Below are 115343 nucleotides of genomic sequence, written 5' to 3'. Positions count from 1 at the left end.
GGCTATTCGTGAAGATTGGGCATTGGGGATTGGGCATTGGTTAATTTTTCCTGCCCTATGTCCCATGTCCAAGCGAAACATTTGATTTTTTATCACGACTGCATAAGTAAGTAGGATGCGTTACTTTCGCCACACTACTAATATCACTCCTACCACAATAAAGCTTAAACCGAAAAGACGTGTCAGAGGAATGGATTCTTTCAAAACCCAGTAACCCAACAATACTGAGACAATATACCCTATTGATATTGCAGGACCGGCGACGCTGAGGTTAACTCTAGTTAACAGGAGAATATAGGCTATAGCACCTATAGCGTAGCAAGATAACCCAATTAAAAGTTCTGGTGTGGTGATGATGCTAAGAATATGATTAACAGCATTACCGGCATGAACTCTGCCTAATTTAATCGCACCTAATTTTAAAAAAAATTGCCCGGCGCTACTGATTAAGACTGACAACAGAAGTAAACTAAATTCTTGGGGGGTCACAAAAATTTCCTTGATATTTCATGGCGGGAGATTGAGCGAATAATTCGTAATTTATCAGGACTTGCGCTAGTCTCTCATTTAAAGAATGGTGCGTGACGCCACAAGTCCTGGTGTACAATATTTATCGAAGCGTCACGCACCCTACGATTATTAATGTGCCCGGAGAGTAGGTTTTATTTATAGAGGGTTTATTTGCTTGGGATTTTTGAGGCTTGAGTAATACCTCCTGTTTCTTTTAAAGTATAAATCGGGCGTCCCTTGATTTCTTCATAGATTCGACCAATGTATTCACCTAGAATGCCAATACAAATTAATTGGACTGAACCCAAGAAAAACATAGCAAGTGTAATCAATGTAAAACCAATTAAGGGAGATTGCTTGTCAATTAACCGCCAATATATTATTAGTAATATCATTAAAATAGCTATTCCCGCTGACAGCAATCCTAAATAAGTTGCTAGCCTTAAAGGGACTATTGAGAAGGAAATAATTCCATCAATTGCTAAAGCCCAAGATTTACCAAAGGTATATTTGACTTCTCCCGCAAACCGGGGATCTCGCTCAAAATGTACCGCTGTTTGGCGAAATCCTACCCAAGCACGTAAGCCGCGAATATAGCGGTTGCGTTCAGGCATAGCATTAAGGATATCAACTACCTGACGATCCATTAAACAGAAATCTCCTGTATCGGCAGGTATATCTACATGCGCTAGACGGCGGAGAACGCGATAAAATGCATAGGCGGTAAAACGTTTGAGCCAGCTTTCTTTTTTACGAGATAGCCGTTGAGCATAAACTACTTGGTAGCCCTGCTGCCATTGTTCAATCATGCTTAAAATTAGCTCTGGCGGGTCTTGTAAATCAGCATCCATAACGATGATGCATTCACCCTGAGTGAAGTTCAAACCTGCAGTCACTGCGATTTGATGACCAAAATTGCGAGCCAAACTGAGATAACGCACTCGACTATCACGATGGTGGAGTTCACGGAGCATAATTAAAGAGCGATCGCGGCTACCATCGTCAATTAAAATCAATTCAGTTTCGCCGTCTAACTGTTCTATGACATTATTTAGACGGCGATACATTTCGGTAATGTTTTCTTGTTCGTTGTAAATCGGGATTACTAGGGAGTAGGTTGGTTTAGTCACAGTTAGTGTTGATATGAGCGGTAATAATTTAAATACAAAACTGATAGTAAAAACTACTATTTTTCAAATAGAAATACATCATCACGCTGATATTTCAATTTAAATACCTTATCATTTTGGATTTTTTTTACCAAGTTAAGAGCAAACTCTTGAGTGCTTGACCAGCCGGGATGACGGATATTAAGTAATACATAATCAAAGCCATTTAAATTTAATGGTTGAGAATTAGCAGTTGTTAATTGAATGAATTTTCTATGGCTTAAATCTGGTGAAATTTCACCTGTTGTATAAACACTTCCTTTAGTTTTAACTAGGGATATCGCTTCTCGTGTGGCTTGCCAAGTATCCAGCGAATCGAGATATATTCCGCCAAAATAAGTAAACTTTGCCAGACTTAAGAACCCGACTAATGACCACAAGATAATTGTTCGTGGATTTCGCAGCCATCCCCCACCTGCAGCTAGGCTAGAAATGAGAGCTAAAATCAGGAATGGTAGTACTGGTAGAGAATACTGGTGTACCAAGTTTTTTTGGGGCTGGTAGTCGGCAAGAATGTTGAGCGCCAAGCAAGGAATAGCCGCTACCAAAGGCTTTAAACCTTGAGGAGACAGTCCCCAAATTACAGGTGCTAATAGCAGAACTAAATATACTAAGTTATCGGCTGAAAAAAGCGTTCCTAAGATAAGTCCCGGCTGAGTTACTAGATTTTTAGCAATACCCAAAACTGAATTACCTAAATAGCTGTAACGTCCTATTGCTGATGGTTCCGCACCACTGAAGAAAGGAATAATCACTTGAGTCGCAATCAGAAACCATGCTAAACCACTAATAATAGCGATCGCACCATATAAACGCCGCTTTTCAAAAAAAAGTAACCACACCCCCATGCCCACAATAGTGAGAGATAATACTGCCTTACATCCCAAAATTAAGAAGATACTTAAACAAAACCACCAAATGTGTCCTCCTCTAGCCGCTAAAACTGCTATTAAAAGTGTTGGTAAAGCTATTACTTCCGGGTGGAAATCAAACAGATTAACATTAAAAACTAGCGGATATAGTAGATATACAAACGCCATTGCGATTGCTTGGCTTTCCTTTAATCCTGCTTGACAGGCGAGATACCATGTAGGCAAAGCACCTAACGCTAAAGCAATTGCCTGGACGGCGAATAACCAATAAACACTGGGGTATATTTTGTATAATAAAGCTAAGGGATACCAAATCCAAGCTGCATGGTCGCCGAGAATGTGATAACCCATAAAAGAAGAAATAGGCGGTTGTCCCTGACTAATTAAATAAGCCGCCTGATCAAAAATGCCTAAGTCAAAAGCGTTTGACTGAAAAAGAATGTGTTTTAAACTGCTGCACAAAAATAAAATTAAGGCACTCACGCCAATCATCCAATTGATAGCGACAGGCTGAATTAGTTTTTTTTCCATACCACCTCACATTAAGTTGAAATCAGAGTCACATTTTCTGCTTGATCAGAGTTCAGAACACAATAGCAGAATAAATCTAGATCAAAAAGTATTTCTCACTCAGTAATATACCAAAAAATGCCAGAAAAATTATATAGTTAAAAGTATTATAGACTACCTTGATATTTAATAAACATTGTATTTTGAATTACAAATGGCTGAAAAGCTTGGATGTATTTTATTGAGATTTTGGTTTTGTAGCTGCCTTTTTAGGAAAGTTACTATTCAGAGATTAAGACCAACTTCATTATGTTATACTGCGTAGTGCATTTATTAAGCAATTAAACTTTACCAGTTTTGTTGGCTGTATTGGTTTACATATTGCTCTGCAGGGTGTATAAAAATCTTAACTGCTATCAAAACTGAGTCAATCAATGAACTAGGCCGCAATGGTAAGAATCATGTTACATGGTTTCGTCAATCAGCATCAACGTTTAACCTTATTATTCTTAACTTTATCGCTGTTGCTGTTTAGCAATGGTAATCAAAGCCTGTTAGCCCATGATGAAGGTTACTACGCCACCCAGGCTCGTTGGATATTGGAAACACAAGATTGGCTCACACCCCAATGGTGGGGTACACCTGTCTACGATCGCACCATTGGAATTCAATGGTTAATTGCTCTAGCTTCTCAATTTTTTGGTATTAATGAATTTAGCGTCCGGTTGCCTACTATCATTGCTTGTACCATTAGTGTTTTGCTTACTTATGAAATAGGCAAAATTCTTTTAAATCGACAAGTTGCTTGGATAGGAGCCATTATTCTCTGTTTGATGGGAATATGGATATCAGAATCCCGTATGGGAAATCAAAATATTGCCTTAGTCTGCATTGAATTAATTGGAATTTGGGCTTTATTGTCTGCTGAACAGTTAGAATATAATCAGAAAAAGCAAAGATTTTTTTGGGGAATATTAGCAGGTACAACGATTGGGTTAGGCTTCCTGATTAAGGGATTCATGATTGTCTTGCCAATCGTGGCTATCGCTCCTTATATCTTGTTGAAAAATCGTGACCATCGGCATTTATCAAACCTGGGAATTTATATTGGTTTAGTTATTGGGATAATACCAGTAGTAGCTTGGTTAGGACTCAGTTGCTTAAAATATGGCGGTTTATCACCAGTACAAGATTTGTTTGGGAAGCTGCTATTCTTGTCATCAAATGATACATATAACCCAGGTCTATTGTATTATTTTTGGAATATTCCCCTCAATACGTTTCCTTGGGCACTTTTTAGTATTATTGGTGCGGTATCTGTTTGGCATAAATCACCAAAATTAATTAATTATTCGGGAAAAATTGTAGTTTTAGGTTATCCAATAATCTTATTTTTACTGTTAAATCTTTTCCGTACACGTACACCCTATTATCCGTTACAGTTGCTACCTTTTATGGCACTATTAGCCGGTGTGGCTTTTGATGATTTTGAGGATATTTATCGCGCTCGTAAATATAATTTACATCAGTTGATATCTTGGCTATTTTATGCCTTTACTGGTTTGGGAATTTTATTAGTTATTATCGGTTCATTGATTAATTTAAACTTTGATTTATTTGGGATAAATAAAATTACCAATATCAAAACCTATGGGATTATAGGCATAATTTTAGGTAGTGGGTGGTCAACGATAAGTATAACCTGGAAAAATCGCCAAGTTTTGCCAGCTAAATCTTGGCTTGCTAGCTGGTTAATATCTCCTTGGTTAACCATAGCAGCCCTGGGATTGATTGGTGCTTGGGGAGATAGAACTTCAGAATTTAGAATATCTATTCAGCAGCCAGCAATTGCTCAAATTATCGCTGACCATCCCATCAATTTTGTTGTAGAAACGCCACCGGATACTCAACCTAATTCCAGTCAGTCTGTCGAGAATAATTATTCAGATGGAGAAATTTCTCAAAGTCATATATTGCTTACATTTTATACTACACATTTAGGTAAAACTCTACAACTTCAAAAATTACCAGCTAACAGTTATGCCTGGATTAGTCCCAGGATTCCTGTAAAATTTATAAATCAATACCAAAATATAGGCACTGTCAAAGGTTGGAAATTAATTCATAAGTAGGCGGAGCAAATAAAGTAAGGGCGCAAGCCTTGCGCCCCTACGCCGTTTGGGACAGGAGAGGGTCGTGATTGGTCATTTGTCATTGAATAAAGATGGAAAAATAACTAATGTATAATCACCTAGTTAAAGAAAAGACTAAAAGAAACTTTGATGAAATTGCACTTGATTTAGACTGGTGGAATCTACGCAATAAATATTATTATCAAGATATCCAAAATTTGCATAAATTTCTGATTCCAACCGAGAGTAATGTATTAGAAATTGGTTGTGGAACTGGTGATTTATTGGCATCACTTAATCCTAAATTGGGAGTAGGTATTGATTTATCTCCACAGGTCATCACAATTGCAGAAGAGAAATATCCCTCACTGTCTTTTTATTGTCTGGATGCTGAAAATATTAACCAAGAGTTTATTAAAAATAGTTCTCTATCCTCTGTAAAATTTGACTTTATAATTCTTTCCGGAGTCCTTGGTTATCTCACAGATATTCAATTAGTTCTCCAGCATTTACAGATATTTTGTCATCCCCGCACGAGAATTATCCTCACATTTCATAACTTTTTGTGGGAACCCATACTGCGTTTTGCAGAACGCATTCATCAGCGGCGTCCCCAGCCTCCGCAAAACTGGCTGTCGATGAATGATATTATTAATTTGCTGTCTATTACAGGTTATCAATCTGTAAAAATAGGTAGGCGGTTTTTAATTCCCAAACGCATTCCTGTAATTTCTGATTTGATCAACCGTTACTTTAGCCAGTTACCAGTGATTAATCATCTGGGTTTAACTAATTATGTCGTAGCACGCCCTGCTTGGTATGGTAATTCTGAAAAAGTGCAAGACTACACAGTGAGTGTGATTATTCCCGCCAGAAATGAAGCCGGAAATATTCCTGCTGCTATAGAACGTTTACCCCAACTAGGAAAACAAACTGAGGTGATATTTGTTGAAGGACATTCAAAAGATGATACTTGGGAGCAAATTCAACAATTAGTCCAAAATTATCAAGGTAATTTCACCTTAAAAGCATTTCAACAAACTAATAAGGGTAAAGCAGATGCAGTGCGCTTGGGTTTTAATGAAGCAACTGGAGATATTTTAATTATTCTAGATGCTGATTTAACAGTCCAGCCAGAAGAGTTAATCAAATTTGTAGAAGTAATAGCTACAAATCGTGGTGAGTTTATCAACGGTTCTCGCTTAGTTTATCCTTATTCTAATCAAGCAATGCCTTGGTTAAACTCAGTAGCTAATAAGTTTTTTGCCTTGATATTCTCATTTTTGCTGGGACAAAACATCAAAGATACACTTTGCGGCACAAAGGTTTTATGGAGAGAAGATTATCAACGAATAGCTAATAACCGGAATTATTTTGGAGATTTTGACCCTTTTGGAGACTTTGATTTGCTATTTGGGGCTGCAAAGTTAAATTTACATTTAGTAGAAGTGCCGGTGAGATATCAAGAACGAACTTATGGTAAATCTAATATTTCACATTTTCGTGAGGGGTTAGTTTTGCTGGGTATGTGTTTACATGCTGCGCGAAAAATTAAGTTTATTTTGTAAATGTCATTTGTCATTTGTCATTTGTCATTTGTCATTTGTCATTGGTTATTTGTCATTGGTTATTAGTCATTGGTTATTTGTAGGGTGGGCAATGCCCACCATAGGATTATTATAAATTCATTTATCTGGGTTTCTGTGCCAAAAGTAAAATAGATACACCAAATGGTAAGCTGAAACGATTGATTAAATGACGTTCACCGGCAAATAAAAAAGTCAAAAATTGATTGATAGGTTTCGCTGGTAAAACTAAGTCACTGCTACTGGAAGAATTACCTTCAAGGTGTAACAAATTTCGTATAATTCGCACTGCAGCAACAATGGGAAATAGAAAAGCGTTAAAGTAGCTGCTGTGACGTACAGTGTAGCCAGCCAGTTTCACCACCTGCTTTAAACCTCGTAAAACATAGCGGCGTTTGTGGTGATTGACTTCATCATGTTGACTCCATAAAAATTGGTACGCAGGAACTGTAATTAACAACCAACCTCCCGGCTTTAATCTTGAATATAAAGTCTTTAACGCTGCTAAATCATCATCAATATGTTCTATAACATCTAGAATAACGATGAGGTCATACTCGTTTGTGAAGGGAATTTTATCAGGTAAACTACCTAATTTAACTTGAGTAATTCCCCGTTCATTGGCTAACTCACACGCAACTTCATCTAACTCCATTGCAGAAATTTGACCGTGATGAGCTAGCATCTTTAAATTTCCACCAGTAGCACAACCCGCTTCCAAAATTTGGGAATTATGCCCTAAATTCAGTTTACCAATGATTTGCTCGACAATGCGACGGCGACCGACAAACCACCAATGCTGATCTTCAACGGCTGCATATTGTAGGTAAAAGTCTTTTTCCATAAGATATTCACAAGGGTCAAGAGTCAAGGGTCAAGAGTCAAGAGTCAAGAGTCAAGAGTCAAGAGTCAAGAGTCAAGAGTCAAGAGTCAAGAGTCAAGAGTCAAGAGTCAAGAGTCAAGAGTCAAGAGTCAAGAGTCAAGAGTCAAGAGTCAAGTCTCCATTTTCCCATTCCCCATCCGCCTAGGGCGAGTAAATTAAATACATCCAAACTTAATTAAACAGTCCGCAGCAATTTATAGTGGAAATTGTTTGTAAATACGAAAGCAATTGTGAAAGCGATTACTCTTCTTGGTTCCACCGGCTCCATCGGTACTCAGACTTTGGATATTGTGGCTCAGTACCCAGATCAGTTTCGGATTGTGGGATTGGCTGCAGGAAGCAATGTCGAAATGTTGGCTACGCAAATTCGGCAATTTCGACCGAGTATAGCAGCAATTTGGTCAGAAGAAAAATTGCCTGCGCTGCAAGCTGCTATCAAAGACGTTGATCCCCAGCCGATTTTACTAGCTGGGGAAGCCGGAGTGATTGAAGTCGCTCGCTATGGTGATGCTCAAACGGTGGTCACTGGTATTGTTGGTTGTGCTGGGTTGCTACCGACAATCGCTGCTATTGAAGCTGGTAAAGATATCGCTTTAGCAAATAAAGAAACCCTGATTGCTGGTGCCCCCGTGGTTTTACCCTTAATTGACAAACATCAGGTAAAAATACTACCAGCAGATTCTGAGCATTCGGCGATATTTCAATGCCTCCAAGGTCTTCCCAAAGGTGGCTTGCGGAAAATATTGCTCACCGCATCTGGTGGCGCTTTCCGCGATTGGGATGTAGCCAAGTTAGCCGAAGTGACTGTAGCCGATGCCATTAAGCATCCTAACTGGTCAATGGGGCGGAAAATCACGGTAGATTCTGCTACATTGATGAATAAAGGGCTGGAAGTGATTGAGGCTCACTTTCTGTTTGGTTTGGATTACGAAAATATCGAGATTGTCATCCATCCCCAGAGCATTATTCACTCACTGATTGAACTGCAAGATACTTCAGTTTTAGCCCAACTCGGTTGGCCGGATATGCGTTTACCTTTACTGTATGCTTTATCTTGGCCAGATCGCATCTACACAGACTGGGAACGACTGGATTTGGTCAAAGCGGGAAATTTAACCTTCCGTGAACCAGACCATCAGAAGTATCCTTGTATGGGACTGGCTTATGCAGTGGGTAAAGCAGGCGGATCAATGCCGGCTGTATTGAATGCCGCAAATGAACAAGCTGTGGCATTATTTTTAGCAGAGAAAATCCACTTTTTAGATATTCCCCGTTGTATCGAATTGGTGTGCGATCGCCATCAAAATGATAACTGTATAAATCCTTCTTTAGATGACATTTTGGCAGCAGATAAATGGGCACGACAAGAAGTTTTAGCAGCCAGTGAAAAATTAGAAACTTCCTCGCGGATTATTTCTCTACGCTAAAGTACTAGACAGCCAGTCCCATTAATTTTTATGGGTTGTTCGGAGTTGCGCTACCCTATGGGAAAGCTGCGCTAATAGCGCTCTTGGTTGTCGGAGCGCTAAGGCGCAACTACGAACAAATCAAAGACCGCAAAAAAAATATGACAGTTGCGTAAGTCCTAATAAGAATATTTTCAGTAATTTCACAAAAATAGTTTTCTAGCTTACTATTCATTATGTCTGATTCTGATATAATCTAAGGGATGATGCTTACACCTTAATATCATTTGTGCAGTGCTGCTTGCCATTTCAAAAATTTACTAGTTACAAATAAATCCCCTCTTAAATCAGCAAACAGTCAAGAATCAAAATTTATTAGGGGTATGCTGAGACTGATAACAGTTAACTATTAATTATTAAACAAAGGCGATTACCAAGGAATTGATATTTATGATTTTTATTACCCTAATTTTAGCTTGGATCGTATTCGTAATATTATTTAAAGTAGTAAAAATGACCGTGAAAACCGCCTTTACTGTAGCGGCGATTCTGGTCTTATTACATCTTGTTTTTGGCATTACTCCACAAGATATTTGGGAGCAGATAATGCAGTTACCTCAAACTTTATCAAAAATAAGCGGGGGAAAGTAGGAAGATCCTCAATTGTCATTGGTCATTGCTTATGTAAGCTTGAAACCTTTGCCAATGCATTTTTGAAACTTGGAGGCAATTGACGCATAATTTTGCCTTTTTCGCGATCTAATGCAACTAAAGTCACCTTAGCAGTTACAAATAATTCTTGTCCATCAGTGGAGACAATTGCATAATCCCAATTGATGCGAACACCAGTTACTTCAGCCATGCGGGTTTTGACCACTGCTGAAATACCTAACTGAATTGAACGGTGATAGCGCACCGAAAGTTCTACAACTGGTAAATCACAACCTATAGCTACTAAATCGGCAAATTCAATGCCTATTGATCGTAAGCATTCTATACGTGCTTCTTCCATCCAAGTTATATAAGAACCATGCCAGACAATACCGACATAGTCAGTGTGGTGTGGTTGCACTCTTATAGGGTATTCAAACCAATTCTCAAATGCTTGATTCGAGGTAACGTCAATCGCACTGGTTTGTGGTAGTTGTGGTTGGGTTGGTTTTTCTTCAGACATATTTCAAGTTTCTCGATAGTCGTTCATTGAAAGCGACGGGAAACTCCACAAAGTAATGAATAATTTTAAATTATATATTACTGTCAGAGTGACGCATCCTGGAACGTCCCAACATATATTCTCGGATGCGTGACAGGTGAATAATTCTTTTTTTGAGATACCTAGGAGATTACTCTCCACGTCCGTTTACAGTCTCCCAATGCCCTATGGCGACCTTATTCTATTGTAGCAAAAATTAAGGGTTAGCCGTCCTAGAAGGACGGGGTTTTAGACCCAAATTTTCGCTCACGCCAGAATGATTACAACTTTTTGGCAAGGGACTTATTACTTGTAGGGGCTGGCGTAGATTGCTTGACAATATTGGCAAGTTCCTCTAGTTGACTAATTGCCTCTGCACCCTCTAATTTCATTAATTCACGGTCATCCCGCATCTCTGTCCAAGTAATCCCGTAATCGGAGACTAAAAACCGAATCAGGTGGTTGTCTCCCAAGCTAACCATAAATGAAGCACTATTCATCTGGTCGCCACAGGTATAACAGGAGGCCGGATATCCCCGGCGCTCTAGTACAATTGCCAAGGCTTGTAGGTTCATCACCAGATCTTGGACAAATTGCCGATGTTGATGTGCTAGTCTCAGAAACATATTTTTCCTCCAGACACCACAGTCATTTGAGTTACTTTTACATTTTCTTTAGATTTTCTCATCCACTGGTATTGTAGACTATTCATTACAATTACCTGATATATAAGGAATCATTAATTGACTACCTTGCCTACCCTAGTAGATAACGGTTTGCCCTGCCGTATCAAACTATTCAGTTTTGACATTTAAAACATCAGACAGAACTGCTAAATTTAAGACTTTCTTTAGACAAACCTATCAGGAGCGTAGATGGTTACTAGGAGCGATCCGCTTTAAGAGTAACTCAAATTTCGCAGGAGTCAAGTATGGAAAAGCTACATATTCCATTTTTATTGGCTATTTGCAGCAGGATTCGCTATTGATACAGGGTCTAAGGTAGTTTTAAGACGTTTTAATAGCCTGGTATTCTCTGGTAGGCCTCTGTGTTATTTATTTTCCTGTAAAAACTGTGTCATAAACAGGACTTACGCGGCGAGGCTATTCATTGTTAGCTTTTCAGCTACTGTTGATTAACCCTCAACTAGATGGACTTAATACTGAGAATAACTAAACTCAGCAAAACTATGTTGCCATTTCGCCAATATTTTTACCCTTGCAGATTATGTACAATTAGCGCGGGCATTTTAGTAAGCTACAAATAGCTGTTGATGGTTGACGGTTAACTGCTAAATGTCAACCGTCAACCAGTTGAAGGAGGTGTATTAGCTGATCAGACTACGTGCCACCAGCCGAAAGCAGGACCGATGAAACGGATAGTCACCCATGCAACAACCATAACGCCAATGCCTATCCAGGCGCCACGAGTAGTCCAATTGACAAATAGTTCGGCTTGGTTTTTGGTGATGGGGACCCAGGGTAAAATCCGAGTATCTTGACCGTAATTTTCTCCCAGTGTGGTTTTACGACGCTTTGCTTCACCCATAATCAGCAATTAAAAATTTAAAATTCTACTTCGGTTATAAGTTTATCTTGATATTCCCCACGTCTGAAGCCGGGGGATTGTTGAAGAGTCCATAAACGAACTTTCAATGGTGCTATCAAAGACACCCTAGACGCTCAAGCGTCATCAAGCTCATTGGTATTGGAGAATAAACTTGGGTCGAGATAGTTGATGCGTGCTAGAGGACTGAGGGCTGAGAGAATTTGAGCGCCGTAGCTACGGTTAACCACACGACTATCGAGTAAAGCAACAATACCTTGATTTTCTCGTACTGGTGCGATCGCCCGTTGCAATTCATTTAAAGCGGCGGGTAACAAATATAATCGAAACCAATCTTGATGCGATCGCTTATAATAAGCTACCCTACCAGCGACTAGGGGATTTTCCAAGGATGGCAAGGGTAAAGTAGCAATAATTAATAGATGAGGTGCTGGCAAGACACTTTGATGTTCTCGCCAAAATTCCCAACCACTGATTAAAATACCATTTTCATCCAAACAAGTTTTTTCTACCTGCACCCGCGAACCAAACTCAGAAGCCAGAATTGCCCCGGATTGAGCTTTGAGTGGCACATCCCCTACCAAAACCACAGTTAATCCTGGTGCTGTCGCACCCAGACACAGGAGTGTGCGGACTTTGTGAATAAATGCTGCTTGAAATTCTGGCGTGTTGGGTAGGGGTAACTGATAGGGTACATACAGTTGAATAGCTTCCCCTTGACTATCAGACGAGAACTTCAGACAAGTCACATCCTCTAAACCCAGGCGCTGGCGAAACAAAGGCGCCTCAGTTTCTGGTTCTAAAGCGCTGCCAACAAAGACTACAGGTTGACGCTGCCAAATTGGCAAGAGTATTTTCGCTAATTCAATCGGGGAACAGTGTAATGAAAATAACCCTGGACGACGGTCAATAGTAGACCAGAGGAGGGGAGGAGGGGAAGAGTTTTGATTGATATTTTGGAATAGATGCCAGAATTGCATCCAGGAATCTGGAAGCACCGCTGAATCTAAAGCCAGAAATAGACCTTGCAGAATCTCTATTTCTGGCTGGGAAATCAGATAACACTCATGGGGATTAGCCGGATGCTGAAACACCTCGTGTGTCAATTGCACCCGTGCAGCACGAATTACATCAGCTTGTTGGGGACAAGCAAGCATGAGTTGATCCCAGTCATGGGTTTGAATATCTTGGGTCAGCTGAAGACGTACCCAATCTTCTAAATCATCTACCCCATCAATAATTGTCGGAATGTCCGGGGGAAAATGTTGATTAGCAGCGAACTGCCCTCTTAACCAAGCTTCGGGGGAGGTAAGCAGTAATCCTTGGAACTCAGCACTAGGCCAATCGTCACCTGTTCTGATTGGTTTTTTGGCTGCTAACCACTGCTGTAGTCGGGGAATCTCTACTTTGAGCAGGCGTTGCTGTACTACTTCAGGAGCCACAATAATTACAGGGCCATGCCACATCAATGCCGATGCCACAAAACTAGTGCGATATCGCCCTTGATAGCCACAAACCGCCCCCACCTGAATTAAGGCGCTACGTCCCAATCGCAAAGCGCGTGCTACCAACCGTGCCATCGTCAAATGATGAGGCCAGGAAGGGAACCCCGCCTGCGATCGCAGGAAGTTATGTAGTGACAAATGAACTTCAGCCTCAATCACACGCTTTTATCCCATACAAAGTGATTTTTACTTACAAAGCCCCACTTCTATTATCTTGTCATTAGTCATTAGTCATTAGTCATTAGTCATTAGTCATTAGTCATTAGTCATTAGTCATTAGTCATTAGTCATTAGTCAGTTGTCCTTTGACCCTTGACCCTTGACCCTTGACCCTTGACCCTTGACCCTTGACCCTTGACCCTTGACCCTTGACCCTTGACCCTTGACCCTTGACCCTTGACCCTTGACCCTTGACCCTTGACCCTTGACCCTTGACCCTTGACCCTTGACCTTTGACCCTTGACCAATCATCTATTCCCTTGAATAATTATGCCAACTTACACAGGAATTTCCAGCGAAGCCTTCAGACATCCACTGGATCGCCAAGCCGAGCAAGCTTTACGGAATTTACCGGGATTTGATTTAATAGCTCGTAAATTTGTGGAATTTGTCTATGAACGCCCTCAGTTAGTCTATTTAATGGGCAACACCATCCAAGTTGGGCCGCGTCAATATTCCACTATTTACCAGATCTTTCGGGAATGTGTGCGAGATTTAGACATTTATCCCGAACCTGCAATATTTGTCTCGCAAAATCCCCAAGCAAATAGCTATGCTCTGGGACAAGAGAATCCTTACATAGTCATAAATACAGGGATACTAGATTTACTTGACGAAATCGAAATTCGGGCCGTGCTAGCCCATGAACTGGGGCATATTAAATGTGGTCATACTATTTTAATTCAAATGGCGATGTGGGCAATGAATGCTGCTTCTGCCCTAGGTGAATTAACCTTTGGCATAGGTAATTTTGTGACTCAAGCCTTGATTTATGCCTTTTTTGAATGGCGGCGCAAAGCTGAGTTATCGGCAGACAGGGCGGCGCTTTTGGTCATAGATGACTTGAATCCAGTCATGTCCACGATGATGAAAATTTCTGGTGGGAGTATAAAATATGCCAATGAATGCAGTTTACAAGAGTTTATCAAGCAATCAGAAAATTATCAGGCACTCGATGCAGACGGACTAAATCAAGTCTACAAATTTTTGATTTATAATGGCGGTCAAGGTATGATGCTGAGTCATCCATTCCCTGTAGAGCGGTTACATTATTTACGGGCATGGGCAGTATCAGAAGAATTCCAGCAAATTCGCCAGGGAAACTATCAGCGATGCCGATGGCCGGCTACGCCAACGCCTGCTACCGGTGCTGTAAATGTTGATGCCCAAACTCCGCAAAATGACGCAGAAAACTTGCGTCGTCAAATTGAAGAATTGCAACGAGAAATTGACAGAATGAAAAGGTCAGAGTAAATCCGCCTTACCCCACCCAATTCGGCGGTGGGGCGTTTGACTTATTGGTTTATCAGACCTACTCTGGGGGCACATTAATAATCGTAGGGTGCGTGACGCTGCGATAAATATTGTACGCAGCTTACTTGACTTATCGCGTCACGCACCATTCTTTAAATGTCACACGTAAGTAAGTCCTGGGTTAAGTTTTTGAGACTTAAATCTTACCAAAAATACTTTTAAAACACCCTCTCAGTTGTTTACAGCAAGCATTTTCTGGTAGCAAAGCTAGGCAAGATCTAACTGGATGACATCAGACATAATCTATTTTTTCGGTTCCCTAAACCTGGATAATATTTATGGTATCTGCTGACTAAGCACATCAGTAGGGTGCGTCAGATGTCAAAAATCTGTTGATCATCAGCAATTTCTCACATATTTCGCACCCTACAAGATACTCAGACACGATCCCCTATTGGGCGGGAAAATCCAGAGTTTATTGATTGTATCTCAACTTTTAGTGTGATTCAGGAATTTATCAACATGTCAAGTAACTTCACAAAACGACTAACTATATTAGCTACTATTCTTGCCGTGATCTTCTTCATACCTGGAATTGCCTTAGCAGCACCAACTCAATTCGAGGCTATCAATACCACAATTATTGCCACAGCGACCACATCAGATACAGAAATTGACCTGACTCCCCAAGAACGTCAACAAATGCAGGCTGTGCGTCAACGAAGAAATCGCGAAATTCTGGCTATTTTAGACTCATCACAACGTGCCCAACTTGCTCATAATCTGCGACATGGTAACAACTTGAATCAGGCTTTAGAAAAGCTGAATTTGCAAGCAGAACAGCAAGATTTGCTCAAAGCAATCATGCAATTGACTAACTTGAAATTGAAAGCAATTGTATCGCGGCGCTTGCTACCTGTAGGGCAGAATTGATGCTCTCACCCCTAATAGGATGGAGAGTTGCGAATAGGGGATAACACCCATTTGATAGGCTATGTGAGGACGATTGTGGGTAGGGGCGCAAGGCCTTGCGCCCCTATAGATTATTCAACGACGCCAAAAAAACTATATTACATATCAATACAGTTCAGTTAAGGAAAATTGTCGTAGGGGCACGGCACGAATAAAATTGTCATTAGAAGAAAAGATTTTGGATGCCGTGCCCCTACACTGTATACCATTCGAGCCTAACTGAACTATATTGTATTATATATAGAGTAATTTTGTTATGCGTTAAAATTCATGATAACGCATAATCTAGGGCAGAATTGAAGCTCTGACCCCTAATAGGATGGAGAGTTGCGAATAGGGAATAACACCCATTTTATAGGCTATGTGAGGACGATTGTGGGTAGGGGCGCAAGGCCTTGCGCCCCTACAGATTATTCAACGACGCCAAAAAAACTATATTATATATAGAGTAATTTTGTTATGCGTTAAAATTCATGATAACGCATAATCCAAAGCACGTTATGACCCAAACACAAGCCGAACTAAAACTATTTACCTTCGATGAATTTATCGAATGGTATCCAGAAAACTCAGAAGTACGTTACGAATTGCATGATGGGGTGATTGTTGAAATGCCTAAACCTAAAGGGGAGCATTCTGATTTGGCTGGTTTTTTGATTGAAGAATTACTCATCACAATTAGAGAGATGGGTAAGCGCGGTATCTGGACTATACCTAAAGAATCTATTATTAAACCGCAGCGCGATAAGTCAGGGTACGAACCGGACATTATTGTTTTAAATCAAGAAACTATTGACACTGAGACGCGGTGGAAAAAAGAATCAGTTATCCATAATGCTAGTTCGGTCAAACTAATAGTTGAAGTAGTTAGTAGCAACTGGCAAGATGACTACTACGATAAACTGCGGGATTATGAAGGTATGGGCATTGCCGAATACTGGATTGTAGACTATGCTGCGTTGGGTGGACGCAAGTTTATTGGTAATCCCAAAGTCCCGACAATTTTTGTGTGCGAATTAATTGACGGGGAATATCAAATGACCCCGTTTAGGGATAATGATCGTATCGTATCGCCTACTTTGGCGCAGTTAAACTTGACCGTGCAACAGATTTTTGATTCGGTATTATAGAAGAGATAAATTACGCCGTTAGCAAACAAGAGAATTGAGAAAGCAATATGCCTTTTTGCTTTTTGCTTGCATTAAACACCAAAATGAGTAAACAATCTGCCTTTTTGCTGATTGAAATCGACGTTATTAGGAGTAGCCCTTTCAAGGTGGGTAAAAATTTTGCTCAAAAAATCTCTTTTTCATCTCTTCTCTCTGTGCCGGTCACTGAGCGTAGCCGAAGTGCTGTGTCTCGGTAGTTAAATAAATGACTTTTTAACCGCAGAGTCCGCAGACAGCGCAGAGAAAAAACCGGATTTTACGAGTCACCTTGAAAGGGGTAGTCCCAATACTGCTCGGTTAAGCCCAAAAACCTTAACCCACGTAGGTTGGGTTTCGTTCCTCAACCCAACCTACGATTTTCCTTAACCGAGCAGTATTGGGGGTAGTCCTAGTCGTGACAACCTTGGCGATTTACATATCACAAAATAATATATTAGTCAAATAGATTATTTATAGGTATTTTAAATTTTGAATAGATAAATTCCTAGGTAAAAAAGAATTACTTAAGTATATATACTCTTTTTATTTGTATACAGAAAAATTAGTATTTTTACGTAAAACTTTTCGGGCAACAAAATATGCAAAACCTACTGCGTAAAGCCTTAGTTGTGTCTAGTTTAACTGCTTTAGGAATCGCATCTTGCGCTGGTGCATCCTATGCAGGAAACGCTAATTTAAACCTGAGTAGTACCATTGCCATTGACTGCGCTTTCAACAGTTACGTATACAACAATTCTTCTGGCGTAGTTAGTGTAGTAGATAATTTTGCTGAAAGTATCACCTGGGAAGGTTATGTAGGAATAAGTTGTAATCATGGCGGTAACGTCCAAGTTAGCACTTCATCTCCTAGTGTAAGTTCACCAGTGACCGCCGCTCGCGCACTGCCGACTTACAAGGGAGAATACTTAAGTGTTGGTGGCACTAATATCTGGAAACAAGGCGATTTTTATACTGCAGAAAGCTCAGTTACAGTACCACCTAGTGCCAGCATACCCTACGTTGCCGTATTAAGTACTACTCCTGGTACATCTGGTCCTGGCTTACGCAATGGTAGCTACGGTTACACCTTTACCCTGACCGCCACACCAAATTAATCACCGGATGGGGTAGAGATGAGGGAGTTTTTTCTTCTCTCACTTTGCAATTCCCAGTCCAAATACTTCTCGGTTAAGCCCTTTTAGAGAGGATATTTAAATGGTTTCAGCTATTCTCATTTGCTTAACCGAGCAGTATTATTCCCCCGACAGAGTACAGTGCATTAACAGAAATCAAAACATTACCAAAACCATGCAAAAGTTACTGCGTAAAGTCTTATTTGTGTCTAGTTTAACTGCATTAGGAATCGCCTCTTATGCTGGCACATCCTATGCAGGAACAGCTACTTTAACTGCAAGTCAAAGTATTAACGTTGACTGTAATTTCAATAACTCCGGTTACTCAAATAATGCTGGTACAGTTCAATTTAACTCATCTGGGGTGATCCCTCAAAGTATCACTTGGACAGGAATAGTAGGAGTAACTTGTAACAACAATGGTAACGTGCAAATTTCTGCTGCTCCCTATGGATTTAGTGGTTATAGCAATGGAGGGCTAGGCCAAGTGTTGACAGCACGCAATCTTAGCACCTATACCGGGGAATACTTAAAGGTTGGTGGCACTAACATTTGGAAAAATGGTAGTTATGTTGCCAATTCCTCAGTGACCTTAACACCCAGTGCTAGCATTCCTTATGAAATTGGCTTAGTTACCAACGCTGGTAACTCTGGTCCTGGCTTACCCAATGGGTCATACGCCTATTACTTTACCCTGACAGCCACACCAAATTAATCATCTTTTCACCTAATTGTTTAACGATTTCTCCTTATTCTCTTGATTTTGCTAAGGGGAAATCAAAACTTGATGTTTTGGAGATTTAACCACAGATAAACACAGAAAATTGGTGTTTATCTATGTTCATCTGTGGTTTATTTGCTGTTTATTCACCAGGACTTACGCTAGTGTCACATTTAAAGAATGGTGCGTGACGCCACAAGTCTTACTCCCTTCCCGGTCTAAGATTACCTATAATTTTCCTTCTTCTCTGCGAGACGCTCCGCGAATGCGCCTTTGCGCCTTTGCGTGAGATCAAAATTATTGCGGTAATCTTCCAGCGGAAAGGGAGTAGCCTACAATATTTATCGCTGCGTCACGCACCCTACGATTATTAATTCACAATTACCTATGCTTAAATTTAGCCAAAAATTCCTACCTTTATTGAGCACTCTTGCTATTTCCACTATCGCATTACTCCCAGGAATCGCTCAAGCACAAATTCGCTATTCCCCACTAATAATTGAATCCACCGCTGAACAAGGTCAAGCCAGAGGAATTATTGAAATTAGCAATGGAGGAAGTGAAGAATTTCGTGGTCGCATTTATGCTGAACCTTTTACCTATAATCGCGATGGATTTGTATCCGAAAAATCTAATCTTCAAGACTTAACTCCTTTTCTCACATTTTCACCCCGTGAAGTAGTCATTGCACCCAGACAAACTCGCCGCATTCGTCTAGTTTCTCAATTTCTTCCTAGTACCGCATCAGGAGAATATCGCGCCGTAATTTTTACTGAAGGTTTAGAACAAGTACAAACCCAAGGACAATATTCAGTAGGAATTAAACCCCGCTTTGGGATTACTATGTATGTCCGTCTGGGACAGACAGCGCCAAATTTAACCGTGCAGAGTGCTAGTTTTAATCCTGAAAGTAAGCAAATTGTTTTGTTAGTCAGCAACAAGGGTAATGCTTCAACATTTCCTAACGCCATTTGGACTCTGAAACAAGGGGGGACGACGATAGCAAAGGGAGATAGTAAAGATTTTACGGTAATTGCTGGCAAAGAAAGAAATATTCTGATTAACTTTTTAGAAAAAGATAAAAAAGTTGCTGCAGGTGAATATCAATTGACTGGTGATTTGGTTTGGGGTGATAGAGAAAAACCACAAAAATTACCATTTAATATCAATGTTACTATTACGCCACAACAAGCAGCAACTGCTAATAAGTAATCTGGAGAATGGGGAATGAAAAGTAGGGTGCGTCAGAACCAGAAAATTAGTAATATTGTTCCAAAAATAATCTGTCTGACGCACCGTGCAGATTACAGCAATTTTCATTTCTTTGAACCACAGATCCTTGTAGGGGCGCAAGGCCTTGCGCCCCAAAAGCGTGGTCTATTTACCTGAAAATCATTGTAATATCTGTACCTCATTTACCTGCAATCTGCTGTATTTGGGTACTTCAATCCGATATGCTACTCAGTCCGAGTTTAGATAATCAACAGATACTTGCAATTACAGAACCAAAAGTATGTGAGATTTGTTATTTTAATACAAAAGATTATTTTTATCCACCATTCCTAATTTCCAATTCTCCAATCGCTGAAAACTCCACACCAAAAACTATTCCTCAACAAACTATAGCAGAACCTGCAAAATTTACTCGCTTACCAGTAGGTTTAAATTTGGGTAAGAAAACCGTTATTACCTCAACTTTTGTCAAGGGTGCGGAAGATGGTAAGGAAGCTATTGATTTTGAAAATTGGTTAGTCTCTTTTAAAGATGTCAAGGAAGCATTAAATTTAAATGTTAAGACATTGGAAGATGGTCAACTAGAACTGCGTTCTCCTGGTTTAGTAACGCGCATTAATCCCAAAGAATTAAAAACTGACCCGGAATTAGGACTAGTTTTATCGATTACAGATATTCAAACGATATTAGGAGTCAAATGTGAATTTAATATAGTGGATTATGCGATTGTTTTTAATCCCCCTTGGTTGAATTTGTCAGGAAACCAGCCAGAAGAAAAACAACTTCCTGTGATTCTTGAGGGATTACCCAAAATTAACGCACCCACTTTTACTCTGACTACTATAGGACAACAAATTAATTCTACGGGGAATTCAACTTCTAAAGTTATCAACTCCCAAGGTAATTTCACCGCAATTGGTAGTCTTTTGGGTGGAAGTTGGATTTTGGGGATTAACCAATCAGATTTAACAGATACAAATACCTGGAAACTAGATCAAGCCCAATATTTACGTCAAACACCTACTGCTGATTATGTTCTTGGTTCTCAGCCGACTTTTTGGCAAAATCAAGGTCAAGGTTCATATTGGGGATTCACTACTATTCAAAGGTTAGGCTTTACTCCCACAACTTCATCAGCAGGCGGATTTAGTCCTAATCAGCGATTACAAACTGACGAAATTATCCGCACAATTACAGGAGAAGCAAAACCAGGAACTTTAGTACAGTTACAGCACTTTCCAGCAATGTGAAGTACAATATGTAAGATAGATAAATTATTATTATGAAACCATATTCCGTCGATCTGAGAGAAAAAATAGTCAATGCTTATCAGTTAGGAAATATTTCAGTTAGAAAGTTAGCTGTAAACTTTGGTGTTGGTAAAGCTTTTGTACAAAAAATGTTGAGACAGTATAAAGAGAAAGGACATGTTAATCCTGGTAAGCAAGGGACAAGAAAAAAAGCGGTATTAGCAGATTCTGCGGCTCAACTTGTTGCATTGGTAAAAAAGTATCCAGATGCAACTCTCTCTGAATATTGTGAATATTGGCTCTTAACTGAGGGGCAACTAGTGAGTTCCAGCATGATGTGTAGAGAATTGCAAAAATTAAATCTAACTCGTAAAAAAAAACGGTTCGCAGCAGTCAGGCAGCTACCGATAGAGTTCAATTGCTCAGGTGTGAATACAGAGAGAAAGTCAGAGATATAGAGCCGAAAAATCTGGTTTTTTTGGATGAAGCAGGCTTACTGCTTGGGTTAATGCGTCCAAAAGCTCGTAGTGAAAAAGGAAGTAGAGTATATGATGTAAAACCATTTTATCGAGGTAAAAAAGTCACTATTATCGGCGCAATCAGTATGGATAAAGTATTGGCTGTGATGACACTAGATGGTTCAATGGATAGTAATGCTTTTCGCGTGTTTATAGAAAAGTTGTTAGTGCCTCAATTATGGAAAGGTGCAGTTGTCATAATGGATAACCTATTTGCCCATAAGATCGATGAAATTACGCCCATAATTGAATCTGTTGGTGCCAGTGTCATCAATCTATCTTCTTATTCACCAGATTTTAATCCCATTGAACATTGGTGGTCACAGCTTAAAGCTTTTATCAAAACATTTTCTCCAAAAACTACTCAAATGGTAGATGTATTGATTGCAATTGCTTTAAATCTAATCAATCCTATGCATCTGCGAAATTGGTTTGCTAACTGCTGCTACTGTACTTCATGATTCAGGAAAGTGCTGTAAAATCAGGAATTAGCAATATAGTTGCTGCAGAAGTTTTAGTTGATTCTTCTGGAGTATATCGCTTTGAAAATATCCCGACGGGAGGAATTAGTGGTAACAGCTACCGTATTTATCTCTATCCCAATGGACAATTAACTGCAGAACCAAAAATCGAAGAAGCAAAATTTTCTATTTTATCAGGTCAACTAAGTCAAGGAACTTCAGGTTTAATTATTTCTGCAGGTTTAAGTCAACAGCAATCTCAAAATAATCTTATTGGTAACTTTAAAGACTGGCGTGGTGGAGTAGCTTATCGTTTGGGAGTAACAGAAGACTTAACTTTGGGTGCAGGGGTAATTTACGACCAGTCGCTATTAGGATTAGGAGAATTGTTTTATCAGTCTACAAAATTGCCTTTAAGAGTAAATGCTTCATTATTAATGGGAACTAAAAATAAAGGTTGGGACTATAACACCAATATTAGCTTTAATCCATCGCCTCGGTTAAGTTTTAATTTTTTTAATGACCGCCTTTCCCAACGGTTTGACGTAAATTGGCAAGCTTTGACTGGTGTCAGTTTTAAAATCAGCAGTAATAGTCGAGAAAATACGTTGAATGCGGGAATTAATCTGGCGCTAATTCTGCGGACTTTTTCGCTATTTAGTAGCGCCGATATTGATAATAAAAATAATTTACGCTGGAATATAAGTTCCTCCTTAGACAATTTGCAACTCAGTCATCGCCAGAACGAAATTGGGACAAATACAGAACTTAACTATAACTTTTCTGGCACTTCTCAGCTAGGAAATGCTCTGACTATTGGTTACGAAACTCGGAATTATAATAATGAAGATTATTTAGCTACGAGTAAAATCCGTTACCGATCAACAAAATTATCCAACGGATATAGACCCCGCTGGGAATTAGATTTAGGTTATGGTATTGGTTCTAGAGGTAACGGATTGATAGCCTCTGCATCTACCTCGATTATTCCCGGCTTGACCTTGGGAATACGCTATCAGGAAGTCTCAATTACCAGTAATGAAACAAGTTTCAAAATAGAATTATCTCCTAGTTTAAACTTACAACCTCAACTTAGTGCAGGAGATTCTCGTTTTGACCGCTTACGCAATGAGGGGGGAATCTTTGTACAGCCTTTTTTGGATAAGAATGGGAATAACAGACTAGATAATAATGAAGAAATTTATATAAAAGATGCAGATTTATTGTTAGTCATTAATAATCAAAGTCTTAAATCCTTCCAACCTGAATTTACCTCAAATGGAGTTCTTGTTAAACTTCCTCCGGGATTTTATCGCCTTGACCTCGATTCTGCGGGTTATCCTATCAATAGAAAACCTTTAGAATCTGCCTATGCTGTGGAAGTAGTCGCGGGAAGTTATACTATTATTAGGGTGCCGATGAAGCTTTCCTATACAGTTGCGGGTAGAGTTACAGTTAATGGACAAGACCCAGTTCCAGGCGCGAAGGTAGAAGCAGTTCCATCTAAGTCAGGAAAATCAGAAAAGTCTATTGTTTCGATTACAAATGGTGCGGGAATTTTCTTTTTAGAAGAACTGCAGCCGGGGGTTTATAATTTATTAGTTAATGGTCAGCCTGCTCAACCTAGTACAATAGAGATTAACCAAAATTCCAACCCATTACAAGAAGTGAATTTAGTTATAAATAATTAAGCAACTTCCAAATAAAAAAATATCCCACATGTAGGGTGCGTCAGCAGCGAGAAATCCAAGACATCACCAGAAATTATTGGTACTGAATTGGTACTGACGCAGCCTACGAAATCAACTAAATAGCTCGGCTATTGAACCGTACTGGTTTTGGTCGTCATTTGTCACTGGTCATTGCTCATTGGTAAGGATTTGTTTTCTAGCATCTATAATGAATCTTGCCCTCTTTAGTTCGTTACCATGTCCGAAGAAGATATCCGTGGCGCTAGGCTCGAAAAAGTAGAACAACTTAAGCAGCTAGGCTTGAATCCCTACGCCTATCGTTGGGAATTAACACATCACGCAGCACAATTGCAAGAAAAATTTGCCGAATTACCCAGTGGTGAAGAAGTTGATATAGAAGTTTCCATTGCTGGACGCATTATGGCGCGTCGCGTTTTTGGTAAACTGGCTTTCTTCACCTTGCAAGATGAAACAGGTACTATTCAGCTTTATTTAGACAAAAATCGTATCCAAGAAAGCATGGCAGATGTGGATGCTGATGCTTTTAATCACATTAAACAACTTTCAGATGCAGGTGATATTCTGGGAGTTAAAGGTACTATAAAACGGACTGAAAAGGGCGAGTTATCGGTCTACGTCAAACAATATACCATTCTTACTAAATCTCTGTTACCCTTACCCGACAAATGGCATGGATTGACCGATGTTGCTAAACGCTACCGTCAGCGCTATGTTGACTTGATTGTTAACCCGGAAGTAAGGCAAACTTTCCGCCGTCGTGCCCAAATTACAGCGGGTATTCGTCGCTACTTAGAACAGCGGGATTTTCTGGAAATTGAAACGCCAGTTCTACAAAGTGAGGCTGGGGGCGCAGATGCACGTCCTTTTGTCACCTACCACAACACTTTAGAAATAGAGTTGTATTTGCGAATTGCGACCGAACTGCACCTAAAACGCTTGATTGTTGGTGGCTTTGAAAAGGTGTTTGAATTAGGGCGAATTTTCCGCAATGAAGGGGTTTCTACTCGCCATAATCCCGAATTTACCTCAATTGAAGTTTACCAAGCCTACGCCGATTACAACGATATGATGGCGTTGACAGAGGGCATTATTACCACTGTTGCTCAAGAGGTTATTGGCACATTAGAAATTACCTACCAAGGTGAAAATGTGAGTTTGACCCCACCTTGGCGACGGGTAACAATGCACGATGTAGTTAAAGAATATACAGGCTTAGATTTCAATTTTTTCCCAACATTAGAAGAGGCAAAAATAGCTAGTAAAAATGCGGGAATTCCCGGTGTAGATGAAGTAAAATCGATAGGAAAGTTACTGAATTTAGCCTTTGAAGAAAAGGTAGAAACCAACTTAATTCAGCCCACCTTTGTTATTGATTACCCTGTGGAAATTTCGCCCTTGGCTAAACCTCACCGTTCTAAACCCGGTTTGGTGGAACGCTTTGAGTTATTTATTGTCGGGCGAGAAACTGCTAACAGCTTCTCAGAACTTACAGATCCCGTAGATCAAAGAGAACGCTTAGAAGCACAAGCAGCTAAAAAAGCCGCTGGCGATTTGGAAGCTCAAGGCGTCGATGAAGACTTTTTGACAGCCTTAGAATATGGTATGCCACCCACAGGCGGTTTAGGAATTGGGATTGATCGATTGGTGATGTTATTAACAGATTGTGCCAGTATTCGGGATGCGATCGCCTTCCCCCTACTCAAGCCAGAAAAATCTGACTCATCCCCAGAACCCGCTACTTAGGGACTTCTAATTAAACAAACTCCAATTTGTAGGGTGCGTCAGTCAGCGAAACCCCTAATTGTCAATAGATTACTGGTACTGACGCACCCTACGGACTCAAATATAACCCAATACAGTTCAGTTAAGAAAATTGTCGCAGGGGCACGGCACGAATAAAATTGTCATTAGAAGAAAAGATTTTGGATGTTCCCTACACTGTATACCACTGGAGTCTAACTGAACTGTATTGAAATATAACCACAATGATCTGTAGAGGCGCAAGGCCTTGCGCCCTCATTGCGCCCCTACCAGGACTTTCGATGAAATTTTGTCTCTCTACAGGTTTTAACTTCATAATGCTATAAAATAATCTTAAAATTCCCACGTGATATTCGGCTTTAGAGGTGTAATATTGTTTGCAAGCTACAGAAATTAAAGATAAACTTAAGTCCCTCATCGAAGAAGCATCTACAATCGACCCCTGTTTAGCCAAAAGGTTAGATGAGATAAATCGCTGGGTTAAAGATGTCAAGCCCGGTTCTCTAACCGCTAAAAGATTTGTACTCTTTTTTCTGCAACAGATCATCAGGGATGCGCTAATTTGGCTTGACATTCAAGCCATTACATCCCTTGAGGAGCAGCAACAGTATTTTGAACTGATGACACCAACGGAACGCTATTGGTATAGCTACCTGTTCCCTAAATGGCTCAACGAAACCGATCCAAAGTTTTATATATGGAAACAAAAACTGATGGCAGGTGAGTTTAATCAACCTGATACTAATCTGCTTAAATCTATAGCTACCGATATTGTCCATCATCAAGGCACTTTTTGGCAGTGCTATATAGCAGATTTTTCAATGGCAACTGATATAATAGTCAGTAGTAGGCATAAGCATCCATTGTGTGTTCAACTTACAAGCCTATCTGATGAATTGTCTCAAGAAAAGTCTGCTCATTGGAAAAACACTCTCCAACGGTGGGGTATAGATAGAGGATTATTCTTAAGTTACAATCCCTCTGCCACTAATTATGTAAATCGGATAGTCAACCTCTCACTATATAACAGTGATAATCTGAGAGCAGATATTTATTTAAAATTCACTTTGTAACTAGTCATGATGAGCGGCGGCTAGGGAATAAGAAGTAACATTTTTGACTAAGCACTAGGCAGTCACCATTTTTTGCGCTTTCGTAGGTAACAATAGATACTAGTGTCTTTACTAATTCAGGTCGGCGATTGTGCATTGCGAGGAAACATGAGATTTACATTCCTTAACGTCCTTTGCTTTATCACCATCTGTCTAGTACCGCTGTGCGTAATTCAAAATTCAAAATTCAAAATTCAAAATTCAAAATGAATACAGCGTAAGCTTTTCAGGAATTTTGGATGGGTACTCTACGAACCCCGCGCTGTACTAGTTACTATCAGGTCATCTACCGTCTGAAGTTTTGTAGCAATTAGGTACTAACCACATAAAATGATCATGGGGAAAGATAGGCTAACTGAACCTCAAGATAGATTAGAACAATTTTTGCAACATTTAGAAGAAGCTCGACAACTCCAAAGGGACTGGATGACTTATGGGTTGGACTGCGTAGACATATATTTTGAAGATATAGATGGAGATTGGTTAGAAAAGTGGGGTGAAGATGAACAGACGCAACAGACACCTACGGAATCTTTGATTGCGTTCCTACAAAGTGATGATTGGGTAGCTGTCAGGGTAAGAAAGCAGCTAATAGATAAACCAATCTCAGAAATAGCAGCTAAGTTGGAAAAATATATGAGTTTCCCGCAAGCAGAAGACCGGATTTTTGCTGTCAAAAATTTGTTAACTGCTAGGCTCATCAGTGGAGGGAGTTACCAGGATGACAACGACCAGAGAAATCAAGAAATGGAAATCCAGGATTTAGCGACAGAACTACTACAGAAGTTGGGAGAAATGTTGAACTGTCAAAATTGAACAATTGTCTTGGAGGTCAAGAGTCAAGGGTCAAGTGTCAAGAGTCCGGGTTTTTGAACTCTTGACTTTTGACTCTTGTCTGCGACACGCTGCGCGATGACAACCTCCGCGAAAAAAATATGACAGTTGCGTAAGTCCTATTATTTTCTGGCGACCTAACTGTTCACTCCTAACTTTTTTAACTCGCTACCTCGGCCACTTCAATAATGCGCCCTTCATAATCCTTAACTAAAAAATTCAGGGGCTTTTGGTTGCGAATTTTGAACTTCAAACCGCGTGTTTCAACTCGCATTAAAATTAGTTCTAAGCAGTCGCGGTCAAAGCAAACGTGGCGTTGTTGATTTTTTATCCCCAAACTTGCTCCGGTGATGACGTGTAGCTGGGTGTTTTTCTTGATTTGATACCATAATCCTTCACTGGCATTGTTCATCATTCTGCCAGAGAAGCTAGGGCCTGTAGACATATAAAGCGGATCGATACCTGTGGCGCCTATGGTTTGCTCATAGTTGTAATAGTAGTGCAAAGGAACTTCAGCCGCTGGTAAGTCAAGCAGCCCTTCATACAACTGTCGGGCTATCTCCAAATCGGACACCATGACTGTATGTACTTTTGGGGCGCTGGTGAGGAACATCCACATGGCACCGGCGTATGCTGCAAGTAGCATCACCATAATGCCTTGGGTGGATAATAGGCTATCCAAGGCTAGGGAAGGCAGAAATGAGGCGAAGGTAACAGGCATAACCAGTAAGGGTATCACGCTAGCTGCTATAACCATGAATAATGAAAGATTGTATAACGGGGCGACTTTTCTTATTTTCGATCCAGACTAAAATAGAGTCCTTGCTTATAGTGTATCAAGAGTCCATCACTCTGGGCCTTAACGACAAAGTAGCCATCATCAAAATATTATGCCATTAACGACGGGACTGCCATCCCCAAGAGTATTTTAACAACTATTAACGTCAACGCTCGTGCAAATTCCTCATTTTCCCGAAGCTCATCACCCGCTGGTTAAGTCACTGTTTCATGAGAGTGACCAAGAACTGCTAACTCTGTTTCAGCGTTATCCAGATACGGGAAAGTATTTTACGGCGATTTTTTGCCGCTATAGCCCCATAGTCTACACTTTGATTCGCCATTCAGCGCGATCGCCTGTGCAAGCCGATTATCTGTTTGCGCTAACTTGGCGACATATCTACTACGAACTCGGTGGTCTTGATTTAACCCGTCCTCAAGCTGGTCAGGAACCATTAACCCTGCAAAATTGGCTGATCAACATGACAGCATTTTGCATTAATGAGATAAAAATACCACCAACCGAAGCCATTCATTATTCTCTCAAGGCGACTTCACCACCTCTGTGGTGCTACGTCGAACAAGCATTGGATCAACTAGCGCCTGTTTTGCGGTTTGTGGTCTTGATGGCTCAAACTTTCCATTGGGGCGAAACTAGGATTGCTGCTTATCTGCAAGCTGAAGGAGAAAATATTACGCCGCTTGAGGTAGCAAATTTTCTCCAGGAAGGATATCGTATGCTAGAGGACAAATTGCCTGGAGATATTCGTGTCATTTACTTAGGTGAGAATTTATCTCTTTCTTAATTTAAGTGAATATACGCAATATTATAGAGTTAATATCACTTTTTTTTTGAAACTGCTTGTCTAACCTTCTAATTAAAATCGTCATATCAGGGGTAAGCTTTATGAAACAACGGCATATATTCCCAAGGTTAACTTTTTTGAATTTGAAATTTGGGAAATTTTGGATTTTAAATGATGCTACCCTTAGCTTAGTCCAGGAAAACAAATTAAAGTTTTTGCCTTTTTGCTTTTTAGTGTCTACAGTTTTACTCAATCCCTTAACTGCAGGTGCTGCTGACATTACCCAACAACTCCACCGTCCTGCAAATAGATCAGTTTTGGTAGAATCTAGAGATAAGGCAGACAGTTTGCTGCGGATTGGTGAAGAACAATATGCTTCAGGATATGCCGAGAAAACAATTGATTCTGGCTTACAATCTTTGGAGATTTATCACTCCATTGGCGACCTCAAAGCACAAGGAACAACTTACGATTTGCTAGCTAAAGCTTATATCCAATTAGGGCGTTTAAAAGAAGCGGAAGATGCTTTACGTCGTCGGTTAGCGATCGCACGTGATAATCAAGACTTTGAATCGCAAATTTTTGCACTCAATAATATTAGCACTTTACTACTACAAGCAGGAGAATCCATCCCAGCGGGACAAGCATTAGATGAAGCGCTGACCATTGCTCGCAATGTCGAAAATATTCCAGGACAAGGACTATCTTTGAGTAATTTGGGTCTAGTAGCTGCTAGATTGGGAAATGCTAACAAAGCAATTAAATTGTATGAACAAGCTTTAAATTATCGTCGTCAAATTGGCGATCCTATTGGTGAGGCTAATACCCTGAATAATTTAGGCGATACCTACCTAGCGGTAGGAAATTATCAGGAAACAATCGGGACTTATGGAGCAGCATTGCGGATAGCTAAAACTAGCCGTGATCGCACAAACTATTTACGCGCAATAGACGGTTTAGTCACCGCTCACAGTTCAGTTGGACGCTATCAACGAGCCTTTGATTTATTAGCAGAACGTTTAGCGATCGCCAAGGAATTGCAAAATCTCCGGGAAGAATTGAAATCATTTGAATCCTATGCTCAATTGTATGAACAATTAGGTAATTATCCAACAGCCCGCAATTTTTACGAACGGGCGATTATATTGGCGCAGAAACTAGAAGACAACAAGCAAGAATTGCGATTGCGCGATCAGGTGACTCGGATACTTAAGCGGTGATTGGTGATTGGGGATTGGGGATTGGGGGGATGACCAATGACAAAGAGTAATGAGTAATGAGTAATGAGTAATGAGTAATGACAAATGACCAATGACCAATGACCAATGACAAATGACCAATGACAAATGACAAATGACAAATGACCAATGACAAATGACAAATGACAAATGACAAATGACCAATGACAAAGAGTAATGAGTAATGAGTAATGAGTAATGAGTAATGAGTAATGAGTAATGAGTAATGAGTAATGAGTAATGAGTAATGAGTAATGAGTAATGACAAATGACAAATGACAAATGACCAATGACAAATGACAAAGAGTAATGAGTAATGAGTAATGAGTAATGAGTAATGAGTAATGAGTAATGAGTAATGAGTAATGAGTAATGACAAATGACAAATGACCAATGACAAATGACAAATGACAAATGACAAATGACAAATGACAAATGACAAATGACAAATGACAAAGAGTAATGAGTAATGAGTAATGAGTAATGAGTAATGAGTAATGAGTAATGAGTAATGAGTAATGAGTAATGACCAATGACAAATGACAAATGACAAATGACAAATGACAAATGACAAATGACAAATGACAAATGACAAATGACAAATGACCAATGACAAAGAGTAATGAGTAATGAGTAATGAGTAATGAGTAATGAGTAATGAGTAATGAGTAATGAGTAATGAGTAATGACAAATGACCAATGACCAATGACCAATGACCAATGACCAATGACCAATGACCAATGACCAATGACAAATGACAAATGACAAATGACAAATGACCAATGACAAATGACCAATGACAAATGACCAATGACAAATGACCAATGACAAATGACCAATGACAAAGAGTAATGAGTAATGAGTAATGAGTAATGAGTAATGACAAATGACCAATGACCAATGACCAATGACCAATGACCAATGACCAATGACAAATGACAAATGACAAATGACAAATGACAAATGACAAATGACCAATGACCAATGACCAATGACCAATGACAAATGACAAATGACAAATAACCAATGAAGCCTACTTAAGACTCAAAAATTATTGGTAAAATGACTGTGAAAGTAGTACCTTTACCCAAACTACTTTCAACTTGAATCTGACCTTGGTGATGTTCAACAATAGCTTGAGCGATCGCTAGTCCTAATCCTGAACCAGTAACACTTTCTGTGGATTTTACTGTGCTATGGGTACGCGCCGGATCTACTCGATAAAAGCGGTCAAATAAGCGTGGTATTGCTTCTGCGGGAATACCAATCCCTGTATCACTCAGTTTAATTTGTAACTGGGCTGTGCTGTAGCGGATACCAGAGACGCGATTTATTCCCTCTAGACGCGCTAATTCTACATTTACTCTTCCATTAGTTGGGGTGTACTGCAAGGCGTTGCTAATCAAATTGGTGAATAGGCCGCACAAGTTGATCCCAGTTTCCTACAAGTGTAAACCAATTCTCTAACAATTGGGGACTGATGTCTAAAGTGGGAGGATCAGCTAATTTCAAAGAAAGGGTAATTTTTTTTTCCGCAGCTAACAGTTGTTGTTCTTCTAGCACTTCCATTAGCAAGGCGTCCAGCGGACAAGGTAAAAAGCCATCTTTGCTAATACTACTATCTTGACGTGCTAGAAAAAGTAAGTCATTGACTAACTTACCCAAGCGTTGGGTTAGCCGTTCAACTAACTTTAACTGTTGGCGATAGTGTAAAACAATATTAGGTTCTGCTTGTGCTAACTCCAAGTCAGCAAGGGCGACTTGTACATTAGTTTGAATTAAAGTAATAGGACTTCTCAATTCGTGGGAAGCATCAGCAGTAAATTGTTTGAGGCGTTGGTAAGATTCCCTTACTGGTTCCATTGCTTTACCTGAAAGAAACCAGCCACTCGCAGCAACAGAAAGCACCATCAATCCAGTCCCCAACGCTAAATCAACCATCAATTGACGACTGGGTTTAGTAACTTCAAACCAAGGATGGCTCACACGTAAATATCCTAATACTTGCCGTCCAACTTCCACCCGTTTTGTTACTTGTCGTAATAATAGTTCTGAATCTCCCCATCTCCCTGTCTCCCCATCTCCCCCTTCTTTGACGACGCGGACAGTTTCACCAGTCCGATTACTGTGAATGGGGAGATTGAGAGGTTCAGAAAAAGTTGACCAGCGTAATTGACCTGTGGAGCTAAACCACTCTAGGTCAATGTGGTCATCTTCTACGGTATCAGCATTGTCGCGAAAACTAGCTTGTACATTAATGCGGAGTTTATGCGGGTCGCTGTTAACCTTTTCAATGACAAGCGATCGCTCTACTATTTCCACTACATGATTGAGGGTATCGTCAATTCTTTCAATTAGAGTACTGCGAACATATAAATACACTCCACTGGCAAAGAGTAGTAGTAAGACTGCTGTGACAGCAGTGTACCAAATGGCAAGACGACGACGAGTAGTTTGAAACATTTTTTTTACAGAGAAAATAAATGGGTGAGAGAAGATTTAAGTATTTTTACGGATGATTTTAAGTCAGAATTTTTAATTCTAGTGGATTTGCGGAAGTTTAATTTTGTTTATGAGAGTAAAGTCTGGGTGCAGGAAATTTACCTTTAGCTAATTAATTATCCATCAACAAGCTACAAAAATTAATCTTGTTTAGCTACCTATATCGAGATTGCTCGATATAGTTATTTATTTAGTGCATCTCATATCGCTAAAATTTAACCCGATTTTTTAGCTTTCAAAAAGGAATTGATCTCTGATATTTAGCAGTTTCATTACACAAAAAAATGATGCTGATAGATAGATATGCCATCTTTTTGCGTATTCCTAGATAAAGCTATTCAGGGAACTATTCAATGATAGTATCTTCAATTATTTAGTTAGTTACTTAGTTAGTTATTTATTTATTGGCGAATAAAGTAGAATAACCTTCAATATGGATGGTTCGGTTAAGAATATTGGTATGTTTGGCTGAGAAAGGTAGCTTGCTTGCTGAAGGTTAATCCAGCTTTGTTTGGGGTTTGTTGGGTTACGCAAAGACTCAATTCAACCTACACACTTTTATTTTTTGAGCTTAACCGAACCCTATGGGAATAACGTTTTTTTTAAGTATTAAACATGAAAGGCGATATAACAAGAGAAAATATTTTTTTGTGGTTGCTATTACCTAGTGTTTTAACAACAAAAATATCATCTGCTTCATCTGCGATCGCTTCAGAGGTAGAAAATCACAATGTGAATAATTATGAAATTTTAAATCCACAAATAGACTCGACGACAAAACCTGTATTCGAGCAATTATATAACGGACAAAATCCAGGATTTTTGTCACAGAATTTAAAAAATGTTACACCTTCAGTAGAAACAGAAGCTTTACCTGAATTCACAATAAGTGATGTTATCCCAATTGAAGATTTTAAAATAAAACCTCCCAAGCCACCGAGTCAGGATGATAATGAACCTGAAGCAGATATAACTAAACCACCCGTAACAAATAAACCACAAAGAAAGCCATATACAGAAAGCCAAAAAATCTTAATTCAAAAACTCCGCCAATCTAAAATCAAGGAAAATATACAACAAAAAATAATTCTTTATTCTTTGACATCAAGTGCCAATAAATATCCTTGGATCGTTAATCCAACAGATAATTTAACTTTCTCTCCTCAACAATTTAAACCAGATAAAAATGAAAATTATATAAATACAGACCTGAATTTTCAATCTTCCGAAGACAATTTAATTGTCAATAAATTTACCTTTGGTATTTTTCCTAAAAATGACCAGTTTTACTGGTTGCTCAATAACAATAGATTAGTGTTTGAAACTCAGGGGTTACAAGCAGGTATCTTTTATCAAGGGAAAACTAATGAGAGTTCCCTTACCCAAACCATGAGATCAACTCAAGGATTTTGGGGCTTACAATATATCGTAAGTTTACCCGTAGATTTTAAAGATTTAATTGGAGGCGTTACAACCAATAACGATTTTTCCATAGTTTCCATAGCAGGACAACTGATTAATCCTGAAGGTATACCTGCTGGTCAAGTTGTGATTAATAGTGGAGTTAATCTCCAAGATCCTAATGTTACTGTTCTCAAAAATACTGTACCAGTTATTGGTAGTGGTTCCACCTTAAGTCCTGATGGTGGTCAAGCTTTATTTCAAGCCTTAGAAGCTAGCAATTCTCCTCAAATTTTACAAGCCTATCCTACTACAGATCTAAAACCTATATTAGATGGGGGAAATGTCCAACTTAAAAAAGGAGAAATTATCCCTAATTCAGTCTTAGAAGCCGCTGGTATTTTCTGGGGAGATCCATCAACAGGCGAAGGCTTTGGATTTAAGGCTCCTGTATCTTCAGCACCAGGAATTAAAATTGCTCAACCTAGCAAATTTGATAATTATGATTTGTTGAATATAGCAGTTAATCCTTTCCTCACTCCCCTGGAGAGAGATTTACATTATCTCAATTCTTTATTTTGGATATCTCTAGGTAAAAGAACACCCATAGTTAAAACTTTATCTGATACAGAAAAAACTTATGATTGGCAAAGATTGTATGTAAATGTACCGCACAATCGCAGCATTGTTCAATATGACGCCGACAAAATTAGTGCTACTTATTCTAATATTTTTTCTAGTCCAGGATTATCAATCACAGCTAATTTCGCCGATGCTACTATTGATTCCACCCAAACAGCTAATTCTACTTTAGGGCTAGCATTAGGTGGAATTTTTGAAGCAATTACAATAGATAATATTGACCAAAGTTTAGCAGCAGCTCGCGAACAATCAAAAAAAGGAGAAGGTTTTTCACCCTTAACTACCAAGGCTACACCAGATCAACGGAGACAAATTAATAACAGACTTAATCGCACTTTAGCTTATGCTAATTCCAACAGTGGTCTAGAACAGGTATCGGGAACTTTCACAGTTCCCAGCGAAATTACACCCAATGACTCGAATATCTTTCAAATCAGAACAGGTATTTACAAACGTTCAGTTCAGTTTCTTCAAAGAGACGTTAAATTTTTACAAGTACAAGATACATTTTTCTCCGACCTGAGACTTTCTAACAAAAAATTTGGTCCGCTGAGTTTTATTGGAGTTCAAATTCCCTTGAATAACACAGCGATTACTCCTATTAACGAAGCTTCCGGCGCCCAAGTGATTTTGACCAATTCCGATGGTAAAAAATTCGTCCAACAATTTAGTTCTGCAGATAATACAATAGCGCCAGTTCAAGTGAGAACATTTGATTTAGCATTCGATTATTTTGAACTTAGCAGAGTTGACATCATCGATCTTAGTTTTAAAAGTTTTAACGGTTATTTATTGTTACCATCAGTCGAATTATTAGCCGCAGGTACTGTAGGCGATTTTAACTATAGCGTTGGCTTAGGAACTTGGTTTAATATCGACGCCAAGTCAGCACCCGGAGTTAATAATAATAATTTAGGTTTGGCGGAATCCAGTTTAGGTATATATTCTAAAATTCTACTTAACTATATTAAAACTGATGTAGAGTTAGACTTAGCCAAAAGACCTGTTGCTGTCAATACTCACGTACCATCCTTAAGAGTTGATTGGAATAGTGAATCCAATCGCATTAATCCTTTCTCCACCATATTAAGTTATTACTTTAACCATCAAGAAAGATATTTAAGTTTTTCTTTGTCTCCCGCTGTCGCTTTTATTGAAAATAACGGTAATGGAGAATTTTTAGGACTTTTTAATGGTGACTTTACTACAAGCACCGGTTTTAATATAAGTACCAGCCTCGAACTGGGTAAAGATATTTATTATCAATTTCAGAGTTTGCAAAAACTGGATCAACATTTTTCTGTTGGCGCTTATGTCAAAAACTACAGTACAGTCAATCTCGGTTTAAGTAGTCGAGTTGAGGGACTAAACTATGGAGGTATTTTTAGGTATAATCTTCCAGACAGCAATCTATTTTTAGATGCTCAAATTGGTACAGGCGAAAATGGATTTGACGTGAGAATTCAAGGTAGTTATAGTTTTTAAGTAATGAGTAATGAGTAATGAGTAATGAGTAATCAGTAATCAGTAATGAGTAATGAGTAATGAGTAATGAGTAATGAGTAATGAGTAATGAGTAATGAGTAATGAGTAATGAGTAATGAGTAATGAGTAATGAGTAATGAGTAATGAGTAATGAGTAATCAGTAATGAGTAATGAGTAATCAGTAATGAGTAATGAGTAATGAGTAATCAGTAATGAGTAATGAGTAATCAGTAATCAGTAATGAGTAATGAGTAATGAGTAATGAGTAATGAGTAATGAGTAATGAGTAATCAGTAATGAGTAATGAGTAATGAGTAATCAGTAATGAGTAATGAGTAATGAGTAATGAGTAATGAGTAATGAGTAATGAGTAATGAGTAATGAGTAATGAGTAATGAGTAATGAGTAATGAGTAATGAGTAATGAGTAATGAGTAATGAGTAATGAGTAATGAAAGAATTATTAATATATTAACAACTTCAATCAACAAGTTGAAAGAAAAATAAAAAATAATCCACTCCTAACTCCTAACTCATCACTCCTAACTCATCACTCCTAACTCATCACTCCTAACTCATCACTCCTAACTCATCACTCCTAACTCATCACTCCTAACTCATCACTCCTAACTCATCACTCATCACTCATCACTCATCACTCATCACTCATCACTCATCACTCATCACTCATCACTCATCACTCATCACTCATCACTCATCACTCATCACTCATCACTCATCACTCATCACTCATCACTCATCACTCATCACTCATCACTCCTAACTCCTAACTCCTAACTCCTAACTCATTACTCATTACTCATTACTCATTACTCATTTACAAGTATCTGTGGTTATTCCCTGAAAATCCTTTATTCCATAGGCCCTAACGGGGTTTGATCACCAGTAATCGACTGAATTAGAGCAGATGTATTTTCAATTGTGGTTGTATTATTTACTGTTTGTGGAGTTTTAGAAAGCAAAGAGGTGGCGTTATTAGTTATGATTTCAGTAGCTTGTCCTACTCTTAAAGACAGAGAAGATATCCTTTCATTTGTTGTTCCTGTATTACTAAACGTAGGCGTAACTATTAAAGTAGGATTGTTTCCCGAATTAAAATACATACCACTTGGTAAAAACACTTCGCCACTAATACTTTGATAAGCGCCCGAAGGTGAAACTAATGTCACAGCCCCACGCGCAACTGCTTGATCAGCATTTGCTGGCGCAGCTATAAAATTCGCTACACTTACCAAACCTAACAGATAAAAGCTTCTTGTAATATTTTTAGATAATTGGCACAATCGACTACTCATCATTTATTCACTGTTGATGTTGTTTGTTTTGATTGTGCAATATACCTCTTATTTACTAAAAAACTTCGTATAATAGACTACAAAAAATTTGTATATAGCGTTTCCCGCTCAATACTGCTCGGTTAACGAATGTAGAGACGTTACATGTAACTTCTCTACAAGGGTTTCACGCTTTGCGATTTTCAAAACCTACGCAGTATTGGCTGTATGTCTCCTCTCCCGCAAAAATCACAACCCCAGCTTCTTAAAGAAACCAGGGTTGTGAGTAATATAATATTTTGCAATTATTATTTAATTGCTCCCTATTTTAAACCTTAACAAATCATGACATTAAGGTTTAAAGCGTAGTCAGCCAAGGAGCTTTATTCAGAATTACCAAATTCTTTCATACATATACCTAGCATATAGGTAAACATTTATTTACCATTTACTGTAGGCAATAGCCCCGACAATACCCAAACATCTACATCTATGCAATATCCATCCAGGGTCTGAAAGATTATTTCCCAGTCACCCTTCACCCCACGGCTCAAAACCGATGGGTTTTCACGCTTTTGTCATTTTATACAAGGCAAAAATCAGTCTATTCTAAGCCGACGAAGCCATTAGTACCACCAGCTGCTTTGATAATGGCTGTGATATCTTGAAATTTACTGGCTGTAGTACCAGCGTTGATACCCTCGATAATCTTGACAATGGCTGATTCGATATTTGGACTATTTGCACCTGTGACGTTCGATATAATCTCAACTGCACCTGCGTCAAAGGCTAGAGATGTTATGCTTTCAGTAGTCTCTCCCACACCATTTATCTCAGGTGTAACTTTTAAAGTTCCTGTAGTTGGCTTAAAATACATACCGCTAGGTAACACCACTTCACCGCTCACGGTTTCAGTTATACCATCAGCTCTGCTAACTGTAGCAGCAGCGCGAGCAGAAGCTTGACCTGCATTTGCAGGCGCCGCCAATAAATTTGCTGCACTGACCAAACCTAATACACAAACGCTGCTTTTGATGATTATTGAAAGTTTCATGGTTAACAAGCTCCTCTTGTTATGTCCGATTTACGTTTTAAATATAACTTTGCTAACACGGAAGCATCTCAGCACAAATACCGAACTTTGAACATTGTTATGCATAACCCCTGATAGATGTGATGAGTTATACTATTGACAAATCAACCATTACATGTATTGAAATATCTATTCAATAGATCAATAAGGTTGAGTTGGCGCCTTTGGGTTTAACCGAGGAGTGTTGGGGGCGCAAGGCCTTCATTGGTGTCAACTTACAGCCATTTTCAGGTAAATAGACCACAGGGTAGGGGCGCAAGGCCTTGCGCCCCTACGAAGATCTGTGGTTCAAATGAGTGAAAATTGCTGTAAGCTAAAAACCTTGGGCAGTCTCGTTTCCAGCCTCTGGCTGGAAATGCCTATCATGAGGCTCTGCCTCAACTCATCCGTCCTTGAGGCGGCTGCCCACTATATCTCGCTCCCATGCTCTGCGTGGGAGCGAGACAAGGTTCAGTTGGCGCCTTTGGACTTAACCGAGGAGTGTTGGGGGCGCAAGGCCTTGCGCCCCTACAGATTCTCGATGTGTGGCTAGGATTTTTGGAATTGGTTATGATTCAATACTGCGTAGGTTTTGAGCGGGTTTAGGTTATGGAGCAAGAAAAATTAACCAATGCCCAAAATGCCCGATCTCCACGAATAGCCTCGCCGCGTAAGTCTTGTTGGTATTAGATCAAGCCTTGACGCAGCGGTACTTTGAGTCTGATTTGAACGCACCCCATCTAAATCAAAGATTATAGATGGGGATTCGTGCGCTAAGAAGCTGTAATACTTCTTGAGCGTTACCAGGGTTACTGGCGTTCTCAGTGTGTCGTTAGAACTTTCGCTTACGAACACCCTAGTAAAAAGTATTATGAATATAATGACTTTTTACTGGTTATAAATAATTAGTGAAATTGGTCTATGTCTCCGGCCGTAAAGCTTTTACAGTACCGCAAAAACTAATTATTAGAATGATAGCATGAAAGAATAATTGTTGCTGCGCGTTTTATACTGGTTTCGCTTACCCCACCTAAAATGTAAATATTTTTATAGTATTTTTAGGTGGGGACTGCGCGAAACATTTTTGTTCAATTAAGATATTGATTATTCTCCAATTGAATGGGTTGCACCCCCTGCCCAGAGGACACCATGCCAAAATCGAAAAAGAGCGTCACTCCTATCATCAATCTGAGTGACCCGCAATACTACATCAACCGAGAGTTAAGTTGGTTGGAGTTTAATAGCCGGGTGTTGCATGAAGCCTGCGACCAGCGAACGCCCCTGCTAGAAAGGCTCAAGTTTTTGGCAATCTTCAGCTCTAACTTAGATGAGTTTTTTATGGTGCGGGTTGCAGGTTTAAAGCAACAGGTAGAAGCCAAGGTCAGCTTGTTAACTCCCGATGGACGCACGCCACAACAACAGTTAGACGATATTAGGTTTACCCTTAGCCCCCAAGTAACCAAACAGCACCAGCATTTTGAGCAAGTCTTGCGACCTTTGTTAACAAATCACGGTATCCACATTCTGGACTACATAGATTTGACTCAGAAACAGCGGACTTATTTAGATCACTATTTTGAAGAACAAATATTTCCCGTTCTGACACCCTTAGCTGTTGACCCTAGCCATCCGTTTCCCTACATTTCTAATCTCAGCCTGAATTTGGCTGTGATGATCAAAAACCCAGAAACTGAAGAAGAATTTTTTGCGCGGGTCAAGGTCCCGAAAGTTCTACCGCGATTTTTACCTTTACCGCCAGAGTTGGGAGTTAACCACAACGGACAACCAGCCAACTGGACTGGGGTACCTTTAGAACAGGCGATCGCCCATAATTTGGAATCCCTATTTCCGGGCATGAATATCCAAGAATATCATCCCTTCCGCATTACCCGTGACGCCGATTTGGCTCTAGAAGAAGATGAAGCCGATGATTTGCTGTTGGCGATTGAACAAGAACTCCGCAAACGGCGCATGGGTGGGACAACCGTCAGGCTAGAAATTCAATCCCAGACTCCCCAAGCAGTGCGATCGCGATTATTACAAGATTTGGACTTGACAGAAAGCGATGTTTATGAAGTAGATGGACTCTTGGGATTACGGGATTTAATGTACTTTATGGCATTACCCCTAAGCGAACTCAAAGACCCTCCACGTCAGTCTGTAGTCCCAGCCCGCCTGCAACGCCTGCGCGAACCTAGCATCGACTCCGATGGGTCGGAAGTCGAGGAAGGAAAAGACTTTTTTGCTGTCATTCGCGAAAAGGATTTACTCGTACACCATCCCTATCAATCCTTTTCGGCAACTGTAGTCCGCTTTATTACCCACGCCGCCCATGATCCAAATGTACTAGCCATCAAGATGACCCTTTACCGGACTTCTGGTGACTCACCAATAGTCAATGCTTTAATTGATGCTGCAGAAAATGGTAAACAGGTCTCTGTACTAGTGGAATTAAAAGCCCGGTTTGATGAGGAAAATAATATTTACTGGGCAAGGCGTCTGGAAAGAATGGGGGTTCACGTTGTTTATGGTTTGGTTGGGCTAAAGACCCACAGCAAAATTGTCATGGTGGTACGACGCGAAAAAGACCGGATGCGTCGCTATGTGCATATCGGTACTGGTAATTATAACCCAAAAACTGCACGATTGTATACAGATTTAGGATTATTTACCTGTCGTGAAGACTTGGGTTCTGATATCACCGATATATTTAATTTTTTGACCGGCTACTCCCGACAAAAGTCTTATCGAGAATTATTAGTTGCTCCGGTGAATATGCGCGATCGCTTTTTAGACCTAATTCATCGGGAAATCGAAAATGTTCAAAATGGATTTTCCGGGCGCATTGTTGCCAAAATGAATTCCCTAGTCGATCCGCAAATCATCGCTTCTTTATACGAAGCTTCCCGCGCCGGAGTGCAAATTGACTTGATTATTCGCGGCGTTTGTTGCTTGCGTCCAGGACTCAAAGACATTAGTGAAAATATTCGCATTATCAGCATTATTGGTCGTTTTTTAGAACACTCCCGCATTTTTTACTTCTATAACAATGGCCAGGAGGAAATTTATATTGGGAGTGCTGATTGGATGCGCCGCAATTTAGATCGACGAGTCGAAGTAATTACCCCAGTGCAAGACCCAGATATTGCCAAAGATTTGCAAGAAATATTAGGAATTATGCTAGCAGATAACCGCCTAGCATGGGAATTACAACCCAATGGTAGTTACATTCAACGGCGTCCTTGTGAAAATGGTTTAGAAGCTGATTCACAAAAAACCCTCATGAATATGGTATTGCGCTCAACTACTATTGCCTCAACTTTAATTGAGGCAAAAAATCATGCTTATAATCTTGACAATTAGCGCAAGTTACTTTAATTTGGAAAAATTATCTAGTTTTCCCAGTTATTTCCATTAATTGCCGTCGGTACACACATTATTCAACCATAGGATAGAGTAACTGCTGGCACTTGTTCCCATAAACTAGAAAAGTTATTGTGTCCAGTTTTTCTTATCCTTGAATGTTAATGTTGTCCTGTCAGTCTTCTACCTTACGTGTTCTAGTGGTTGATGATCACGAACTGACTCGTTTAACCCTACAATTAGCTTTTTCTTGCCAAGAAAATATTCAAGTTGTAGGTTTAGCCAGTAATGGTCAAGAGGCTATAGATATGGTTAAACGCTGCTACCCTGATGTGATTGTGCTAGATTTGCAAATGCCAGTCATGGATGGTTGGAGTGCCTCTAGTCATATTAAAGCTATATCCCCTAAAACTCAGATACTTGCTTATTCTTCCGTGGAAGATGGGTATTTAAAGGAGACAAAGGCAATGCCTACCTTTGATGATATTTGCAAAAAAGATATCCCTACGACCGAACTCATAGCTTTAGTCAGACAATTAGGACAACGTGCAGGAGACACATCAGGTGCAACATAAAAAACTCCATCCCCTTGTGGACGGAGTTTTAGGATTGGGGATTGGGGATTGGGGATTGGGGATTGGGGATTGGGGATTGGGGATTGGGAAAGCGTTCCAATGCGCTATGCCTTATGCGCTATGCCCAATGCCCAATGCCTGATTTTAGCTTAATTATTTTCTGTTTCCCCAACTGTACGTCTAAATTCATCAATTAAGTCATCTAATTCTTCTAAAGCCTGATTTATGTCAATTCTCAAAGTTCCCAGGTTTGGTTGCTCTAACAAGCTCAGTAGGTACTCGCGTTTACCCTCAACTACGCCAATTCTTTCTTTTAGAGTTTGTAAATCCATTATTTTTTTGCAGTCCTTAAATTAACTTCACATTTAAAATTAACGCAAAACAAGGACGAGGCGGGAAATTTGCCAACTTAATTTGGCTCGCTTCATCGATACATCCAGGGTTTTGGGTCTTCCGTGACGTACTCCACACACTCCCCTTCTCTGCGTACAGACGCACTCGCGTTCGGGTGAGTGTGGGCTTCTCAATGACTTCTCTTTGAGAACATTAATTGAGCTTTGAGGGCGTGCGTCCCACGCGCCTTTATGTTTATGGCAGCGTTCAAATCTCTACACAAACTAGTATGACAAACAGGACAGTTGTGTATTCTTGTCTACGACACGCTTCGCGAATGGGATAACGCTTTTTTAACTTTGTGACCACAGTTAGAACATTCTTGGCTTGTGCCGTTTGGATTTACAGCTATCACCTTCAAACCAGCGTTTGCGGCTTTGTTTGAAAGTATGGTTATGAACTGCCCCCATCCAGCGTCATTAATACTTTTAGCCAGTCTTGTTTTAACTAGTCCTTTTATATTCAACTTCTCAACAGCGACGACATCATACTTATCAAGCAGTGATTTAGCTGTTTTCAAGTGAAAATCTCTGCGAGTATCGGCAACTTTTTTGTGCTGTTTGCCTAGTTTCTCAATAGCTTTTTTGTGACGGTTAGAACCTTTTTTACGTCTTGAAACTTTACGCTGTGCTGATTTTAGTCTACCTTCAGCTTTGCGTAAATGTTTTGGTGTGGCAATTCTCAAACCATCAGACGCTACATAAAAATCAATTAAGCCAACATCAATACCTACAATATTGTCAGGATTGAAATCAGGTTTAATCGTGGGGACTGTTTTATCATCAAGACTTAGAGTTACATAATACCCGTCAGCCTTCTTAGTTACAGATACAGTTTTCATATCAAATCCATCGGGTATTGGGCGATGAACAATTACTTTGATATCACCAATTTTTGATAGGGTAATTTTGTTATCAACAAAATGATGGCTCTTAAATTGGGTATAAGTGAAAGTTTTATATTGCGCTTTACTCTTGAATCTAGGTCTACCAGATTTTTTGCCATTACAGCACTTTCCTGAATCATGAAGTACAGTAGCAGCAGTTAGCAAACCAATTTCGCAGATGCATAGGATTGATTAGATTTAAAGCAATTGCAATCAATACATCTACCATTTGAGTAGTTTTTGGAGAAAATGTTTTGATAAAAGCTTTAAGCTGTGACCACCAATGTTCAATGGGATTAAAATCTGGTGAATAAGAAGATAGATTGATGACACTGGCACCAACAGATTCAATTATGGGCGTAATTTCATCGATCTTATGGGCAAATAGGTTATCCATTATGACAACTGCACCTTTCCATAATTGAGGCACTAACAACTTTTCTATAAACACGCGAAAAGCATTACTATCCATTGAACCATCTAGTGTCATCACAGCCAATACTTTATCCATACTGATTGCGCCGATAATAGTGACTTTTTTACCTCGATAAAATGGTTTTACATCATATACTCTACTTCCTTTTTCACTACGAGCTTTTGGACGCATTAACCCAAGCAGTAAGCCTGCTTCATCCAAAAAAACCAGATTTTTCGGCTCTATATCTCTGACTTTCTCTCTGTATTCACACCTGAGCAATTGAACTCTATCGGTAGCTGCCTGACTGCTGCGAACCGTTTTTTTTTACGAGTTAGATTTAATTTTTGCAATTCTCTACACATCATGCTGGAACTCACTAGTTGCCCCTCAGTTAAGAGCCAATATTCACAATATTCAGAGAGAGTTGCATCTGGATACTTTTTTACCAATGCAACAAGTTGAGCCGCAGAATCTGCTAATACCGCTTTTTTTCTTGTCCCTTGCTTACCAGGATTAACATGTCCTTTCTCTTTATACTGTCTCAACATTTTTTGTACAAAAGCTTTACCAACACCAAAGTTTACAGCTAACTTTCTAACTGAAATATTTCCTAACTGATAAGCATTGACTATTTTTTCTCTCAGATCGACGGAATATGGTTTCATAATAATAATTTATCTATCTTACATATTGTACTTCACATTGCTGGAAAGTGCTGTAACATCACCGCTCAACCATCTGTCAAAAGCCAATTCAACTTTTTTGGGAACTTCCTGTAATACTTGAGAGTGAATTTCTTTGTACCAGGGTCTATCTACTTTGAGTTGAACCAAGGATGCTTTTTGATTGTAGTAGTTAGGTTGTTCTTTTAACTCTGGTAAATGACAAATTAATGGACATCTGTCAATAAGACAACGATTTTGCTCATACCAATCGAACCTTTGAGCAAGCAGATAATTGTATTGATAACGCAGCATTTCCAGAGTTTTATCTATCTTATGAGCTTGCTGTTTAGTTGGCTTGATTTTGTACTGGTATGATGTCTTCATTTTTATCCTTTGTTTTTCGACCTGCAAATAGGATAACATAAACGTAAAGGCAAAGTGTAGGCACTGATGAAAAACAAAGCATTAAACTTGAGAATATCAGAGCGTAGATTAAATAAGCTGCGGTTATATGCAAGTCAAAATGATAAAACCATGACTCATGTAATTGAAGATTTCATAGATTCCCTCAAAGTTAGAAATAGCGAATCGACCCTGTACCCTGTCAATCCTGCGGATTGAATTGGTTGTTGGTCAATTCGTCATCGCCCAAAAATTCATCCCACACCGCCCTACCCTTCTCCTTCGGAGACGCTACGCGAACGGGAACGCTCCGCGAATGGGTCGGATGTGGGATGAATTTTTGTTTCAGCTAAGTTGTAACTTATAGCCGATGATAAGAAAAGTGTTAAGAAATTATACTAACCTCACATCATGTTACGCCAAATTTCCCTGGGAACACTCGGTTTAACCATCGGTAGCATATTAACCATCATCGGCTTTGTGGCTTACGCCCTTGACAATGCCACACTCAACCTTGTGGGATTTTTTTACGGATTTCCTGTTTTACTCGGAGGGTTAGCCCTCAAAGCCAATGAGATCAAGCCCATACCCTTTAGCCAAACCACAACGCCGCCACTGTTGATCCTGCGGAAGGAACAAGCAACTGTAACTCAAAATAAAATTCGCAAAGACATCACCCGATATTGCTATGGTCAAGACGCCCATCTCGATACAGCACTTTCTTATTTAGGTTTGAGTCCCACAGACGCAGAACGACCAATAGTCACAGGATTACGAGAAACCGAAATCAATGGAGCTTATGCTTTAATTGTAGAATTTGATTCGCCATTGATACCAATTAATACTTGGGAAAAAAAGCAGGAAAAAATGACTAAATATTTTGGTCCAGGAGTCGAGGTTCAAATTACACAGACAGGTGAAAATAAAATTGATCTGACGCTGATGACTATTCCACAATAATCAAAGGTTGACTGTTGACGGTTGACTGTTAACTGTTGACGGTTGACTCTTGCCTCTTGGCTAAAAAATTACTTTTCTAACCGCACTGCGTACCATTGTAAATATTGTCCTGCGCCAATATCTAATTCGCAACTTGTATCTATTAAATATTTAGCTTGGGTTTCTACTGCTGCAAATTTTTGTACATCGGGTGGCAAATCTTGAAAATTGAGTGTTTGCAGAACCATTTTGAGCTTTTCTAGTAACTCTGAAGCAGTGATAAATTGTTCTGGCTCGTTTGTTTCTAGAAGAACAAAAACATTCTCTTGATACATTAATGAATCTGGCATTTAAGATTTTCGGTAAATTGATTAACTGTAAATTATATAGAAATCAGGTATTAAGCTTAAGTTCAGCTTTAAATCCTATTAGCAACTTCTTTGAACTCCTCAACAATCTTTTTGTTATTGTTATTTCTACAGCCGTAAAGTCTTGCGGAAAATAGTGTGATTATCGCTAAAACATCTTGGGCTAAGTCTTCCTCAAAGCTACTATCTTCTGTTCTATTGATAATTACTATTTCAGTCCCATTATAACTCTATGGGCAGGAAACTCCATCCCCTTGTGTCCATTGAGCTTGTCTAGGTGAGGTCTAAAGGAACAGCCGCACTTCTTTGCGGACGCTACGCGTAGCTTGCTTCCACGTAGTGGAACTACTACTCTGTCAAGATAAAAATGATGGACTGTAGTGCGGGCATCTTGCCCGCGTGAGCGAGACGCTCACACTACCAAAAATCCCTCAAAACAAAATTGACAGACTACTACAAGAGTTCGGCGAGGCTCACTCGAGCCGCTCTGTTACCACCCGCCGATTTGGTGACAGGTATTGGGCATTGGTGATTATTCGCAAACCGTATTGCTTAAATCGGTGTGAATTTGAAATTTTACACAAAATGGCAATTCTACCTTAACACTGGGGAAATATAAAAATAACAGCTACTACTGTGTCCCTAGCCGGACAAGAAGGTAAATAGCAGGTCAATTAGGATTCTCACTGCGCCAAGCTAAGTTTGTCAATTTGAGATTTTTTTAGTGTAAACCCCTAGTTATCAGTATGGCAGAATTTACCCTCACACAAGAAAAAAACCGAGTTTCTTTCCAGAGACTCATCGTTGAAACCACAGTTTTTTGATTCCTGGTTTCTACATAAATCCAAAATCCCAAATTGAGTGACTGGTGCAAAACAACTATTGCTCACAGGTGATTTAGTTACGGGGGCACGGTTTTCTCAGGTTAGCCCCTAACGATACTCTCATTTTCTGTGGAACGCAACTCATGTCAGCCATAAGCACATTTTCTATTTCCAAGCAACCCCCAATAATTCTGGTAGCTGATGATGACAAGACCATCCGAGTGCTGTTGCGTGAAGCTATGGAACAAGAAGGCTATCGCGTGGTCGAGGTCAATGATGGTAAGCAGTGTTTAGATGCTTACGAGACTATCAAACCGGATATAGTTTTGCTAGATGCGGTCATGCCCGTCATGGATGGCTTCACCTGCTGTAAGCACTTGCTCCAGATTGCTAGGAATAATTTAATTTCAGCACTCGCAACCTTTGATATTGAATCCGCTCTAGGTAATAATGTGATCTCAAAGCTATGGAAGCGGACTCCTATATTAATGATTACCAGTTTGGATGATGAAGCCTCGGTAGATCGTGCTTTTGAGGCAGGTGCGACGGATTACGTCACCAAGCCAATTCACTGGGCAGTTTTGCGTCAGAGATTACGACGACTGTTGCAACAAGCACAAGTTTATAAGCAGTTAGAGGCGGCAAACCAGGCTTTGCAGCATCTGGCCAACGTGGATGGTTTAACTGGGTTGGCTAATCGCCGCCGTTTTGACGATTATCTCAATACTCAGTGGATTAATTTAGCACAGGAGGAATTGCCTTTGTCTCTAATGTTGTGTGATATCGACTTTTTTAAATTCTACAACGATAAATATGGCCATCCTGCAGGAGATGTTTGTTTACAACAGGTAGGTGGTGTGTTAAACCAGAACGCACAGAAAACTCAGGATTTAGTGGCACGTTATGGCGGCGAAGAATTTGCGGTAATTATGCCCAACACCCATGCTGCTGGTGCGGTTCACGTTGCTAAAGGAATGCAAGCTGGAGTCAGAGATTTACAAATTGTGCATCACGGATCTGCAGTTAGCCAGTATGTCACCTTGAGTATGGGGGTGGCGACTATCATTCCCACTTGGGAATCCTCACCCTCAGACTTGATTGTGGCGGCTGATAAAGCACTTTACCAAGCAAAAGCTGACGGACGCGATCGCATTATCCTTAAGTGAGTGCTGAGTTCTTGATTTACTAATGACAACTAAGTAAGTCGGTGGCAATAACCCAAACTATATTACGAAACGTAAATATGCCCCCAATCCTTACCAATGACCAATGACGACCAAAGCCCGTACACCTCAATAGCGACCTACTTAACAACTGACTATGAAGGATATACTGGCAAAGTGAAGTGGAACCAAGCACCGGCATTGGGTACAGAGTCTACCCAAATTTGACCGTAGTGTGCCCGAATAATCTTTTGGCATAAACAAAGTCCAATACCATAACCATCTGTTCCTTCATCCCGTTCTAAGCGGAAGTGATTTTCAAAGATGCGATCGCGATTTTCGTAGGGAATACCAGGACCGGTGTCACCAATACTAAACTGAACTTTTTGGGTAGTACGGTGCAGTCCAGCAATGCTAATCTTACCCCCTTCTGGTGTATATTTTATCGCATTGTCCAATATATTTACTAGCACTTGGCGTATACGTTCTGGATCGGCATACACGTATGGTAAATCTTGAGGTATATCTGTTTCTAACTGTTGAGACTTGGCGATGTAGCGATCGCGCAATTCTTCCAGTACATCTAAACAAAGTTTACCTATTTCTATTTTTTGTGGTATAATTGGAAGTTCCGTATCATTACCTCGACCTACCTGTAAAAGATCTGCAATCATTCGGTCAATAATCTTTGTTTGACTGCGGGCTTGTTTTAATAAGTGGGACGTCATTGCTGGTTTGAGACGCTGGAATTCTCCTGTTTCTATATTGTAGTTAGATTGGAGAGTTTCTATAGCAATGGCCACTGCTGTTAGGGGGTTACGCAGGTCATGTGCCAGGATCGAAATTACCCGGTCTTTAAATTGTACCTGCTCCTGGAGTTTCTCTTTTTCCTGTTTCAAACGAAAAATTTCGTCTGAGAGTCGGATGAGTTCGGACGAAACAGCAACTGAACTGATGGTAGATTTGGCTGATGTCACCCGACCATTGTCTTCCATACGTTCTTGGATCTCTTCTTGGATTTTGACATAAGCATCTATAGCAGCTTGCCAACGAGGCCACCAGTTCTTCAATTGAGCGATGATATTACTCCCAGCTATAACTTGTCTGGGTTCTGGGTGAATCTTAATTAACGCTGGCGTCGCTACTAATTTAAAGTGTTCCGCCAAATAGGGTTGTTGCCCAACATCAATCATTTGTAGTTCAAAATTATACCCAGCCTGTAGTTCTTTTAAGTAAGCGCGGATTCGCTGCACTTGTTGTCGGGACTTGGGGCGTCCATCGACAAATAACAACAGCTGGAGTGGAGCCTCAGAATAGAGCGGCTGATCCTGGGAAACTGACATGTAATCGTATTTCAGCACTGGTAACAACCCGGCGACGCTTTACAGAAAGTAAAATGAACTAACCTTGTCGATGGTCGTTGTTTTCTCTTCAATTTAATATCTATTTTAGATTTTTGATCTACCTATCAGATCTGCCTTTTTAACATCAGATACATATTTTTCGGATCTGACTACAGTCAAGAAACTCTTGACCACAGCAAACCTGGGATTGGGACCTAACACCCAATTTACAGATCCGAGGGAAAATGCAGCGATACTTGACCGCTTTGCCTACGATATCGACTCCCACAAATCCCAAATTTACGCCAAGTTCCTACAATTACCTCACACTGGCATTTTCCGAGTGTTACCCTATTCAGCGTACCAGCGTCCCCTGAATACTCAAAAGAATGGATTGCCAGCCAGAGTCAGTCAGCGCCATCCCTTCCCCTTATTAGGTGTTACTAAGGAGTCGTTCAATCCCAGTCTAGCACTTCAGACGGATGGCGATCACTTTGGCTGAGTGCATCAAAGCATTGATTATGAGTTTAGGGTGGATTTGGGCGCTGTCCCCTCCTTGTGGGTGGAGTTTCCCGCCGACTTCCAATCAACCAAGAATCCCACCCCTTGCCAAGTACTGAGTCGCGAATGGCATGTTTTACCAGTAATAATACGGTAATAGGACTTACGCACTGTACAAATTTGGCATGGTATGCTTTTACCAAAATACGTTGTTTCAGGCTTTGATTAATTATTACTTTGATGGTAAACAGACCCGCGTTTTCGGGGTTTAGCATTGCTAAACCCCTACGAAATCTCCGGTTTTTTGCAGCCCATATTTTGTGTGTTTTGTCAATGCGTAAGTCCTAGGTAAAACCAGGATTTTTGGCGTTGTTTCGATGATATGTAGGGGATCTAGGCCTTGCGCCCCGAAGCACAATCCTCTTCGCCGAATTTTGGCTTTTCAATTTTGGATTTTGGAATTGAAGATTCAAAATCTAAAATTTTCAAAGGTCTCTTCGCGTAGCTCTTCCGTGAGTTTCCCCCGAATCAATACTGCATAGGTCTTGCCCAATAAGCCCAAAAACATTAACCCGCGTAGGTTGGGTTGAAGACCGAAATCCAATATTTGGGGGGCTTTTGTTGGGTTTCGCTCAAGGGTTTTGGTCCTGTGTTTTTATAAAATTAATTGACAAGTCCCTGACTTTAGACATGGGGTCAATCTAAAATCTATCCAAAATTGTGTGACATAGCTGATAAAATGGGTGTTAACCCCTATTAGCCATTCGTATCCTTTAAAGGGTGGGAGTGTCCATTTAATTCCGCTTGACTACTAAAACTGAACAATTCGCTGCTTCTACCACTTGACTACTGACAGAACCGTGGACAATTCGCTTCATACCAGTTAAGCCCCGACTGCCAATAACAATCAAGTTCGCCTGGTAAATATTAGCAAGGCGAATAATCTCGTCCGCTGGATCGCCATTTACCAGATCTACTGCACTACTGACTGGCAATTTTTCCTGATAGGATTGCAGCTGTTTTTCAATATGAAAATAAGAAAGTGTTGGTGACTCTGGCCCAGGACGATCAGCAGGAAGTTCAATATCTGACTCTGGTGTGGAAAAAACATGACAGAGAATAACTTTGGTGTCTTGTGGTGATAACACCAGATCTTCTAAACTCTGAATGACTCTTTCGGCAATTTCTGAACCATCCAAAGCTACCAAAATAGTTTTTAGCACCGCTTTCGTCTCCTCAAGACTATAACACTCAACCGCCAATCGTCAACCGTCAACAATTGCGATTGAATGTTTTTTATGTAAAAGTCCCATAGTCGCCAATGTCTCAAACTTTGACTTTGAAGCTACTGAACAACTTTTACCAAAATTATAAGCAAAAATTAATCATTCCAAATCATTCTTCTTGCTGAATTCGGCGGCGGACTGAATCGGCGTGGGAGGGTAGTCCCTCAGCTATAGCTAGTTTATTAATTGCACCAGCCACCTTTTGCAGTGCGGTTTGCGAGTATTGAATAATACTGGAGTGTTTGAGGAAAGTTTCCACACCCAATGGTGAAGCATAGCGAGCCGCACCAGAAGTCGGCAAGGTATGATTAGGTCCGGCTAAATAGTCGCCTACAGCTTCTGGCGTAGAAGCCCCCAAAAAAATAGCCCCAGCGTGGCGAATGTCCGGAAGTAGTGCCCACGGGTCTTCAACTTGTAACTCCAGGTGTTCCGGCGCAAATTCATTTGACAGTTCGGCTGCGGCTGCTAGGGATTCGACAATGACAATCAACCCGTAGTGAGCGATCGCTTTTTCTGTGTCTAGTCGCCGGGGGTGATCTACCAACTGTCTTTCCAGCGCTACCTGCACGTTCTTGGCCACAGCAGCATCTGTGGTCAACAAAATTGCCGCCGCCATCGGGTCGTGTTCGGCTTGTGCTAACAAATCAGCGGCAACATGTACCGAATTTGCCGTTTCATCGGCAATAATTAGCACTTCGCTAGGCCCTGCTAAGGAATCAATTCCCACAGTTCCATAGACCAGTTTTTTGGCTAGGGTGACATAAATATTACCAGGACCTGTAATTATATTCACTTTGGGAATAGTTTCTGTCCCGTAGGCTAAAGCAGCGATTGCTTGCGCTCCGCCAACGCGATAAATTTCCTGCACTCCTGCTTCTTGGGCAGCTACTAGGACTGCGGAGTTAATTGTTTTGACCGGACCTGGTGGTGTTACCATCACAATGCGAGGCACACCGGCCACCTTTGCCGGAATAGCATTCATCAGTACCGTACTGGGATAGGAAGCCCGACCACCAGGTACATATAAACCCGCCCGGTCTACAGGGGTGTAGCGTTTACCCAGCACTACATCATCATCGCCAAAATGTACCCAACTTTTGGGTACTCGCTGACGGTGAAATGCTTCAATTTGCTGACAAGCTAGCCGAATCGCTTGGAGCAACTCTTTAGATACCTGTTGGTAAGCCGCATCCAATTCTGAGCCTGTAACACGGAGATCCTCCGGTTTCAGGGTTTGGTTGTCAAATTCGGCTGTGTAATGCAATACAGCTTTATCGCCTTGGCGCTTGACTGCTTGCAAGACTTCTCGCACCGTTGCTTCTTTATGAACCACCTGTTCATCATGGGTGCGATCGCAGATCCTTTGTAGTTCTGCTCTGACGTCTGCCTGCTGAGTAATGATTCGCAGCATGGAGTAAGGACAATGCCAAAATTAGAATATTTCCGCTTGATCATCAGTTTCGCTCTTTACCCCCTGGGGCGCAAAGCAAACGCTAACTCTCTTCTCTAGCTTAACCTGGATTTTTTTGATACTTCCAAGGTTTCTACCATAGTCATTGTCATTTGTCATTCGTCATTTGTCATTTGTCATTTGTCATTTGTCATTTGTCATTTGTCATTAGTTTAGTGATAACTACCTTGACCCTAGACCCTGGACTGTGGACTGTGGACCGTGGACTGTGGACCGTGGACTTTGACCCTTGACCCTTGACCCTTGACCCTTGACCCTTGACCCTTGACCCTTGACCCTTGACCCTTGACCCTTGACCCTTGACCCTTGACCCTTGACCCTTGACCATTGACCCTTGACCCTTGACCCTTGACCCTTGACCATTGACCCTTACCTATTTTTTCCCCAAATGTCCACATTGGCAATTTAAATGCTATATTAGTAAGTCTAGTAGTGTGTGTAAATATTAATAGTTTTTTTGGAACTGTGGCGAATACAAAGTCTGCTCTCAAGCGTGCCGAAATCGCAGAACGCAATCGATTGCGTAATAAAGCCTACAAATCAGCAGTTAAGACGCTGATTAAGAAGTACTTTAGCGCAGTACAAGTCTATGCTGCTAATCCTACTCCAGAATTAAATCAAGAAGTACAGCTGAGATTGTCTGAGGCTTACAGCAAAATTGATAAAGCTGTCAAGCGGGGTGTGCTTCACCCTAATAACGGGGCTAGGAAGAAGTCAAAATTGGCTCACCGACTCAAACCACTCACACAAACAGCACAGTAGTCCAAAGTCAAGAGTCAAAAGTCCAAAGTCCAAATTACTGACAATTGACTCTTGATTCTTGATTCTTGATTCTTGACCATTGACTCTTGACAAAGATGCAGCTAATTGATACCCACGTTCATATTAACTTTGACGTTTTCCAGCCGGATTTAGCATCAGTGCGAGCGCGATGGCAAGAAGCAGGAGTAGTACATCTAATACATTCCTGTGTTCAGCCTGAAGAATTTGCGAGCATTCAAGCCGTAGCGCAGAAGGTTCCCGAACTCAGTATTGCCGTTGGATTACATCCTTTAGATGCTGATCAATGGACTAGCGAGACAGCGAGTCAAATCCGAGCTTTGGCGAGTTCTGACCCAAAAGTCGTCGCCATTGGGGAAATGGGGCTGGATTGTTATAAAGCCAATAACTATGAGCAACAGCAGATAGTGTTTGAAGCCCAATTAGCAATCGCCGCTGAACTTAACTTACCAGTGATTATTCATTGCCGCGACGCAGCATCGCTGGTAAGAGAAGTATTGCAAAAATGGCGTTCGTCAAAAGGAGATAGGATTCGGGGGGTGATGCATTGCTGGGGTGGAACGCCAGAAGAAACCCAGTGGTTTACCGACTTAGGATTCTACATTAGCTTTAGCGGGACAGTAACGTTCAAAAACGCCAAGCAAATACAATCCTCAGCTGCTGCGGTCAGGAGCGATCGCCTGCTAATTGAAACCGATTGCCCTTTTTTAGCTCCGGTACCAAAACGGGGCGAACGTCGTAATGAGCCTGCTTATGTCCGTTACGTAGCGGAGCAAGTAGCGCTATTGCGAGGGGAAACGGTAGAGGCGATCGCTGCTCAAACCACACGAAACGCCTGTGAATTATTTGGTCTGACACTGTAAAGCCCGTCTGGATGCGCTGTTGATTGAGGTAAAAAAAATAAACTTCTAGGAGGACAAAAATATGCTAAGATTATTCCCTCCAAAACACTTTGCTTGAGCCATAATGATAAAGGTAGGAACTCACAACTCCTCAGCTAATTTTTGCCCTGTTATTGAGTTAACCATCGCGCAGAAAGTGCGAAGCAGCCCTAGGGCTTCTTGGCACCAATAAAAAATTCATTCATCACAAAGGATACAAACCCCTAAATTCATTGATGGAGAAAGAACAAAATCTGTGTGAAGACGCACAGGGCGATCAAAAACAAGTGTGCCTTAAAGTCGGCAGTGTGGCATTATTGTTACACTGCAAGTGAATTTTTTGTGGCTAAATGAGGAATTTTTGATTTCGTTGAATCTTGAATGGCAATTGACCATCCTCATATCTCTACAAGTAGATGCTGTCAATAGGTCAGCACCCCGCACTGAAGCGACATTGCTCTTGGGTGTCTAACTTCAGTTTAGCTGACACGCCTAAGTCCTAATATTGGACTGCGTTTTTTAGGTGACTAACCCTGGTAATCTAGGTTGAGTTTGATTTTTGCACAACAACTCATGTTTTGTATTTAACCTATAGAAAATTGTTAAACGTAATTGCCCTGTGAGAATAACGCACCAAGATACAGCAATACTGATTCAAAATCGGCAAAGAGCCATTGCCTCAGTCTTAGGATATCAACGTGACTATAAATACAAAGTGGTACTAAAAAAACCACAGTGTAAAGCTGCGTAGCCTAATTAAAGCACTTTTGGGAGGGTAAGTGAGTCAAATCGATCTAATTCCAGAATATCTCAACTATCTACTCTTGAGGAATCGACCTAATAGCTGGATTTTAGAGGTACTTGCCCTAAATCAGGGGCGATTACCCCCTTGCCAAAATAGCACTTTCGAGCTTTAATTTCTGCGTTTGCCCGCACCTTTCTCTAAAATAGCAGGTGGCGTCAGGAGAAGTTCCCAAATAGCTAAGGACACAGGCTTTGGGTGGGAACCCTCAAAAATTAGTGTCCAAAGGAAAGTTTAACCAGGTTGACAAAGGTAGAGGCATGACTAGCGAAAAATATTTAGAACCCGCCTTTTTGTTGCCCGATTTGATTGAAATCCAGCGTTCAAGCTTTCGCTGGTTTTTAGAAGAAGGGCTGATAGAAGAACTCAACTCCTTTAGTCCGATCACAGACTACACTGGCAAACTAGAGCTGCACTTTTTAGGTCATAATTACAAACTTAAAGAACCAAAGTACAGCGTCGAAGAAGCCAAACGGCGGGACAGCACCTATGCTGTACAAATGTATGTCCCTACACGCTTGTTGAACAAAGAAACAGGGGACATCAAAGAGCAAGAAGTATTTATTGGGGATTTGCCTTTGATGACTGATCGGGGCACGTTTATTATTAACGGCGCCGAGCGGGTAATCGTCAACCAAATTGTGCGATCGCCGGGAGTCTACTATAAATCAGAAATTGACAAAAACGGACGACGCACCTATTCTGCTAGTCTTATCCCCAACCGAGGGGCGTGGCTGAAATTTGAAACAGACCGGAACGATCTAGTGTGGGTACGCATTGACAAAACCCGCAAACTTTCAGCACAAGTGCTACTGAAAGCCCTAGGATTATCAGATAACGAAATTTTCGACGCCTTACGTCACCCAGAGTATTTCCAAAAAACTATCGAAAAAGAAGGGCAATTTTCGGAAGAAGAAGCCCTGATGGAGTTGTATCGGAAACTACGTCCTGGTGAACCACCGACAGTATTAGGTGGACAACAACTGTTAGATTCACGCTTCTTTGACCCCAAACGTTATGACCTCGGTCGTGTCGGGCGGTATAAACTTAACAAGAAATTACGGTTATCTGTTCCTGATACCATGCGGGTGCTGACACCGGGGGATATCTTGGCCGCAGTCGATTACCTCATCAACCTAGAATATGATATTGGTAATATAGACGACATCGATCACCTGGGAAATCGCCGGGTCCGAAGCGTTGGTGAATTGCTGCAAAACCAAGTGCGGGTAGGCTTAAACCGTCTAGAGAGAATCATTCGCGAACGGATGACCGTATCCGATGCCGAAGTTCTTACCCCAGCTTCCTTGGTTAACCCCAAGCCATTGGTAGCAGCAATTAAAGAATTCTTTGGTTCGAGCCAATTAAGTCAGTTCATGGATCAAACCAATCCCTTAGCAGAACTGACCCACAAACGCCGACTGTCTGCCCTAGGTCCTGGTGGTTTAACCAGAGAACGGGCTGGGTTTGCCGTGCGAGACATCCATCCGAGCCACTACGGACGGATTTGCCCAATTGAGACACCAGAAGGACCAAACGCCGGTTTGATTGGTTCTTTGGCAACCCATGCGCGGGTTAACCTGTACGGCTTCTTAGAAACACCATTTAGACCGGTGGAAAATGCGCGAGTCAGATTTGACCTGACACCAGTTTACATGACTGCCGATGAAGAAGACGACCTGCGGGTTGCCCCTGGGGATATACCAGTTGATGAAAATGGCGTGATCATTGGTCCCCAAGTACCAGTACGTTATCGGCAAGAATTTTCCACCACAACCCCTGAACAGGTGGACTACGTAGCAGTTTCACCAGTGCAAATCGTATCGGTAGCTACGAGTATGATTCCCTTCTTGGAACATGACGACGCCAACCGGGCACTCATGGGTTCCAACATGCAACGCCAGGCCGTACCCCTGCTCAAACCAGAGCGGCCTTTGGTGGGCACTGGGTTAGAAGCCCAAGGTGCAAGGGACTCCGGGATGGTAATTGTTTCCCGTACAGATGGGGACGTTACCTATGTAGACGCCACAGAAATTCGTGTGCGTCCCAAATCATCAACCGGGGAACTTAGATACACAGTTTCTAAGTACCAGCGTTCCAACCAAGACACTTGTCTTAACCAAAAACCCTTAGTGCGGATGGGTGAGCGCGTTGTGGCTGGTCAGGTATTAGCTGACGGGTCATCCACTGAAGGTGGGGAATTGGCCTTAGGGCAAAATATTGTTGTCGCCTATATGCCTTGGGAAGGCTACAACTACGAAGACGCGATTTTGATTTCCGAAAGACTGGTACAGGATGATATCTACACCTCAATTCACATTGAAAAATATGAAATTGAAGCTAGACAAACCAAACTCGGACCAGAAGAAATCACCAGAGAAATTCCCAACGTTGGGGAAGACGCCCTGCGCCAGTTAGATGAACAGGGAATCATCCGCATTGGGGCTTGGGTAGAAGCCGGGGACATCTTGGTGGGTAAGGTAACACCAAAAGGTGAATCAGACCAACCACCAGAAGAAAAACTATTACGGGCGATATTCGGCGAAAAAGCACGGGATGTTAGGGACAATTCCCTGCGCGTGCCCAACGGTGAAAAAGGCCGGGTAGTTGATGTACGGTTATTTACCCGTGAACAAGGGGATGAATTGCCACCAGGGGCTAACATGGTAGTTCGGGTATATGTCGCCCAAAAGCGGAAAATCCAAGTCGGCGACAAAATGGCAGGACGCCACGGTAATAAAGGGATTATTTCCCGGATTTTGCCTTTAGAAGATATGCCCTATTTGCCAGATGGTTCACCAGTGGACATTGTTCTCAACCCCCTGGGCGTACCCAGCCGGATGAACGTAGGACAAGTATTTGAGTGTCTATTGGGTTGGGCTGGTCACAACTTAGGCGTGCGCTTTAAGATTACTCCCTTCGACGAAATGTATGGGGAAGAATCATCCCGGCGAATTGTGCATGGCAAATTGCAAGAAGCAAGGGACGAAACCAGCAAAGACTGGGTATACAACCCAGATAACCCCGGCAAAATCATCGTATATGATGGTCGCACCGGCGAACCCTTTGACCGACCAATCACCGTAGGCGTAGCTTATATGCTGAAACTGGTGCATTTGGTGGATGATAAAATCCACGCCCGGTCTACAGGTCCATACTCCTTGGTTACACAACAGCCATTGGGAGGTAAAGCCCAGCAAGGTGGTCAGCGGTTTGGAGAAATGGAAGTGTGGGCATTGGAAGCCTTTGGTGCAGCTTACACCTTGCAGGAACTGCTGACAGTAAAATCTGACGATATGCAGGGGCGAAATGAAGCGCTCAATGCCATTGTCAAAGGTAAGGCAATTCCTCGACCAGGAACACCAGAGTCCTTTAAAGTGTTAATGCGAGAATTGCAATCACTGGGCTTAGATATTGCTGTCCATAAAGTAGAAACCCAGACAGATGGTAGTTCCTTGGATGTAGAAGTCGATTTAATGGCAGACCAATCAGCCAGACGCACACCGCCTCGACCCACCTACGAATCTCTCTCCCGCGAATCGCTGGATGAAGATGAATAGGGATTAGGGAATAGGGCATGGGGCATAGGGCATGAGGCAGAGCGCATGGGATGAGAAATGAGCAATTAGGGATTACGGACTCAAGGAAATAATCAATGCCCAATGCCCAATGCCCAATGCCCAATGCCCAATTCCCAATCCCCAAAACTAAATACACCCATAACTCATTACTCAACACTTAGTATGAGAAACGCCCAGACTAATCAGTTTGACTACGTTAAAATCGGCTTGGCTTCCCCTGAACGCATTCGCCAGTGGGGCGAGAGAACTTTGCCTAATGGTCAAGTAGTCGGTGAAGTCACCAAGCCAGAAACGATTAACTACCGGACTCTGAAGCCGGAAATGGACGGCTTATTCTGTGAACGGATCTTTGGACCTGCGAAAGATTGGGAATGCCATTGTGGCAAATATAAGAGAGTTCGTCACCGTGGTATTGTTTGCGAGCGCTGCGGAGTGGAAGTCACCGAGTCGCGGGTGCGTCGCCATCGGATGGGATTCATCAAACTTGCTGCACCAGTAGCCCACGTTTGGTATCTCAAAGGCATCCCTAGCTATATTTCCATTCTGCTGGATATGCCTTTGCGGGATGTGGAACAAATAGTTTATTTCAACTCTTATGTTGTTCTGTCTGCAGGTAATGCCGAAACTTTAACCTACAAACAGCTCCTCAGTGAAGACCAGTGGCTAGAAATTGAAGACCAAATTTATAGCGAAGATTCCCAGCTACAAGGTGTAGAGGTAGGTATTGGCGCGGAAGCCCTACTGCGGTTGCTGGCTGATATTAACTTAGAACAAGAAGCCGAAACCCTGCGGGAAGAAATTGGTAACGCTAAAGGACAAAAGCGGGCAAAGTTAATTAAGCGCCTGCGGGTAATTGACAACTTCATCGCGACCGGTTCTAAACCAGAGTGGATGGTGATGGCGGTTATCCCTGTGATTCCTCCTGATTTGCGCCCAATGGTGCAGCTGGATGGTGGACGCTTTGCGACCAGTGACTTAAATGATTTGTATCGGCGGGTAATTAACCGTAATAATCGTTTGGCGCGTCTGCAAGAAATTCTCGCACCAGAAATTATTGTGCGGAACGAAAAGCGGATGCTGCAAGAAGCCGTAGACGCTTTGATTGACAATGGTCGTCGGGGACGCACGGTGGTAGGGGCTAATAACCGCCCGCTGAAATCTCTGTCTGACATTATTGAGGGTAAGCAAGGACGTTTCCGGCAAAACTTGTTGGGTAAACGGGTTGACTACTCTGGACGTTCGGTAATTGTGGTGGGTCCAAAGTTACATATCCACCAGTGCGGTTTGCCTAGAGAAATGGCTATTGAGCTATTTCAGCCCTTTGTGATTAATCGCCTGATTCGCAGCGGTATGGTAAATAATATCAAAGCTGCGAAAAAACTCATATCTCGCAATGACTCCAGTGTCTGGGATGTCCTAGAAGAAGTGATTGAAGGACACCCAGTGATGTTGAACCGGGCGCCAACGCTGCACCGCTTGGGTATTCAGGCTTTTGAGCCAATTTTGGTGGAAGGTAGAGCAATTCAATTGCATCCTCTAGTCTGTCCGGCGTTTAACGCTGACTTTGACGGGGACCAAATGGCGGTACACGTTCCCCTATCTTTAGAAAGTCAGGCAGAAGCACGGTTATTGATGCTGGCTTCTAATAATATTTTATCGCCAGCCACTGGTAAACCAATTATCACACCCAGCCAAGACATGGTGTTAGGGGCATATTACTTAACTGCAGAGAATCCCCACGCCGTCAAAGGCGCAGGAAAGTACTTTGGTTCTATGGAAGATGTGATTATGGCTTACCAGCAAGACCAAGTTGACCTCCATTCTTATATCTACGTGCGGTTTGACGGTGACGTTGAGACAGAACAACCGGATACAGAACCAGTTGAAGTGACAGAAAACACCGATGGTACCCGCACATTGATGTATAAATTCCGTCGGGTCAGACAAGACGCTGAGGGGAATTTGCTTTCTCAGTATATCCGCACGACAGCAGGTCGCGTGATTTACAATAACGCCATTCGGGAAGCACTGGCAAGTTAATTTAGGCGTTAAAAGTTAGGAGTTAAGAGTGAAGAGTTAGGAGTGAAGAGTTATGAAACTCCTCATTCCTGACTCCTAACTTTTAATTCCTAACTCCTGACTCCTAACTTTTAACTCCTAAGTCCTAACTTTTAACTCCTAACTGCTAACTCCTAACTATTGACTTATGACACAACACGAAAACACGGTTTTCCGCAATCGGGTAGTTGACAAAGGTCAACTGAGAAATTTAATTTCTTGGTCTTTTACGAATTACGGCACAGCGCGTACTGCGGTCATGGCTGACAAGTTGAAAGACTTGGGATTTCGCTACGCTACCAAAGCCGGGGTTTCGATCAGTGTAGATGATTTGATGGTGCCGCCTTCTAAGCGATCGCTCCTGGAAGCTGCAGAGGAAGAAATTCGCGCTACCGAAGCCCGTTATCAACGGGGAGAAATTACTGAAGTGGAACGTTTCCAAAAGGTAATTGACACGTGGAACGGTACTAGTGAAGCCCTCAAAGATGAAGTTGTTGTCCACTTCAAAAAGACCAATCCCCTCAATTCCGTCTACATGATGGCATTTTCCGGGGCACGGGGTAACATTTCCCAGGTCAGACAGTTGGTGGGGATGCGGGGTCTGATGGCTGACCCCCAAGGGGAAATTATTGACTTACCTATCAAAACCAACTTCCGGGAAGGACTGACTGTCACCGAATACATTATTTCGTCTTACGGTGCGAGAAAAGGCTTGGTAGATACCGCCTTGCGGACTGCTGACTCTGGTTATCTCACCCGTCGTCTGGTGGATGTATCCCAAGATGTGATTATCCGGGAATTTGACTGCGGCACCACTAGGGGTATTCCCGTTCGGGCGATGATAGAAGGTGGCAAAACAAAGATCCGCTTGGCTACACGGTTGTTTGGTAGGGTAATCGGTGTAAATGTAGTACATCCTACGACAAAAGAAATCATTGCCCCACGCAATACCCCAGTTTCTGAAGAATTGGCGGAAAAAATTCAAAAATCTGGGGTGACGGAAGTCGTGGTGCGTTCTCCCCTGACTTGTGAAGCAGCGCGTTCGGTGTGCCAACACTGCTACGGCTGGAGTTTGGCTCATGCTAAAATGGTGGACTTGGGCGAAGCGGTGGGAATTATTGCCGCTCAAAGTATTGGTGAACCTGGAACTCAGCTGACCATGCGGACATTCCACACAGGTGGTGTGTTTACAGGGGAAGTAGCGCAACAAGTGCGATCGAAAATCGATGGTACTGTCAAGATTCCCCGCAAACTGAAGGTGAGAGCCTATCGTACTCGCCACGGTGAAGAAGCTCTGTATGTTGAGGCTAACGGTATCCTAAATTTGGAGCCGAAGAAAGAAGGCGCCGATACCCCAATCAACCAAGAGATTCATCTGACACAAGGTTCAACACTATATGTGTTCGATGGACAGCAGGTAAAAACTGGTCAGTTGCTAGCAGAAGTTGCCCTTGGTGGACGTACAGTTCGTACTAATACGGAAAAAGCGGTAAAAGATGTTGCCACTGACTTGGCAGGGGAAGTGCAGTTTGCCGAAGTCGTACCCGAACAAAAAACAGACCGTCAAGGCAATACCACGACAACCGCCGCTAAGGGTGGTTTGATTTGGATTTTGTCTGGGGAAGTGTATAATTTACCGCCTGGTGCAGAATTGGTAGTCAACAATGGTGATGCGATCGCCAGCAATGGGGTGTTAGCAGAAACCAAATTAACTACCTTACATGGCGGTGTCGTGCGTTTACCAGAAGCGACCCCAGGTAAGAGTACCAGGGAAATCGAAATTATCACTGCTTCTGTGGTCTTAGACCAAGCAACCATAACCGTTCAAAGTTCCCAAGGTCGCAACAACTACTTGGTCTCCACGGGTAATAACCAAGTTTTCAACCTTAGAGCTACCCCAGGCACAAAAGTGCAAAATGGTCAAGTAGTCGCTGAGTTAATTGACGATCGCTATCGCACCACCACCGGCGGACTCCTGAAATTCGCGGGGGTAGAAGTCCAGAAAAAAGGCAAAGCCAAGCTTGGTTATGAAGTGGTACAGGGAGGCACTTTACTGTGGATTCCCGAAGAAACCCACGAAGTCAACAAAGATATCTCCTTGCTGTTAGTGGAAGACGGACAATTCGTTGAAGCTGGCACCGAAGTAGTTAAGGATATTTTCTGCCAAAACAGCGGTGTGGTTGAAGTTACCCAGAAAAACGACATCCTGCGGGAAGTGGTGATTAAGCCAGGGGAATTGCTCATGGTAGACGACCCGGAAGCTGTTCTGGGAAGAGATAACACCTTGATTCAGCCAGGGGAAGAATTCCAAGGAACTGTGGCCACAGAATTACGCTATATCCAGTATGTGGAGTCACCAGAAGGGCCAGCGTTGTTGACCCGCCCAGTGGTGGAGTTTGCGGTTCCCACTCATCCTGATGTGCCTTCTACTACTTCTGTTAGCCAACAAACCGGGCGTTCAATTCAGTTGCGGGCGGTGCAAAGACTGCCTTACAAAGACTCTGAGCGCGTTAAGTCGGTCGAAGGCGTGGAACTGCTGCGGACTCAACTAGTGTTGGAAATTGACTCCGAAGGTGAACCAGACCATAACGCTTCTCCCCTAGCAGCAGATATTGAATTAGTCCCTGATACGGAAGACTCAGAGGTTCAACGCTTACAGCTAGTTATTTTGGAGTCCTTGGTAATTCGCCGAGACATATCTGCTGATGCTACCCAAGGTAGTACTCAGACAACTCTGGAAGTAGAGGATGGGTTAACTATTGCTCCTGGCGCAGTCGTCGCCCGTACTCAAATCTTGTGTAAAGAGGGGGGTATTGTCCGGGGTGTGCAAAAAGGTACTGAAGCCGTGCGTCGCTGTTTGGTGTTACGCCATAGTGATATGATTACGCTAAATGCTACCGCCCAGCCAAAAGTCAAACTCCGTGAATTGGTCGTAGAAGGTACAGAAATCGCACCTGGTGTCTTTTCTGAAGAATCCGGACAAGTAGTAGAGGTCAAAAAGTTAGGAGTTAAGAATGAGGAGTTAGGAACTAACTCATCACTCCAGACGCAAAACTACGCTGTGACTATCCGCGTTGGTCGTCCCTATCGCGTCAGTCCAGGTGCTGTGTTGCAGATAGAAGATGGCGATTTGGTACAGCGTGGTGATAATTTGGTGTTGCTGGTGTTTGAACGTGCCAAAACCGGGGACATTATTCAAGGTTTGCCCCGGATTGAGGAACTTCTCGAAGCCCGTAAACCTAAAGAGGCTTGCATTTTAGCACGTCGTTCTGGAGAAGTCAAGGTTGTTTATGGTGATGGTGATGAAGCGATCGCCCTGAAGATAGTAGAAGCCAATGGAGTGGTCGCAGATTATCCCCTAGGACCTGGACAAAACTTAGTGGTGACAGATGGTTCCCATGTGTCAGCGGGACAACCCGTGACTGATGGCCCTTGCAATCCCCACGAAATTTTGGAAATCTTCTTTAGCCTGGGTTCCGAGGATGGAATCTACGCCTGTGCTAGCCATGCGTTACAGAAAGTGCAGACATTTTTGGTGAACGAAGTGCAGTTAGTTTATCAGTCCCAGGGGATTGATATTGCTGACAAACACATAGAAGTGATTGTTCGCCAGATGACTAACAAAGTCCGAATTGATGACGGTGGTGACACCACCATGCTTCCTGGCGAATTGGTGGAGTTGCGCCAAGTAGAGCAAGTGAACGAAGCGATGGCAATTACTGGCGGTGCTAGAGCGCAATACACTCCCGTATTATTAGGGATAACCAAAGCATCGTTAAACACCGACAGTTTTATTTCTGCTGCGTCCTTCCAAGAAACAACCAGAGTATTAACTGAAGCCGCCATTGAAGGTAAATCTGACTGGCTGCGGGGGTTAAAAGAAAACGTGATTATCGGACGATTGATTCCCGCCGGGACTGGGTACAATGCCTATGAGGAGACGGGAACAATTGACGAGTATACAGCGTTGGAAAGCACCAGCGTTATAGATGAAGTTGATGATCCTTTGGATATGGTGCTAGATGACCGCACAGCACGGGCTTACAATTTAGATTCGCCTTCCCTTGAATCTCCCTTTGGTAATAGACGTGGAGAACGGTCACTTTTGGATGAAGAAGATGAGCTGTTAATTGCTGATGAAGTCATCGACCTCGTTGTCGAAGAAGACGAAGAGGATGATTACGAAGATGACGATGAAGAAGATGATTACGATGAAGATTAAAGCTAAAGGTTGAGAAACTATTAGCTTGATTTAAATAAGCGCCAGTATCCAGATTCAAATGGATGCTGGCGTTTTTTCACAAATTTTGGGGGTTTAATTCCCCATTGCGAATTACGAATTAGCAATTAGCTACCTTCACCGATAGCTATGAAATTAAAACCAGAATTTTCTTTTCTCACTTCCAGTTTTGCAGCAACATCTGTGGATTGTTGTTTGACTTCCAAATCCCAGATGGTAATTTGCGCCTTGTTTAGGTCTACGTCCTTCACAACAATTTGATTATCAGCCCCCCAATTCTTGAGAGTAGCAACTACAGAAGGAGGGGTAACAAAAGATTGTGAAAAAGTAATTGTATATAATCCTGGTTCTGCTAATTGAACTTCAAATCCTTCCCCTCCCTGCTTTGTTCCATCTTCGCCAACTGTTCCGTAGATGATTTTTTGTGCCATATTTTCCTCACTTTGGTTATTTTGTGATTTTTGTGTACAGCATACATAGCTAAAGGCCTAGAGGTAACTGTTCCAAATTAACAAGAGTCCAGAGTCAATTAGGGGCTTACACCCTCACTATTTTACAGTCAGCGAGAAGCCCACACTCACCCTGAAAGGGGTCTGTAGCAGTATGTCACGGAATACCTAAAAATAAATTATCCAATATTTCTTCAGATGTGTACCCGTAGTGTTAAATAAATTAGGCAAATCATGAGATAATTTCGTTGTATTGCTATATTACCTATCTCCACTCTTTAATCAGTCCTGAAAAACTAGAAGTACACAAAATGCCTCTAAAGATCGTCCACAACTTTGATGGTAGTTTCACTCTCGAACCTCAAGCTCAAGAAACTCTATTCAAATTATTGACGAATGAAAGTTTCTTAAAGCAAATTTCCCAACAGTTACAAAGTGAACAAGTTGAATTTACAGAATTACTTTTTCAGCCAGTTCCCTATAGCTTAAGCACCCCAAAAGGAATGCCAGCAGAATGTGAAAAATATCACGAATCTGATGAGTATGCCATCATCAACGTACCGCCGAACTTCATGTTTAATGCGAAAATTTTCCAACCTAGTCGGCTATGTGCCATCTATAAAAAAAATAAAAATAGTCAGTTATCAGTTAATTAAAATGGTGAATTTAAGTTATGACTACTGAAACCAATATTCCGGCTTTGATAAATTTAGAATACATTTCTTACATTGATGATAGCGGTCAAATACCCGAACATTTTCAAGGTAAAATTGGTGCTTATGCAATTTTTGATTCCGAAAAAGTGCTGCAATTTGTCGGTTATTCCCGCGATGTCTATCTCAGCCTCAAGCAGCATTTAGTTCGACAGCCACAGGAATGTTATTGGGTGAAAGTTAAAACCATTGAACGTCCTAGTCGCGCAGTTTTAGAAGATATTGAAAAAGCTTGGATTGCTGAAAATGGTAGTTTACCTTTGGGAAATGGCGAAAACAAGATAAAATGGACAAATCCTATCGATATTAAAACATTAATGACGCCTGAAGAACAGGCTAATTATCAAAGTCCAGTTAATGATGAATTGGCGCAAATGAAAATATTGAAAAATGTAGCCCGGCGAGTTGAAGCTGAAATTTTAGCCGTGTTAGAAACGCGGGGTTTGCAAATGCAGGTGCGCTTTAATCCGAAATTAAAAGAAGAGGGATTACTTGATTTGAAATAGAGTCCTGATCCAATACGGTTCGGTTAAGCCCAAAATTCCGCCCTGCAATAAATTGATTGCTCATAGCTAAAGTAGGGGTTCTAGGCGTTGCGCCCCTACAAACCTTAGTGAGGATAGGTAAATGACAATACTTAATCTCCTATAAATCCTAAGCAAAATCAAGTATAAAAAACTTATAATATTACGGTTCTTGCGTACTTAACGTGCTAAATTTTTAATTACAGTCGATAACTTTGTTTTAAAATCAAGGCTTACAGGCGCTTATAGCCAAAATTTTAATCATCAGACCTAAAAGGCAGTAAATAATGGCTGTCATCTTATCCCAGCAAGGAGTTCAAGCTTATTTTTCAACATATTTAGCACGCTAAGTACGCAAGAACCATATGGGTAGGAGCTATGCAGAAATCCGCCCTAATTTGCGCGGTCTGTTTTTGGATGGGTATATTATCTTTTACAGAGTTTTGGATGATGGTATTGAAATTCTTCGTGTAGTCAATGGTCGCCGAGATTTACCATCTATATTTGAAGACTAAGAGACCTAATCTGAGAAAAAATTTTTTATTTCCGTCGAACTCACATTAATCAATGTTTATCTTTGGTTAAAAATTATTCATCCTAATTTTTGCAACATAGCCGACATCAATTATTATCCAATACAGTTCAGTTAAGAAAATTGTCGTAGGGGCACGGCACGAATAAAATTGTCATTACAAGCAAAAATTTTGGATGCCGTGCCCCTACAGTGTATATCATTCGAGCCTAACTGAACTGTATTGAATTATTATCTACAAGCGCAGCCCAAACAACGGGATACATCCCATCTCTACCACGTCAGAAAATCTGATGTACATTTGTAAAGGGCGATCGCTTGTAATCCTGTCATGAAAACAACACTGCTGAACAATCGCTATCAAGTTACACAGGTAATCGGTGCAGGTGGGTTTGGCGAAACCTTTCTGGCAGAAGATACCCATATGCCTTCTCGCCGTTCTTGTGTCATCAAGCAACTCAAACCAATTACCAACGACCCGCAAACCTACAACTTTATTCAAAAGCGGTTTGAACGCGAAGCAGCCACTTTAGAGAATCTAGGCAAAAGTAGTGACCAAATTCCTGAACTTTACGCGTACTTTTCTGAAAATGGGCAATTTTATCTAGTCCAGGAATGGATTCATGGTCAAACCCTTAGACAGTTTGTCCAAGACCAAGGATATCAAAGCGAAACTGCTGTCCGCCAAATTCTCGTCAGATTGCTGTCAGTCTTGGAATATATCCACAGTAAAGGCATTATTCACCGAGATATTAAACCTGATAATATTATTATTCGCTCCATTGATGGCAAACCAGTTTTAATTGACTTTGGTGCAGTCAAGGAAACCATTCGTTCAGTGGTAAGTACTTCTGGATACCATACACAATCAATGGTGATTGGTACGCCTGGATATATGCCCAGCGAACAAGCCCTAGGACGCCCAGTTTATGCCACAGACATCTACAGCTTGGCTTTGACTGCGATCTATCTGTTGACTGGTAAACACCCGCAAGAACTAGAAACTCACCAGCAAACTGGAGAAATACTTTGGCAGCATTATGCGCCTAACATCTCTCGCAATTTGGCAATGGTACTCACTCAAGCCATTAAACCCCATGCGAGCGATCGCTACACTACTGCCAGTAAAATGCTATATGCCTTGCAGTCCGCCAGCCATGTATCACAAAACACAGTCACCATCCCTCCCACGACCGCACCATCCCAGCCAAAAACCGAACCATTGGCTCCACGGCAAATCATTCCTCCAAGAAACTGGCAAAAGCCAGCTGGGATTTTCGGCAGTTTACTCGTAGGTGGCTTGATTGGCGCCGTAGCCATTTCTAGCATCACTCGCCAGCCAACCCCCGAAACACCCATTACCACAAATTCCAGTCCCTCACCAGAATCTTTCAGCGCCAGTTCTGAACCTGTTGATACCCCCATTCCTGCCCAACCGTCCCCAATTGTCATTGCACCAACTTCACCACCACCAACTCTGCGAGTAATTCCTGCACCTTTGCCCATTTCACGTCCCCCAGTCAACCCGAACCCCCCTGTAGTATCCACACCACAGCCAACAACTGAGCCAGTAATTTCTGATACTCCTACGCCAATAGCAACATTAGCGCCACAACCAAAAATAGAGAGTCCCCAGCCTACTGTTCCTAAACCAGAGGTAACTGTAGCACCACAGACTCAGCCGCGTAAATTAGTTAGTAATAGTATTAAGCAGAACATTCCCGCATTTCCTACAGGTACATCAAGAAACCGTGTAGAAGCTGTTCTCGGCAAGCCAAAAAGAGATTTAAAAGGCCTTTGGCCCAATACCCGTGCTGTTACTTATAGAGTAGTACCAAACCAAATAGACCTTGGTTACCTATTTGATCGTGACAGTGGAGCGCTGCGCCAAACCGAGGCAGCTTTTGCCCAATCAGTAGATCCGCAGGTAATGCAGGACACGTTGAAGGGATTATTAGGCGGTAAAGCTACGGAAGACATTAAGCAGGGACTACAACAGATACAACAGCGTCAAACCGATAATTTTACTTTTACCAAAGGTTCAGTCAAGGGACAGATTGTCCGTCAACAATGTGATTTTATTTACATTAGTATTTGGGATGCGGATTTACACGATTTCGTGAATCCCTCTGACGCTAAACAGTGTTGAAATGGGGATTGGGGATTGGGGATTGGGGATTGGGGATTGGGGATTGAGCATTGGGAAAATTACTTCCTCATCTCTCCATGCCCCATGCCCCATGCCCCAGCCTACTTGATAGTTACCTTACCGCCAGCTTCTTCGATCCGCTTCTTAGCGTCTTCAGCAGCATCTTTAGCGATCGCTTCCTTAACTGCTTTAGGCGCAGCTTCTACCAAGTCTTTTGCTTCTTTGAGACCTAAACCTGTGATTTCCCGTACAATCTTCAGCACAGCAATCTTCTTATCGGCTGGTACTGATTCGAGAATTACGTCGAACTCGGTTTGTTCAACAACTTCTTCAGCCGGTGCAGCAGCACCAGGACCTGCCATCATCATCATGCCACCAACGGGTGCAGCAGCACTAACGCCAAAAGCTTCTTCGATTTGCTTAACTAATTCAGAAGCTTCGAGCAAAGTTAGAGATTTCAGTTGTTCGAGAATTTGATCGGTTGCAGTAGACATTGATATAACTCCTTTGATTTGTCACTTGTCATTTGTCAGTTGTCAGTTGTCAGTTGTTATTTTTTTTTCACTGACGACTAATAACTAATAACTAGGAAGCGCTATCAGCGCTGTCAGCACTTTCAGCACTATCGCCCTTGTCTTTATCCGCCACAGCTTGCAAAGACCGAGCCAGAGAACCAGGAACTTCGTTGATACCCACAGCAATCTTGGTAGCCAAGGCGTTGATCGCTCCAGCAATTTGCGCGATGAGTTGTTCCTTAGATGGTAAGTCTCCTAATGCCTTAACATCTGGCTCTTTGAGCAGGCGACCTTCCATAACGCCGCCACGAAGTTCTGTCTTCTTGGACGCTTTCTGGAAATCTTGATAAGCCTTAATAGCAGATGAGAAATCATCTTTGACTAACAAAAAGGCAGAAGAACCTTTGAGTAATTCTGACAGTGGCTGCCATTTTTCGTCATCTTGAATAGCAATCCCCATGAAAGTGTTTTTAGTCACTTTGCACACAGTGCCACTCGGACGTAGCCGCCGCCTTAAGTCAGTGATTTCGGCAACTGTTAGACCTTGGTAATCAATTACCAGTGCCAAAGTTGACTCACTTAAGGTTTCTTTTAGGTCAGCTACAATCTCTTTTTTGTTTTCTAGCGTTCTACCCATACTCGATTCACCTCCCAGGGCAAAATCATCGATTTTCCCAAACAACAAACCCCAGCTTTCTTCGCCGGGGTTTAGTAGTAAGACTGCTAATGCCATAGTGATCACACCATTACAGGTGGCACTTTCGGCAATTAGAGCTTCAACCTCGGCAGGATATTTAAGCTATTAGCTCCTGCTGTCTTTGGCTTTGCTTCTTGAATTTTGTCCTTTGTTAGTTGTCAGTTGTCAGTTGTCATTTGTCCTTTGTTAAAAAATAATGACCAATGACTAATGACCAATGACTAATGACCAATGACCAAAATTATGCTGCTTCACTCAGTTTCAAATCCCGTAGGGCGCTGATATCGACTTTAATCGATGGTCCCATTGTGGCAGACACGTAAAATGTGCGCCAATAACGACCTTTGGCTCCTGAAGGTCGGTTACGGTCTATTGTCTCTTGTAACGCCTTGAGGTTGACTAACAAATCTTCCGGCGTGAAGGTTGCCTTACCAAACATAACATGGACAATACCTGTTCGATCAGCCCGGAATTCTAATTTACCAGCTTTGAATTCGGCGATCGCACTTGCTAGGTCAAATGTCACTGTCCCACCTTTGGGCGATGGCATCAAACCACGAGGCCCTAGTAACTTACCCAGCTTTGCCACCTGTGGCATCACATCTGGTGTGGCAATCAGCTTGTCAAAGTCCATCATGCCCTTTTGAATTTGGTCAATCAGTTCTTCTGACCCAGCAATATCAGCCCCAGCATTGGTAGCTTCCGTTACTTTCTCACCTCGTGCAATTACTGCAACTCTAACGATTTGTCCTGTCCCTTTGGGCAGTGCTACCGTTGTCCGTAACTGCTGGTCTGTATACTTTGGATCAATCCCCAACCGAATATGTGCTTCTGCGGCTTCGGCGAATTTGGCTGTTGCTGTCTCTTTCAAAAGAGATAAAGCATCTAGGGGTGCATAGTCCCTATCTTCTACTTTTGCTTGCAGTCCCTGCAAGCGACGTGATACTTTCTTTCCCATTTTTCTCTCCTGGGGTTAATTACGAAGCTTCGCCTCTCCCCCGATAAGTTTAGTTATTTGTCCTTTGTCCTTTGTCATTTGTCATTTGTCCTTTGTCATTTGTTGTTTTTTGGTTTTAACCACTAACCAATGACCAATGACCAATGACCAATGACCAATTACCAATTACCAATGACCAATGACTAATGACTAATCAGCTACTGTTACACCCATATTTTTAGCAGTACCTGCCACAATCTTCATTGCCGCATCGATATCATTGGCATTGAGGTCAGGAAGTTTAGTTTGGGCTATTTCTCGCAATTGCGCTGTCGTAATCTTCCCAACTTTCTTTTTGTTGGGTTCATTCGAGCCGCGTTCAATTTTCGCCGCCTTGCGAATCAATACTGATGCTGGTGGGGTTTTGAGTACAAATGTAAAACTCCGGTCTTCATAAACCGAAATTTCTACTGGTATTACCATCCCAGCTTGATCTGCTGTTTTGGCGTTGTACTCTTTGCAGAACATCATGATGTTGACGCCATGTTGACCCAAAGCAGGACCAACTGGCGGTGCTGGGTTGGCTTTACCAGCATTCAGGGCCAGTTTAATGACCGCTACGACTTTTTTCGCCATTGTCTATTAGCTCTGTTTCTCTACCTGATTAAATTCCAACTCTACTGGTGTATCCCGTCCAAAAATCGAGAGCAAAGCTTTAAGTTTACTCCGTTCTGGACTGACTTCAATCACCTCGCCTTCAAAGTCTTTAAACGGACCTGAAAGCACCATGATCTTATCACCAGCCACCATATCAATTTTGAGAACTGGCTCCTGTTCACTGGTTTGTTTGAAAATGCGTTCTACTTCTGAATGACCCAGAGGTACTGGTTTAACGTGACCGCGACCTTTGCCGGTGCCACGTTTTTGTTCTGCTCCCACAAAATTAATTACATGGGAGGTATTTCGCACTACCTGCCAGGTATCATCATTCAGGATCATCCGCACTAGCACATAACCAGGGAAAACCTTTTCTTCTGTATGCTGGCGACTACCATCCTTGCGGATTTTCATCGCTGGCGTGTGTGGAATTTCTACCTGGATGATTCTGTCAGCGACATCGAAGGTTTGAATGCGCTGCTCTAAGTTTGTCTTCACACGCTTTTCACAGCCAGAGGCTACTTGCACCGCATACCACCGTGCTTCTTTGAGTGCTGCTTCTGTGCTTTCCTCTGACTCCAACATCGAGTTACGCGGTTCATCTGTTGCAAAAGTCATCAGAACACCTGTTTTGCTGCCCAAGCAAACAATCCATCGACCAAATATATCAAAGATGCGGAGAGTGTCACCATTAACAACACCGCTGCTGATTCACTCACCAGCTGCTGACGACTAGGCCAAACAACTTTATCAAGTTCTTCTTTAGTTCCCTGGAAGAAGTTGTTCAAGCTAAACCCATTTGTGTTCTCTGGGATTTCCGCTGCATTTTTTTTGGCCACGGCCGTTTATCCCCCTGTTCTTTCTACAGCTAAACTAAATGCTGCTAATTTTTATCCAGGTTTACAGCTTGAGTACCAATTTGAGATTTGAGATTTGAGATTTGAGATTTTTACACCGCCCAGGGATTTTCAATTGTGAGAGTTTCTTTATTCAATCCACAATTTAGGGGTTAGTTCCCGTTACATAAGACCTATTCATAACTACTCACAAATAGATAAATCTACTCATGTTATGTAGTTTGATGCTTACTTCCCGCTACCCTCCGGGAACGCTAAGAGCGAACATTCTGGCAACGTCGGCGTTAACCAGTCCACAGGCTAAAACTGTCTAACTGACAGCTTGACTCAAATTGATTGCTGCGTTTAAATCTCGGTCAATCATCAAGCCGCAGTTACCGCATTCAAACACTCGCTCATTCAAGGTGAGTGTTTCTTTTTTGGTTCCACAATGAGAGCAGGTTTTGCTGTATGGGAACCATCGGTCAACCACTACAAGCTTTGAACCATATTACCAGCTTTTCAATTAATTGCATCAGTGTATCTTGTTGACCAACTCATTGCATCTCCCCCCGAAAATGAGTAGCAATGAGTAGAGGTGAGCATAAATTAAGTTACAGTTACTAACCCCTTGCGGGTGGTGTCAATCTAAAATCCGGGTATCGTGAATCCAAAATCGGTTAACTCATATCCCACGTACATGGGAGCATCAAAGCTGACAAACAAATATACCCGAAATCATCAGCACTAGCTGCTATGTTAGCAGATGTGTTCTTGTTTCGGGCTTTGTTTTTGCTTTTGAGCGCGCCCTGGAGGACTTGAACCCCCGACATCAGGTTTTGGAGACCTGCGTTCTACCAACTGAACTAAGAGCGCACAAACTGTCTTGGATTCAGTGATTGCGCTGAACTTTTTTTAGTTTAACGCAATTGCAGTTTTTATTCTAGCTTAATTTTCTCCAGGAAACAAGTCAGCGGCAAATGCCGCTTTCTAATTTTTCTCGCTGCATACAAAGATCAGCGAATTATAAAGGACGGTCAAACCGTTGTTTGATCCGAGTCGCTTTACCAACGCGCTGACGGAGATAATAAAGTTTAGCACGCCGTACCTTACCACGACGCAATACTTTGATGTTGTCAATGCGGGGTGAATGCAATAAAAACACCCGTTCGACGCCGACGCCTTGAAATACCCGCCGCACTGTAATTGTTTCGTTAATGCCGCCATTACGTTTAGCAATCACTACGCCTTCGTATGGTTGTACGCGGTATTTATCGCCTTCTTTGATTTTGACACCGACTTTGACTGTATCGCCCACATAGATGTCGGGCAGATTCGACTTTAGCTGTTCCGCCTCAATTGCGCGGATGATTTCTTGAGCGCTCATAGCCTGTCTGGTTTAAAAAACTCACGATCATTAATCATAAATCTATCACTGTCTCGTAGTCTAGTAATTTGAAAATGTTGTTTTTTCTGTAACCTATCATACAAATGCCTAATTGTTGACGGTTGACTCTTAGCCGAGTCCAACCCATCATCGGCGGCGTAACCAGGTTATAAATGGTGTAATCATTAACATTTTTTGTGCTTGCTCATGCCTACTTACACAGCAGTTATGAACGGCAAAAAGCGCTAATAAGTTGATTTTATCGATAGATAAAGATGTTTTTTGCAGAAATTTTATTTATATCGGTCTGAGATTTATGAAGTTTAGTGTCGTTATTAGCACCTATAATCGGTTAGACTTGCTGCGACGAGCAATTGACTCAGTTCTCAACCAGACGATGAAGTGTGAGGTCGTGGTGGTTGATGACTGTTCCTCTGATGAAACTGAAACCTATGTCAAAAGTTTAGGTAACTCCGTGGTTTACCATCGTCATCAGGTTAACAAAGGTCATGCAGCTACCGTGAATGCTGGAGTTGAAACAGCTACTGGCGACTGGATTAAGTTTTTGGACGATGACGACTACCTAGCACCCAATTGTCTAGAAGAAATGGCCAGGGCGATCGCACTTCATTCTAACGCTGTTATTTGCTCTTGTGTTGCGGCGCAGGTGGATAGTCATGAAGTCGAAATCAGCCGTACCCCGCAATTTGGCCCTGGGTTAGCCTTTTATATTCCACAGGCAGATATTCACTACGGTATGCTCTTAGAGCTTGTACCCTTTGGTACTCCTGCTCAAGTAGCTTGTAGCCGTAAGACTTTCTTGGAAACTGGTGGTTGGGATTCCCAACTGGATGCTAATTGTGATGATATTGACTCTTGGATTCGGATTGCTCAATTTGGTGATGCTATTTTTCTCAATCAATGTCTTGCCTACCGCACAATTTGGGCTGGTGCTTATAATTATAAGTTTTCCCCGACTCGGCGGCTCAATATGAATATTTTGATGAAGGAGAAGATTTACGCCTTGGTGAATCAAAAGCACCGCTCTCACATGCCTAGCTTAGAAAATATCAGACTTTACGTAAAATTACACTGGTCTATAGTGGCACTGAAGCAAGGTAGGCTAAAGAATTTTTCGGCTATGGTATATCCAGCTATGTTTTCTGTGGTGGCTTGGTGGATACTGCTGAGTGCTATTTTGTCTCGCCGCATCAACCGTCGCCATGCTGGTATTCAAAAATTTGTGTTGATCAAAGGGATTGGGGATTGGGAATTGGGGATTGCGGAAGAAATAGGCGGTTAGGGACTGAAAATTCCCAAAAACTCCGGCTTTTTGACACTCTGCGGTCTGCTCGCCCTTGGCGTCTCCCCGAGTGAGAAGACACGCAGATTCTTTAAGACTTGCTTAAAAGGGATAGTCAAATATCCCCCTAGACGCTCAAAACAATTACCAATAACACAGGTATTGCAATTGCGCAAAATTTTCTTTTTTTTGTTTTCCGAGTCCATCACAACGCCAGTTAGGTACGCTCCATGTTTTCCCATTACTTGTTTACCCAGAGTCGCAACTTGTGCTCTTGCGAGGTAAATTAGGGGTTACTCCTTACAAAACACTTCAACACGTAGATGGTTATTCCTACTCACAATTTGATTATATCATTTTCCACGCTTGTTAAAACCAACCGTGGCGTGTTTCCTCCACGCATCTATTGCCAAGTGGCTTCCACACGACCCGTGATGTTTTTGTGAATATTTTCTTTCGGTCTTAGCACCCTTAGCTAAACCTTTTGTGCCATACACCCAGTCGGCTTAACACTGGTTTCACCCAACCCCAAGCCAGAAAATCGTGCAGTAGTGTATAAAAACAGGGGATGATAAATAGTGTCAGCAATGTTGCTAAGGACAAACCTGAAAATACTACTATACCCAATGGTTGGAGAAATTCTGCGCCTTCGCCAATGCCCAAGGCTAGGGGAAACATCCCTAAAACTGTGGTAATTGTAGTCATTAACACTGGACGTAGGCGTTGTGGTGCTGCTTGCAAAATCGCTGTTTTGCGGTCAACTTTGTCCCCTTCGCGAATTTGATTTGCCAGTTCTATCATGATGATGGCATTGTTAACTACAATACCTACTAATAAAACAGCACCAACGATTACTGTTGCCCCAATGGCACTTTTGGTGATGTAAAGACCGAAAATACCCCCAGCTAATGCTAAGGGAATTGTCAACATAATTACCAATGGGTCAATGAGGGAGTTATATTGTACTGCCATGACCACAAAAACTAAAAAGGTAGCTAATCCTCCTAAAAGCTGCAGTGAATTTTGCAATTGTTGATTAGATTCCAGTGCTGAACTGGGGAGAATCGTGACACCTGCGGGTAGCTCTAGACTATTTAGCACGCTATTGACTTGTGCTAGGGCATCACTGAGACTGGCTCCCTCACTTAAGTTACCAGCAATTAAAAAAACCTGACGCTGATTAATTCGCTGAACTTCTCCCGGTGCTTGGGCTTCGACGATTGTGGCGACATCGCTTAAGCGGACTTGGCGATTGTTGTCTACAAACAATGGTAATCTTTGCAATTGGGATGGGGCTTGGACTGATGTTTCGTTCAATTTTACCCGGACATCCACCAAACGGTTATCACGTTGTAGCTGGGTTGGGATACTACCTGCGATCGCTGTTTGAATGGTTTCGCCAATATCTTTAGTATTCAACCCTAAAGCTGCAACCCGCTCCCAGTCTGGACGAATCTGAATTTCCGGTTGACGAGCATCTGCATCGGGACGGAATCTGACTAGGGTAGCTTGCTCTTCTAAGGCTGCTAATACTTGACGACCTGCTTGTTCTAAGGTATAATCTTCATTTCCCTGCAGGATAATGTCAACATCAGCATTGCGTACAGGGGAATTATTGAGAATTAAACCCCGCACTTGACCAGGAGCAAGCCTTAGCCGAATTCCTGCTAAATTGAGCCGGTTAAATTTTGGCGTGACTCGTTCAATATAAGCTTCCACATCTGTTCCCGGTTTCAGGGTAATGGTGCTAGAACTTCTGAGGGGATTTGCATTGGTATTCGTTCCAAATAAGGAACCACCAACGGTAGAAAAAATATATTCTGTGTCTGGTTGCTTGCGGAGAATGTCATCCACCGCCTTCATAACTTTTTGGTTAGTTTCTAGGGGTGTACCGGGAGGAAACTGGGCAATTAAGTTAGCTTGTCCGGTGTTAATTCGGGGCAAAATTTCTTGGGGTATTTGGGGTGCCATCCACCAACTTGCGCCGCCGAGTAGGATAATGGCGATCGCAATGACGATGAGCCTGTGGCTTACTACCCAACTTAAATTGCGAGCATAGCCCTGTGTCGCTGCCGCAAAACTGGAATTAAACTGGCGCAATAGCCAAAACCGATTAATCCGACTTGACCATTTAATAGCAAATAGCCGGGAAGCTAGCATTGGTACGATGGTAAGTGCTACCAATAAGGAAGCTGCAACGGCAAAACTAATGGTCAAAATTAGCTCATTAAATAGCAGCGAAATAAAGCCACCGATGAGCAAAAATGGCAACACAGAGATTAAATTGGCAGCAGTGGAAGCAATTAGCGACGATTCTACCTCTTGGGAAGATGAAATCGCTGTGGCTATCATCCTTTCTGGTGTTAACTGAGTTTGGGCATCTTTACCAAAATTCATCCCCGCCCTCACAGCCATGTTCTCTAAAATCACGACTGAAGTATCAATTGCTTGTCCAATTCCCAGCGCTAACCCGCCTAAACTAAAAATATTTAAGGACAAGTTAAACTGCTTCATCAAAATTATTGCCGCTAGGGTACATAAGGGAATGGCCAAAGAAATAATAAATGCTTGTCGCAGCGAACCGAGAAACAACAATACTGCTGCTGCTGCTAATAATGCTCCTGAAATAGCAGCATTGGTCAAATCAGCTAAGGAATTGCGAATAAACCGCGACTCATCCAAGGTAGGTGTGAGAACTGTCCCATCAGGAAATACACCAGATTTTTTCAGTTCTTGTATACGCTTTTTTACACCATCCACTACAGTCACTGTATTCGCATCTGGCTGCTTTTGGATGCTGACTTTAACTGCTTCTTGCCCATTGAGCAAGACATACACCCGTTGTTTTTCTGCACCATCAATGACTTGGGCAAAATCCCGCAAGTAGACACGGGGACTGGGGACAAGGGACTGGGGACGGGGAACCGTAAAAGACAGGTTGCTGATTTCATCAGCATTTTGGAATCGTCCCACAGTACGGGTTAAAGGCTCAGAATTCTGCCCCAAAATCCGACCACCCGAAATATCTTGGTTGCGGTCTCTCAGGTCATCGAGAACATCGGTCAAACCCACACCCAAAGCTTGTAAGCGATCCAAATCAATATTCACCCTGACTTCTTCTTTCACTCCTCCCGATACCGCTACCCCTGCGACTCCGGGGACTACACCTAGTTCGCGGGCTAGTTCTTCTTCAGCAAAAACCCGCAAATCAACGCCTGTTAATGAGGGCGAAGTTAATGCTAATTCGTAAACAGGTAACTGGGAAGGATCGACTTTGAATAGGCGCGGTGTTTCAATGGTGTCTGGTAAATTACCTCTGGCTCTGTTAAAGGCAGCTGTAGCATCGTTAAGGGCTTGGTCAATATTGCCTCCAGGTTGGAAGTATAAATCCAAACTTACCTGTCCTTCACGGGTTTGCGAAAAAACCTGTAGTACCCCTTCGGTGGCAGCAAAGGCTTCTTCTAATGGCTTGGTGACTTCATCTACTGCTACTTCTGGCGAGACTCCGGGCGCTTGTATCCGCACGCCAATTCTGGGATAGGTAATTGAAGGGAGTAAATCTACTGGCAGTCTTATGATAAAGAATATACCCAAGACCAACACGGCTAGAGTGAGCATGAGTGTGCCGATGTGTTGGCGAATTGAGATCGCACTGAGACTAAAGCTGTTTGTCATTTGTTATTGCCTTTCGACTGTGGTTTCTCGGAAAGAATCGACAGGCGCACGGCGTCTCCATCTTTTAACGGCTTACCGCTGCGGACTACATAGCGCTCTCCTGGTTCCAAGCCGGTGATAATTTCTACTCGGCTATCGGCTCTTTTGCCTAGGACAACAGCACGGGCTATCACTTTGGTTTTACCTGCTGCTTCTGTGACTACAAATACTTTGCCATTCTGATTTTCTTTTTCTGTCTGGGATTGCTTCTCGCCTCTAGCCCCTTGTGTTTGCTGAATAGCTGTTTGCGGTATGATGACTTGTGGTCGTGACTGGGTTTGAAAATTGACACGCCCTAGCAGTCCGCTGCCAATTTTGGCTTGAATGTTGGGAATTACTACCTCTATCGGCACTAGACGGGCGGTTGCATCAGCTACTGGGGAAATGCGCGTCACTCTCCCAATTAATGTTTGTTGGGGGAAGGCATCTAAGCGTACTTGTACAGACTGTCCCACTTGAATGTTTGCTAGTTCTAATTCGGAAACTTGGACGACAACTTTGACACGGCTGAAGTCGGCAATTTTTAAGACTTCATTACCTGCTTGCAAAAGATTGCCCGGTTCTGTTACCTTTTCTGTAATCACGCCTGTAATCGGCGATGTTAGCCGAGTGTAAGAACGGCGTTCTTTAGCTTGGGCTACCGCTGCTTGTTGGACTAATACTCTTCCTTGGGCGGCGGCGACAGCTTGCTGTTCTGTACGCACTTGCTCTGTAGCCGCTCGCAGCACTTGGATTGATGTTTGGACTTTAGTCTGTGCTTGTTCGGCGGCTTGTGCGGCGATCGCTCCCTCTTTGAGTAGTTTCTGCTGGCGTTGTGAGTCTGCTTGGGCTTGGACAACTTCTAGCCGTCTTTGTTCTACCTCAGCGCGGGCATTACTAACTTGATTTGTCGCCTTTGCTACTTCAGATTTGCGGGCTGCTAGTTCGGCTTCTGCTTGCTTTAATGCGGTTAATAACAGGGCATCATCTAACTGTCCGACGTTTTGCCCTTGTGTAACGGTATCTCCCACATCTAGATTCAAGCTCAATAGTCGCCCTTCAGCTTGCGATCGCAGTGACACGGTGCGAAATGCTGTGGTCGTACCTATATAATCTGGTTGTTGGCGCAGTAACTCACTACGGGCGATCGCTACATCTACAGGTGTTGCACGATCACCACCGCCCCCACTACCACGCCGTTGGGATTGCGCGTCAGCTGATTCCTTCGGTAGTGATCCACAACTGGCTGTCAGTAGTCCTAACCCTAGCCAAGACGCAACTAACAATATAGATAGGGTTGAAGCTTTACGCCCATCGCCTAAGTCTTTTTGCTGTAACTGGATGTTAATTACCTGGCTTGGGACTGTGGCATCTGGCAATTTTACCTGTTTTTGCAGCATTTTTACGTCCGAAATCATTTATTTTCCTTTTATAGGGGAGTTTTTGGTCTCAAACAGCCGTGTATTACCAAGTAATGCCGATAGATTCTAATCAGGTGAACAGGCGCTGAGTTTTCACGCTATCTGGAAAAATCAACGCTCCTTCCCTACAAGGACACTGAGTCGCAAATGGTATTTCTGAACCGTCACAGTACGCAAAAATCAGGGTTTTTGGCGTCTTTGAATGATCTTCCGGGGCGCAAGCCCTTGCGCCTAGAACCACTTTTCGTCTGAAATAATACTTTCCTTGGAAAACAAAATCATCACAGGCAAATAATTTCAGCGCACCTAATGAAATTATAAATTTAGTATAAATATTTTTTCGTTACCTTGAATTTAACCCCAATCACACTTGTATCTATGGAAGCGATGGGGTTTTTCTATCCTGGCTTCTACCTTGAGCGACTATGTTGATTTTTGGCTAAATGGCTAACTGTAGCAAAACGACTAGAAATTATGCGGCTTTTTCACTAAATTAAGAATGTTAAACTAATATTGTGCTTTTTACCTAGATAAGATATTAAGCCGAATTTTGATTCACGTTAGGTGAGGGAAATTACAAGTGATATCACCGCAACATGTTGCACTAACCACCGACGAAGCCCAGATAACAGAATTTTTCCTTTCATCAGTGGGTCAATGGCGATCGCAACGGCGTTATTACACCCTCCTTGAGGGAGACACCAAAGAAATAGTCAGTATCATCACCATCCGCTTTTTAGGACAGGGCGCTGAGGAATTGCAGAAACTGGCTTTGATGCACGATTTGCCAGATTCAGTTAGCTTAATCTGTGGTGCAGAAGTCATCTGGGAAAGCACGAATTCACTCACCCAAAGGCACGAGTCCAAAGGTTCAACGCTATTTGGTGTTCTGGGAAACATTTTGTATCGCGATCGCGGTTTTGCCACACCAAGGCCAGTCACCGCCGAATATTATTTTCCCAAAGCCCAAACACTGTGTTTACGAAGTGAGTATAATGGTTCTGTGTTTGAAGAAGAGTTAAAGCTGATCGGCAGTCAATACCGCACCAGACAGACAATCATCTCCCGCGCTGGTCAGCAGTTGATGATTGGTCAGTATTTAGAAAAACGTATGGATGGGGAAGCAATTAAACATAATTTCTTATAAATTTTTTTTCCCACTCCTTGCCTAAATAGTCAGCGCATATGTTAACATAGAAAGTGAGAATTGATTCGGCGGTGGTTTTTTTTGTTAGTATTGACAGGCTTTTTCCTTGTGGTATTTACAGACTTCTCTCCGAAATCTCAATCTCTACACACTACTGTTGATTTTGGAGATATTCTATGTCTATATATGTAGGCAACCTTTCCTACCAAGTTACACAAGACGCTTTGACAGAAGTGTTTAAAGAGTATGGCGAAGTGAAACGTGTTCAAATACCTACAGACCGTGAAACAGGTCGCGTGCGCGGCTTTGCTTTCGTGGAAATGGGTACCGATGCTGAAGAACAAGCTGCTATTCAAGCCCTTGATGGTGCTGAATGGTTAGGCCGTGACTTGAAAGTGAACAAAGCCAAGCCCAAAGAAGACAGAGGCGATAGAGGCGGCTCCTTTGGTGGTGGTGGCGGTGGCCGTGGTGGCTATGGTGGTGGTGGTGGTGGCGGTGGCCGTGGTAACCGCTACTAAACAAGACTTAAAATTTCTTGATTTAGTTCATAGTACCGCTTTAGCTGCAAAGCGCGACTAAAAACAGTTTATGCTTTTTTATATTCAGTCTTAGTGACTTAATTTAATTTGGTAGAGGCTCAGGCAAGGTTGCTTGAGCTTTTTCGATGTAACAATATAAGATGTTCACACCTGCAACTCAAAGCCAGGTAAAACTTCTTCGCCAGAAAGTAGCGCTGGAATTTCAACTACCTCTACAGGTTGTCCTAATCGGTAAATTTCTACCTGCTGTTGTTGAAGATTAATCAGCCAACCCAAACGCAAACCATTTTCTACATACTCTTGCATTTTTTCTTGCAGAGTTTTGATGCTGTCAGTTTCCGATCTCAACTCAATGACAAAATCTGGCGTGAGTGGCGGGAATTTTTTCTGTTCTTCTGCAGTTAGTGCTTCCCATCGTTCTAATTTTACCCAAGCAGCATCCGGTGAGCGTTTCGCGCCGTTGGGAAGTCTAAATATTGTGGAGGAACTAAAAACTTTGCCTAATTTGGTTTGGCGATTCCAAATATTCAAATCGGTAATCAACTCCGCTTCACGATTACCGCTTTCCCCTCCCACCGGTGCCACAATTATCAACAACTCTCCAGCAGCGCTTTGTTCTAAGTTTACATCCCGATTCGCCATACAGAGTTGATAAAATTGCTCATCGCTGAGGTGAACAATGGGATCTAGATTGAGGATCACTGTATTCATTACGAATGAATATTTGCTGAAAATAACAGAATATCCATATCCTTGGAATGATGGTATATTAGAAAAGGTATTAAATAGACAGCAAAATACAGCCCGTAGTTATATATGGGCACGAGGCTAATGCTATTTATTTTCTACTCAAATCAAAGAACATAACCTCAAAGGAGGAAAATTTTTCATGATTGAATACCTTTGGATTTTGCCAATTCTAGTACTGGCAATTCTACTAGTGGTGGCATTTATTTTCAACAATATGGCATCGCCGAATTTTTCGGATTCAATAAAATCAATCGAATCCATAGTAAATTCCATCGAGAAAATAATCGAGAAACTAACACGTAAAAAATAAATCTTTAACTAGCTCTAACTAGTTAGAGAGTTAATTCCGCTTGTTTTTTTCTCAACAGTAAAGCAGCTTAACTGCCTTGAAGCATTCTAATGTTAATTTTGACACGCCCAGGTACTGACGCCAATCAGTACTTGGGCTTTTTCATCTTCCATGCATGATTATATTATAACTTGTTTGCCAAACAATGTAAATCTCATTTAGTAAATCAGCAGATTGGTCTTCTGGTGCTTTTGCTCGTTTGCTCGTTCCCAGCCTCTGGCGAATGATAGAGTTAAACCGTTTTGACTCGTAACGAAAATTTTGCTCGTTCCCAGCCTCTGGCGAATGATAAAGCAGCTTTACCCGCTTGGCTGTCTGTGAGGCTATGCCTCATCTGGAGTATTTAAAATAAAACTTAGTTTTAAATTAGCCTAATTGTGAGGATTGTAATTATAGCACAAATATGGACGAGTGCAATCGATATATCACAAAATGCCTACTCTGGTTGATTTGCTTCTGACCAATTTAGCAAGTGGTCACTGAGCGTAGCCGAAGTGTCATCAATACTTGTAAAATCTAACAGATCCTCGCCAAGTGCCTCTAACTGGGTTAAAGAAGCAGGATTGCTATAGCTATGTTGTCACAACTCCAGCCTGAAAAATCTGCTGTGCGGTCAAATTAAGTTCGGGAAATGTGGGAGATTGAATTAGGTCATCACCGCGAAATTTAGTCACGCGATATTCCCCTTCTTCCAAACTGCAAACCAAGATAGTCGGTTGTTTAGGCTTACCGATAAATTCTCTACCACCTAGTGCAGCGTAGTCTACAATCCAAGATTCGGGAATCCCCATTTCCACCCTTCGGGAAGGGCTTCGCCCAACATAATCAGCGTATTTTTTTAGGTAATCATCTCGCCAGTTAGTGCTGACAACTTCGACAACCAAAGGAATTGATGCTGGTTGAGTAAGAGTTGACTCTTTTTTCCAGAGAGGTTCATTTACTAAATTAGGCTGATTTATTAGCAGCACATCTGGTGAATAAGCAGATTGATGTTCTAGTGGTTTGACTAGTGCTGTTTTTGGTATGAGATAGGGAAGATTTAATCGATCTATTTCCACACTCAGTTTTCTGACTAAAAATCCTGTAACTTCTTCATGGTCGCCGGTCGGTGGTGCCATTTCAATAATTACTCCATCATGCAGCTCATAACGTCGTTGTGGGTTTTCTGGATACCAAGCAACGAATTCCTCAAATGTGACTAATTTGGGTAAGGCTTGAGTCATGAATAGATTCCTCAAAGCAAAGCTGCTAATTTTTGGCGTCGTTTGATGATATTTCGGGGCGCGGGCGCAAGGCCTTGCGCCCCTACATATAATCGGATATCACTGGCGAATGGTAGGTTTACGGCCTCATCGCACGGGAAAATCAGGTTTTTTGGCGTCGTTTGATGATATTTCGGGGCGCGGGCGCAAGGCCTTGCGCCCCTACATATAATCGGATATCACTGGCGAATGGTAGGTTTAACGCCTCATCGCACGGGAAAATCAGGTTTTTTGGCGTCGTTTGATTATATTTCGGGGCGCAAGGCCTTGCGCCCCTACGCCGAATCGGATATCACTGGCGAATGGTAGGTTTAACGCCTCATCGCACGGGAAAATCAGGTTTTTTGGCGTCGTTTGATGATATTTCGGGGCGCAAGGCCTTGCGCCCCTACGGGCAATGGTTGTCAGATAGGCGATAAAATGGTTTAATAATAATTGGCGGACTGACGATGATGAACTGCAGTTACAGCATCTTGATTGAGAACCTTACCATCGTTGACAGTCGCGTAAACTAGCCAGTGATCGCCGACTTCCATACGGCTTTGTACGGAACATTCTAGATATGCTAGGGCGCCAGTGAGAATCTTACAGCCGTTGCTGGCTTCTTCGGTGGCTAGTCCAGCAAATCTGTCTTGTCCGGGGGTGAAGGTTTTCATGAAGTGCTTCCGCAATTCTTTTCCTTCTGCTAAAATATTAATTACAAATTGGTTTCCTGTGTGGGATAGGGGTTCCATTGCCCGCTCTTTGGCGACGGCTATTGTTAAGCCGGGGGGACTAAAGCTGGCTTGTGTTACCCAAGATGCGAGCATTCCACTGGATACCTCGCCTTGTTTGGCTGTCACCACGCAAAGAGAACCGACAATTCGCCCTACGGCTTGTTCGAGGTTGGTGGCTGGTTGTTTTGGGGCGCGGATTTTTTTGGCTTTTTTCAAGGCTTGGGCAAAATCGGTGCCGGCTTCTTCACACAGTTGGAGGGTGACATCGTTGGGTTTGAATTTGACGCGGATGGTGTCAAACCCAAATCTGTAACCTGCATCTTTGAGTCTGCTTTCAATTAAATCAACGGCTTCACCACTCCAGCCAAAGGAACCAAAGACGCCGGCGAGTTTATTGTTAGTAGCGGTGGAAAGAACTATACCTAAAGCTGTTTGTACAGGTGTGGGTGCATGACCGCCTAGGGTCGGGGAACCCATGACAAAGCCTGCAGAGTTTTCTATAGCCGCCCGGATTTCTTCGGGGTCGGCAAATTCGCAGTTAATTGATTCTACCGCAACGCCAGCTTTGGTAATACCACGGGCGATCGCCTGGGCTAAGGTGGCTGTATTTCCATAGGCTGATGCATAAATTAGCGCTACTGTCAAGTCAGCAGATGTTTGCTGTTGGCTCCATTCGCGATAGGCTTTGGTTAGTTCAATTAAGCCATAGCGCACTATCGGACCATGACCAGTAGCGTACATCCGCACCGGTAAATCAATCAATTTATCTAAGGCGGTTTCGACTTGACGGGCGTGGGGCGCCATCAAACAATCGAAATAATATCGCCGATCTTCGTTGATACTTTCCCAACCTTCATCAAATACTTGATCGCCACAAATATGGGCGCCAAAAAATTTATCTGTATAGAGAATTTCTGTTTGCGGGTCGTAGGTACAAAGTTCATCTGGATAGCGGGGATTTGGGGTAGGAATAAATTGCAAATGATGACCTTTACCTAAATCGAGAGTTTCTTCTCCCCGCATAATGATAATAGATAAATCGGGGTTTTCTAACGCCCCGCGTAAATTTATCGCCCCAGGATTAGAACAAATAAAAGTAATTTGTGGCGCTAGTTCCAATAGCGCTTTTAACGTAGCGGCGCGGTTGGGATTCACATGACCAACTATTACATAATCAATAGCTGTGATATCAATTCGTCGCTGTAAAGCAGCCAAATAAATTTCCGTAAAAGTTTCCCCTGGTGGGTCAATCAGGGCAATTTTATCTGCTTGAATCAAATAAGAATTTGCAGTTGTTCCCTTAGCCAGGGCGTATTCAATTTCAAATCTTAGCCTTGCCCAACTGCGCGATCGCAGTATTGTAGAATCTGTACCAATAGGCAATATTTGAACGTCGCGGGGTTTATTTGTTGTCATAGATTTTGAGGAGTTTGGAGTGAGGAGTTAGGAGTTAGGAGTTTGGAGTTTGGAGTTAGGAGTGAGGAGTTAGGAGTGAGGAGTTACTGATTTTCCCTAATTCCCAGTCCCCAGTCCCTAATCACCAGTCCCCAATCCCCAGTCCCCAGCGATGCACTGAGCTTGTCGAAGTGTCCCCAGTCCCTGATTAATAGTGATTCCCCACTTTGCGGTGGTGAACTGCTGTCAGGGAATCTGGATTAGAGACTCGTCCGGCGTAGACGGTGCTGTATACTGCCCAGTGATCGCCACAATCCATGCGGCTGATGACTTCGCATTCCATGTATGCTAGGGCGTCGGTGAGGATGGGGGTGCCGTTTTGGGCTGCTTGGGTTCTCACTCCTTCAAAGCGGTCTGCACCTGGGGCGAAGCGTTTTAAGAAGTGCTTCATCAGTTTTTGATAATTGCCTTCTTCTAAAACATTTAACACGAAGCGATCGCCTACTTGCATTAAGGATTCTATCGCCCGGTCTTTGGCTACTGCTATGGAAAATCCTAGGGGTTTGAAGCTCGCTTGACTTACCCAAGAGGCTAACATCGCACTTTGAACATCGCCTTTTTTGGCAGTAATGATGTATAATCCACCGCTGATTCTGCCTAATGCTTTGTCTAAGTCAGCACCCAAAGATTTCATGGCTTTGATGCTGCGATCGCGTGTTACCCACTGTCCTAAGTCGGTTCCCGCTTCTTCACACCCTTTATAGATGTTTTCTGTGGGTGTATCTCTGACCTCAATTACGGGGAAGGCTACGTGTAACCCCAAGGCGCGGAATTTGTTTAATAGGGGATATGTGGGTTCGTCATCACCACCCCCTGTTTCAAAGATCCCAATAGATTGTTTCTCGTTTGCAGACCCTAAAACGGTGCTGAGGGCAGCTTGAGCGGTAGAATTACTAGAGCTTGGAGGCATTCCCACGACCAAACCGGCACAACGCCCGACTAATTCCCGCAATTCTTGTAAATCAATGGCGGCGTCTAAGTCTACTATTTCTACAGCTACACCAGTTTTGGCGATACCGTTGGCGATCGCTTGGGCTAGGCGATCGCTATACCCATACTCGAAAACATAAAATATCCCTACAGCCGTTTCCGCTTTGGTTTGACTTTGGCTCCAAGTCCGATAACGCCCGGTTAATTCTTCCACGTTATGGTACAATAACGGACCGTGACCGGTGGCAATCATGGCAATTTTTTTCAGTTCCCCCATACGTTTGAGGGCTGACAGCACAGACCGCGCATTCGGTCCCATGAGGCAGTCATAATAATAATGAAAGTCTTCTTCGATAGCCGCTAAATCGTCATCAAAGATGCTATCTGAGCAATAATGTAAGCCGAAAGCATCGCAGGTGTAGAGAGTTTGGGTTTTGTGGTCGAAGCTGAAAATGGTGTCAGGCCAGTGTAAATTAGGTGCGATCACGAATTCAAACTCGTGACCATTACCCAAATCTAATTTGTCCCCATTTTTCACAATCCGCCGTTTAAATGGCTGATGTACCAAATCCTCCAGAAATTGAATCGCCACCTTAGAACCGACAACAGTAATATCTGGCACCAGTTGCAACATATCTTTAACTAAGCCGCTATGGTCTGGCTCAGTGTGGCTGATAATCAGATAATCAATATCTTGTGGATTGATTAGTCCGGTGAGTGTATCAAAATACAGCTGACGAAACTTTTCGTGAGATGTATCCACCAAAGCAGTCTGCTCACCGCGTATCAGAAATGAGTTGTAGGTTGTACCGTTTTGCAGACCGAACTCAATATCAAAGCGATCGCGATCCCAGTCCAATGAACGAATTGCTGTTGTGTCTTCAGCAATATCTACAGTCTGAATGGTGAGCCTTTTTTCAATTCTTTCGGTGAGCGCTACCATAACTCCCCTCCTAGACAAAATTTGTATTTATGCTTCTGGTTTTATTTTGACACGGCTTCTTTGTTAAATTTTATTAAAAAACCTATGGGTTAGTTAAAAAAATCAAAAGTGTGAAACCGCACAACGACCAACGACGCCAACAGAATATCTGGCTAGCCTTAGAAATTGGTAATTCTCGGTTACATTGGGCGTTGTTTATTGATACAACCCTTGACTGTACTTGGGATACAGACCATCTATCTGAGTCGGTCATACAACAATTGTCTCAATCTCACACACTCGATGATTTTCTACCGCACAAGAGTAGTGGGGGAGTGGGGAAGTTTGTCACTGGGGGACAAGTTTTGGCTTCGGAACTCGAAACTTCAGGTTCGGAACTCGAAACTTCAGGTTCGGAACACGAAACTTCAGGTTCTGAACACGAAACTTCAGGTTCGGAACACGAAACTTCAGGTTCGGAACTCGAAACTTCAGGTTCGGAACTCGAAACTTCAGGTTCGGAACTCGAAACTTCAGGTTCGGAACTCGAAACTTCAGGTTCGGAACACGAAACTTCACATTCCCCTATCCCCATCTTCCTCGCCTCAGTGGTTCCGAGTCAAACAGCACTTTGGCAAAATTATCCTCATGTGCGCGTTATTAACTTAGATCAAATACCCCTCCAGAGCGTTTATCCGACTCTGGGAATTGACCGCGCCTTAGCTTTGTGGGGTGCTGGAAAGACTTGGGGTTTTCCCATGCTGGTGATTGATGCTGGAACAGCAATGACTTTTACTGGTGCGGATGCTAACCAATGTTTAGTAGGGGGCGCAATTTTACCAGGATTAGGTTTGCAATTGGCGACACTCGGTCAAAACACCGGACAATTACCAGTGTTAGAGATAGGAAATTTCGCCTCTTTACCACCACGCTTTGCGCTGAACACCGCAGAAGCAATTCAAAGTGGCGTGATTTACACCGTAATAGCTGGAATCAAAGATTTTATTGTAGCTTGGTGGGACTTATTTCCTAGTGGGAATATTGCGATTAAAGGAGGCGATCGCACTTTATTATTAAACTATCTCCAAACTTTGTACCCTGAAATTGCCACCCGTTTAATTGTGGAACCCAATTTAATTTTTTGGGGAATGCGGGAAATAGTTAGGAGTTAGGAGTTAGGAGTGAGGAGTTAGCAGTGAGGAGTGACGAGTTAGCAGTGAGGAGTGAGGAATTATGAATTTTAACTCCCAACTCCTAACTCCCAACTCCCAACTCCTCATTCATTACTCATTACTCATTACTCATTACTCATTACTCATTACTCATTACTCCCAACTCCTCATTCATTACTCATGACTCCCAACTCCTCATTCATTATCATGACTCATTACTCATTACTCATTACTCATTACTCATGACTCATTACTCATTACTCATGACTCATTACTCATTACTCATTACTCATTACTCTGTAATAAAATCCTGAATATCAGTAGCCACAAGCCCAGGGGAAGATTCTAGTGAATCATTTGCAGCATGGGCGATAATTTTTAATTCAGCCTTGGGAATTAATTGAGCGTAAGTCCGACTTTTAGCTAAAGTTTCTGGTGTGTCTTGACCACCTTGCAAAATTAAAACTGGAGCTATCATTAAAAACAATCGATTTTGGAGGAATTCTGCGGCGATTTCCGGCTTTTTCCTTTGGAAGAGTAACTGACAAGCTGTGGGGTATTCTAAAAGTACCTGGCGTAGTCGAAAGTCTTGTTCAATTTTTTCATGCAATCCCAGGATTTTAGCCAAGGGTAGCAACAGTTTCACCAATTTAGTAATAAACCGTGATTGCGTTACTAATCGCTGCATTTTTTGCCAATGCTTTTCTTGTCCTTCTATTTCTACGCCTTCAGGAGACAATAATACTAAACCCTCAACTTGTTCTGGATATTTCAAAGCATAGCTAGCAGCAATCCAGCCTCCTAAAGAATGTCCTACTAAATAGACTCTTTCTAACTTCAAGGCTTGCAGAAACTCAGCTAAACACTCAACTTGTAAATCAATTGAGTAGTGGATATTAGGATTTTCCGACTCACCAAATCCTAATAAATCTGGTGCAAAGCAATGGAAATTGTGCGATAGCGATTCAATTACTGATACCCATTGACTGCTATCATTCCAAGCACCATGTAATAAAATAATAGGAATTCCTTTACCAGCTTCACGCCAGAATATTAGCCCTTGAGAAAGCTTTCTGCGGGAGTTATAAAATAGTGTATCCATGTGAATTTAAGAGTAATATTTTAGTATATTAATCATAGTCATTGGTCATTGGTCATTTGTCATTGGTAGGTATTTCAGTCCTATTTACATTTCGTAATATAGTTCTGTTTTTTTGCGCCGACTTACTTAATGCGTGTAGATGATAACTGCTAAACAAAGGACAAATGACCAATGACCAATGACAAAGGACAAATGACAAAGGACAAAGGACAAATGACCAATGACAAATGACAAAATATTGTTACGCCAGTGTGGTCAAACCATTTAAATAGTCTTGCAACTGTTGAGAGTGGTCATGAGACATCGATCCTTGAGGAAGGGCGTTAACAGGAAAAGCCTGAATTTCAGCAACTTCTAAAGTATCCTGAACTTCCATTGTCCCTTGCACTTCCGCTTCCACAACAATACAAATCGAGTGGATTCTGGGATCGCGGTCTGGTGCAGAATAAACTCCGACTAAACGTCGAATTTTCACTAACTCCAGTCCAGTTTCTTCCAACAATTCCCGACGGACTGTATTCGGAATATCCTCTCCCCAGTCCACCATACCTCCTGGCAAAGCCCAACAACCATTGTCGCGCCGCCGAATCAGCACAATCTCACCATCGGGTAAAATCGGAATTATGCTAGTGCCAGTAATGGGATGACGGAAGATCATACCCAATACAGTTTGTCCAAAACGCCAGAAGCTACGTGTGGACTCAAAAGAAGCCGTAAACAAACCAAGAACTTTCAATCTTCAAATGTGTGGGTTGTATTTGATGATTCCCTACCACTTAACATAAACCCAACCAATAAAATGTCGAGCTGTGTTTTATACTAAAATGTTTGTGGTTTGGATTTTTATTCTAACGTTCCCGCAGAATATATTAATTTTACCATTAGATTAAATAATGTGGGGTGTAATATTATACACTATATATTGGAATTAGCGTTGTCAACTTGTACTTCGTATTGACTACTTATAAGTGATTTTTCTTGACATCAATAAATTAAATGCGCTATAATGATATGCTGTTCAAAGCATAAAAGTACTCTGCCGGGGTTAAGAACTAGCCTCGTAGACGCTGATGTTGCTCGCGCTACTTCATCCACTAGTAAGCGTAAGTAAGCTGTTCATGAAGTAACCGGGACAGATGAAGCGTCAAAAATCCATCCTACTGGTCTGGTCGCAGAAACCCAGACCGCAACGTTCGCGTAGCGTCACGAAGTGAAGTAGGTCTGGGTAGTTCATCTAGGCTAAAACTATATCAATAACATCGGTAGCTGATATTGCCTAAGTCATGCCTAGTTGCCGTTTTTTGTTGTTTATTAATGAGGTGAACATGGCCAAGCGCCGCAATCCAAAAAAAGAAAAGGCGCTACGGAACCAGGCATATGCCCGAAAGTTTCGTAAACGGACTACTACAGGAAGAATGCAGCGAAGATTCCAACAAAGACCACCTAAGAGTGAGGATGATGAAGGCGCAGCAGCAGTTGATGCTGAATAAGTTGCCTGTCACAATATCAGATCTTGAGAAGTTTTTGAGATAAGAAGTTAGGGTGTACATCTGTACGCCTTGTTTAGTTGGAATCGGACAGAGGAAAGGGGAAGGCTCAAGTCCTCCCCAGTCCCTAGTCCCCAGTCCCTAGTCCCCAGTCCCTACTCCCCAGTCCCTACTCCCCAGTCCCTACTCCCCAGTCCCCAGTGCAGTCCGGGCGACAAGGAGTGCTTTATTCACCTGTACAAAGCCAGTACCACCGTAGCTGTTACGGGCGGCGACAACTGTACGGGGGGATATCGCTTCATAAATATCGGCAGCAAAGGCTGGATGTAGTTGTTGCCACTCTTCCAATGTTAAATCCTTGAGGAGTTTACCGGCAGCAATACTCGTTTTCACGACTTTACCCACGAGATTGTAAGCTTCTCGGAAAGGTACACCTCTGGCTGATAAATAATCTGCTACATCGGTAGCATTGGAAAAATCTTCTGTGACGGCTGTGTTTAGGCGTTGACTGCGAAATTCTAAACCTTCTCGCAGTAAAATTGTCATTGCTTCTAGAGAGGCTTTGACCGTGTTAACGCTGTCAAATAAAGCTTCTTTGTCTTCTTGCAGGTCTTTGTTATATGCCAGGGGTAGCCCCTTCATAATCACCAACATCGCTTGGAGATGACCAAATACCCGCCCTGTTTTTCCCCTGACCAATTCTGGTACATCGGGGTTTTTCTTTTGGGGCATAATACTGGAACCAGTGGCACAGCTATCTTTGAGGGTGATAAAACGAAATTCTTCCGATGACCAAAGAATTACTTCTTCCGAAAGTCGGCTCAGGTGAACCATAATCAGACTGGCAGCACAGAGAAATTCAATCGCAAAGTCGCGATCGCTCACTCCGTCGAGGCTATTAGCATAAACGCTGTCAAAATGCAATAGTTCGGCTGTGTAATGGCGGTCTATCGGGAAAGTCGTTCCCGCCAAGGCGCCGCAGCCCAAAGGGGAGATATTTACCCGGCGATACACATCTCCCAGGCGTTCCCAGTCCCGTTGCGCCATCTGAAAATATGCCAGGAGGTGGTGGGCTAAACTTAAAGGTTGAGCGCGTTGTAGATGGGTATAGCCAGGAATCAGCGTTTCAACGTTATTTTCAGCGATATCTAGTAAAACAGTTTGAAATTCCCGCAATTTGCAGCGGATTTGTTCAATTTGGTCACGAAGGTAGAGACGGGTATCAGTACCAACTTGATCATTACGCGATCGCGCCGTATGTAGTTTCTTACCTACAGCCCCAACAATTTCCGTCAATCGCCTTTCCACAGCAAAATGTACATCTTCAGCATCAATCCCCGGCTGAAATTTGCCTTGACGATATTCTTGACGAATTTGTTCTAAACCTGCTACTAGTTGCTCTCCTTCTGCTGGTGAAATAATGCCAGTATGAGCCAACATTTTCGCATGAGCTTGGGAACCAGTGAGGTCATATTCTATTAATTCAATGTCAAAACCTATACTGGCATTAAAACGAGCGATCGCTGGATGCAATGCTGATTCAAACCGCTGGCTCCAAGTTTGTTTTTCGGTCATAGATATGAGGGGAGAGTAATGAGTAATGAGTTAGGAGTTAGGAGTTAGGAGTAATGAGTAATGAGTAATGAGTAATGAGTAATGAGTTTGGAGTTTGGAGTTTGGAGTTAGGAGTTTGGAGTTTGGAGTTTGGAGTAATGAGTTTGGAGTAATGAGTTTGGAGTTAGGAGTTTGGAGTTAGGAGTTTGGAGTTAGGAGTTTGGAGTTTTAGTTTACTTTAGTAAACTTTGCCTAAAAGCCTGTGAAATTCATTTAACTGAAAATTGCTGTAAATAAAGCCTACAAGACTCCTGGCGTTGGCCATCAGACAATATTAGAAAGTCATGCATATTTTCCAGTATTGGCAGATATTTTGAATTTTGGTGATAAATCCTACCATAATAAGTCCTAAAAAAACGAATTTTTTACTCATTACTCATTACTCCTAACTCCTAACTCATTACTCATTACTCCTAACTCCTAACTCCTAACTCATTACTCATTACTCATTACTCATTACTCATTACTCATTACTCATTACTCATTACTCATTACTCATTACTCATTACTCATTACTCCTAACTCCTAACTCCTAACTTTGAAATTTAACCGTAGGTTGTCAGATTTCGGATCATATAACCAATGACCAAACCAATCAACAGTGCCCAGGCCTGACCTGTCTGTAGAAACTGGTTCCAAAAGTGTTGGATCTGACCGAGAACGTCTGGATCTTTGATTTGTTGAGCAAGGAAAGATGCATCAACAGGCAAATGCCAAAGCAGCTGAGATATCGTATCACTTAAGTAGTTCATAATTGATAGTCGAGGGGGAATTTGCTGCTTTTGTGCCGATGTCAGAAATTAGTTTTTTTTCTCTGACCGCAGAGAATATACTGAAGTATACAGATTACTTCTCTGTTTTTATAACCTCATAATGTAGGTGATGGCAACCGCAATTTCTCGGCTGTCCGCAAAATTTGTCCTGCTAAGACCGCAGCACCAAAACCGTTATCAATATTTACTACCCCGACTCCTGCAGCACATGAGTTGAGCATTGTCAATAAAGGTGCTAATCCGCCAAAACTGGCGCCATAACCGATACTAGTAGGAACAGCAATCACCGGACAATCCGCCAAACCAGCAACAACGCTGGGTAATGCGCCTTCCATTCCCGCTACAACAATCAAAACTGATGCTGATTCGATCAAATGACGGTTACTTAATAGGCGGTGAATCCCCGCGACGCCGACATCCCAGAGGCGCTGTACCCGCAAACCAGCGAGTTCAGCCGTGACTGCAGCTTCTTCGGCGACGGGTAAATCAGCAGTACCAGCAGAAAGAATACCAATTTCACCCCCAAACTGTGGTTCTATCTCAGGGGGGATAATGGCACAAATTCGCGCCAATTCGTAATAGCGTAAACCTCTCACCTTGGGTTGTAATGCAGCATAAACAGCGGGTTCAATGCGCGTCGCCATTACTACCGGGTTGCGGTGGCGCATTACCTCCATAATTTGAGCAATTTGAGTGGGAGTTTTCCCCGGTCCCCAAATTACCTCTGGGAACCCTGTTCGCAGGGTACGATGGTGGTCAATTTTGGCAAACTCACCTACTGACTCATAGGCTAAGTCTTTGAGTGAGTCTAATGCTACATCTGGGGTTACTTTACCATTAGCCACCGCTTCGAGGAGCGATCGCAAAGCTTGGGGTTGAGTCACAGCAATTTTGGGCGTTGTCATTTGTCATTTGTCATTTGTCGTTTGTCATTTGTCGTTTGTCGTTTGTCATTTGTCGTTTGTCATTTGTCATTTGTCATTTGTCATTTGTCGTTTGTCATTTGTCATTTCTTATTTGTCATTTGTCATTTGTCGCTACACCCCCAGTCCCCAGCGATGCACTGAGCTTGTCGAAGTGTCCCCAGCGATGCACTGAGCTTGTCGAAGTGTCCCCAGCGATGCACTGAGCTTGTCGAAGTGTCCCCAGCGATGCACTGAGCTTGTCGAAGTGTCCCCAGCGATGCACTGAGCTTGTCGAAGTGTCCCCAGCGATGCACTGAGCTTGTCGAAGTGTCCCCAGTCCCCTATTTAGTGATTTTAATTTCATAAATGTTCCAAAATGCACCACCAAGGGCAGAGAATTTAATCCCTTCAAAGCGATTACGTACAGCTGACAGGGAATAGGCGTTAACTAGGTGAATAAATGGTAAATATTCTTGAGCCAATTTTTGAGTTTCAGCATAAATTGCTTTTCGTTTAGCTTCGTCTAATTCCCTTGCGCCTTGAATGTAAAGTTTACCAATTTCTGCTTCCCAAGGAGCAACTTCTCTCCCCTCAAGCTGCTTTTCTCCCGCTTGGGGTTTTTGATTAAACATATGTAATCCCCCTTCAGGAGACCAGACATTAGCTCCATCATTTGGTTCTAACCCGCCAGTCAAACCCAGCAAAGAAGCTTCCCAATCTAACGTGTTAGAAAGTTTATCTGTATATGTATTCCAAGCGAGTGGGGTGAAATCTACTTGAATACCAATTTGGCTCAAATCTCGTTTAATTTGTGACCCCATTGCTTCCCGAATCTTATTCCCAGCATTTGTCAGCAAAGTAAAGCGAACATGGTTTCCTTCAGCATCTATTAGCTGATTTTTTTGATCGTACTTAAACCCTGCTTTGAGTAGCAGTTCCTTCGCTTTGGCTGGATTATAATTGTAGACTTTTAGTCCTTCCTTGGCTGAAAAATAATAGGGGCTTTGTACAGAAATCGGCGAATCCTGCGGTTGACCCAAGCCACGAAATGTGTTATTTATCATCGTTTGTCGGTCAATCGCATAGGCGACTGCTTGACGAAATTCTACAGTATTAAACCAACGTGATTTGATTGGATTTATTAGTGGCTTACCTTCTCTTTTACCTTTATTCAAATTAAAGATTAAAAAACTTGTACCAGAACCAGGGCCACCATTGTAAATTTTGAAATTACCTTGCTTTTCTTGCGTCTTCAGCAAAGAAAAATAGTCTGGTGACACCCCCACAGTATCTAACCCAGCAGAACGGAATTGCAGCAAGGATGTATCTGTTGATTCCACAATTTGCCAAACTATTTTTTCAATATAAGGCTGGGCTTTCTTATTAGCATCTTTGCGCCAGTAGTAGGGGTTGCGTCGAAAAACTACCCGTTGACTGGTATCATAACGCTCTAGCTGATAAGGACCATTAACAATTAGTTGATCTGGTGGAGTATCAACGCCCCATTTGCTCAAAAATTTTGGCTTCCCCTCTTTGTCTTTTGTGGTGACAGATTCTCGCAGCGCATGGGCTGGTAAAATTGGGTAGCCAGTAGCGCTACGTAGAAAGGGAGCAAAGGGTTCTGGGACAGTAAATTCAACGCGGCGATTATCGATTTTTTTCACAGTTGGTAATTTCCGACTTTCACCAATTCGCATTCCATCTCTGGCGTCTGTGGGAATCGCTTCGTTGAGGTAAATATCATTGTAGGTAAACACCACATCATCTACTGTCAGTGGTTGTCCATCAGACCATTTTAAATTGTCCCGTATGGTAAAAACAATCTTTAATTTATCATCAGAAATTTGCCAAGATTCTGCTAAGGCTGGCTCAACTTTGCCCGTTTCGTAGTTTTCATTTATTAATCCTTCGGATGTCAAACCAAAAATATTAGGAGATTCGGAACTGAGAGCAAAGTTAAATGTTTTAGGATCGCTGAGGATGCTAGTAACTAATTGGGGTACTTGAGCCTCGGCTTTGGTGAAGCTGGCTGGGTTGCAGGCGACTAGTGTTAGTGATATTACCAAAGTTATAATTATTGGTAAGCGAATACTTTTAATTGCCGACAATATCCTAGGAATTTTCATAATTTAAATAGACGATTAGTGACGTTAATGAGATTGAGATTTTAGCCAGCCAATAAAGTTTTGAGTTTTTTTGAAATATTGGATATTAGCATCTTGTAAAATTAATGTAATTATTTCGGCTTGATTGAGAAGCTGATTGAAGGCTAAATCAAAACATTCTTGAATTTTGTTATCTCTCTGAAGATAACTAGTTCTAAGTTGCTCTAATTGAGCAACCAGTAATCGCGCTTGAACGGAATAATCTCGCTCGGCGTCATTAATTTGTATATCTAGTTGGCGGAGAAAATCTAGATTATATTTTGCTGCTTGTTCTCTGGTAGTTAAAGATTCTACAAAACAAATGCTTGGCATTGATAACCGTAAAGATGAAGATGTATATGAGTTTTAGCTTTTGGTTCTTCTAATTTAAATGGAAAACCTCTAATTTCAGCTATCAGAATAACTTGACCGTCTTTGTTTAAGGCTACGAAATCTGGACTATCTAGATTTTCTAAGTTTTTAGCTAACATCAAATCTCTCCCTATTTTGTGGGTTATCTCCTCTTACCGATTGATTTCCATCCTAACGGTTATTCAATATCTTCATTGATACAGCCAAGAAAAGTTAATCAGCCGCTACCAACAAGACAACAGCATAAGCACATATACCTTCTTCCCGTCCCACGGGGCCTAATTTTTCGTTGGTGGTAGCTTTAATGCCAATTTGATCAGGTTGTAATTGTAAAACAGTAGCGAGCTTGTCGCGCATTTTTAGAATATGGGGTTTCAATTTGGGACGTTCTGCTACTACTACAGAATCAATATTGCCAATTTGCCAACCGCGATCGCGAATTAGTTGATGTACTTGTGTTAATAACACCAAACTATCAGATCCTGCCCATTGGGGGTCACTAGGAGGAAAATAATGACCAATATCCCCCAAGGATAGTGCGCCCAACATGGCGTCCATAATCGCGTGGGTCAAAACATCAGCGTCACTATGTCCCAACAAACCCAGTTCATGGGCAATTTTAACTCCGCCTAAAATCAAATCGCGATCGCTCACCAGTCGGTGGATGTCGTAGCCGTTACCAATACGAATATTCATTTTGTCATTGGTCATTTGTCGTTTCTCCCTCTGCTGACGCCTTATCCTGTCTCCATTTTTCCAGGAGATCGGGACGGCGATCGCCTGTTCTTTTAATTTGTTGTTCGTAGCGCCATTTAGCTATAGCGGCGTGATTCCCAGACAGCAAGACATCGGGGACTTTCCAGCCGCGAAAGTTAGCAGGACGGGTGTACTGGGGAAAATCCAATAACCCTTCCTCAAAACTTTCTGCTGTCAGAGACTCAGTTTTGGCGACGGTTCCAGGTAATAGTCTGACTACGCCATTGAGTAAAGCCATTGCGGGGATTTCTCCCCCAGTCAGAATAAAATCACCCAGGGACACTTCACGAGTGACTAAATTGAGTACCCGCTCATCTACCCCTTCGTAATGTCCACAAATCAAGACCAATTGATCATAATTCGTGGCTAATTCCCGCAACAGGGGCTGATTGATCGTTTCTCCCTGGGGACTCATCAAAATCACCTCTCTTTGCGGTAAAATCGGCAGCGACTCCACAGCGCTAAAGATGGGTTCTGGCTTCATCAGCATCCCCACCCCACCGCCATAGGGTTCATCATCTACCTTTCGGTGCTTGTCAGTGGTAAAATCCCGTGGATTAACCAGATGTACTTGGGCAATCTGTTTGGCTAAGGCTTTACCCAGGAGTCCAGAACTCAGAATGGAGGTAAAACAGTCAGGAAAAAGCGTAACTATATCAAAGCGCACAGTTATTCGTATTCGAGAACACTAATCTTAAAGTTGAATGTCTAAGCAACACAACCAGCCAATAGGAGCTAAAACTAGGGTAAAACTTGATCAACAGTATCTAAACTTACCATTCGTCTTGGTGCGTCGTGGGATCAAAAGTTTTTCTAATTAGTTAATTTATGTTTAAATATTGTGACAACTACATTTAATTTAATAATCTGACCAAGTTAACAACTTCCAGGATGCATCGAGCCAGCCTCAGAACCAAGCGTGTCAAGACCTGCTCCCCCCACTGTTGGGCGCAGCATCGCCCCCTATCCCAAATAATGGTAAGCCTAGCCCCCCCAAGCACTGTTTTTCCAGTCTGGGAAAAGTGGACAGGTGAAAAACAAGGACTTAACTTTGAGGACAACGGACACATGAGAACTGAGGCCTCGTGTGGGTCAACCAGTGTCCTCCCAAAGAACCGAAGCCCCAAAATAGTTAGGCTGCTGAACCTTGTTACATTCACCTGAAGTTGTTGACAGGAGAAACACAATAATGCCGGAATTAAAAGCTAAATCGCTGGAAATGAGGACACCCCAAGCAACTAAAACCGCCGTTCTGGTTATCGGAGGCGCAGAAGATAAAGTTCATGGACGCGATATCCTCAGAACTTTTTTTGGTCGTGCTGGTGCTAGTAAGGCCTATATTACAATTATTCCATCAGCCTCCCGCGAACCCGCCATCATCGGTAGTCGCTATATTCGCATTTTTGAAGAAATGGGTGCTGAAAAGGTTGAAATTTTAGACATCCGCGAACGGGAACAGTGCGAAAATCCCCAAATCAAAGCATCCTTAGAAGCCTGTAGTGGGGTATTCTTGACAGGAGGAGACCAACTGCGCCTCTGTGGCGTGTTGGCAGACACCCCAGCAATGGAAATTATTCGACAGCGGGTGCGGGCTGGGCAACTTACCTTAGCCGGCACCAGCGCCGGAGCGGCAGTCATGGGGCATCATATGATTGCTGGTGGTGGTAGTGGTGAAACCCCTAATCGTTCCCTAGTAGACATGGCAACGGGTTTGGGGTTTATTCCCGAAGTGATTGTAGACCAACATTTTCACAATCGTAATCGCATGGGGCGATTAATTAGTGCAATCTGTGCCCATCCCGATCGCCTAGGTATTGGGATTGATGAAGATACATGTGCTGTGTTTGAACGCGATGGTTGGCTACAAGTTATGGGTAAAGGTAGTGTCACGATTGTTGATCCTACTGAGCTTACACACACCAATGAACCCCACGTAGGTGCGGATGAACCCCTAACAGTCCATAATTTACGCCTACATATCCTCAGCTATGGCGATCGCTTCCACCTGTACCAGCGGACTGTACTGCCCGCTGTACACCGCATCTCCAGCTGACGGAATAGAGTATCTGAGGTTACACTGAGTTGATCGCTGATTTATTACTTCCTGCGGTAGAAAAATCAGCAGAATACTATGTAAAAAGAAAAAACTGTTCACCATAAACAGTTTAGCGATCAATTCCAGTAAGAAACTAGAATTTTGGTTCCGAATCTCCATCTACCTATTCCCATGAGAATCCTCAAGATCCAGACCTTACGCGGCCCAAACTACTGGAGCATTCGACGCCACAAGTTGATCGTCATGCGCCTCGATTTAGAAACCCTTGCCCAGAGGCCCTCAAATGAAATCCCTGGCTTTTATGAAGGATTAGTAGAGGCGCTGCCAAGTCTGGAGGGTCACTATTGTTCGCCTGGCTGTCGTGGTGGTTTTTTGATGCGCGTCCGTGAAGGTACCATGATTGGCCATATCGTGGAACACGTAGCTTTAGAACTCCAGGAATTAGCTGGTATGCACGTAGGCTTTGGTCGTACCCGTGAAACTGCCACACCCGGTATTTACCAGGTGGTGATGGAGTACCTAAATGAGGAAGCGGGACGCTACGCTGGTAGAGCAGCGGTGCGTTTGTGCCAAAGCATTGTTGATCGCGGTCGTTATCCCAAGGCAGAACTAGAGCAAGATATTCAAGACCTGAAAGACTTTTGGCGTGATTCTTCTTTGGGACCTTCTACAGAAGCTTTGATCAAAGAAGCAGAAAAAAGAGGCATTCCCTGGATGCAACTAGGGGCACGCTTTTTAATTCAGCTCGGTTACGGCGTCCACCAGAAGCGGATGCAAGCCACAATGACCGACAAAACCGGCATTCTCGGCGTAGAACTAGCTTGCGACAAAGAAGCCACCAAACGCATCCTCGCCGCCGCTGGAGTACCAGTACCTAGAGGTACTGTGATCAACTTCTTGGACGATTTGGAAGAAGCTATTCAGTACGTTGGCGGTTATCCCATCGTCATCAAGCCCTTAGACGGTAATCACGGACGTGGTATCACTATCGATATCAGAACGTGGGAAGAAGCTGAAGCAGCCTACGAAGCAGCCAGACAAGTTTCCCGCGCAATCATTGTTGAACGTTATTACGTTGGGCGCGACCATAGAGTATTGGTAGTAGATGGTAAAGTAGTCGCCGTAGCTGAACGTGTTCCCGCTCACGTTATTGGCAATGGTAGATCCAGCATTTCCGAATTGATTGAGGAAACAAACCAAGACCCCAATCGCGGCGACGGACATGATAACGTCCTCACTAAAATTGAACTCGACCGCACCAGTTACCAACTACTAGAACGGCAAGGCTACACCCTCAACAGCGTGCCACCTAAAGGCACAATTTGTTACCTGCGGGCAACAGCTAATTTGAGTACAGGCGGTATTGCCGTAGACCGCACCGACGAAATCCACCCAGAAAACCTGTGGTTGGCACAACGGGTAGTCAAGATTATTGGTTTGGACATCGCCGGTATGGATATCGTCACTACCGACATTAGCCGCCCCCTGCGCGAAGTAGACGGTGTAATCGTCGAAGTCAACGCTGCTCCAGGCTTCCGGATGCACGTCGCCCCCAGCCAAGGTATCCCCCGCAATGTCGCCGGCGCAGTTATGGATATGTTGTTCCCTAACGAACAATCTAGCCGCATTCCCATCCTCAGCGTCACGGGCACCAATGGCAAAACCACCACTACCCGACTGTTAGCACATATTTATAAACAGACTGGTAAAGTAGTAGGCTATACGACTACTGATGGTACATATATCGGTGATTACTTAGTAGAAGCGGGAGATAATACTGGACCACAAAGTGCCCATGTGATTCTGCAAGACCCAACTGTAGAAGTAGCCGTATTAGAAACGGCTCGTGGAGGCATTCTCCGCTCTGGATTAGGCTTTGAATACACAAATGTTGGTGTAGTATTAAATGTTGCTGCAGACCACTTGGGAATAGGTGATATAGATACTATCGACCAGCTAGCTAACCTCAAGAGTGTAGTCGCCGAAGCTGTATCCCCCGATGGGTATGCAGTCCTCAACGCCGATGATCGCCGAGTCGCCGCAATGGCAGAAAAAACCAAAGCGAATATTGCTTATTTTACAATGAATCCCGACTCGGAATTGGTGCGAAGCCACATCCAAAAGGGAGGAGTAGCCGCAGTATACGAAAATGGCTATCTATCAATTGTCAAAGGCGATTGGACCCACAGGATCGAAAAAGCCGAACAAATACCGTTGACAATGGGCGGACGGGCACCATTTATGATTGCCAACGCCTTAGCAGCCAGTTTAGCCGCTTTTGTGCAAAACGTCACCATTGAGCAAATTCGTTCAGGCTTAAAGACCTTCCGCGCTTCGGTGAGTCAAACACCGGGACGGATGAATTTATTTAATTTAGGCAGCTACCACGCCTTAGTAGACTATGCCCACAACCCAGCTAGTTACGAAGCTTTGGGTTCTTTTGTCCGCAACTGGACTACAGGGACGCGGATCGGCGTAGTTGGCGGACCTGGTGATCGCCGTGACGAAGATTTTATCACATTAGGCAAACTAGCAGCAGAAATTTTTGACTACATTATCGTCAAAGAAGACGATGATACCAGAGGACGCCCCAGAGGTTCCGCCGCTGAATTAATTACTAAAGGCATTAGCCAAGTTAAGCCAAATGCCAAATTTGAATCAATTCTCGATGAAACCCAAGCAATTAACAAAGGCCTAGACATGGCTCCTGCTAACGGTCTGGTAGTAATTTTGCCAGAAAGCGTCAGCCGCGCCATTAAGTTAATTAAAATGCGTGGCGTCAAAGAGGATATCCAGCCGCAAAATCCTACCCCGACTGTGGTCGATTCCCAAAATGGGATTACATCCTCTGTCATCAATACACTGCTTTAGTCAAAAGTCAAGGGTCCAAGGTCAACAGTCCAAGGTCAAGAGTCCAAGATAGGAGAGTTTTTGACCCTTGACCCTTGACCCTTGTCTATTATTTTTCTTGTTCCTGATTAATTTCGTCGCTGGGCTTTTTCAGTTCCTCTTTAAAACCGCGTAGGGTTTTGCCTAGTGCATTGCCCACTTCGGGAATTCTTTTCGGACCGAAAATTACAATAGCGACTATAGCAATAATAGCAATTTCTGGCCATCCCAGTCCAAACATATCAGGTGCCTCTAAATCATTCTTCATTAACTATAATGAATTGCTTAGGCTTTGCTGCCTTTGCGGGCTAATCTGTAACAAACATTGAATCAGTTTATACACGATAAAAGTAGAATATTGCTCAATACAGGGATGTTAGGCTCGAATGATATACACTTACGGGAACATCCAAAATTTTTTCTTCTAATGACAATTTTATTCGTGCCGTGCCCCTACGACAATTTTCTTAACTGAACTCATAGGACTTACCGTAGCCTTGGCTGGACAAGATGTCCACCCCACAAGATGGAATAATTTATTTCTTGGTAATCCCTTAAAAACTCAAATCCGGTTCTGGCGTACTTAGCGTGCTAAATATGTTGAAAAATAAGCTTGAACTCCTTGCTGGGATAAGATGACAGCCATTATTTACTGCCTTTTAGGTCTGATGATTAAAATTTTGGCTATAAGCGCCTGTAAGCCTTGATTTTAAAACAAAGTTATCGACTGTAATTAAAAATTTAGCACGTTAAGTACGCAAGAACCAGATTGACGGGAAAAGGAGCAGAAAGAGCGCCAATTGTCCAGAATAAGATAAAAGAATTCCAGGCGATCGCAAACAAACCCATCAACACCATTGACGGCTCAAAGCCAACTGGGGGAATGAAAATTTCTAAACAATCCCAGTCTTTGGTTAGTTGAATTTTGCTCCCAAACGGTTTGCTAGTCGTTAAAGCCGTGGTAGTTGGTAAGTGCGGCTGATCTAAAGCTGTGATTGCTTGATCCACAGAACTAAAACGCTTCTCTAAACTCGGTTCAGTCATTCGCACCAACCAATTGCTCAAGCTCTTACTGATGTTAGCGCCTGGCTCAAACTGAATGCGTAAATCCTTTTGGGGTAAGTCTGCTGGGTGAGTACCCGTAACCAAATAAATCAAGGTTGCGCCTAAACTATAAAGGTCAGAAGCAGGAACTGTACGACCACCAAATTGCTCTGGTGGCATATAGCCATAGGTTCCTACTACAGTCCGAGTTGTGCCTTCTGTAGCCAAAATAGTCTGCACCGAACCAAAATCTACCAAGTAGACTTGACCGACACTATGGCCAGAGCGATTTCCCAAGAGAATATTGCTAGGCTTAATATCACGATGAATTACAGGGGGATGTAGCCCATGTAAGTAGGTGAGAATTTCTAACAGCGATGAAGCTATCTGTTTAACTTCCGCTTCTGTAAAAGTCCGCCCAGCTTGTAAGTATTGCTCTAAAGTTTGGGCGGGGATATAAGTCTGTATGAGCGCAAATCCTTTAGTATTAGGTGAATTTACTTCAAAATAATCTAAATAACGAGGAATAAAAGGATGTGATAAAGATTTTAAAGTTTCGGCTTCCCGTTCAAATAACTTGAGTGAATCCCATTCAAAATCACTGCCAAAATTGAGTAACTTGATGATGACTAATTCTTCGGTTTGCAAATCTCTAGCTAACAATGTCCGTCGTCCAGCCTTTTTTCCTAACTGCTGCTGAACTTCGTAGCGGTTCGCGAATATTTCCTGACTCATCATCATTACTTATAATGCTACCTTGAGGAATTTTTTATACTTTATAGCTTGTTCCCCTTAAACAAGCTGATATCTTTAGTATAGTTATGTGACTTTATGCCCTCCCAACTTTGGCCTTACATTACCCCTGGTATTCCTGATGAATTATTCGAGCATTTACCAGGAATTCCCTTTAGTCAGCGAGAAGTCCGGCTATTGCTGATCGCCCAACTGCGACTTAAAGCCGATTCAGTGTTGTGGGACATTGGCGCCGGGACAGGTACAATTCCTGTAGAAGCAGGATTGATGTGTCCAGCAGGACAGATTATTGCTGTGGAACGAGATGAAGAAGTAGCCAACCTGATCCGGCGTAACTGCGATCGCTTTGAGGTGAACAATGTTGAAATAATTGAAGGTAGCGCCCCAGATTGTTTACATGAGATTAAAATAGCGCCTCACCGCGTTTGTTTTGAGGGAGGACGCCCCATCCAGGAAATCTTGCAAGCAGTATGGGGTTATTTGCCACCAACAGGTAGAGTAGTCGCCACAGCTGCTAATCTAGAAAGTCTGTATGCTATTTCCCAGAGCTTTGCCCAATTAAGAGCTATAAATATCGAAGTAGTCCAATCTGCGGTCAATCGCTTGGAAGTGCGCGGTTTTTCTCAAACCTTTACCGCCGTCGATCCCATTTTTATCCTCAGTGGTGAGAAACTAGACTAATCCAATAGATTTTAGATTGGGTATTAGGGACACAACGACCGCTCAGTGCATCGCTGGGGACACAACGACCGCTCAGTGCATCGCTGGGGACTAGAAGCTAAAAACTAGGGGAGAAGTTTCCAAATCCCCAATACCTAAGACCCAATACCCAATACCCAATACTTAATACTTCTATGCCTTGGTCTCGGATTATTAGTGGAATTGTGGCGATCGCTCTGGCTTTGTTTGCTACCCTTTTGGGGGGTTGGTATTTTACAGTGGCGATCGCAATTGTTGTCTTTTTGGGGCAACAGGAATATTTTAATTTGGTGCGAGCCAGAGGCATAGTTCCCGCTGCCAAAACCACCATATTTGCAAGTCTTGTCTTACTGATTATTTGTACGCTTGATGGCAATTTAGCAGATGCTGTGATGCCCATCGCTGGAACTTGTATTTGTTTTTATCTGTTGTTTCAGCCGAAAATGGCGACGATAGCAGATATTTCGGCTTCGATTATGGGGCTATTTTATGTAGGTTACTTGTCAAGTTATTGGGTGCGCTTGCGATCGCTTGGTAGCGCACTCACCAGTAATCTACCTTTCGGTGGTTACTGGCCTACAGTCTGGACAGATATTCTAGATCAACGAAATTTCTCCTCTCTACCACAAGGCTTGACGGCGACGGTGTTGACTTTTCTTTGTATTTGGGCATCTGATATCGGTGCTTACATTGTTGGCAAATTCTTCGGCAAAACTCGTCTGTCTGACATCAGCCCGAAAAAAACTGTTGAAGGTGCTGTCTTTGGTGTCCTGGCGAGCATATTTGTCGCCCTAACAGGAGCCTATTATCTTCATTTTCCACAATTCCCCTTCACGGGTCTAGCCTTGGGCTTGGTCATTGGTATTGCCAGTCTTTTAGGCGATCTCACCGAGTCAATGCTCAAGCGTGATGCTGGAGTAAAGGATTCAGGACAGTTGATTCCTGGTCATGGTGGAATATTAGACCGTACTGATAGTTATATTTTTACCGCTCCCCTGGTTTACTATTTCGTCACACTCTTGTTACCCCTCATAACAGATAGATGAATTAATCGGGCTACCCTCAAAAAGCTTCGGAACTTGATTTTTCGTAGGTTAGGTCTCGTTCCTTAACCCAGCCTACAACAGTCAATTCAACCGATCCAAAAAAGCTAACAAATGCTAACAAATGTCCGCTTTTTCTTCCTGCTTCAACCTGGAAGTGTCGGCACTATCCAGTCCACAGGCTAACACGGTCAATCTGACCGCTTCTTTTCTTAAATTAATAGCAGCATTCAAATCTCTGTTACACTCAAAACCGCAGTTATCACACTGGAACACTCTTTGAGACAGTGACAAAGATGATTTTTTCTCACCACAACTAGAGCAAGTTTTACTACTAGGATAAAATCTATCCACAATGACTAACTTGCTCCCATATAGTTGAGTCTTGTATTCTAACTGACGACGAAACTCATAAAAACCCATATCAGCTATAGCTTTAGACAACTTACCATTAGCTAACATCCCTGATACATTTAAATCTTCTATCCCTATGACTGCGTGGTTTTTGCTGATATAGGTGGTGATTTTATGTAATGTGTCTTTCCGAATGTTGGCTATTTTTTGGTGTAGTCTGGCTATTTTTATTTGTGTTTTTCTATAATTACTTGAACCCACTTGTTTATGCCGATTCAAGTATTGCATTTTCGCTAGTTTTTCCTCAGACTTTTTATAACTTTTTGCTCCATCAAATACTTCTGTTGTTGATAATATTGCTAGATGATTTATACCTAAGTCAACTCCGACAAATTCTTCCTTTTTAGGGGTTTCGCTGGTTTCTAATGCTATTTTCCAGGAAATAAACCACTTGTTAGCTTGTTTACTGATTGTGACTGATTTTGGTTTATATCCAAACGGTAAAAGTTCATAGGTTTTCAACCACCCAATTACTGGAACTCTTATCTTCTTATGGTCTATGTGAATTGCACCATCTAATGTAAAAGAATCATTTCTACCTTTTTTCTTGAAGTTGGGAAACCCTTTAACTTTGTTGAAAAAAGATTTAAAGGCATCTGACAAATATCTTAATGCGTACTGAGGAGCGCATTAAGATACTTCATAATACCAAGGATGGGTAGATTTAACTGCTGCTACTAACCATTTATGTAAATCTATGGCTGTAGGAAATTTAATTTTCTCATCAGGGTTTGTCCGATTATGTATGAGTACCTGTTGACATAATGCTAAACCTTGATTCCACGCATGTCTGGCTACTCCTGCGTGTTGTGCCAGTAGTAGACGTTGTTGTTTGTTTACCTTCAGTTGTGTCTTGAATCCTAGTATCATGATTGTATTTTACAGCCAAATGCCAAAGTAGTTACTCATAGCAGATGACTTGGCGTCGGAGCATAAGTGATTAATTGGTAGTAATTGTTAGCTTTTCAGCTACTGTTGATTAACCCTTATTTATGACAAATGTACTTATAGCAACCGCCAAAGTGCTTAGGACATTAACTGATGATAAAACCTAGACACAATCAGACTTGTAACCCAGTCCCCAGTCCCCAGCGATGCACTGAGCTTGCCGAAGTGTCCCCAGCGATGCACTGAGCTTGCCGAAGTGTCCCCAGCGATGCACTGAGCTTGCCGAAGTGTCCCCAGCGATGCACTGAGCTTGCCGAAGTGTCCCCAGCGATGCACTGAGCTTGCCGAAGTGTCCCCAGTCCCCAGCGATGCACTGAGCTTGTCGAAGTGTCCCCAGTCCCCTGCTATAGTTCTCTTGTGGGAGTATTTCCGGAACTTAAGGGCTAAACTTAGGAATATTAGACAGGATGGAGGCAATACAGCAGCGTTCGTTTGATAATGTTGTTGTACCTGCCAAAATTTCTCTATAACTACATATAGTGTAGTTATAGATATAATTTACAATAAAGAAGAAGCATTTCTAGTTTTGCTCTTAATCATCAGGGGTTAACGTTAATCCGCCCGCGACACACCAGTTTGTCAGGCATCAGGGTGAGTTCTTGAATATCGACCTCTGAACCAAGATCTAAATTGTATTTATGATTACCCTCTATTTCCGCTACCATGTTGTACTGAATTCGGAGAAGTGATAGCTGTAACTCATGACCACTGAGCAACTCTAAACCCACAGTAATCTCCAAGGGTGTGGATTCACTCTCGGTGATCGCCAAACCGAACAATATCATTTGATTATTGTCAAGGATGATTTTTTGCCAAGTAATAAGCTTGGTTTTTGGGCAATGTTCTGGTAAAACTTGAACCAGTACCTCATTTAACGCAGTTGATAATAATTCAGATGACAGGGAGTCATTGAGATCCTTTTCCTCGATGATCAACTGACCAATTACAGGTACTGTTTCTAACAGTCGCAGTGGCTGGCCTTTGAGTACTGAGCCAATGTTGACCTGAATATTTTCTGCGACTAGTTCAACTTGTCTAACATGGAGACCTTGATAAACAGCATGACTAGCAGCAATAGATACCCAGGGAATGCAGCCAGAAAAGATTTGGCGATCGCTCGCTCTAATCTGTACCTCCAACTCGGATACAAGGCTGACTTGCGCTCGCAACCATAGTTTGAGAGCTTGAGTGAGTATTTTTGTAACTATCCCGATCTTTTTGGGACTTTTTGTGTTTGGATTTGGGTCAGGCATTGAACCCCTCTATGGGTCAGGCTAAACAGGTAACTAGAGTTAAACAAGCCTTAAATGTAACATTCAAGGCTATTAACTACAAAATGCAAATATTATGATTTAACTATTCACTGAAGAATAAGAAATTTCCAGATGGAGGCACGGTTACAAAAAGTTCTAGCTCAATGGGGTATAGCCTCACGACGTGAAGCTGAAGAAATGATTCGGCGATCGCGTGTGCGGGTAAATGGCGTATTGGCGCATTTAGGTCAAAAAGTAGACCCCGAAACAGATGCGATCGCCATTGATGGTAAATCCGTATCCCCTGATCAGCGCCCAAATCTGATATATCTGTTGCTATACAAACCCCCTGGAGTCGTTTCCACTTGCTATGACCCTCAGGGTAGAACCACAGTTCTTGATTTACTCCCCCAAGAATTTCGCAATGGTTCAGGTATACACCCAGTTGGGCGACTAGATGCTGAATCTACAGGAGCATTAATACTTACGAATGATGGAGATTTGACGTTTGGTTTAACTCATCCAAGCCACAGTATTTCCAAGACTTATCGTCTTATGGTTCAAGGACATCCCCCGGAAGCAGTGCTACAAATGTGGCGTCGGGGAGTGATCTTAGACGAGAGCAAAACACGACCAGCTAGGGTGCGCCTCATAGAAAGTTTTTCTACCCACAGCTGTTTAGAAATTGTTTTACAGGAGGGAAAAAATCGCCAGATCCGTCGTATAGCCGAAATGTTGGGCTATCCAGTGATCAAGTTACATCGGACTGCTATCGGTCCTATTCAATTACAAATTTCACAAGAACCCTTTTTACACGAGGGTAATTATCGTTCCCTAAATGATCATGAAATTCGCTTTTTGCAACAGCAGATAAAGCAAATTCCTATTAAAGATTCAGCGGAGTCAAGGAGTATCAGGTAATATGAAATGGCTAAAAACTAAAGATAATCAGCAGCCTACACCCTCAGTAGAGCAACAACGATCTGAAAAATTAGCACAAATGGGCGCTCAACTTTGGGCTTCCCGTCAAGAACAGGGCCTATCACTAGAGGAAATGGTAGTAATGACCAGAATTCCTCGCAGATTGTTGCAGGCTATAGAAGAAGGTAATTTAAATGATCTACCTGAACCGATCTATATTCAGGGTTTAATCAGGCAATTTTCCGATGCATTGGGCTTTAATGGAGCAGAATTTGCTAGTAATTTTCCCATTGCTTATGAGCGAGTAAACCTCCCAACTACTTGGAAAACTCAGTCAATTAGTCAATTGCGCCCTCTTCATCTTTACTTGCTTTACATATTTCTCATTGTATGCTCTGTCAGTGGCTTATCTCAGTTACTGAATAATGCCGCCTTACAAGCAAATAATACCGAAAGTAAGCCAAAGTCAGAGGAAGATTCGCTTTTGGAACCAGTACAAAGCCAATCTGAACAGGGACCGCAAATTAAACCTTTTAGCAACACCCTCAGCAGCACCAACAACGGTCAGCCAGTGGAAATTGGTGTAACCTTAAAGGCATCATCATGGATTCGTGTAGTAGCTGATGGCAAAACTGCGTTTGAAGGTACTCTCCCACAGGGAACTCATCGCACGTGGAACGCCGAGAAGCAACTGATTGTGAAAACAGATAATGCTGGTGGTGTCCTCATGAGTGTCAATCAGCAAGAAGCCAAGCAAATGGGAGAACTTGGCAAAGTCCAAGAAATCCAAATTGCTGCCAAGCCTAGGTTTTAAGGAGATTGGGGTATGGGGCATGGGGTATGGAGACAATCATAACTCCAAACTCCCAACTCCAAACTCCAAACTCCAAACTATCCTACTCCCACACTCTTCATTTAGGCTGTGGGGCGCGACCACAAAGCGTGGTCAGATCTTTGAGGCGATCGCCTAATTGTTTAGTCAATCCTTCCCCTCGATAGCGCCATTCCCAGTTACCTTCGGCAATACTCGGAAAGTTCATTCGTGCTTCCGTACCTAATCCTAAAACATCTTGCAACGGAATAATTGCCAAATTGGCAATAGAAGTTAAAGCTAGTCGAATTAAATCCCAGTGTACGCCGTCAGAACTAATACCACCTAAATAAAGTAACAAATTGCGTTTCTCCCAATCATTGGCTGTATTGAACCAGCCGATAGTCGTATCATTATCGTGAGTTCCCGTATAAACTACTGCATTACGTGAGTAATTAAAAGGTAAAAAAGGATTACCGGGATCGGAACCAAAGCCAAACTGTAAAACTTTCATTCCCGGAAATTCATACTTATCCCGTAGTGCTTCGACCCCTGGCGTTATGACACCCAAATCCTCAGCCAATACAGGAAGTTTACCTAACTTCTCTTTGATCGCATCAAAAAAAGCTTCCCCAGGGGCTTCAATCCATTCACCATTCATCGCCGTTTTTTCCCCTTGGGGTACAGCCCAATAAGCTTCAAATCCGCGAAAATGGTCAATGCGAATAATATCGACATAATCCAGCATCGCTTCAAAGCGCTGCACCCACCACTTAAACTCTTGTTTTTGCAACTGTTCCCAGTTGTAAACCGGGTTGCCCCACAATTGACCCGTAGCGCTAAAATAATCTGGTGGCACACCCGCCATGAGTGCGGCTTCTCCCGTCTCTTCATCTAAAGCAAAGATATCGGGATTCGCCCACACGTCAGCACTATCGTGAGCTACGTAAATGGGAATATCGCCAATAATGTCGATACCATTTTTATTAGCGTAGTTCTTCAGTTCTGACCATTGGCGAAAGAACTCATATTGAATGAACTTGTAATAAAAAATCTCTGTAGTCAGTTGACGCTGTGCTTGATCTAATGCAAATGGAGTCCGCTTGGCAATTTCTGGCTCCCAAGTATACCAGCTAGCACTATCATGGGAATCCTTGAGCGCCATAAACAAGGCATAATTATCTAGCCAATAGGACTTACTCTCACAAAAAGCAGCAAATTTTTGCCGCTGGTTAGGCGTTGCTTTAGCCTGAAAATTCTCGCAGGCTTTTTTAAGAAACCCAATTTTCAGTGGTATAACCTGGTCAAAATTTACTTTATCTAGGGCAAATTGTGGTATAGAAGCAAAATCAGCTGCAGACAGCAAACCCTCATCTACCAACTTTTCGGGACTAATCAGCAAAGGATTTCCCGCCATCGCCGAGTAGCACATATATGGAGAATTACCATAGCCAGTCGGTCCTAAAGGTAAAACCTGCCAATATTGCTGGTAGCTGTCCTTGAGAAAATCAATAAAGCGATAAGCTTCAAATCCTAAATCCCCAACGCCAAAGCGACTGGGAAAAGAGGTAGGATGCAGCAAAATACCACTGGATCTGGGAAAAGGCATATTTAACTTAATGTGTGGGTGTGGGAGAAAGCGATCGCATCGAATGTATCACGGATTGGGGACTGGGGACTGGGGATTGGGGAGCGGACAAATGACAAAGAGTAATGAGTAATGAGTAATGAGTAATGAGTAATGAGTAATGACAAATGACCAATGACCAATGACAAATGACCAATGACAAATAACAAATAACAAATGACTAAAACTTATCGAAATCCAGTACCGACAGTTGACATCATTATCGAATTGGTTGATCGACCGCATCGACCAATAGTATTAATTCAGCGACATAATCCGCCTTTGGGTTGGGCACTTCCTGGTGGGTTTGTCGATTATGGCGAACCTGTGGAATTTGCAGCCCGTCGGGAAGCCCAAGAGGAAACGGGTTTAAAGGTGGAGTTAATTGAGCAGTTGCTGGTCTATTCTGACCCTAGTCGCGACCCGCGTCAGCATACTATCAGCATTGTGTTTTTGGCGACGGCGACCGGGGAACCTGTGGCGGGTGATGATGCTAAGGGTATAGGGATTTTTGAGTCGTTGCAGGTGCCTAGTAATTTATGCTTTGACCACGATCTCATTCTCCAGGATTATTGGCAATATCGCCATTATGGGATACGTCCGAGGTTGGGGATTAGGGAATAGGGACTGGGGACACTTCGACAAGCTCAGTGCATCGCTGGGGACTGGGAGGTGGGGGCGCAGAATACCTATGACGCCAAAAATTTATGCGAATATACTGGGTTATAGGTATTTAAAGGTGCAAGATGGACGCTGAGGAACTTTTAGAAAAATACGCAGCAGGGAACCGAAAATTTCATAACGCAAATCTCCAAGGGATAGACCTCAAAGGTGTAGACCTAAGTGAGATAGACCTATAC

Annotated in this window: 103 protein-coding genes, 1 tRNA gene, 5 pseudogenes and 1 other annotated feature (1 of these 110 running past the window's edge); of the genes and pseudogenes, 50 read left to right on the top strand and 59 right to left on the bottom strand. The window is 42.4% G+C overall.

Going from position 1 to position 115343, the window contains the following annotated elements:
• Nucleotides 1-120: 120 nt before the first annotated feature.
• The 3 genes from HEQ19_18770 to HEQ19_18760 form a co-directional block, all read right to left on the bottom strand.
• Nucleotides 121-489: an EamA family transporter gene (locus HEQ19_18770; GenBank protein WYM03498.2), complete on the bottom strand. Its 369-nt coding sequence runs from the start codon at nucleotides 487-489 to the stop codon at nucleotides 121-123.
• Nucleotides 490-677: 188 nt separating this feature from the next.
• The gene (locus HEQ19_18765) at nucleotides 678-1640 is read right to left on the bottom strand and encodes a glycosyltransferase family 2 protein (GenBank protein ID WYM01229.1); all 963 of its coding nucleotides are present in this window, start codon (nucleotides 1638-1640) and stop codon (nucleotides 678-680) included.
• A gap of 56 nt (nucleotides 1641-1696) precedes the next feature.
• Complete coding sequence (locus HEQ19_18760) at nucleotides 1697-3082, bottom strand: DUF2079 domain-containing protein (protein ID WYM01228.1); 1386 nt, start codon at nucleotides 3080-3082, stop codon at nucleotides 1697-1699.
• 440 nt (nucleotides 3083-3522) lie between these two features.
• Between HEQ19_18760 and HEQ19_18755 the strand changes: the two genes are divergently transcribed.
• The 3 genes from HEQ19_18755 (at nucleotide 3523) to HEQ19_18745 (ending at nucleotide 6876) form a co-directional block, all read left to right on the top strand.
• Nucleotides 3523-5193, top strand: coding sequence for a glycosyltransferase family 39 protein (locus HEQ19_18755; GenBank protein WYM01227.1), 1671 nt, complete (start codon nucleotides 3523-3525; stop codon nucleotides 5191-5193).
• A gap of 107 nt (nucleotides 5194-5300) precedes the next feature.
• Nucleotides 5301-6761 carry a glycosyltransferase gene (locus tag HEQ19_18750; GenBank protein ID WYM01226.1) on the top strand — a complete coding sequence of 487 codons (1461 nt, stop codon included), beginning with the start codon at nucleotides 5301-5303 and terminating at the stop codon, nucleotides 6759-6761.
• On the top strand, nucleotides 6730-6876 hold the full coding sequence (locus tag HEQ19_18745) for a hypothetical protein (GenBank protein ID WYM01225.1): 147 nt from the start codon (nucleotides 6730-6732) through the stop codon (nucleotides 6874-6876). The genes HEQ19_18750 and HEQ19_18745 overlap by 32 nt, the downstream gene beginning before the upstream one ends.
• Before the next feature lie 6 nt (nucleotides 6877-6882).
• On the opposite strand, the gene HEQ19_18740 is transcribed toward HEQ19_18745, so the two are convergent.
• The gene (locus HEQ19_18740) at nucleotides 6883-7623 is read right to left on the bottom strand and encodes a class I SAM-dependent methyltransferase (GenBank protein WYM01224.1); all 741 of its coding nucleotides are present in this window, start codon (nucleotides 7621-7623) and stop codon (nucleotides 6883-6885) included.
• A 269-nt stretch (nucleotides 7624-7892) separates the two neighbouring features.
• On the opposite strand from HEQ19_18740, the gene HEQ19_18735 reads away from it, so the two are divergent.
• Nucleotides 7893-9089: a 1-deoxy-D-xylulose-5-phosphate reductoisomerase gene (locus tag HEQ19_18735; protein ID WYM01223.1), complete on the top strand. Its 1197-nt coding sequence runs from the start codon at nucleotides 7893-7895 to the stop codon at nucleotides 9087-9089.
• 432 nt (nucleotides 9090-9521) lie between these two features.
• Complete coding sequence (locus tag HEQ19_18730) at nucleotides 9522-9719, top strand: hypothetical protein (protein ID WYM03497.1); 198 nt, start codon at nucleotides 9522-9524, stop codon at nucleotides 9717-9719.
• Nucleotides 9720-9741: 22 nt separating this feature from the next.
• Here the strand turns inward: HEQ19_18730 and HEQ19_18725 are convergent, their stop codons facing one another.
• The 4 genes from HEQ19_18725 to HEQ19_18710 all read right to left on the bottom strand — a co-directional run bounded on the left by HEQ19_18725 (nucleotide 9742) and on the right by HEQ19_18710 (nucleotide 13490).
• A complete protein-coding gene (locus HEQ19_18725; protein ID WYM01222.1) occupies nucleotides 9742-10242 on the bottom strand; it encodes a thioesterase family protein in 501 nt (166 codons plus the stop codon).
• 299 nt (nucleotides 10243-10541) lie between these two features.
• Entirely contained in the window at nucleotides 10542-10886 is a 345-nt protein-coding gene (locus HEQ19_18720) for a DUF1815 family protein (protein ID WYM01221.1), read from the bottom strand.
• Nucleotides 10887-11595: 709 nt separating this feature from the next.
• Nucleotides 11596-11808 carry a DUF2839 domain-containing protein gene (locus tag HEQ19_18715; protein WYM01220.1) on the bottom strand — a complete coding sequence of 71 codons (213 nt, stop codon included), beginning with the start codon at nucleotides 11806-11808 and terminating at the stop codon, nucleotides 11596-11598.
• A 134-nt stretch (nucleotides 11809-11942) separates the two neighbouring features.
• Entirely contained in the window at nucleotides 11943-13490 is a 1548-nt protein-coding gene (locus tag HEQ19_18710; protein ID WYM01219.1) for an ATP-dependent DNA helicase, read from the bottom strand.
• A 330-nt stretch (nucleotides 13491-13820) separates the two neighbouring features.
• Here HEQ19_18710 and HEQ19_18705 point away from each other — a divergent pair, with 330 nt between their 5' ends.
• The 13 genes from HEQ19_18705 to HEQ19_18645 all read left to right on the top strand — a co-directional run bounded on the left by HEQ19_18705 (nucleotide 13821) and on the right by HEQ19_18645 (nucleotide 27641).
• Complete coding sequence (locus tag HEQ19_18705; GenBank protein ID WYM01218.1) at nucleotides 13821-14804, top strand: M48 family metallopeptidase; 984 nt, start codon at nucleotides 13821-13823, stop codon at nucleotides 14802-14804.
• A 522-nt stretch (nucleotides 14805-15326) separates the two neighbouring features.
• Nucleotides 15327-15737 carry a hypothetical protein gene (locus HEQ19_18700; GenBank protein WYM01217.1) on the top strand — a complete coding sequence of 137 codons (411 nt, stop codon included), beginning with the start codon at nucleotides 15327-15329 and terminating at the stop codon, nucleotides 15735-15737.
• Nucleotides 15738-16276: 539 nt separating this feature from the next.
• The gene (locus tag HEQ19_18695; GenBank protein WYM01216.1) at nucleotides 16277-16906 is read left to right on the top strand and encodes a Uma2 family endonuclease; all 630 of its coding nucleotides are present in this window, start codon (nucleotides 16277-16279) and stop codon (nucleotides 16904-16906) included.
• A gap of 617 nt (nucleotides 16907-17523) precedes the next feature.
• Nucleotides 17524-18039, top strand: coding sequence for a hypothetical protein (locus HEQ19_18690; GenBank protein ID WYM01215.1), 516 nt, complete (start codon nucleotides 17524-17526; stop codon nucleotides 18037-18039).
• 100 nt (nucleotides 18040-18139) lie between these two features.
• On the top strand, nucleotides 18140-18772 hold the full coding sequence (locus HEQ19_18685; GenBank protein WYM01214.1) for a hypothetical protein: 633 nt from the start codon (nucleotides 18140-18142) through the stop codon (nucleotides 18770-18772).
• A 393-nt stretch (nucleotides 18773-19165) separates the two neighbouring features.
• Nucleotides 19166-19990 (top strand): P pilus assembly protein, chaperone PapD, encoded by an 825-nt coding sequence (locus HEQ19_18680; GenBank protein WYM01213.1) that lies wholly within the window; start codon nucleotides 19166-19168, stop codon nucleotides 19988-19990.
• Between the two features lie 242 nt (nucleotides 19991-20232).
• A complete protein-coding gene (locus tag HEQ19_18675) occupies nucleotides 20233-21261 on the top strand; it encodes a hypothetical protein (protein WYM01212.1) in 1029 nt (342 codons plus the stop codon).
• A 32-nt stretch (nucleotides 21262-21293) separates the two neighbouring features.
• Complete coding sequence (locus HEQ19_18670) at nucleotides 21294-21719, top strand: transposase (protein ID WYM01211.1); 426 nt, start codon at nucleotides 21294-21296, stop codon at nucleotides 21717-21719.
• Nucleotides 21680-22240 (top strand): IS630 family transposase, encoded by a 561-nt coding sequence (locus tag HEQ19_18665; protein ID WYM01210.1) that lies wholly within the window; start codon nucleotides 21680-21682, stop codon nucleotides 22238-22240. The genes HEQ19_18670 and HEQ19_18665 overlap by 40 nt, the downstream gene beginning before the upstream one ends.
• The gene (locus tag HEQ19_18660) at nucleotides 22237-23931 is read left to right on the top strand and encodes a carboxypeptidase-like regulatory domain-containing protein (GenBank protein WYM01209.1); all 1695 of its coding nucleotides are present in this window, start codon (nucleotides 22237-22239) and stop codon (nucleotides 23929-23931) included. The genes HEQ19_18665 and HEQ19_18660 overlap by 4 nt, the downstream gene beginning before the upstream one ends.
• A gap of 237 nt (nucleotides 23932-24168) precedes the next feature.
• A complete protein-coding gene (lysS, locus tag HEQ19_18655) occupies nucleotides 24169-25695 on the top strand; it encodes a lysine--tRNA ligase (GenBank protein ID WYM01208.1) in 1527 nt (508 codons plus the stop codon).
• Nucleotides 25696-26090: 395 nt separating this feature from the next.
• Nucleotides 26091-26786 carry a hypothetical protein gene (locus tag HEQ19_18650; protein ID WYM01207.1) on the top strand — a complete coding sequence of 232 codons (696 nt, stop codon included), beginning with the start codon at nucleotides 26091-26093 and terminating at the stop codon, nucleotides 26784-26786.
• Between the two features lie 375 nt (nucleotides 26787-27161).
• Nucleotides 27162-27641 carry a hypothetical protein gene (locus HEQ19_18645; protein ID WYM01206.1) on the top strand — a complete coding sequence of 160 codons (480 nt, stop codon included), beginning with the start codon at nucleotides 27162-27164 and terminating at the stop codon, nucleotides 27639-27641.
• Between the two features lie 178 nt (nucleotides 27642-27819).
• Here HEQ19_18645 and HEQ19_18640 read toward each other — a convergent pair whose 3' ends face one another.
• Complete coding sequence (locus HEQ19_18640) at nucleotides 27820-28416, bottom strand: glyoxalase-like domain protein (GenBank protein ID WYM01205.1); 597 nt, start codon at nucleotides 28414-28416, stop codon at nucleotides 27820-27822.
• Between the two features lie 196 nt (nucleotides 28417-28612).
• On the opposite strand from HEQ19_18640, the gene HEQ19_18635 reads away from it, so the two are divergent.
• Together HEQ19_18635 and HEQ19_18630 are read left to right on the top strand one after the other, a co-directional pair.
• Nucleotides 28613-29242: a sigma-70 family RNA polymerase sigma factor gene (locus HEQ19_18635; protein ID WYM01204.1), complete on the top strand. Its 630-nt coding sequence runs from the start codon at nucleotides 28613-28615 to the stop codon at nucleotides 29240-29242.
• 101 nt (nucleotides 29243-29343) lie between these two features.
• Nucleotides 29344-30462 (top strand): tetratricopeptide repeat protein, encoded by a 1119-nt coding sequence (locus HEQ19_18630; GenBank protein ID WYM01203.1) that lies wholly within the window; start codon nucleotides 29344-29346, stop codon nucleotides 30460-30462.
• Here HEQ19_18630 and HEQ19_18625 read toward each other — a convergent pair.
• On the bottom strand, nucleotides 30435-31508 hold the full coding sequence (locus HEQ19_18625) for a hypothetical protein (protein WYM01202.1): 1074 nt from the start codon (nucleotides 31506-31508) through the stop codon (nucleotides 30435-30437). The two genes, HEQ19_18630 and HEQ19_18625, sit on opposite strands and share 28 nt — an antisense overlap.
• A 10-nt stretch (nucleotides 31509-31518) precedes the next feature.
• Nucleotides 31519-32944 (bottom strand): annotated as a pseudogene (locus HEQ19_18620) (ATP-binding protein).
• A gap of 654 nt (nucleotides 32945-33598) precedes the next feature.
• Between HEQ19_18620 and HEQ19_18615 the strand changes: the two are divergent.
• A complete protein-coding gene (locus HEQ19_18615; protein WYM01201.1) occupies nucleotides 33599-36511 on the top strand; it encodes a hypothetical protein in 2913 nt (970 codons plus the stop codon).
• A gap of 179 nt (nucleotides 36512-36690) precedes the next feature.
• On the opposite strand, the gene HEQ19_18610 is transcribed toward HEQ19_18615, so the two are convergent.
• The 3 genes from HEQ19_18610 to HEQ19_18600 form a co-directional block, all read right to left on the bottom strand.
• On the bottom strand, nucleotides 36691-36999 hold the full coding sequence (locus HEQ19_18610; GenBank protein WYL98123.2) for a hypothetical protein: 309 nt from the start codon (nucleotides 36997-36999) through the stop codon (nucleotides 36691-36693).
• Nucleotides 37000-37383: 384 nt separating this feature from the next.
• Nucleotides 37384-37815, bottom strand: coding sequence for a hypothetical protein (locus HEQ19_18605; protein WYM01200.2), 432 nt, complete (start codon nucleotides 37813-37815; stop codon nucleotides 37384-37386).
• A 595-nt stretch (nucleotides 37816-38410) separates the two neighbouring features.
• Nucleotides 38411-38860 carry a hypothetical protein gene (locus HEQ19_18600; protein ID WYM01199.1) on the bottom strand — a complete coding sequence of 150 codons (450 nt, stop codon included), beginning with the start codon at nucleotides 38858-38860 and terminating at the stop codon, nucleotides 38411-38413.
• Nucleotides 38861-40027: 1167 nt separating this feature from the next.
• On the opposite strand from HEQ19_18600, the gene ppk1 reads away from it, so the two are divergent.
• From ppk1 to HEQ19_18585, 3 genes are all read left to right on the top strand, one after another.
• Nucleotides 40028-42241 (top strand): polyphosphate kinase 1, encoded by a 2214-nt coding sequence (gene ppk1 / locus HEQ19_18595; GenBank protein ID WYM01198.1) that lies wholly within the window; start codon nucleotides 40028-40030, stop codon nucleotides 42239-42241.
• Between the two features lie 158 nt (nucleotides 42242-42399).
• Nucleotides 42400-42816: a response regulator transcription factor gene (locus HEQ19_18590; GenBank protein ID WYM01197.1), complete on the top strand. Its 417-nt coding sequence runs from the start codon at nucleotides 42400-42402 to the stop codon at nucleotides 42814-42816.
• Nucleotides 42806-42958 (top strand): hypothetical protein, encoded by a 153-nt coding sequence (locus HEQ19_18585; protein ID WYM01196.1) that lies wholly within the window; start codon nucleotides 42806-42808, stop codon nucleotides 42956-42958. Before HEQ19_18590 ends, HEQ19_18585 begins: the two co-directional genes overlap by 11 nt.
• A gap of 7 nt (nucleotides 42959-42965) precedes the next feature.
• Here HEQ19_18585 and HEQ19_18580 read toward each other — a convergent pair whose 3' ends face one another.
• From HEQ19_18580 to HEQ19_18560, 5 genes and pseudogenes are all read right to left on the bottom strand, one after another.
• Complete coding sequence (locus HEQ19_18580) at nucleotides 42966-43148, bottom strand: hypothetical protein (protein ID WYM01195.1); 183 nt, start codon at nucleotides 43146-43148, stop codon at nucleotides 42966-42968.
• A gap of 320 nt (nucleotides 43149-43468) precedes the next feature.
• On the bottom strand, nucleotides 43469-44260 hold the full coding sequence (locus HEQ19_18575) for a transposase (protein WZI66957.1): 792 nt from the start codon (nucleotides 44258-44260) through the stop codon (nucleotides 43469-43471).
• Complete coding sequence (locus HEQ19_18570) at nucleotides 44232-44792, bottom strand: IS630 family transposase (GenBank protein WYM01194.1); 561 nt, start codon at nucleotides 44790-44792, stop codon at nucleotides 44232-44234. Before HEQ19_18570 ends, HEQ19_18575 begins: the two co-directional genes overlap by 29 nt.
• The gene (locus tag HEQ19_18565; GenBank protein WYM01193.1) at nucleotides 44753-45178 is read right to left on the bottom strand and encodes a transposase; all 426 of its coding nucleotides are present in this window, start codon (nucleotides 45176-45178) and stop codon (nucleotides 44753-44755) included. Before HEQ19_18565 ends, HEQ19_18570 begins: the two co-directional genes overlap by 40 nt.
• 54 nt (nucleotides 45179-45232) lie before the next feature.
• A pseudogene (locus HEQ19_18560) lies at nucleotides 45233-45562 on the bottom strand (helix-turn-helix domain-containing protein).
• Between the two features lie 429 nt (nucleotides 45563-45991).
• On the opposite strand from HEQ19_18560, the gene HEQ19_18555 reads away from it, so the two are divergent.
• Nucleotides 45992-46540 carry a DUF2854 domain-containing protein gene (locus HEQ19_18555; protein ID WYM01192.1) on the top strand — a complete coding sequence of 183 codons (549 nt, stop codon included), beginning with the start codon at nucleotides 45992-45994 and terminating at the stop codon, nucleotides 46538-46540.
• 68 nt (nucleotides 46541-46608) lie between these two features.
• Here the strand turns inward: HEQ19_18555 and HEQ19_18550 are convergent, their stop codons facing one another.
• Nucleotides 46609-46869, bottom strand: coding sequence for a chlororespiratory reduction protein 7 (locus tag HEQ19_18550; GenBank protein WYM01191.1), 261 nt, complete (start codon nucleotides 46867-46869; stop codon nucleotides 46609-46611).
• 68 nt (nucleotides 46870-46937) lie between these two features.
• A pseudogene (locus HEQ19_18545) lies at nucleotides 46938-47102 on the bottom strand (IS607 family transposase).
• Nucleotides 47103-47854: 752 nt separating this feature from the next.
• On the opposite strand from HEQ19_18545, the gene HEQ19_18540 reads away from it, so the two are divergent.
• Entirely contained in the window at nucleotides 47855-48877 is a 1023-nt protein-coding gene (locus tag HEQ19_18540) for a PleD family two-component system response regulator (protein WYM01190.1), read from the top strand.
• Nucleotides 48878-49029: 152 nt separating this feature from the next.
• Here HEQ19_18540 and HEQ19_18535 read toward each other — a convergent pair whose 3' ends face one another.
• A complete protein-coding gene (locus tag HEQ19_18535) occupies nucleotides 49030-50235 on the bottom strand; it encodes a histidine kinase (GenBank protein ID WYM01189.2) in 1206 nt (401 codons plus the stop codon).
• 169 nt (nucleotides 50236-50404) lie between these two features.
• Here HEQ19_18535 and HEQ19_18530 point away from each other — a divergent pair, with 169 nt between their 5' ends.
• A complete protein-coding gene (locus tag HEQ19_18530; protein ID WYM01188.1) occupies nucleotides 50405-50719 on the top strand; it encodes a hypothetical protein in 315 nt (104 codons plus the stop codon).
• A 793-nt stretch (nucleotides 50720-51512) separates the two neighbouring features.
• Here HEQ19_18530 and HEQ19_18525 read toward each other — a convergent pair.
• Together HEQ19_18525 and hisD are read right to left on the bottom strand one after the other, a co-directional pair.
• Nucleotides 51513-51941 (bottom strand): universal stress protein, encoded by a 429-nt coding sequence (locus HEQ19_18525; GenBank protein WYM01187.1) that lies wholly within the window; start codon nucleotides 51939-51941, stop codon nucleotides 51513-51515.
• Nucleotides 51942-52113: 172 nt separating this feature from the next.
• Nucleotides 52114-53415, bottom strand: a complete 1302-nt coding sequence (gene hisD / locus HEQ19_18520) for a histidinol dehydrogenase (GenBank protein ID WYM01186.1) — start codon at nucleotides 53413-53415, stop codon at nucleotides 52114-52116.
• A gap of 525 nt (nucleotides 53416-53940) precedes the next feature.
• Between hisD and rpsT the strand changes: the two genes are divergently transcribed.
• From rpsT to HEQ19_18495, 5 genes are all read left to right on the top strand, one after another.
• Nucleotides 53941-54237, top strand: a complete 297-nt coding sequence (gene rpsT / locus HEQ19_18515; GenBank protein ID WYM01185.1) for a 30S ribosomal protein S20 — start codon at nucleotides 53941-53943, stop codon at nucleotides 54235-54237.
• 95 nt (nucleotides 54238-54332) lie between these two features.
• Nucleotides 54333-55118 (top strand): TatD family hydrolase, encoded by a 786-nt coding sequence (locus HEQ19_18510; GenBank protein ID WYM01184.1) that lies wholly within the window; start codon nucleotides 54333-54335, stop codon nucleotides 55116-55118.
• Between the two features lie 1080 nt (nucleotides 55119-56198).
• Nucleotides 56199-59498, top strand: coding sequence for a DNA-directed RNA polymerase subunit beta (gene rpoB, locus HEQ19_18505; GenBank protein WYM01183.1), 3300 nt, complete (start codon nucleotides 56199-56201; stop codon nucleotides 59496-59498).
• Nucleotides 59499-59681: 183 nt separating this feature from the next.
• Nucleotides 59682-61559: a DNA-directed RNA polymerase subunit gamma gene (locus HEQ19_18500; protein ID WYM03496.1), complete on the top strand. Its 1878-nt coding sequence runs from the start codon at nucleotides 59682-59684 to the stop codon at nucleotides 61557-61559.
• A 166-nt stretch (nucleotides 61560-61725) separates the two neighbouring features.
• Nucleotides 61726-65799 carry a DNA-directed RNA polymerase subunit beta'' gene (locus tag HEQ19_18495; GenBank protein ID WYM01182.1) on the top strand — a complete coding sequence of 1358 codons (4074 nt, stop codon included), beginning with the start codon at nucleotides 61726-61728 and terminating at the stop codon, nucleotides 65797-65799.
• Between the two features lie 125 nt (nucleotides 65800-65924).
• Here the strand turns inward: HEQ19_18495 and HEQ19_18490 are convergent, their stop codons facing one another.
• Nucleotides 65925-66248, bottom strand: a complete 324-nt coding sequence (locus HEQ19_18490; protein WYM01181.1) for a hypothetical protein — start codon at nucleotides 66246-66248, stop codon at nucleotides 65925-65927.
• A 329-nt stretch (nucleotides 66249-66577) separates the two neighbouring features.
• Between HEQ19_18490 and HEQ19_18485 the strand changes: the two genes are divergently transcribed.
• The 4 genes from HEQ19_18485 to HEQ19_18470 all read left to right on the top strand — a co-directional run bounded on the left by HEQ19_18485 (nucleotide 66578) and on the right by HEQ19_18470 (nucleotide 70184).
• Nucleotides 66578-66922, top strand: coding sequence for a hypothetical protein (locus tag HEQ19_18485; GenBank protein ID WYM01180.1), 345 nt, complete (start codon nucleotides 66578-66580; stop codon nucleotides 66920-66922).
• Nucleotides 66923-66939: 17 nt separating this feature from the next.
• Nucleotides 66940-67485 (top strand): GIY-YIG nuclease family protein, encoded by a 546-nt coding sequence (locus HEQ19_18480; GenBank protein ID WYM01179.1) that lies wholly within the window; start codon nucleotides 66940-66942, stop codon nucleotides 67483-67485.
• 383 nt (nucleotides 67486-67868) lie between these two features.
• On the top strand, nucleotides 67869-68018 hold the full coding sequence (locus HEQ19_18475; GenBank protein WYM01178.1) for a type II toxin-antitoxin system RelE/ParE family toxin: 150 nt from the start codon (nucleotides 67869-67871) through the stop codon (nucleotides 68016-68018).
• A gap of 348 nt (nucleotides 68019-68366) precedes the next feature.
• The gene (locus HEQ19_18470) at nucleotides 68367-70184 is read left to right on the top strand and encodes a protein kinase (protein WYM01177.1); all 1818 of its coding nucleotides are present in this window, start codon (nucleotides 68367-68369) and stop codon (nucleotides 70182-70184) included.
• A gap of 101 nt (nucleotides 70185-70285) precedes the next feature.
• On the opposite strand, the gene rplL is transcribed toward HEQ19_18470, so the two are convergent.
• The 9 genes from rplL to rplS form a co-directional block, all read right to left on the bottom strand.
• Nucleotides 70286-70678, bottom strand: coding sequence for a 50S ribosomal protein L7/L12 (gene rplL / locus HEQ19_18465; GenBank protein WYM01176.1), 393 nt, complete (start codon nucleotides 70676-70678; stop codon nucleotides 70286-70288).
• A gap of 91 nt (nucleotides 70679-70769) precedes the next feature.
• On the bottom strand, nucleotides 70770-71336 hold the full coding sequence (rplJ, locus tag HEQ19_18460; GenBank protein ID WYM03495.1) for a 50S ribosomal protein L10: 567 nt from the start codon (nucleotides 71334-71336) through the stop codon (nucleotides 70770-70772).
• Between the two features lie 34 nt (nucleotides 71337-71370).
• Nucleotides 71371-71539: a sequence feature (ribosomal protein L10 leader region), on the bottom strand.
• A gap of 98 nt (nucleotides 71540-71637) precedes the next feature.
• Nucleotides 71638-72354: a 50S ribosomal protein L1 gene (gene rplA / locus HEQ19_18455; protein ID WYM01175.1), complete on the bottom strand. Its 717-nt coding sequence runs from the start codon at nucleotides 72352-72354 to the stop codon at nucleotides 71638-71640.
• 189 nt (nucleotides 72355-72543) lie between these two features.
• On the bottom strand, nucleotides 72544-72969 hold the full coding sequence (gene rplK, locus HEQ19_18450) for a 50S ribosomal protein L11 (GenBank protein ID WYM01174.1): 426 nt from the start codon (nucleotides 72967-72969) through the stop codon (nucleotides 72544-72546).
• 6 nt (nucleotides 72970-72975) lie between these two features.
• A complete protein-coding gene (gene nusG, locus HEQ19_18445; GenBank protein ID WYM01173.1) occupies nucleotides 72976-73608 on the bottom strand; it encodes a transcription termination/antitermination protein NusG in 633 nt (210 codons plus the stop codon).
• Nucleotides 73608-73829, bottom strand: coding sequence for a preprotein translocase subunit SecE (gene secE / locus HEQ19_18440; protein ID WYM01172.1), 222 nt, complete (start codon nucleotides 73827-73829; stop codon nucleotides 73608-73610). Before secE ends, nusG begins: the two co-directional genes overlap by 1 nt.
• A 328-nt stretch (nucleotides 73830-74157) precedes the next feature.
• Nucleotides 74158-74319 carry a transposase gene (locus HEQ19_18435; protein WZI66956.1) on the bottom strand — a complete coding sequence of 54 codons (162 nt, stop codon included), beginning with the start codon at nucleotides 74317-74319 and terminating at the stop codon, nucleotides 74158-74160.
• 310 nt (nucleotides 74320-74629) lie between these two features.
• Nucleotides 74630-74702 (bottom strand) — tRNA-Trp (locus HEQ19_18430).
• Between the two features lie 148 nt (nucleotides 74703-74850).
• Entirely contained in the window at nucleotides 74851-75213 is a 363-nt protein-coding gene (rplS, locus tag HEQ19_18425) for a 50S ribosomal protein L19 (GenBank protein ID WYM01171.1), read from the bottom strand.
• Nucleotides 75214-75529: 316 nt separating this feature from the next.
• On the opposite strand from rplS, the gene HEQ19_18420 reads away from it, so the two are divergent.
• On the top strand, nucleotides 75530-76516 hold the full coding sequence (locus tag HEQ19_18420; protein ID WYM01170.1) for a glycosyltransferase family 2 protein: 987 nt from the start codon (nucleotides 75530-75532) through the stop codon (nucleotides 76514-76516).
• Nucleotides 76517-76987: 471 nt separating this feature from the next.
• On the opposite strand, the gene HEQ19_18415 is transcribed toward HEQ19_18420, so the two are convergent.
• Nucleotides 76988-80191 carry an efflux RND transporter permease subunit gene (locus HEQ19_18415; GenBank protein WYM01169.1) on the bottom strand — a complete coding sequence of 1068 codons (3204 nt, stop codon included), beginning with the start codon at nucleotides 80189-80191 and terminating at the stop codon, nucleotides 76988-76990.
• Entirely contained in the window at nucleotides 80188-81627 is a 1440-nt protein-coding gene (locus HEQ19_18410) for an efflux RND transporter periplasmic adaptor subunit (protein WYM01168.1), read from the bottom strand. Before HEQ19_18410 ends, HEQ19_18415 begins: the two co-directional genes overlap by 4 nt.
• Before the next feature lie 583 nt (nucleotides 81628-82210).
• On the opposite strand from HEQ19_18410, the gene HEQ19_18405 reads away from it, so the two are divergent.
• Together HEQ19_18405 and HEQ19_18400 are read left to right on the top strand one after the other, a co-directional pair.
• Nucleotides 82211-82777 carry a phycobiliprotein lyase gene (locus HEQ19_18405; GenBank protein WYM01167.1) on the top strand — a complete coding sequence of 189 codons (567 nt, stop codon included), beginning with the start codon at nucleotides 82211-82213 and terminating at the stop codon, nucleotides 82775-82777.
• Nucleotides 82778-82953: 176 nt separating this feature from the next.
• Entirely contained in the window at nucleotides 82954-83295 is a 342-nt protein-coding gene (locus tag HEQ19_18400) for an RNA-binding protein (protein WYM01166.1), read from the top strand.
• 165 nt (nucleotides 83296-83460) lie between these two features.
• Here HEQ19_18400 and HEQ19_18395 read toward each other — a convergent pair whose 3' ends face one another.
• From HEQ19_18395 to HEQ19_18375, 4 genes are all read right to left on the bottom strand, one after another.
• Nucleotides 83461-84027, bottom strand: a complete 567-nt coding sequence (locus HEQ19_18395; protein WYM01165.1) for a Uma2 family endonuclease — start codon at nucleotides 84025-84027, stop codon at nucleotides 83461-83463.
• A gap of 960 nt (nucleotides 84028-84987) precedes the next feature.
• Nucleotides 84988-85638: a Uma2 family endonuclease gene (locus tag HEQ19_18385; protein WYM01164.1), complete on the bottom strand. Its 651-nt coding sequence runs from the start codon at nucleotides 85636-85638 to the stop codon at nucleotides 84988-84990.
• Nucleotides 85639-86102: 464 nt separating this feature from the next.
• Nucleotides 86103-87809 (bottom strand): diflavin flavoprotein, encoded by a 1707-nt coding sequence (locus HEQ19_18380; protein ID WYM01163.1) that lies wholly within the window; start codon nucleotides 87807-87809, stop codon nucleotides 86103-86105.
• A gap of 187 nt (nucleotides 87810-87996) precedes the next feature.
• Complete coding sequence (locus tag HEQ19_18375) at nucleotides 87997-89721, bottom strand: diflavin flavoprotein (protein WYM01162.1); 1725 nt, start codon at nucleotides 89719-89721, stop codon at nucleotides 87997-87999.
• Between the two features lie 110 nt (nucleotides 89722-89831).
• On the opposite strand from HEQ19_18375, the gene HEQ19_18365 reads away from it, so the two are divergent.
• The gene (locus tag HEQ19_18365; protein ID WYM03494.2) at nucleotides 89832-90872 is read left to right on the top strand and encodes a pantothenate kinase; all 1041 of its coding nucleotides are present in this window, start codon (nucleotides 89832-89834) and stop codon (nucleotides 90870-90872) included.
• Between the two features lie 61 nt (nucleotides 90873-90933).
• On the top strand, nucleotides 90934-91056 hold the full coding sequence (locus HEQ19_31175; protein ID WZI66955.1) for a hypothetical protein: 123 nt from the start codon (nucleotides 90934-90936) through the stop codon (nucleotides 91054-91056).
• Nucleotides 91057-91164: 108 nt separating this feature from the next.
• Here the strand turns inward: HEQ19_31175 and HEQ19_18360 are convergent, their stop codons facing one another.
• Both HEQ19_18360 and HEQ19_18355 read right to left on the bottom strand, forming a co-directional pair.
• Nucleotides 91165-91974 (bottom strand): alpha/beta hydrolase, encoded by an 810-nt coding sequence (locus HEQ19_18360; protein ID WYM01161.1) that lies wholly within the window; start codon nucleotides 91972-91974, stop codon nucleotides 91165-91167.
• A 241-nt stretch (nucleotides 91975-92215) separates the two neighbouring features.
• Entirely contained in the window at nucleotides 92216-92710 is a 495-nt protein-coding gene (locus tag HEQ19_18355; protein WYM01160.1) for an NUDIX hydrolase, read from the bottom strand.
• 547 nt (nucleotides 92711-93257) lie between these two features.
• On the opposite strand from HEQ19_18355, the gene HEQ19_18350 reads away from it, so the two are divergent.
• A complete protein-coding gene (locus HEQ19_18350; GenBank protein ID WYL98122.1) occupies nucleotides 93258-93464 on the top strand; it encodes a hypothetical protein in 207 nt (68 codons plus the stop codon).
• 180 nt (nucleotides 93465-93644) lie between these two features.
• Here HEQ19_18350 and argH read toward each other — a convergent pair whose 3' ends face one another.
• From argH to trmD, 9 genes are all read right to left on the bottom strand, one after another.
• Nucleotides 93645-95036 carry an argininosuccinate lyase gene (gene argH / locus HEQ19_18345; GenBank protein WYM01159.1) on the bottom strand — a complete coding sequence of 464 codons (1392 nt, stop codon included), beginning with the start codon at nucleotides 95034-95036 and terminating at the stop codon, nucleotides 93645-93647.
• Nucleotides 95037-95620: 584 nt separating this feature from the next.
• Nucleotides 95621-95827, bottom strand: coding sequence for a hypothetical protein (locus HEQ19_18340; protein ID WYM01158.1), 207 nt, complete (start codon nucleotides 95825-95827; stop codon nucleotides 95621-95623).
• Between the two features lie 116 nt (nucleotides 95828-95943).
• Nucleotides 95944-96732, bottom strand: coding sequence for a nickel pincer cofactor biosynthesis protein LarB (larB, locus tag HEQ19_18335; GenBank protein ID WYM03493.1), 789 nt, complete (start codon nucleotides 96730-96732; stop codon nucleotides 95944-95946).
• A 136-nt stretch (nucleotides 96733-96868) separates the two neighbouring features.
• Nucleotides 96869-97117 carry a hypothetical protein gene (locus HEQ19_18330; GenBank protein WYM01157.1) on the bottom strand — a complete coding sequence of 83 codons (249 nt, stop codon included), beginning with the start codon at nucleotides 97115-97117 and terminating at the stop codon, nucleotides 96869-96871.
• Nucleotides 97095-98879, bottom strand: coding sequence for an ABC transporter substrate-binding protein (locus HEQ19_18325; GenBank protein ID WYM01156.1), 1785 nt, complete (start codon nucleotides 98877-98879; stop codon nucleotides 97095-97097). The genes HEQ19_18330 and HEQ19_18325 overlap by 23 nt, the downstream gene beginning before the upstream one ends.
• A gap of 24 nt (nucleotides 98880-98903) precedes the next feature.
• Entirely contained in the window at nucleotides 98904-99230 is a 327-nt protein-coding gene (locus HEQ19_18320) for a hypothetical protein (GenBank protein ID WYM01155.1), read from the bottom strand.
• Nucleotides 99209-99388, bottom strand: coding sequence for a hypothetical protein (locus HEQ19_18315; protein ID WYM01154.1), 180 nt, complete (start codon nucleotides 99386-99388; stop codon nucleotides 99209-99211). Before HEQ19_18315 ends, HEQ19_18320 begins: the two co-directional genes overlap by 22 nt.
• A gap of 94 nt (nucleotides 99389-99482) precedes the next feature.
• Nucleotides 99483-99980: a 2-C-methyl-D-erythritol 2,4-cyclodiphosphate synthase gene (gene ispF, locus HEQ19_18310; protein ID WYM01153.1), complete on the bottom strand. Its 498-nt coding sequence runs from the start codon at nucleotides 99978-99980 to the stop codon at nucleotides 99483-99485.
• Nucleotides 99970-100692 (bottom strand): tRNA (guanosine(37)-N1)-methyltransferase TrmD, encoded by a 723-nt coding sequence (gene trmD, locus HEQ19_18305; protein ID WYM01152.1) that lies wholly within the window; start codon nucleotides 100690-100692, stop codon nucleotides 99970-99972. Before trmD ends, ispF begins: the two co-directional genes overlap by 11 nt.
• 522 nt (nucleotides 100693-101214) lie before the next feature.
• Here trmD and HEQ19_18300 point away from each other — a divergent pair.
• Together HEQ19_18300 and cphA are read left to right on the top strand one after the other, a co-directional pair.
• The gene (locus tag HEQ19_18300) at nucleotides 101215-102078 is read left to right on the top strand and encodes a cyanophycinase (GenBank protein ID WYM01151.1); all 864 of its coding nucleotides are present in this window, start codon (nucleotides 101215-101217) and stop codon (nucleotides 102076-102078) included.
• Nucleotides 102079-102252: 174 nt separating this feature from the next.
• A complete protein-coding gene (cphA, locus tag HEQ19_18295; protein WYM03492.1) occupies nucleotides 102253-104952 on the top strand; it encodes a cyanophycin synthetase in 2700 nt (899 codons plus the stop codon).
• 88 nt (nucleotides 104953-105040) lie between these two features.
• On the opposite strand, the gene tatA is transcribed toward cphA, so the two are convergent.
• A complete protein-coding gene (tatA, locus tag HEQ19_18290; GenBank protein WYM03491.1) occupies nucleotides 105041-105211 on the bottom strand; it encodes a twin-arginine translocase TatA/TatE family subunit in 171 nt (56 codons plus the stop codon).
• 524 nt (nucleotides 105212-105735) lie between these two features.
• Nucleotides 105736-106749: pseudogene (locus tag HEQ19_18285) on the bottom strand (serine/threonine-protein kinase).
• A 96-nt stretch (nucleotides 106750-106845) separates the two neighbouring features.
• Between HEQ19_18285 and cbiT the strand changes: the two are divergent.
• Nucleotides 106846-107448 (top strand): precorrin-6Y C5,15-methyltransferase subunit CbiT, encoded by a 603-nt coding sequence (gene cbiT, locus HEQ19_18280; GenBank protein WYM01150.1) that lies wholly within the window; start codon nucleotides 106846-106848, stop codon nucleotides 107446-107448.
• 173 nt (nucleotides 107449-107621) lie between these two features.
• Nucleotides 107622-108512: a phosphatidate cytidylyltransferase gene (locus HEQ19_18275; protein ID WYM01149.1), complete on the top strand. Its 891-nt coding sequence runs from the start codon at nucleotides 107622-107624 to the stop codon at nucleotides 108510-108512.
• Between the two features lie 114 nt (nucleotides 108513-108626).
• Here the strand turns inward: HEQ19_18275 and HEQ19_18270 are convergent.
• The 4 genes and pseudogenes from HEQ19_18270 to HEQ19_18260 all read right to left on the bottom strand — a co-directional run bounded on the left by HEQ19_18270 (nucleotide 108627) and on the right by HEQ19_18260 (nucleotide 111124).
• Nucleotides 108627-109532: pseudogene (locus HEQ19_18270) on the bottom strand (transposase).
• A 21-nt stretch (nucleotides 109533-109553) separates the two neighbouring features.
• Entirely contained in the window at nucleotides 109554-109793 is a 240-nt protein-coding gene (locus tag HEQ19_31170) for a helix-turn-helix domain-containing protein (protein ID WZI66954.1), read from the bottom strand.
• A gap of 191 nt (nucleotides 109794-109984) precedes the next feature.
• Nucleotides 109985-110185, bottom strand: coding sequence for a hypothetical protein (locus tag HEQ19_18265; GenBank protein WYM01148.1), 201 nt, complete (start codon nucleotides 110183-110185; stop codon nucleotides 109985-109987).
• Between the two features lie 225 nt (nucleotides 110186-110410).
• Nucleotides 110411-111124, bottom strand: coding sequence for a DUF2993 domain-containing protein (locus HEQ19_18260; GenBank protein ID WYM01147.1), 714 nt, complete (start codon nucleotides 111122-111124; stop codon nucleotides 110411-110413).
• A gap of 132 nt (nucleotides 111125-111256) precedes the next feature.
• Here HEQ19_18260 and HEQ19_18255 point away from each other — a divergent pair, with 132 nt between their 5' ends.
• Both HEQ19_18255 and HEQ19_18250 read left to right on the top strand, forming a co-directional pair.
• Nucleotides 111257-112045 (top strand): pseudouridine synthase, encoded by a 789-nt coding sequence (locus HEQ19_18255; protein ID WYM01146.1) that lies wholly within the window; start codon nucleotides 111257-111259, stop codon nucleotides 112043-112045.
• A gap of 1 nt (nucleotide 112046) precedes the next feature.
• Complete coding sequence (locus HEQ19_18250) at nucleotides 112047-112859, top strand: RodZ domain-containing protein (GenBank protein ID WYM01145.1); 813 nt, start codon at nucleotides 112047-112049, stop codon at nucleotides 112857-112859.
• Between the two features lie 97 nt (nucleotides 112860-112956).
• Here the strand turns inward: HEQ19_18250 and malQ are convergent, their stop codons facing one another.
• Complete coding sequence (malQ, locus tag HEQ19_18245; protein ID WYM01144.1) at nucleotides 112957-114465, bottom strand: 4-alpha-glucanotransferase; 1509 nt, start codon at nucleotides 114463-114465, stop codon at nucleotides 112957-112959.
• A gap of 2 nt (nucleotides 114466-114467) precedes the next feature.
• Entirely contained in the window at nucleotides 114468-114653 is a 186-nt protein-coding gene (locus tag HEQ19_18240) for a hypothetical protein (protein ID WYM01143.1), read from the bottom strand.
• A gap of 7 nt (nucleotides 114654-114660) precedes the next feature.
• Between HEQ19_18240 and HEQ19_18235 the strand changes: the two genes are divergently transcribed.
• Nucleotides 114661-115107 carry an NUDIX hydrolase gene (locus tag HEQ19_18235; GenBank protein WYM01142.1) on the top strand — a complete coding sequence of 149 codons (447 nt, stop codon included), beginning with the start codon at nucleotides 114661-114663 and terminating at the stop codon, nucleotides 115105-115107.
• A 122-nt stretch (nucleotides 115108-115229) separates the two neighbouring features.
• On the top strand, nucleotides 115230-115343 hold the beginning of the coding sequence (locus tag HEQ19_18230; GenBank protein WYM01141.1) for a Rid family detoxifying hydrolase. 1017 nt of this gene lie beyond the right edge of the window; 114 of the gene's 1131 nt are visible here — the first part of the coding sequence; the start codon lies at nucleotides 115230-115232; its stop codon lies beyond the right edge, outside the window.

Source organism: Gloeotrichia echinulata CP02, assembly GCA_038087035.1.
Taxonomy (GTDB): Bacteria; Cyanobacteriota; Cyanobacteriia; order Cyanobacteriales; family Nostocaceae; genus Gloeotrichia; species Gloeotrichia echinulata.
The sequence above is the reverse complement of the archived record's forward strand: the minus strand, read 5'-3'. Positions and strand labels throughout refer to the sequence as shown.

Bases quoted from the DNA above. Each gene is read 5' to 3' on its own strand.
- HEQ19_18615 (WYM01201.1), top strand. From the start codon at position 33,599: ATGAAAGGCGATATAACAAGAGAAAATATTTTTTTGTGGTTGCTATTA.
- ppk1 (WYM01198.1), top strand. From the start codon at position 40,028: ATGCCAAAATCGAAAAAGAGCGTCACTCCTATCATCAATCTGAGTGAC.
- HEQ19_31175 (WZI66955.1), top strand. From the start codon at position 90,934: ATGAATTTTAACTCCCAACTCCTAACTCCCAACTCCCAACTCCTCATT.
- HEQ19_18755 (WYM01227.1), top strand. From the start codon at position 3,523: ATGTTACATGGTTTCGTCAATCAGCATCAACGTTTAACCTTATTATTC.
- HEQ19_18325 (WYM01156.1), bottom strand. From the start codon at position 98,879: ATGAAAATTCCTAGGATATTGTCGGCAATTAAAAGTATTCGCTTACCA.
- HEQ19_18490 (WYM01181.1), bottom strand. From the start codon at position 66,248: ATGGCACAAAAAATCATCTACGGAACAGTTGGCGAAGATGGAACAAAG.
- rplJ (WYM03495.1), bottom strand. From the start codon at position 71,336: ATGGGTAGAACGCTAGAAAACAAAAAAGAGATTGTAGCTGACCTAAAA.
- HEQ19_31170 (WZI66954.1), bottom strand. From the start codon at position 109,793: ATGATACTAGGATTCAAGACACAACTGAAGGTAAACAAACAACAACGT.
- nusG (WYM01173.1), bottom strand. From the start codon at position 73,608: ATGACTTTTGCAACAGATGAACCGCGTAACTCGATGTTGGAGTCAGAG.
- HEQ19_18375 (WYM01162.1), bottom strand. From the start codon at position 89,721: ATGGTAGCGCTCACCGAAAGAATTGAAAAAAGGCTCACCATTCAGACT.
- HEQ19_18740 (WYM01224.1), bottom strand. From the start codon at position 7,623: ATGGAAAAAGACTTTTACCTACAATATGCAGCCGTTGAAGATCAGCAT.
- argH (WYM01159.1), bottom strand. From the start codon at position 95,036: ATGACCGAAAAACAAACTTGGAGCCAGCGGTTTGAATCAGCATTGCAT.
- HEQ19_18600 (WYM01199.1), bottom strand. From the start codon at position 38,860: ATGAAACTTTCAATAATCATCAAAAGCAGCGTTTGTGTATTAGGTTTG.
- HEQ19_18500 (WYM03496.1), top strand. From the start codon at position 59,682: ATGAGAAACGCCCAGACTAATCAGTTTGACTACGTTAAAATCGGCTTG.
- HEQ19_18565 (WYM01193.1), bottom strand. From the start codon at position 45,178: ATGAAACCATATTCCGTCGATCTGAGAGAAAAAATAGTCAATGCTTAT.
- HEQ19_18255 (WYM01146.1), top strand. From the start codon at position 111,257: ATGGAGGCACGGTTACAAAAAGTTCTAGCTCAATGGGGTATAGCCTCA.
- HEQ19_18235 (WYM01142.1), top strand. From the start codon at position 114,661: ATGACTAAAACTTATCGAAATCCAGTACCGACAGTTGACATCATTATC.
- HEQ19_18250 (WYM01145.1), top strand. From the start codon at position 112,047: ATGAAATGGCTAAAAACTAAAGATAATCAGCAGCCTACACCCTCAGTA.
- hisD (WYM01186.1), bottom strand. From the start codon at position 53,415: ATGCTGCGAATCATTACTCAGCAGGCAGACGTCAGAGCAGAACTACAA.
- HEQ19_18315 (WYM01154.1), bottom strand. From the start codon at position 99,388: ATGTTAGCTAAAAACTTAGAAAATCTAGATAGTCCAGATTTCGTAGCC.
- HEQ19_18680 (WYM01213.1), top strand. From the start codon at position 19,166: ATGCTTAAATTTAGCCAAAAATTCCTACCTTTATTGAGCACTCTTGCT.
- HEQ19_18590 (WYM01197.1), top strand. From the start codon at position 42,400: ATGTTAATGTTGTCCTGTCAGTCTTCTACCTTACGTGTTCTAGTGGTT.
- HEQ19_18745 (WYM01225.1), top strand. From the start codon at position 6,730: ATGCTGCGCGAAAAATTAAGTTTATTTTGTAAATGTCATTTGTCATTT.
- HEQ19_18350 (WYL98122.1), top strand. From the start codon at position 93,258: ATGCCTAGTTGCCGTTTTTTGTTGTTTATTAATGAGGTGAACATGGCC.
- HEQ19_18470 (WYM01177.1), top strand. From the start codon at position 68,367: ATGAAAACAACACTGCTGAACAATCGCTATCAAGTTACACAGGTAATC.
- HEQ19_18690 (WYM01215.1), top strand. From the start codon at position 17,524: ATGCAAAACCTACTGCGTAAAGCCTTAGTTGTGTCTAGTTTAACTGCT.
- HEQ19_18260 (WYM01147.1), bottom strand. From the start codon at position 111,124: ATGCCTGACCCAAATCCAAACACAAAAAGTCCCAAAAAGATCGGGATA.
- HEQ19_18725 (WYM01222.1), bottom strand. From the start codon at position 10,242: ATGTCTGAAGAAAAACCAACCCAACCACAACTACCACAAACCAGTGCG.
- HEQ19_18640 (WYM01205.1), bottom strand. From the start codon at position 28,416: ATGGTTATAGCAGCTAGCGTGATACCCTTACTGGTTATGCCTGTTACC.
- rplL (WYM01176.1), bottom strand. From the start codon at position 70,678: ATGTCTACTGCAACCGATCAAATTCTCGAACAACTGAAATCTCTAACT.
- HEQ19_18695 (WYM01216.1), top strand. From the start codon at position 16,277: ATGACCCAAACACAAGCCGAACTAAAACTATTTACCTTCGATGAATTT.
- rplA (WYM01175.1), bottom strand. From the start codon at position 72,354: ATGGGAAAGAAAGTATCACGTCGCTTGCAGGGACTGCAAGCAAAAGTA.
- HEQ19_18720 (WYM01221.1), bottom strand. From the start codon at position 10,886: ATGTTTCTGAGACTAGCACATCAACATCGGCAATTTGTCCAAGATCTG.
- rplK (WYM01174.1), bottom strand. From the start codon at position 72,969: ATGGCGAAAAAAGTCGTAGCGGTCATTAAACTGGCCCTGAATGCTGGT.
- HEQ19_18660 (WYM01209.1), top strand. From the start codon at position 22,237: ATGATTCAGGAAAGTGCTGTAAAATCAGGAATTAGCAATATAGTTGCT.
- HEQ19_18420 (WYM01170.1), top strand. From the start codon at position 75,530: ATGAAGTTTAGTGTCGTTATTAGCACCTATAATCGGTTAGACTTGCTG.
- HEQ19_18705 (WYM01218.1), top strand. From the start codon at position 13,821: ATGCCAACTTACACAGGAATTTCCAGCGAAGCCTTCAGACATCCACTG.
- HEQ19_18555 (WYM01192.1), top strand. From the start codon at position 45,992: ATGTTACGCCAAATTTCCCTGGGAACACTCGGTTTAACCATCGGTAGC.
- HEQ19_18750 (WYM01226.1), top strand. From the start codon at position 5,301: ATGTATAATCACCTAGTTAAAGAAAAGACTAAAAGAAACTTTGATGAA.
- HEQ19_18475 (WYM01178.1), top strand. From the start codon at position 67,869: ATGGGTAGGAGCTATGCAGAAATCCGCCCTAATTTGCGCGGTCTGTTT.
- lysS (WYM01208.1), top strand. From the start codon at position 24,169: ATGTCCGAAGAAGATATCCGTGGCGCTAGGCTCGAAAAAGTAGAACAA.
- HEQ19_18495 (WYM01182.1), top strand. From the start codon at position 61,726: ATGACACAACACGAAAACACGGTTTTCCGCAATCGGGTAGTTGACAAA.
- HEQ19_18675 (WYM01212.1), top strand. From the start codon at position 20,233: ATGCTACTCAGTCCGAGTTTAGATAATCAACAGATACTTGCAATTACA.
- cbiT (WYM01150.1), top strand. From the start codon at position 106,846: ATGCCCTCCCAACTTTGGCCTTACATTACCCCTGGTATTCCTGATGAA.
- HEQ19_18760 (WYM01228.1), bottom strand. From the start codon at position 3,082: ATGGAAAAAAAACTAATTCAGCCTGTCGCTATCAATTGGATGATTGGC.
- cphA (WYM03492.1), top strand. From the start codon at position 102,253: ATGAGAATCCTCAAGATCCAGACCTTACGCGGCCCAAACTACTGGAGC.
- HEQ19_18320 (WYM01155.1), bottom strand. From the start codon at position 99,230: ATGCCAAGCATTTGTTTTGTAGAATCTTTAACTACCAGAGAACAAGCA.
- HEQ19_18400 (WYM01166.1), top strand. From the start codon at position 82,954: ATGTCTATATATGTAGGCAACCTTTCCTACCAAGTTACACAAGACGCT.
- HEQ19_18670 (WYM01211.1), top strand. From the start codon at position 21,294: ATGAAACCATATTCCGTCGATCTGAGAGAAAAAATAGTCAATGCTTAT.
- HEQ19_18410 (WYM01168.1), bottom strand. From the start codon at position 81,627: ATGATTTCGGACGTAAAAATGCTGCAAAAACAGGTAAAATTGCCAGAT.
- HEQ19_18380 (WYM01163.1), bottom strand. From the start codon at position 87,809: ATGACAACAAATAAACCCCGCGACGTTCAAATATTGCCTATTGGTACA.
- HEQ19_18360 (WYM01161.1), bottom strand. From the start codon at position 91,974: ATGGATACACTATTTTATAACTCCCGCAGAAAGCTTTCTCAAGGGCTA.
- HEQ19_18645 (WYM01206.1), top strand. From the start codon at position 27,162: ATGGGGAAAGATAGGCTAACTGAACCTCAAGATAGATTAGAACAATTT.
- HEQ19_18685 (WYM01214.1), top strand. From the start codon at position 18,140: ATGGTTTCAGCTATTCTCATTTGCTTAACCGAGCAGTATTATTCCCCC.
- HEQ19_18715 (WYM01220.1), bottom strand. From the start codon at position 11,808: ATGGGTGAAGCAAAGCGTCGTAAAACCACACTGGGAGAAAATTACGGT.
- HEQ19_18275 (WYM01149.1), top strand. From the start codon at position 107,622: ATGCCTTGGTCTCGGATTATTAGTGGAATTGTGGCGATCGCTCTGGCT.
- HEQ19_18700 (WYM01217.1), top strand. From the start codon at position 15,327: ATGTCAAGTAACTTCACAAAACGACTAACTATATTAGCTACTATTCTT.
- HEQ19_18580 (WYM01195.1), bottom strand. From the start codon at position 43,148: ATGGATTTACAAACTCTAAAAGAAAGAATTGGCGTAGTTGAGGGTAAA.
- HEQ19_18485 (WYM01180.1), top strand. From the start codon at position 66,578: ATGCCTCTAAAGATCGTCCACAACTTTGATGGTAGTTTCACTCTCGAA.
- HEQ19_18340 (WYM01158.1), bottom strand. From the start codon at position 95,827: ATGAACTACTTAAGTGATACGATATCTCAGCTGCTTTGGCATTTGCCT.
- ispF (WYM01153.1), bottom strand. From the start codon at position 99,980: ATGACCAATGACAAAATGAATATTCGTATTGGTAACGGCTACGACATC.
- HEQ19_18385 (WYM01164.1), bottom strand. From the start codon at position 85,638: ATGACTCAAGCCTTACCCAAATTAGTCACATTTGAGGAATTCGTTGCT.
- HEQ19_18540 (WYM01190.1), top strand. From the start codon at position 47,855: ATGTCAGCCATAAGCACATTTTCTATTTCCAAGCAACCCCCAATAATT.
- HEQ19_18395 (WYM01165.1), bottom strand. From the start codon at position 84,027: ATGAATACAGTGATCCTCAATCTAGATCCCATTGTTCACCTCAGCGAT.
- HEQ19_18300 (WYM01151.1), top strand. From the start codon at position 101,215: ATGCCGGAATTAAAAGCTAAATCGCTGGAAATGAGGACACCCCAAGCA.
- malQ (WYM01144.1), bottom strand. From the start codon at position 114,465: ATGCCTTTTCCCAGATCCAGTGGTATTTTGCTGCATCCTACCTCTTTT.
- HEQ19_18480 (WYM01179.1), top strand. From the start codon at position 66,940: ATGACTACTGAAACCAATATTCCGGCTTTGATAAATTTAGAATACATT.
- tatA (WYM03491.1), bottom strand. From the start codon at position 105,211: ATGTTTGGACTGGGATGGCCAGAAATTGCTATTATTGCTATAGTCGCT.
- HEQ19_18630 (WYM01203.1), top strand. From the start codon at position 29,344: ATGAAACAACGGCATATATTCCCAAGGTTAACTTTTTTGAATTTGAAA.
- HEQ19_18550 (WYM01191.1), bottom strand. From the start codon at position 46,869: ATGCCAGATTCATTAATGTATCAAGAGAATGTTTTTGTTCTTCTAGAA.
- HEQ19_18415 (WYM01169.1), bottom strand. From the start codon at position 80,191: ATGACAAACAGCTTTAGTCTCAGTGCGATCTCAATTCGCCAACACATC.
- rplS (WYM01171.1), bottom strand. From the start codon at position 75,213: ATGAGCGCTCAAGAAATCATCCGCGCAATTGAGGCGGAACAGCTAAAG.
- HEQ19_18510 (WYM01184.1), top strand. From the start codon at position 54,333: ATGCAGCTAATTGATACCCACGTTCATATTAACTTTGACGTTTTCCAG.
- HEQ19_18330 (WYM01157.1), bottom strand. From the start codon at position 97,117: ATGAAATTAAAATCACTAAATAGGGGACTGGGGACACTTCGACAAGCT.
- rpoB (WYM01183.1), top strand. From the start codon at position 56,199: ATGACTAGCGAAAAATATTTAGAACCCGCCTTTTTGTTGCCCGATTTG.